General features: G+C 70.2%; 94 protein-coding genes and 6 pseudogenes (1 of these 100 only partly in view). 65 read left to right on the top strand and 35 right to left on the bottom strand.

Annotation, left to right across the window (positions count from 1 at the left end; translation table 11 throughout):
• From ACFY0T_RS02525 to ACFY0T_RS02415, 23 genes are all read left to right on the top strand, one after another.
• Positions 1–712: the 3' portion of a hypothetical protein gene (locus ACFY0T_RS02525; protein WP_388864047.1), read on the top strand. The gene continues 32 nt to the left of window position 1, outside the view; the window shows 712 of its 744 coding nt (coding positions 33–744); the start codon falls outside the window, past its left edge; it ends in the stop codon at positions 710–712.
• Between the two features lie 104 nt (positions 713–816).
• A complete protein-coding gene (locus tag ACFY0T_RS02520) occupies positions 817–2,751 on the top strand; it encodes a S41 family peptidase (protein ID WP_388864045.1) in 1,935 nt (644 codons plus the stop codon).
• 64 nt (positions 2,752–2,815) lie between these two features.
• The gene (locus tag ACFY0T_RS02515; protein ID WP_388864043.1) at positions 2,816–3,535 is read left to right on the top strand and encodes a BTAD domain-containing putative transcriptional regulator; all 720 of its coding nucleotides are present in this window, start codon (positions 2,816–2,818) and stop codon (positions 3,533–3,535) included.
• A gap of 133 nt (positions 3,536–3,668) precedes the next feature.
• A complete protein-coding gene (locus ACFY0T_RS02510; protein WP_388864041.1) occupies positions 3,669–5,483 on the top strand; it encodes a phage tail sheath family protein in 1,815 nt (604 codons plus the stop codon).
• Positions 5,484–5,492: 9 nt separating this feature from the next.
• A complete protein-coding gene (locus ACFY0T_RS02505; protein WP_388864039.1) occupies positions 5,493–6,020 on the top strand; it encodes a phage tail protein in 528 nt (175 codons plus the stop codon).
• 2 nt (positions 6,021–6,022) lie between these two features.
• Positions 6,023–6,769 carry a hypothetical protein gene (locus ACFY0T_RS02500; RefSeq protein ID WP_388864037.1) on the top strand — a complete coding sequence of 249 codons (747 nt, stop codon included), beginning with the start codon at positions 6,023–6,025 and terminating at the stop codon, positions 6,767–6,769.
• Positions 6,770–7,647: 878 nt separating this feature from the next.
• Positions 7,648–7,854: a hypothetical protein gene (locus ACFY0T_RS02495; protein WP_388864035.1), complete on the top strand. Its 207-nt coding sequence runs from the start codon at positions 7,648–7,650 to the stop codon at positions 7,852–7,854.
• Positions 7,851–9,074: a DUF4255 domain-containing protein gene (locus ACFY0T_RS02490; protein ID WP_388864033.1), complete on the top strand. Its 1,224-nt coding sequence runs from the start codon at positions 7,851–7,853 to the stop codon at positions 9,072–9,074. The genes ACFY0T_RS02495 and ACFY0T_RS02490 overlap by 4 nt, the downstream gene beginning before the upstream one ends.
• Entirely contained in the window at positions 9,071–11,092 is a 2,022-nt protein-coding gene (locus tag ACFY0T_RS02485) for an ATP-binding protein (RefSeq protein ID WP_388864031.1), read from the top strand. Before ACFY0T_RS02490 ends, ACFY0T_RS02485 begins: the two co-directional genes overlap by 4 nt.
• The gene (locus ACFY0T_RS02480; RefSeq protein ID WP_388864029.1) at positions 11,089–11,352 is read left to right on the top strand and encodes a hypothetical protein; all 264 of its coding nucleotides are present in this window, start codon (positions 11,089–11,091) and stop codon (positions 11,350–11,352) included. The genes ACFY0T_RS02485 and ACFY0T_RS02480 overlap by 4 nt, the downstream gene beginning before the upstream one ends.
• A gap of 170 nt (positions 11,353–11,522) precedes the next feature.
• Entirely contained in the window at positions 11,523–12,479 is a 957-nt protein-coding gene (locus ACFY0T_RS02475; protein WP_388864027.1) for a polysaccharide deacetylase family protein, read from the top strand.
• A gap of 74 nt (positions 12,480–12,553) precedes the next feature.
• Entirely contained in the window at positions 12,554–13,210 is a 657-nt protein-coding gene (locus ACFY0T_RS02470) for a hypothetical protein (RefSeq protein WP_388864025.1), read from the top strand.
• Positions 13,210–13,509 (top strand): LysM domain-containing protein, encoded by a 300-nt coding sequence (locus tag ACFY0T_RS02465; RefSeq protein WP_388864023.1) that lies wholly within the window; start codon positions 13,210–13,212, stop codon positions 13,507–13,509. Before ACFY0T_RS02470 ends, ACFY0T_RS02465 begins: the two co-directional genes overlap by 1 nt.
• Positions 13,509–14,621: a hypothetical protein gene (locus tag ACFY0T_RS02460; protein ID WP_388864021.1), complete on the top strand. Its 1,113-nt coding sequence runs from the start codon at positions 13,509–13,511 to the stop codon at positions 14,619–14,621. The genes ACFY0T_RS02465 and ACFY0T_RS02460 overlap by 1 nt, the downstream gene beginning before the upstream one ends.
• Positions 14,618–15,124: a phage baseplate assembly protein V gene (locus tag ACFY0T_RS02455; protein ID WP_388864019.1), complete on the top strand. Its 507-nt coding sequence runs from the start codon at positions 14,618–14,620 to the stop codon at positions 15,122–15,124. Before ACFY0T_RS02460 ends, ACFY0T_RS02455 begins: the two co-directional genes overlap by 4 nt.
• An 80-nt stretch (positions 15,125–15,204) precedes the next feature.
• Positions 15,205–15,453, top strand: a complete 249-nt coding sequence (locus ACFY0T_RS02450; protein ID WP_388864017.1) for a hypothetical protein — start codon at positions 15,205–15,207, stop codon at positions 15,451–15,453.
• The gene (locus ACFY0T_RS02445) at positions 15,453–15,812 is read left to right on the top strand and encodes a GPW/gp25 family protein (RefSeq protein WP_388864015.1); all 360 of its coding nucleotides are present in this window, start codon (positions 15,453–15,455) and stop codon (positions 15,810–15,812) included. Before ACFY0T_RS02450 ends, ACFY0T_RS02445 begins: the two co-directional genes overlap by 1 nt.
• A complete protein-coding gene (locus ACFY0T_RS02440) occupies positions 15,809–18,133 on the top strand; it encodes a putative baseplate assembly protein (protein ID WP_388864013.1) in 2,325 nt (774 codons plus the stop codon). Before ACFY0T_RS02445 ends, ACFY0T_RS02440 begins: the two co-directional genes overlap by 4 nt.
• On the top strand, positions 18,130–21,339 hold the full coding sequence (locus ACFY0T_RS02435; protein ID WP_388864011.1) for a putative baseplate assembly protein: 3,210 nt from the start codon (positions 18,130–18,132) through the stop codon (positions 21,337–21,339). Before ACFY0T_RS02440 ends, ACFY0T_RS02435 begins: the two co-directional genes overlap by 4 nt.
• The gene (locus tag ACFY0T_RS02430) at positions 21,336–23,459 is read left to right on the top strand and encodes a hypothetical protein (RefSeq protein ID WP_388864009.1); all 2,124 of its coding nucleotides are present in this window, start codon (positions 21,336–21,338) and stop codon (positions 23,457–23,459) included. The genes ACFY0T_RS02435 and ACFY0T_RS02430 overlap by 4 nt, the downstream gene beginning before the upstream one ends.
• A gap of 11 nt (positions 23,460–23,470) precedes the next feature.
• The gene (locus ACFY0T_RS02425) at positions 23,471–24,790 is read left to right on the top strand and encodes a DUF6519 domain-containing protein (RefSeq protein WP_388864007.1); all 1,320 of its coding nucleotides are present in this window, start codon (positions 23,471–23,473) and stop codon (positions 24,788–24,790) included.
• A 14-nt stretch (positions 24,791–24,804) separates the two neighbouring features.
• Complete coding sequence (locus ACFY0T_RS02420; RefSeq protein WP_388864005.1) at positions 24,805–26,406, top strand: DUF4157 domain-containing protein; 1,602 nt, start codon at positions 24,805–24,807, stop codon at positions 26,404–26,406.
• A 25-nt stretch (positions 26,407–26,431) separates the two neighbouring features.
• Positions 26,432–27,037 (top strand): hypothetical protein, encoded by a 606-nt coding sequence (locus tag ACFY0T_RS02415; protein ID WP_388864003.1) that lies wholly within the window; start codon positions 26,432–26,434, stop codon positions 27,035–27,037.
• A 117-nt stretch (positions 27,038–27,154) separates the two neighbouring features.
• Here the strand turns inward: ACFY0T_RS02415 and ACFY0T_RS02410 are convergent, their stop codons facing one another.
• Complete coding sequence (locus ACFY0T_RS02410; RefSeq protein ID WP_388864001.1) at positions 27,155–28,675, bottom strand: MFS transporter; 1,521 nt, start codon at positions 28,673–28,675, stop codon at positions 27,155–27,157.
• Positions 28,676–28,811: 136 nt separating this feature from the next.
• On the opposite strand from ACFY0T_RS02410, the gene ACFY0T_RS02405 reads away from it, so the two are divergent.
• Complete coding sequence (locus ACFY0T_RS02405) at positions 28,812–29,714, top strand: LysR family transcriptional regulator (RefSeq protein WP_388863999.1); 903 nt, start codon at positions 28,812–28,814, stop codon at positions 29,712–29,714.
• A 195-nt stretch (positions 29,715–29,909) separates the two neighbouring features.
• A complete protein-coding gene (locus ACFY0T_RS02400) occupies positions 29,910–31,106 on the top strand; it encodes an RNA-guided endonuclease InsQ/TnpB family protein (RefSeq protein ID WP_388863997.1) in 1,197 nt (398 codons plus the stop codon).
• Positions 31,107–31,135: 29 nt separating this feature from the next.
• Here the strand turns inward: ACFY0T_RS02400 and ACFY0T_RS02395 are convergent, their stop codons facing one another.
• From ACFY0T_RS02395 to ACFY0T_RS02385, 3 genes are read right to left on the bottom strand one after another with little or no spacing between them, the layout of a single operon-like run.
• Positions 31,136–32,140, bottom strand: coding sequence for a Gfo/Idh/MocA family oxidoreductase (locus tag ACFY0T_RS02395; protein ID WP_388863995.1), 1,005 nt, complete (start codon positions 32,138–32,140; stop codon positions 31,136–31,138).
• A gap of 31 nt (positions 32,141–32,171) precedes the next feature.
• Positions 32,172–32,933 carry an SDR family oxidoreductase gene (locus ACFY0T_RS02390; RefSeq protein ID WP_388863994.1) on the bottom strand — a complete coding sequence of 254 codons (762 nt, stop codon included), beginning with the start codon at positions 32,931–32,933 and terminating at the stop codon, positions 32,172–32,174.
• 16 nt (positions 32,934–32,949) lie between these two features.
• Entirely contained in the window at positions 32,950–34,128 is a 1,179-nt protein-coding gene (locus ACFY0T_RS02385) for a phytanoyl-CoA dioxygenase family protein (protein WP_388863992.1), read from the bottom strand.
• A gap of 108 nt (positions 34,129–34,236) precedes the next feature.
• Between ACFY0T_RS02385 and ACFY0T_RS02380 the strand changes: the two genes are divergently transcribed.
• Positions 34,237–35,283 carry a LacI family DNA-binding transcriptional regulator gene (locus ACFY0T_RS02380; protein WP_388863990.1) on the top strand — a complete coding sequence of 349 codons (1,047 nt, stop codon included), beginning with the start codon at positions 34,237–34,239 and terminating at the stop codon, positions 35,281–35,283.
• A gap of 96 nt (positions 35,284–35,379) precedes the next feature.
• Complete coding sequence (locus tag ACFY0T_RS02375; RefSeq protein WP_388863988.1) at positions 35,380–36,171, top strand: sulfite exporter TauE/SafE family protein; 792 nt, start codon at positions 35,380–35,382, stop codon at positions 36,169–36,171.
• 341 nt (positions 36,172–36,512) lie between these two features.
• Here the strand turns inward: ACFY0T_RS02375 and ACFY0T_RS02370 are convergent, their stop codons facing one another.
• Complete coding sequence (locus ACFY0T_RS02370) at positions 36,513–38,249, bottom strand: FAD-dependent oxidoreductase (RefSeq protein ID WP_388863986.1); 1,737 nt, start codon at positions 38,247–38,249, stop codon at positions 36,513–36,515.
• A 225-nt stretch (positions 38,250–38,474) separates the two neighbouring features.
• On the opposite strand from ACFY0T_RS02370, the gene ACFY0T_RS02365 reads away from it, so the two are divergent.
• From ACFY0T_RS02365 to ACFY0T_RS02335, 7 genes are all read left to right on the top strand, one after another.
• A complete protein-coding gene (locus ACFY0T_RS02365; RefSeq protein WP_388863984.1) occupies positions 38,475–39,599 on the top strand; it encodes a SchA/CurD-like domain-containing protein in 1,125 nt (374 codons plus the stop codon).
• A gap of 69 nt (positions 39,600–39,668) precedes the next feature.
• A complete protein-coding gene (locus ACFY0T_RS02360; protein ID WP_388863982.1) occupies positions 39,669–40,151 on the top strand; it encodes a cupin domain-containing protein in 483 nt (160 codons plus the stop codon).
• Complete coding sequence (locus ACFY0T_RS02355) at positions 40,148–41,413, top strand: beta-ketoacyl-[acyl-carrier-protein] synthase family protein (protein WP_388863980.1); 1,266 nt, start codon at positions 40,148–40,150, stop codon at positions 41,411–41,413. The genes ACFY0T_RS02360 and ACFY0T_RS02355 overlap by 4 nt, the downstream gene beginning before the upstream one ends.
• Positions 41,413–42,660 (top strand): ketosynthase chain-length factor, encoded by a 1,248-nt coding sequence (locus tag ACFY0T_RS02350; protein ID WP_388864216.1) that lies wholly within the window; start codon positions 41,413–41,415, stop codon positions 42,658–42,660. Before ACFY0T_RS02355 ends, ACFY0T_RS02350 begins: the two co-directional genes overlap by 1 nt.
• Before the next feature lie 24 nt (positions 42,661–42,684).
• Entirely contained in the window at positions 42,685–42,942 is a 258-nt protein-coding gene (locus ACFY0T_RS02345) for a phosphopantetheine-binding protein (protein ID WP_388863978.1), read from the top strand.
• A 1-nt stretch (position 42,943) separates the two neighbouring features.
• A complete protein-coding gene (locus ACFY0T_RS02340; protein ID WP_388863976.1) occupies positions 42,944–43,423 on the top strand; it encodes an SRPBCC family protein in 480 nt (159 codons plus the stop codon).
• Positions 43,424–43,447: 24 nt separating this feature from the next.
• Positions 43,448–43,780, top strand: coding sequence for a TcmI family type II polyketide cyclase (locus tag ACFY0T_RS02335; RefSeq protein WP_388863974.1), 333 nt, complete (start codon positions 43,448–43,450; stop codon positions 43,778–43,780).
• Positions 43,781–43,897: 117 nt separating this feature from the next.
• Here the strand turns inward: ACFY0T_RS02335 and ACFY0T_RS02330 are convergent, their stop codons facing one another.
• The 6 genes from ACFY0T_RS02330 to ACFY0T_RS02305 all read right to left on the bottom strand — a co-directional run bounded on the left by ACFY0T_RS02330 (position 43,898) and on the right by ACFY0T_RS02305 (position 50,421).
• Positions 43,898–44,926: a methyltransferase gene (locus tag ACFY0T_RS02330; protein ID WP_388863972.1), complete on the bottom strand. Its 1,029-nt coding sequence runs from the start codon at positions 44,924–44,926 to the stop codon at positions 43,898–43,900.
• A gap of 52 nt (positions 44,927–44,978) precedes the next feature.
• Positions 44,979–46,040, bottom strand: a complete 1,062-nt coding sequence (locus ACFY0T_RS02325; protein WP_388863970.1) for a nitrous oxide reductase family maturation protein NosD — start codon at positions 46,038–46,040, stop codon at positions 44,979–44,981.
• A 77-nt stretch (positions 46,041–46,117) separates the two neighbouring features.
• A complete protein-coding gene (locus ACFY0T_RS02320) occupies positions 46,118–46,789 on the bottom strand; it encodes a hypothetical protein (protein ID WP_388863969.1) in 672 nt (223 codons plus the stop codon).
• Between the two features lie 37 nt (positions 46,790–46,826).
• Entirely contained in the window at positions 46,827–47,057 is a 231-nt protein-coding gene (locus ACFY0T_RS02315) for a DUF397 domain-containing protein (protein WP_388863967.1), read from the bottom strand.
• Positions 47,054–47,917: a helix-turn-helix domain-containing protein gene (locus ACFY0T_RS02310; RefSeq protein ID WP_388863965.1), complete on the bottom strand. Its 864-nt coding sequence runs from the start codon at positions 47,915–47,917 to the stop codon at positions 47,054–47,056. Before ACFY0T_RS02310 ends, ACFY0T_RS02315 begins: the two co-directional genes overlap by 4 nt.
• Positions 47,918–48,201: 284 nt before the next feature.
• On the bottom strand, positions 48,202–50,421 hold the full coding sequence (locus tag ACFY0T_RS02305) for an NADP-dependent isocitrate dehydrogenase (RefSeq protein ID WP_388863963.1): 2,220 nt from the start codon (positions 50,419–50,421) through the stop codon (positions 48,202–48,204).
• A 220-nt stretch (positions 50,422–50,641) separates the two neighbouring features.
• On the opposite strand from ACFY0T_RS02305, the gene ACFY0T_RS02300 reads away from it, so the two are divergent.
• Complete coding sequence (locus tag ACFY0T_RS02300) at positions 50,642–52,192, top strand: M1 family metallopeptidase (protein ID WP_388863961.1); 1,551 nt, start codon at positions 50,642–50,644, stop codon at positions 52,190–52,192.
• Positions 52,193–52,268: 76 nt separating this feature from the next.
• Here ACFY0T_RS02300 and ACFY0T_RS02295 read toward each other — a convergent pair whose 3' ends face one another.
• The 3 genes from ACFY0T_RS02295 to ACFY0T_RS02285 all read right to left on the bottom strand — a co-directional run bounded on the left by ACFY0T_RS02295 (position 52,269) and on the right by ACFY0T_RS02285 (position 55,933).
• A complete protein-coding gene (locus tag ACFY0T_RS02295) occupies positions 52,269–53,354 on the bottom strand; it encodes a mechanosensitive ion channel family protein (RefSeq protein ID WP_388863959.1) in 1,086 nt (361 codons plus the stop codon).
• 683 nt (positions 53,355–54,037) lie between these two features.
• A complete protein-coding gene (locus ACFY0T_RS02290) occupies positions 54,038–54,802 on the bottom strand; it encodes a crotonase/enoyl-CoA hydratase family protein (RefSeq protein WP_388863957.1) in 765 nt (254 codons plus the stop codon).
• 156 nt (positions 54,803–54,958) lie between these two features.
• On the bottom strand, positions 54,959–55,933 hold the full coding sequence (locus ACFY0T_RS02285) for a YbhN family protein (protein WP_388864214.1): 975 nt from the start codon (positions 55,931–55,933) through the stop codon (positions 54,959–54,961).
• 171 nt (positions 55,934–56,104) lie between these two features.
• On the opposite strand from ACFY0T_RS02285, the gene ACFY0T_RS02280 reads away from it, so the two are divergent.
• Together ACFY0T_RS02280 and ACFY0T_RS02275 are read left to right on the top strand one after the other, a co-directional pair.
• Positions 56,105–58,027 (top strand): ABC transporter ATP-binding protein, encoded by a 1,923-nt coding sequence (locus tag ACFY0T_RS02280; RefSeq protein WP_388864212.1) that lies wholly within the window; start codon positions 56,105–56,107, stop codon positions 58,025–58,027.
• A 156-nt stretch (positions 58,028–58,183) separates the two neighbouring features.
• Positions 58,184–58,402, top strand: coding sequence for an MBL fold metallo-hydrolase RNA specificity domain-containing protein (locus ACFY0T_RS02275; protein WP_388863955.1), 219 nt, complete (start codon positions 58,184–58,186; stop codon positions 58,400–58,402).
• A gap of 27 nt (positions 58,403–58,429) precedes the next feature.
• Here the strand turns inward: ACFY0T_RS02275 and ACFY0T_RS02270 are convergent, their stop codons facing one another.
• A complete protein-coding gene (locus ACFY0T_RS02270; protein ID WP_388863953.1) occupies positions 58,430–59,230 on the bottom strand; it encodes a sigma 54 modulation/S30EA ribosomal C-terminal domain-containing protein in 801 nt (266 codons plus the stop codon).
• Between ACFY0T_RS02270 and ftsH the strand changes: the two genes are divergently transcribed.
• The 3 genes and pseudogenes from ftsH to ACFY0T_RS02255 all read left to right on the top strand — a co-directional run bounded on the left by ftsH (position 59,229) and on the right by ACFY0T_RS02255 (position 62,940).
• Positions 59,229–61,451, top strand: coding sequence for an ATP-dependent zinc metalloprotease FtsH (gene ftsH / locus ACFY0T_RS02265; RefSeq protein WP_388863951.1), 2,223 nt, complete (start codon positions 59,229–59,231; stop codon positions 61,449–61,451). The two genes, ACFY0T_RS02270 and ftsH, sit on opposite strands and share 2 nt — an antisense overlap.
• A gap of 36 nt (positions 61,452–61,487) precedes the next feature.
• A complete protein-coding gene (locus tag ACFY0T_RS02260; protein WP_388863949.1) occupies positions 61,488–62,018 on the top strand; it encodes an HPP family protein in 531 nt (176 codons plus the stop codon).
• A 205-nt stretch (positions 62,019–62,223) separates the two neighbouring features.
• Positions 62,224–62,940, top strand: a pseudogene (locus tag ACFY0T_RS02255) (HNH endonuclease).
• A gap of 60 nt (positions 62,941–63,000) precedes the next feature.
• On the opposite strand, the gene ACFY0T_RS02250 reads toward ACFY0T_RS02255, so the two are convergent.
• Positions 63,001–63,699, bottom strand: coding sequence for a TetR/AcrR family transcriptional regulator (locus ACFY0T_RS02250; protein WP_388863947.1), 699 nt, complete (start codon positions 63,697–63,699; stop codon positions 63,001–63,003).
• A 209-nt stretch (positions 63,700–63,908) separates the two neighbouring features.
• On the opposite strand from ACFY0T_RS02250, the gene ACFY0T_RS02245 reads away from it, so the two are divergent.
• Positions 63,909–64,610, top strand: coding sequence for an SDR family NAD(P)-dependent oxidoreductase (locus tag ACFY0T_RS02245; RefSeq protein ID WP_388863945.1), 702 nt, complete (start codon positions 63,909–63,911; stop codon positions 64,608–64,610).
• A 251-nt stretch (positions 64,611–64,861) separates the two neighbouring features.
• Here ACFY0T_RS02245 and ACFY0T_RS02240 read toward each other — a convergent pair whose 3' ends face one another.
• The 3 genes and pseudogenes from ACFY0T_RS02240 to ACFY0T_RS02230 form a co-directional block, all read right to left on the bottom strand.
• A complete protein-coding gene (locus ACFY0T_RS02240; RefSeq protein WP_388863943.1) occupies positions 64,862–65,620 on the bottom strand; it encodes an MFS transporter in 759 nt (252 codons plus the stop codon).
• 123 nt (positions 65,621–65,743) lie between these two features.
• A complete protein-coding gene (locus ACFY0T_RS02235; RefSeq protein WP_388864210.1) occupies positions 65,744–66,379 on the bottom strand; it encodes an MFS transporter in 636 nt (211 codons plus the stop codon).
• A 21-nt stretch (positions 66,380–66,400) separates the two neighbouring features.
• Positions 66,401–66,617: pseudogene (locus ACFY0T_RS02230) on the bottom strand (molybdopterin cofactor-binding domain-containing protein); the annotation flags it as partial.
• A gap of 23 nt (positions 66,618–66,640) precedes the next feature.
• On the opposite strand from ACFY0T_RS02230, the pseudogene ACFY0T_RS02225 reads away from it, so the two are divergent.
• Both ACFY0T_RS02225 and ACFY0T_RS02220 read left to right on the top strand, forming a co-directional pair.
• Positions 66,641–66,777, top strand: a pseudogene (locus tag ACFY0T_RS02225) (type 1 glutamine amidotransferase domain-containing protein); the annotation flags it as partial.
• Positions 66,778–66,861: 84 nt separating this feature from the next.
• Positions 66,862–67,506 (top strand): protein-L-isoaspartate(D-aspartate) O-methyltransferase, encoded by a 645-nt coding sequence (locus ACFY0T_RS02220; RefSeq protein ID WP_388864208.1) that lies wholly within the window; start codon positions 66,862–66,864, stop codon positions 67,504–67,506.
• Between the two features lie 182 nt (positions 67,507–67,688).
• Here ACFY0T_RS02220 and ACFY0T_RS02215 read toward each other — a convergent pair whose 3' ends face one another.
• Entirely contained in the window at positions 67,689–67,841 is a 153-nt protein-coding gene (locus tag ACFY0T_RS02215) for a hypothetical protein (RefSeq protein WP_388863941.1), read from the bottom strand.
• A 183-nt stretch (positions 67,842–68,024) separates the two neighbouring features.
• On the opposite strand from ACFY0T_RS02215, the gene ACFY0T_RS02210 reads away from it, so the two are divergent.
• Positions 68,025–69,353: a phosphoribosyltransferase family protein gene (locus tag ACFY0T_RS02210; protein ID WP_388863939.1), complete on the top strand. Its 1,329-nt coding sequence runs from the start codon at positions 68,025–68,027 to the stop codon at positions 69,351–69,353.
• A gap of 439 nt (positions 69,354–69,792) precedes the next feature.
• Here ACFY0T_RS02210 and ACFY0T_RS02205 read toward each other — a convergent pair whose 3' ends face one another.
• The 4 genes and pseudogenes from ACFY0T_RS02205 to ACFY0T_RS02190 form a co-directional block, all read right to left on the bottom strand.
• Positions 69,793–70,677 carry a universal stress protein gene (locus ACFY0T_RS02205; RefSeq protein WP_388863937.1) on the bottom strand — a complete coding sequence of 295 codons (885 nt, stop codon included), beginning with the start codon at positions 70,675–70,677 and terminating at the stop codon, positions 69,793–69,795.
• Between the two features lie 114 nt (positions 70,678–70,791).
• On the bottom strand, positions 70,792–71,001 hold the full coding sequence (locus tag ACFY0T_RS02200; RefSeq protein WP_388863935.1) for a hypothetical protein: 210 nt from the start codon (positions 70,999–71,001) through the stop codon (positions 70,792–70,794).
• Between the two features lie 1,112 nt (positions 71,002–72,113).
• Positions 72,114–72,545 carry a DUF2267 domain-containing protein gene (locus ACFY0T_RS02195; RefSeq protein WP_388863933.1) on the bottom strand — a complete coding sequence of 144 codons (432 nt, stop codon included), beginning with the start codon at positions 72,543–72,545 and terminating at the stop codon, positions 72,114–72,116.
• Positions 72,546–72,948: 403 nt separating this feature from the next.
• Positions 72,949–73,155, bottom strand: a pseudogene (locus ACFY0T_RS02190) (DUF1918 domain-containing protein); the annotation flags it as partial.
• A gap of 130 nt (positions 73,156–73,285) precedes the next feature.
• On the opposite strand from ACFY0T_RS02190, the pseudogene ACFY0T_RS02185 reads away from it, so the two are divergent.
• A pseudogene (locus ACFY0T_RS02185) lies at positions 73,286–73,702 on the top strand (DUF6233 domain-containing protein); the annotation flags it as partial.
• A gap of 479 nt (positions 73,703–74,181) precedes the next feature.
• Here the strand turns inward: ACFY0T_RS02185 and ACFY0T_RS02180 are convergent.
• The 7 genes from ACFY0T_RS02180 to ACFY0T_RS02150 all read right to left on the bottom strand — a co-directional run bounded on the left by ACFY0T_RS02180 (position 74,182) and on the right by ACFY0T_RS02150 (position 84,145).
• Entirely contained in the window at positions 74,182–74,475 is a 294-nt protein-coding gene (locus ACFY0T_RS02180) for a hypothetical protein (RefSeq protein ID WP_388863931.1), read from the bottom strand.
• Between the two features lie 1,196 nt (positions 74,476–75,671).
• Positions 75,672–75,986: a hypothetical protein gene (locus ACFY0T_RS02175; RefSeq protein WP_388863929.1), complete on the bottom strand. Its 315-nt coding sequence runs from the start codon at positions 75,984–75,986 to the stop codon at positions 75,672–75,674.
• A gap of 302 nt (positions 75,987–76,288) precedes the next feature.
• On the bottom strand, positions 76,289–78,049 hold the full coding sequence (locus ACFY0T_RS02170) for a cellulase family glycosylhydrolase (RefSeq protein ID WP_388863927.1): 1,761 nt from the start codon (positions 78,047–78,049) through the stop codon (positions 76,289–76,291).
• A gap of 102 nt (positions 78,050–78,151) precedes the next feature.
• Positions 78,152–79,663 carry a glycoside hydrolase family 43 protein gene (locus tag ACFY0T_RS02165; protein WP_388863925.1) on the bottom strand — a complete coding sequence of 504 codons (1,512 nt, stop codon included), beginning with the start codon at positions 79,661–79,663 and terminating at the stop codon, positions 78,152–78,154.
• 40 nt (positions 79,664–79,703) lie between these two features.
• A complete protein-coding gene (locus ACFY0T_RS02160; RefSeq protein ID WP_388863924.1) occupies positions 79,704–81,839 on the bottom strand; it encodes an alpha-galactosidase in 2,136 nt (711 codons plus the stop codon).
• 17 nt (positions 81,840–81,856) lie between these two features.
• Complete coding sequence (locus ACFY0T_RS02155; RefSeq protein WP_388863922.1) at positions 81,857–83,842, bottom strand: beta-galactosidase; 1,986 nt, start codon at positions 83,840–83,842, stop codon at positions 81,857–81,859.
• 87 nt (positions 83,843–83,929) lie between these two features.
• On the bottom strand, positions 83,930–84,145 hold the full coding sequence (locus ACFY0T_RS02150) for a LacI family DNA-binding transcriptional regulator (RefSeq protein WP_388863920.1): 216 nt from the start codon (positions 84,143–84,145) through the stop codon (positions 83,930–83,932).
• Positions 84,146–84,421: 276 nt separating this feature from the next.
• Here ACFY0T_RS02150 and ACFY0T_RS02145 point away from each other — a divergent pair, with 276 nt between their 5' ends.
• Positions 84,422–84,838 carry a family 1 glycosylhydrolase gene (locus tag ACFY0T_RS02145; RefSeq protein WP_388863918.1) on the top strand — a complete coding sequence of 139 codons (417 nt, stop codon included), beginning with the start codon at positions 84,422–84,424 and terminating at the stop codon, positions 84,836–84,838.
• Positions 84,835–85,853 (top strand): annotated as a pseudogene (locus ACFY0T_RS02140) (TIM-barrel domain-containing protein); the annotation flags it as partial. The gene ACFY0T_RS02145 and the pseudogene ACFY0T_RS02140, both read left to right, overlap by 4 nt.
• Positions 85,854–86,077: 224 nt before the next feature.
• On the opposite strand, the gene ACFY0T_RS02135 reads toward ACFY0T_RS02140, so the two are convergent.
• A complete protein-coding gene (locus ACFY0T_RS02135; RefSeq protein WP_388863916.1) occupies positions 86,078–87,715 on the bottom strand; it encodes a PucR family transcriptional regulator in 1,638 nt (545 codons plus the stop codon).
• A 250-nt stretch (positions 87,716–87,965) separates the two neighbouring features.
• Here ACFY0T_RS02135 and ACFY0T_RS02130 point away from each other — a divergent pair, with 250 nt between their 5' ends.
• The 3 genes from ACFY0T_RS02130 to ACFY0T_RS02120 are packed head-to-tail and all read left to right on the top strand — an operon-like array spanning position 87,966 to position 93,561.
• Complete coding sequence (locus ACFY0T_RS02130; RefSeq protein WP_388863914.1) at positions 87,966–89,234, top strand: aspartate aminotransferase family protein; 1,269 nt, start codon at positions 87,966–87,968, stop codon at positions 89,232–89,234.
• Entirely contained in the window at positions 89,231–92,125 is a 2,895-nt protein-coding gene (locus ACFY0T_RS02125; protein ID WP_388863912.1) for an FAD-binding and (Fe-S)-binding domain-containing protein, read from the top strand. Before ACFY0T_RS02130 ends, ACFY0T_RS02125 begins: the two co-directional genes overlap by 4 nt.
• On the top strand, positions 92,122–93,561 hold the full coding sequence (locus ACFY0T_RS02120) for an NAD-dependent succinate-semialdehyde dehydrogenase (RefSeq protein ID WP_388863910.1): 1,440 nt from the start codon (positions 92,122–92,124) through the stop codon (positions 93,559–93,561). Before ACFY0T_RS02125 ends, ACFY0T_RS02120 begins: the two co-directional genes overlap by 4 nt.
• Positions 93,562–93,600: 39 nt before the next feature.
• Here ACFY0T_RS02120 and ACFY0T_RS02115 read toward each other — a convergent pair whose 3' ends face one another.
• The gene (locus tag ACFY0T_RS02115; protein ID WP_388863908.1) at positions 93,601–94,344 is read right to left on the bottom strand and encodes an IclR family transcriptional regulator; all 744 of its coding nucleotides are present in this window, start codon (positions 94,342–94,344) and stop codon (positions 93,601–93,603) included.
• Between the two features lie 367 nt (positions 94,345–94,711).
• Positions 94,712–95,458: an IclR family transcriptional regulator gene (locus ACFY0T_RS02110; RefSeq protein WP_388864206.1), complete on the bottom strand. Its 747-nt coding sequence runs from the start codon at positions 95,456–95,458 to the stop codon at positions 94,712–94,714.
• 284 nt (positions 95,459–95,742) lie between these two features.
• On the opposite strand from ACFY0T_RS02110, the gene solA reads away from it, so the two are divergent.
• The 15 genes from solA to ACFY0T_RS02035 all read left to right on the top strand — a co-directional run bounded on the left by solA (position 95,743) and on the right by ACFY0T_RS02035 (position 113,893).
• Positions 95,743–96,882: an N-methyl-L-tryptophan oxidase gene (gene solA, locus ACFY0T_RS02105; RefSeq protein WP_388863906.1), complete on the top strand. Its 1,140-nt coding sequence runs from the start codon at positions 95,743–95,745 to the stop codon at positions 96,880–96,882.
• Positions 96,883–96,884: 2 nt separating this feature from the next.
• Complete coding sequence (locus ACFY0T_RS02100; RefSeq protein WP_388863904.1) at positions 96,885–97,946, top strand: succinylglutamate desuccinylase/aspartoacylase family protein; 1,062 nt, start codon at positions 96,885–96,887, stop codon at positions 97,944–97,946.
• Positions 97,947–98,027: 81 nt separating this feature from the next.
• Positions 98,028–99,137 (top strand): ABC transporter substrate-binding protein, encoded by a 1,110-nt coding sequence (locus ACFY0T_RS02095; protein ID WP_388863902.1) that lies wholly within the window; start codon positions 98,028–98,030, stop codon positions 99,135–99,137.
• On the top strand, positions 99,130–100,269 hold the full coding sequence (locus ACFY0T_RS02090) for an ABC transporter ATP-binding protein (RefSeq protein ID WP_388863900.1): 1,140 nt from the start codon (positions 99,130–99,132) through the stop codon (positions 100,267–100,269). The genes ACFY0T_RS02095 and ACFY0T_RS02090 overlap by 8 nt, the downstream gene beginning before the upstream one ends.
• A 3-nt stretch (positions 100,270–100,272) precedes the next feature.
• Complete coding sequence (locus ACFY0T_RS02085) at positions 100,273–101,166, top strand: ABC transporter permease (RefSeq protein ID WP_388863898.1); 894 nt, start codon at positions 100,273–100,275, stop codon at positions 101,164–101,166.
• Complete coding sequence (locus ACFY0T_RS02080; RefSeq protein WP_388863896.1) at positions 101,163–102,029, top strand: ABC transporter permease; 867 nt, start codon at positions 101,163–101,165, stop codon at positions 102,027–102,029. The genes ACFY0T_RS02085 and ACFY0T_RS02080 overlap by 4 nt, the downstream gene beginning before the upstream one ends.
• A complete protein-coding gene (locus tag ACFY0T_RS02075) occupies positions 102,026–103,387 on the top strand; it encodes an aminotransferase class III-fold pyridoxal phosphate-dependent enzyme (protein ID WP_388863894.1) in 1,362 nt (453 codons plus the stop codon). Before ACFY0T_RS02080 ends, ACFY0T_RS02075 begins: the two co-directional genes overlap by 4 nt.
• A gap of 30 nt (positions 103,388–103,417) precedes the next feature.
• On the top strand, positions 103,418–104,371 hold the full coding sequence (locus ACFY0T_RS02070; RefSeq protein WP_388863892.1) for a succinylglutamate desuccinylase/aspartoacylase family protein: 954 nt from the start codon (positions 103,418–103,420) through the stop codon (positions 104,369–104,371).
• Positions 104,368–105,828, top strand: coding sequence for an aldehyde dehydrogenase family protein (locus tag ACFY0T_RS02065; protein ID WP_388863890.1), 1,461 nt, complete (start codon positions 104,368–104,370; stop codon positions 105,826–105,828). The genes ACFY0T_RS02070 and ACFY0T_RS02065 overlap by 4 nt, the downstream gene beginning before the upstream one ends.
• Positions 105,825–106,763 (top strand): aldo/keto reductase, encoded by a 939-nt coding sequence (locus ACFY0T_RS02060; protein ID WP_388863888.1) that lies wholly within the window; start codon positions 105,825–105,827, stop codon positions 106,761–106,763. Before ACFY0T_RS02065 ends, ACFY0T_RS02060 begins: the two co-directional genes overlap by 4 nt.
• A 45-nt stretch (positions 106,764–106,808) precedes the next feature.
• A complete protein-coding gene (locus ACFY0T_RS02055) occupies positions 106,809–107,474 on the top strand; it encodes a haloacid dehalogenase type II (protein ID WP_388863886.1) in 666 nt (221 codons plus the stop codon).
• Positions 107,475–107,524: 50 nt separating this feature from the next.
• Positions 107,525–108,808: an NAD(P)/FAD-dependent oxidoreductase gene (locus ACFY0T_RS02050; protein WP_388863884.1), complete on the top strand. Its 1,284-nt coding sequence runs from the start codon at positions 107,525–107,527 to the stop codon at positions 108,806–108,808.
• 93 nt (positions 108,809–108,901) lie between these two features.
• Complete coding sequence (gene aspA / locus ACFY0T_RS02045; protein ID WP_388863882.1) at positions 108,902–110,368, top strand: aspartate ammonia-lyase; 1,467 nt, start codon at positions 108,902–108,904, stop codon at positions 110,366–110,368.
• A gap of 117 nt (positions 110,369–110,485) precedes the next feature.
• Positions 110,486–112,009 (top strand): ABC transporter substrate-binding protein, encoded by a 1,524-nt coding sequence (locus tag ACFY0T_RS02040; protein ID WP_388863880.1) that lies wholly within the window; start codon positions 110,486–110,488, stop codon positions 112,007–112,009.
• Positions 112,010–112,015: 6 nt separating this feature from the next.
• On the top strand, positions 112,016–113,893 hold the full coding sequence (locus ACFY0T_RS02035) for an ABC transporter permease subunit (RefSeq protein WP_388863878.1): 1,878 nt from the start codon (positions 112,016–112,018) through the stop codon (positions 113,891–113,893).
• On the opposite strand, the gene ACFY0T_RS02030 is transcribed toward ACFY0T_RS02035, so the two are convergent.
• Positions 113,829–114,782, bottom strand: coding sequence for an expansin EXLX1 family cellulose-binding protein (locus ACFY0T_RS02030; protein WP_388863876.1), 954 nt, complete (start codon positions 114,780–114,782; stop codon positions 113,829–113,831). The genes ACFY0T_RS02035 and ACFY0T_RS02030 overlap by 65 nt on opposite strands.
• Positions 114,783–115,343: the final 561 nt, after the last annotated feature.

The following is a 115,343-nucleotide window of genomic DNA, read 5'->3' as shown; positions in this document are numbered from 1 at the left end:
GGTCCGGGTGACGTTGTCGCCGGGCCAGGCCCTTGCCGCGGGAGTGTGGGACCGCGACACGGGGGAGGAGCGCACGTGCCGCGTGTGGTTCTGCGAGCGGGCCGACGCGTCCCCCGACCGCCTGCCCCTGCTGGAAGCCGGGGTGATTCTGCGCCTGCGCGAGACTCTGCACCGGCGGGACGACACCGCCGCCCAGCTGTGTCCGTGCCGGAGGTCCCGTATCGCCGGGCAGCGGCCCACACGCGTCGAAGGGGAGTGGCGGGGCGAGCGCCGTGAGCTTTCCGCCGTGCTGACCACCACGCACCGTGAACACACGGTCTCCGGTGTGCTCGCCCGGAAGGGGCCGCTGCACCGGCTGTTCACCGCCGCCCAGCGGTCCTTCCTCGACGAGTGCGCCGACTGCCCGGTGGACATCGACGCACTCACGGTCCTCGGGCCGGTCGCCGTCCGGCGCTGGCCCCGCCTTGCCTGGTCCGCCGCGGAACTGAACGTGGAGCGGTGGCAGGCCACCGCTCTGGCGGGCGGCTCCCTCGACTTCGTCGAACTCTCCCGCCGTGTCGACCGGCAGGGCGCCGAGATCGCCCAACTCGCCCTGGAAAGCGCGCTGCGCCGACGCGGGATCGACCCCCGGGAGGACGACGGGGCGGGCACGGACATCCGGCACGTCCTGGCCTTCCTCGCCCGCGGGCGGCGAGCTCCCCGGCAATCCTGACCCCGGCCCCGGAGCGGCACCGTAGGGCGTTCCCCGATACCGCCCGCCGCACCCGTGTGTTGCGCTGGGGACGGCAAGGGACATCGTGCGAAGGGGGCTCACTGATGAGCAGTTCAACGCCCGCGTGGGTGGCCAAGCAGCTGGGGGAGGCGCCGACGCTGTCCGACTTCCTGCGCACCGCCGGCACGCTGACGCTCGCGGAACGCCGGACACTGGTCCAGCAGGCGCTCGTACTCTTCGAGCAGAACTACGCGCACCTGCCGCTGAAGACGGCGATGCACGCCGTGAACCCGGTGCAGCGGCTGCGCCTGCTGCTCACCCGGCTGAACCGGCAGTCCGAAGGGGCGACAGACCCGGAGTGGCGGTTCCACGCGGAGTTGTCGTCGATCTTCCACTCCGTGCGCGACCTGCACACCAACTACGTGCTGCCGCAGCCCTTCGCCGGAAAGATCGCCTACCTCCCCTTCCAGATCGAGGAGTACGCCGACGGACCGGATCGCAGGTACCTGGTCACCCGGGTGGTACGGGACTTCACCGCCCCCGGGTTCGGACCCGGCGTCGACGTCACGTACTGGAACGGCGTCCCGATCGACCGCGCAGTGGACCTGTGTGCCGACCGCTTCGCCGGGAGCAATCCGGCCGCCCGGCACTCGCGGGGGCTGCAGTCGCTCACCATCCGCCCGCTCGCCCTGCACCGCCCACCCGACGAGGAGTGGGTGACTCTCGGCTACACCGGGCGGGACGGGACGGCCCACGAACTGCGCGAGCGGTGGCTGGTGACCGAGAACCTGCCACCGTTCGTCAACGCGGACGATCTCGGCACCGCCGCGACCGCTCAGGGACTCGACCTGGGCGGCGACGAGATGAGCCGGGCGTCCAAACTCCTCTACGTACCGGAGGTGGTGGCGCTGGAGGAGGCCGGAGGGCCGGCGGACCTCACCACCGAGCGCGCCGCCGCCGGACAGGACATCCCCTCGACCCTTCCGGGGTTCTTCCGCGCCCGCGCGGTCGGGACGCCGTCGGGGACGTTCGGGCACATCCGTGTCTTCAGTTTCAACACCATGGACCCCGACGCCTTCGTCACCGAGTTCGTCCGGCTGCTCGGCCTGATCCCCCGGGCCGGGCTCATCCTGGACGTACGCGGCAACGGCGGCGGCCACATCCACGCGTCCGAGTTCCTGCTGCAGACGCTGACACCGCGCCGGGTCGTCCCCGAGCCGGTCCAGTTCATCAGCACGCCGCTCAATCTGCGGATCTGCCGACGGCACGCCACGAACCCGACCCGGCAGATCGACCTGGGTCCGTGGTTCGCCTCGCTGGAGCAGTCCGTGGAGACCGGCGCGACCTTCTCCGCCACCTTCCCGATCACCCCGGAGGCGGGGGCCAACGCCCTTGGCCAGCAGTACCACGGGCCCGTCGTGCTCGTCACCGACGCCCGCTGCTACTCGGCGACGGACATCTTCGCCGCCGGATTCCAGGACCACGGCATCGGCCCGGTCCTCGGCACCGACGACAACACCGGCGCCGGGGGCGCCAACGTCTGGACCCACGCGCTCCTCAAGTCACTCCTCGAAGCACCCGCCCCCGACCCCGGGCCGGACCCCGAATCCCCGTACCGGCCGCTGCCCGGCGGCGCGAACCTCCGCGTAGCCATCCGCCGCACCGTACGGGTCGGCGCACTCGCCGGCACCCCGGTCGAGGACCTCGGTGTCGTACCCGACTTCCGCCACCACCTCACCCGCACCGACCTTCTCCACGACAACGCCGACCTGGTCGCCCGCGCGGGAGAGCTGCTCGCGGGCCTGCCGTCGTACGTTCTGGACGCGGCGCTCGACGGGCAGAGCGGAGCGCTGGCCGTTCGTACGTCCGGCCTCGACCGTGTCGACGTCTTCGCCGACGACCGGCCGCGCCTCTCCGCGGACGTCGCCGACGGCGACACCACCCTCACCGTGACCCCGGCCCTCGCGCCGGCAGATCGCATCCGCGTCGACGGATACGCCGCCGGAGCGCTCGTCGCGTCCCGGAGCCTGCGGCCATGAGCCGGCCGTCGACGGCCGGCGCCGGCAGGCGGCACAAGGCCTCCGCCCCCTCGGTGGGGACGCGATGACCACTGCGGAACCGCTCCTCCGGCTGTGTCTGCTCGGCGGCTTCCGACTGGAGTACGGTGCCGCGGCCGTCGACGTCTGCGCCGGCGGCCGACGGCTCCTCGCCTATCTCGGACTCCACCGGCACGCTTCACGCAGCGTCCTCGCGGGCACCCTGTGGCCCGACGTCACGGAGGAGCGGGCCCACGGCAGTCTCCGTACGACCCTGTGGCGGCTGCACCGCGGGCGCCGCCCCCTCGTGCACAGCGACCAGGACACCCTCTCGCTCGCGGACGCGGTCAGCGTCGACGCCCACGCGTTCACCGAATCCGCCCTGCGCATCGTGAGAGTGCCGGGCTCCGGCGCGCACGGCGAGGAGTTGCCGCGCTATCTGCTCTACGACGGCGATCTGCTTCCCGGCTGGGACGAGGACTGGGTTCTCTTCGAACGGGAGCGTCTTCGACAGCTGCGGCTGCACGCCCTCGACGTCCTGGCCGCACAGCTCATCGCGCAGGGACGCCACGCGCTGGCCCTTGAGGCAGCCCTGGAAAGCGTACGCATCGAGCCGCTGCGCGAGAGCGCTCACCGAGCGGTCGTCGCCGTACATCTCGCGGAGAACAACGTGGTGGAGGCGATCCGCCACTACTGCGCGTTCTCCTGTCTGCTCCACGAGGAACTCGGGGTGGAACCGTCGGCCCACTTCACGTCCATGCTGCCCATACCGCTGAACGACCGTTGAAAGGCGAACCGGCGAAGAACGCCCGAGAGGCGGCCGACCGGCGTGACGGACGAGTGACGCTCGGGTGACACCGCCGCGGCAACGATGGCTGGCCATACGGACGTTCATGCCGCCGCTGTCAGGAGCCGACCGCATGCCCACCCCACTGTCCTATCCCGGTGTCTACATCGAGGAGATCCCGAGCGGCGTTCGCACCATCGTCGGGGTCGCCACATCGATCACCGCGTTCCTCGGCCGGGCCTTGCGCGGGCCGGTGAACAAACCCGTGATCCTCGGCAGCTTCAGCGAATTCGAACGGGAATTCGGTGGCCTGTGGGCCGGCAACAGCCTCGGCTACTCGGTGCGTGACTTCTTCCTCAACGGCGGCGGCCAAGCCGTCGTCGTACGAATCCACCGCGCGAAATCCGGCAGCGATGGCAGGGCCCGACTCGTCGTCGGCGGGCTCAAACTCGCCGCGAAATCACCCGGCGCCTGGGGAAGCGGACTTCGCGCGGAGGTCAGCGCGGTGGACGAGGAGGTCGCGCAGGCCGCGGCCGACGATCTCGGGGTGCCGAAGGAGGATCTGTTCAACCTGCGTGTCACCGAGACGAGCAGCGGCACCGACGAGATGTTCCGCAACGTCACCGTCAAACGCAGCCGACGGCGGATCGACGAGGTGCTGAAGGCCTCCTCGACGCTGGTGAGTTGGGACGGCGACTTCCCGGCGGATGCCCATTCCCTGCCCACCGTGAGCGCGGCTCTCGACACCGTCTCCGGCAAGCGGGCGACTCTGGCCGAAGCGGAGAAGAACCAGGGAGCGGCGGACACCAAGCTCGCGGCCGCCACCAAGAAGGTGGCAGCCGCGCAGAAAGCACTGGACGCGGCGAACGCCGAGACCCCCAAGGACCAAGGCAAGATCGACGCCGCTCAGTCGGCACTCGATGCGGCCAAGACCGAGGCCACCACCGCCAAGACCGAGGCGGACGCCGCCAAGACGGCTGCGGACACGGCCCGTACCGCGGTCACCGCAGCAGCGCAGGAGCAGGACGGCAACGACGGCGAGGCGCTGCAGCAAGGAGACTTCCTCCCGACGAAGGCCCGCGACAACAAGGCGGGACTGTTCGCACTCGAAGACACGGACCTGTTCAACCTCCTGTGCATCCCGCCGTACAAGGGCGACGACGTCGACCCGGATCTGATCGCCGAGGCAGCCCGGTACTGCGAGGAGCGGCGAGCGATGCTCCTCGTCGACCCGCCGAGCGCGTGGGTCGACCCGGCGAGCGCGATCACCGGCAAAGCCGCGATCGGCACGACCAGCAGGAACGCCGCGCTGTTCTTCCCACGGCTGGTCGAGCGCGACCCGCTGCGCGAGAACCGGCCGGCGGTGTTCGCGCCGTGCGGCGCGGTGGCCGGCGTCATGGCCAGAACCGATGTCGAACGGGGCGTGTGGAAGGCGCCCGCCGGCCTGGCCGCGACCGTCTCGGGCGTGGTCGGCCTCAGCGTGGCACTCACCGACTCCGAGAACGGCCGGCTCAACCTCCGGGGCATCAACTGCCTGCGGACGCTACCGAACGGGGCCCCTGCCACGGTGTGGGGCGCCCGCACCGTCCAGGGCGACGACCGCCTGGCATCGGAGTGGAAGTACATCCCGGTCCGCCGCCTCACGCTGTTCATCGAGGAGAGCCTCTTCCGGGGCACCCAGTGGGTGGTCTTCGAGCCCAACGACGAGCCGCTGTGGTCACAGATCCGTTTGAACGTCGGCGCGTTCATGCACGACCTGTTCCGTCAGGGCGCGTTCCAGGGCCAGACACCCAACGAGGCCTACCTGGTCAAGGTCGACAAGCAGACCACCACCCAGAGTGACATCAACCGGGGAATCGTCAACATCCTCGTGGGATTCGCGCCCCTCGTACCCGCCGAATTCGTGATCTTGAAGATCCAGCAGCTCGCCGGCCGGATCGAGACGTGAGGGGGAGCCATGGCCGAGTTCAGCGTCAACGTGAATCCCCAGCGCTTCGACCCGTACAAGAACTTCAAGTTCAGGGTCAAATGGGACGGTCAGTACGTCGCCGGAGTGAGCAGCGTCAGCGCCCTGCGCCGCACCACCGAGGTGGTGCGGCACCGCGAGGGCGGCGACCCCAGCAGCAGCCGCAAGTCGCCGGGACGTACCGAGTACGAGGCCGTGACCCTCAGGCGGGGGGTCACCCACGACGAGGCGTTCGCGCGGTGGGCGAACAAGGTCTGGAACTGGGGCTCTGGCCTCGGCGCGGAAGTGTCGCTCGCGGACTTCCGCAAGGACATCATCATCGAGATGTACAACGAGGCCGGGCAGTTGGCCATCGCGTACAAGGTGTACCGGTGCTGGCCGTCGGAGTACGAGTCCCTGCCGGACCTGGACGCCAACGCCAACGCCGTGGCCATCCAGCATCTGAAGCTGGAGAACGAAGGATGGGAGCGGGACTACGCCGTCACCGAACCCACCGAGCCCAGGTTCACGGAGCCCTGAGCATGACGGCGCTTCGGGAGATTCCGGCCGGCCGGCTGCTCGCGGCGTGGGACGAGGGCGTCACCAGGCCCCCGGTCGCGCGCCCGCTGGCTCTCCTCGCCGCCGCCACCGGCGACGGGGACGAGACGCTGGCCTCTCTCAGCCTGGGGCAGCGCGAGGCGGTGCTGCTCCGGCTGCGCGAGCAGATCTTCGGCGAGCGGATCACCGCCCTGGCAACATGCCCGGCCTGTTCGGAACGGGTGGAGGTGTGCCTGTCGGCGGCCGCCGTCCTGGGCGACTCGCCCGAGACCGCCATGGATCCTGCCGCTCTGACGCTGGAGATGAACGGATACCGCGTGGACTTCCGGCTTCCGGACAGCCGGGACGCGGCCGCCGCGGGCGACAGCCCCGACGTGGCAACGGCCCGCCAGGTGCTCCTCGACCGCTGCGTGACCGTCACGGACCGGGACGGTCGGCGCAGGACCGGAGCCGACGTACCGCCCGATGTCGTCGCGGCCGTCGTGGAGCGAATGGCGCAGCTCGATCCGCACGCGGACGTCGGGCTGGCCCTGACCTGTCCGACCTGCGCCAGGGGGTGGGACGCGCCGTTCGACGCCGGGGCGTTCCTGTGGAGCGAGGTCGAGACCTGGGCCCGGCGTACCCTGCGCCAGATTCATGAACTGGCCCTGGCGTACGGCTGGTCGGAGGCCGAGACCCTCGGCCTGAGCGAGCGGCGTCGGCAGGCGTACCTGGAGCTGGTCGGGTCATGACGGACTTTCTCCACAACCTCGCCGCGCGGATCATGAATCCGGAGCCCGTCCTGCGGCCGCGTGCGCCGGCCCTGTTCGAACTCGTCCCCGACGCGGTCCGGGAGCCCATTGCCCTGGTGGGCGCGGATGTCGTGACCCAGTCGGCGACCAGTGAGCAGGATCCCCGCGGGGCGGACCTGTCCGTGCCGAGCCACGGGCCCCGGATCGACTCCGCGTCGGCTGTCGACGGGTGGGACGGGACCCATGACGACGAGCGGTCCCCTTCGGAACCACCGGAAACAGCCCAAGGAGTGTCAACGGCGCCCGGGCCGTGTGGAGTTGGCATCGAGCCGTTGTCGGCTTCCGGTGCCGAGCCGTCGTCGGAATCCGGCGCCGCGGCGCTGACCGACTCCACTGCCGAACCGCTGCCGGACTTCGGCGGTGAGCGAGTGCGGCCGGTCGCGGGTCAACCCCCGGATCCGGTCCGCGCGCCATCGGTCGCGCCACGGCAGCGACGAGCGGCCACGGCGCGGTCCGTCCCGTCCGTGAATCGAGCGACAGTCGTCAGGACCGTTACATCGCCCGCAACTCGCGGGGCCGTTGCTCCGCCCGCAACCGACGCGCCGCCACAGACCACCGGATCAGATCTGGTGTCGGCCGCGCCGCCACGGACCACCGGATCAGACCCGGTGTCGGCCGACGCGCCGCTCGACCCCACCGATTCCGGCGCCGACACGCTCATTCCATCGCCGGAACGAGCTGTTCAGCACGCGGCATCGGCTCCGCGTACGCCTGCGATCCCGGGCCCGACGCACGACCGGACGGTTCGGCGAACCTCCCGTACGGTCACCGTCCCGGCCTCCGCCGTCCGGGGAGGTTCCTCCACACTGCCCGAGGCCGTGCAGCGCGTCGGCGCCACCGGCATGGGCAACGACGACATCGCCGAGGTGCCCCCCTCTCGGGACGTCCACGTGACCATCGGACGCGTAGAGGTGCGCGCGGTCCACGCCCCGGCCCCGGCACCGGCCGCCGAGGCGCGCCCGGCAGGCGCCCTGATGTCCCTCGCCGAGTACGTGCGCCAGCGCGCCGAGGGGGGCCGCACATGAGTACGTCGGAGGCCCTCGCCGCAGTGACGGAAACATTGCGCGTGTTCCTGTTCAACAACCTCGGCGGGCCCGACTGCACCGTAAAACCACCCGACCTGGCGCGTGGCGAGAACGTCGGCGATCAGATCAACGTGTTTCTGTACGGCATCGCGAGGAACGCCGCGTGGGCCAACATGGAGCCGCTCAACCATGCCAAACCGAACGAGTCCGGCCGTCCGCCACTCGCCCTGGACCTGTCCTACCTGATCACCGCTTACGGCAACGGCAACAGTGATGTCGCGGCCCAGCGGGCGCTCGGCCGCGCCATGAGCCTGCTGCACGACCATCCGGTGCTCGGGCGGGAGGAGATCAGGCTGGTCACGCCGGAGGCGCGACTGCATGAGCAGTTCGAACGGATCCGGATCAGCCACGAGCCGCTGGCGCTCGACGAGATGACCAAGCTATGGACGTCGTTCAACACCTTCTACCGACTCTCCACGACGTACACGGTGTCGGTCGTGCTGATCGACAGCGGGCTGCCGGTCCGCCCGCCGCTGCCGGTCCTCAGCCGTGGCGAGGCCGACTCAGGTCTCTCCGTGGGGGCCGAAACCCCGCTGTTCCCCGCGCTGGACAGACTGGAACTCAAGGAAGTCCGGAAGGGACTCGTCCAACCCAGCGCCCGGCTCGGCGACACGATCGTGCTGTTCGGCGGCGGCCTCGACGACGGAACAGTCCGGTTCACCACCGCAGCCTGGGACACTCCGGTCGTGCTCCAGCCCAGCGCCCGGAGCGCGTCCCGGATCGAGGTCGGCCTTCCACCCGACACCTCCGTCGCACGCCGCACCTGGCCGGCAGGCCTGTACACCGCGTCCGTGGCCGTACCGGTCGGCAGCCGCGCCCGGACGACCAACGAGCTGCCGTTCCCGCTGGCACCCCGGATTCTGGACATCGCGCCCAGAACGGCGATCCGAACCGGCGGCGCGGTCACGCTGACCATCACCTGCGGTCCTGAGGTACGTCGAGGCCAGCGGGTGTCCCTGCTCATCGGAGATCGCGAGGTGAGCGCCGAGCCGCTGCCCGCGGGGACCGACTCCACCGACATCCTTGTCTTCACCCTGGAGAACGCCGACCTGGGTACGTTCGTCCTCCGGCTCCAGGTCGACGGCGTCCGCAGCCTGGCCTATCGGACCGACACGCTGCCCCGGGCCTTCGACCCCGACCAGCAGGTGACGATCACATGAGCGGCGAACCGACCTGGGAGGACTCCAACAGCCGTTTCCTGTCGGCCGCGTTGGCATGGCTGCGCCTCCTCCTCGAGCGTCAGGCGCAAGGCCCGGAGGGCGAGTCGGAGAGGGATGTCCGCGTCGTGGAAATCGCCGAAGCCGCCGCAGCGATGGACAAGGCGGAGGCCGCGACCGACCCGGCACCGGCCTTGACCGTGCTGGCACACCGCCTTGGTCTGACCCGCTTCGAGCGCGACACGCTCCTGCTGTGCGCGGCGATGGAGCTGGACACGCGGATCGCCGCTCTGTGCGGCAGCGCCCACGGCGATCCCGCGCGGCCGTACCCGACGTTCGCGCTCGCTCTCGTCCTGTTCGACGATCCGGATTGGATCGCGGTAACGGCCGGGGGGTCACTGCGCCGGTGGGGGCTGGTGGAGCCCGTCCGCCAGGGAGCCGAGCCCCTGACTACCAGCCCGCTCCGCGCCGACGAGCGGATCGTCAGTTACCTGAAGGGCCTGAACCTCCTGGACGACCGTCTCGTACGGCTGCTCGATCCTGTGGAGCAGCCGGGTGCCGGCGCGGCTCTTCCGCCGTCCCAGCGCGCCGCGGTCGACGAGATCATCACTCAGGTCGTACGGGCCGATCGGCACGGGCCGCTGCCTGTGGTGCAGCTCATCGGGCCGGACGGGCCCAGCAAACGGCTCATCGCCCAGCACGCGGCCCACGAGCTCGGCCTGCGCCTGTGCCGACTTCAGGGGCGGCTGCTGCCCGGCAACCTCGCGGAGCTGGAGACACTCGGCCGGCTCTGGGAGCGGGAAAGCACGCTCCTGCCGCTCGCGCTGTTCCTGGACACCGGCGGGTTCGAACCGGCCTCTGGGGACGGTCAGTCGCTCTCGCTCGACCGGTTCCTGGCCTCGGCTACAGGGCTGTTGTTCCTCGACACGGCGGTGGGCGGGGCATCCGACGGACGACGCGCTCTGACCATCGAGGTGACGAAGCCGACCGCGACCGAGCAGCGGACCGAGTGGGCCGGCGCGCTGGCGACCCAGGCCGGTGGCGAACCGGACCTGCTCGCCGGGCAGTTCGACCTCAATCTCGACGACATCCGGCGCATCGCGGCCGACACCGACGCCGATGAGCGCGGCAGCCCCGCCGAGCACGCGGACCGGCTGTGGACCGCGTGTCTGCGGGTCACCAGGCCCCAACTCGACGCACTCGCCCAGCGGGTGGATCCGAAGGCGACGTGGAGCGACATCGTGCTGCCGCCGGAGGATCTCGATCTGCTGCGCAGGCTGGCCGGTCAGGCCGGCCGACGCAGCACCGTGTACGACACCTGGGGATTCCGGCAGATCATGAACCGGGGTTTCGGGATCACCGCGTTGTTCGCCGGGCCGAGCGGGGCCGGCAAGACGATGGCGGCCGAGGTGCTCGCCAACCATCTCCGGCTCAGCCTGTTCCGGGTCGATCTGTCGGCGATCGTCAGCAAGTACATCGGGGAGACCGAAAAGAATGTGCGGCTGGTCTTCGATCAGATGGAGGCCGGCGGGGCGTTGTTGCTCTTCGACGAGGCCGACGCCCTGTTCGGCAAGCGCACCGAGGTCAAGGACAGCCATGACCGGTACGCCAACATCGAGGTGAACTACCTGCTGCAGCGCATGGAGGCCTACCGCGGCCTGGCGATCCTCGCGACCAACGCGAAGAACGCGCTGGACACGGCCTTCGTGCGCCGGCTGCGTTTCATCATCGACTTCCCGTTCCCCGACGGCGTCCTGCGCGAGCGTATCTGGGCCCGGGCGTTCCCCGAGCGGACACCGCTCGCCGCCGACCTCGACCTCGACCGGCTCGCCAGGTTGAAGCTGAGCGGCGGAAGCATCCACAACGTCGCGCTCAACGCGGCCTTCGCCGCCGCCGAAGCCGGCTCCGCGGTGACCATGCCGCTGTTGCTGCAGGCCGCCCGCGCGGAGTTCCGCAAGCTCGAACTCCCCATCCGGGAAACAGACTTCCACTGGCCGACCTCGACCGAGAGGGTCGCATGAACGTCAGCGTGCACATCGAATGCCTCGTCCTGGACGGGTTCGACCTGTCGGCCGGACAACGCGGCGACCTGCGGACGAGTCTGAGGACCAGCCTTGCCGGGGCGTTCGCCGCCGCAGCCGATCCGCCGTACCGCGCCGGCGTGGTGGACACCCTGCCGGCGCCTGCCGTCCCCTTGGACCCCGGCCTGCCACCGCGGGCGCTGGGCGAAAGACTGGCGCAATCCCTTTGCACGGCCATCTCCCGGCCGGGACCGGCATGAACGGTATGCGTGCCGGCGCGCCGGACAGGGCGGCGGACCGGACGAGTTGCCTGAGTTGCCACGCCGAGTCCCCGCCGCTCGATTTACTCCGAACCGCGGATGAGTTTCCCAGTGGCCCGATCGGTGCCGAAGGGGCCGGAATCTTTGGGTGGGATCTCAGTCAGGTGCCCGTGAGCACGACGGATGCCGGTGTCCCGGCTGCCGCCGTGCTTCGTAGTGGCGGGGACTTGAAATCCAAAAAGGTGATCCGTATTGCCTGGACCTTCGACGACGGCCCGACCAGCCTCGTCACCGGACAGATGGAGAGGGCCCTCAAGGGCATCCCGGCGACCTGGTACATCATGCGAAACCAGATCGAATCCGGTAATCGCAAGAAGAATCTCGTCGAGCTGAAGAGGAAGCAGGATCTGGGGGGTGAGATAGCCATTCATTCGTTACATCCAACACGTTCGCACGTGTCATGGTTTCCCGGTAAAAGCCACTCCTCATACGAGGATGTCGGAAGTGCAGTGAACGACCTCAAGGATTTCTTGGCTCTTCTTCAGGGGGAGGGGATAAGGGTCAAATTCGTCCGATTTCCCGGCGGTCTGTACTCCGAGCTCATGGCTTACCTGTACAAGCTGGGCGTCGATGGCCAAGGGCAGAGGGACACAATTGCGAGGAACATCATCGCCGGTCGTCCGATACCTCGCGTCTCGAAAAAACTGGCGGAGGCCGAGCAGGTGAAGAAGGACTTCGAGTTCGTGAAGGCCAGCCTGAAGGAGCTGGGATTGCACGAATGGGGTGGATCAGGTCGCGGCGAACCGGAAATTGGAGTGCAGAGCTGGCAAGCTCAGTCCGACCCCGAGGAGGGAAAGCTGGACGACACTTTGACGGGCGAAAAGGGCAAGTTCACTACCATGGTCCCTCGTGTTGCGGAAGGCGGCGGACCAGGCTCTCTGGTAATCCTCGCCCACGACACCCGAACGCCGCATGAGAAGATCGCCCCCGGGGCAACCGCGCTCCGTGTCGCCAAAACGGCCCTGGACATCGCGGCGATGGAAAAGCAGGCACTGGAGCGCGGAGTGCGCATCGACTACTACCGGATGCGTGACCTCTTCGTTGAATTGCGGGGTGAGGAGCCGTGATCGCGATCCGCCGGAAGACGCTTTCGAGGAACCGCACGTTCCCGTCGAGTCGGAGCGAGGAGCCGGTGGTCTGAATGAGCGGTTTCCCCGGATCTCCGCGTCTGCTGAAGGCGGCCTTGGTCGGCATGGACCGGAACAACCCGCTGGCCAGCGTCATCGCCTTCCAGTACAACCCGGACTCACTCACCCGGCGCCTTGAGGCGCGCGCGACCGGTGGTGGTGAGGGAACCGCGCGCTCGGAGGCATTCCGGCTCAACGGACCGGCGCGGGAGACCTTCTCGCTGAGCGCGGAGATCGACGCCACGGATCTGCTGGAGCGGGGAGACCCCAGGGCGGCGCGCCTGGGTATCTACCCGGCCCTGTCGGCGCTGGAGATGCTGCTGTACCCGAAGAGCCGAACCGTGCTGAAGAATCTCGCGCTGGCCGAGGCCGGCACCCTGGAGATCCTGCCGCCCGAAGCTCCCATGACGCTGTTCGTGTGGGGTCCCAAACGCATCCTTCCCGTACGGCTGACCGGCCTCAGCATCACGGAGGAGTCGTTCGACACGCGGCTCAACCCGATCCGCGCCAAGGTCGACCTGAGTCTGCTGGTGCTCAGCTATGCCGACCTGGACCCCGATCACCCCGGACACAGCCTGTTCCTGGCCCACCAGGTCGTCAAGGAGCTGATGGCGACCGCCCACGCGGCGACCGCCGTAGAGAGCCTCGGCACTTCCTTGGGGGTGCCGTAATGGACCGTGTCTTCCCTCCCGGCAGCCGGTACGCGACGACCGGGACGGCGACGCTCACCGACACCTCGGGGCGTGAGGTCGTGTACCTTCGCCGCCGCTTCCTTCCTCCTGCCGCGGGCGCGACGGTGCTGGCGGAGCACCCGGTGGTCGCCGGTGACCGCCTCGACAACGTGACGGCCCGATATCTCGGCGACCCTGAACAGTTCTGGCGGATCTGTGACGCCAACGCGGCGATGAACCCCGCAGACCTCGTCGAGATCGGCCGGCGACTCGTCGTCCTCCTGCCCGAGGAGGGATGATGCCCGACGGCGCACTGCAGATGACGCTGCTGCTCGGCGCGACGACGCCGACCCCGGCACCGGTCAGGTTCGTGGACGCCCTGATCAGCGCCGAAGTGCAGAGCTCGTACATCGGCGCCGACGCCTTCCAGGTGACGTTCGCCCTCGCCAAGGACAGCCTGATCGACTACAGCCTGTTGCGCGACGAGCTCCTCATGCCGCCCAACCGCCTCTGCCTGGTGGTGCGTTTCGGGGTCCGGCCAGAGGTACTGGTCGACGGAATGATCACTCATCACCAGGTCCAGCCCAGCAACCGTCCCGGTGACACGGTGCTGGTGGTCAGCGGCGACGACATCTCCACGCGACTCGCGCTCGCGGACCGGACGACGTCGTACCCCGAACGCACCGACTCCGACATCGTCACCGAGGTGCTGCGGCGGTACCTGACGCTCGGTCTGAGAACGGACATCGAGAGGACGACGTCCAAGCCCGGAAAGAACGACCCGCACCGCGTGCAGACCGGCACGGACCTGGAGTTCATCCGCGGGCTGGCCCGGGCCAACGGCTTCGTGTTCTCCATCGACCCGACGGCGACCCCGGGCACGAGCACGGCGTACTGGGGACCGGAGGACCGCCGCACCAGGCAGGATCCACAACTCACCATGAACATGGGCGCGGCGACGAACGTCGACCGCCCGATCACCTTCAGCTTCAACGCGATGCGCCCGGTGAAGCCGGTACTCTCGGCGGTCCGGTCGCCGGAGTCGTCGGCTCCCGTGCAGGCACCGGACCTGCCCGGTCCGCGGCTCGTCCGGCGGCCGACCGAGCCGCTGCGCACCGTGGGCCTGTACGACACCGGCGGGCTGACCCTCGAAGAGGCGAAACTGCGCGCGCTCGAGGCGAGGGTGGAGTCCGCCGACGCGGTGACCGCCATCGGGCAGCTCGACACCGCACGGTACGGAACGCTGCTCCGGGCCGGCCGACGGGTCACCGTACGAGGTGTCGGCGCCAGCTACAACGGCGACTATCTGATCCGGCGGGTCACCAGCGAACTGCGCCGCGGGACGGCGACCCAGCACTTCGTACTCGGCCGCGAGGGCCTGGGTGCCCTGGGGGGCGGTGGTTCGCGATGACGAGCGGATCGAACGGGAATCTCTGGTTCGGCAAGTTCCGGGCGATCGTCACCGAGAACGAGGATCCGGAGGGGATCGGACGCATCAAAGCGAAGGTGCAGCAGTTCGACGACAAGGATCAGGATCTGATCTGGGCGCTGCCCGCACTCCCCTTCGCCGGTCCACAGGTCGGCCTGTACCTGATCCCGCCGAAGAAGGCCTGGGTGTGGATCGAATACGAGGGCGGAGACCGCCAAAGACCCATCTGGACCGGCTGCTTCTGGACCAACCTGCCGACCGTCGACCCGACCAGGCTGCCCGGCGCGAAGCCGCACATCAAGGTGCTCAAGACGAAGAACTGCACCATCACCATCAACGACGACAACGGCGCGGTGTCCGTCGAGACCAAGGACGGCCGGCTCTCCATCACCTCCCAGGCGGTCGAGCTGACCAACGGCACGGCGACGGTGAAGCTGTCCGGCAAGACCGTCTCCCTCAACGGAAACGCCCTGGAGGTGACGTGATGCCCGAAGTACTCCACGTGAACGCTGCCGCGCAGTGTTCCCACGGAGCGCCGGCCACTCGCCTCAACGGGAGCACCAGGGTGACGGTTTCCGGACAGCAGGTGTGGACGGTCAGCTCGACACTGAACGTGACGGCCTGCCCGTTCATGGTCGTCCAGAAGTCCCAGCCCTGTGTGAGCGTCGGCTGGATCACCGGCGCCGGCCGCGTCACATCCGGCGGCGAGCCCGTCGTGCTGCGGACCAGCGGGTCGCTCTGCAGGAGCGCCGAGCAGATTCCCCAGGGCAAGGCGAGCGTTCTGGACTGTCAGACCCGGGTGAAGGGGATGTGATGGACGTCGACTTCCCGTTCCACTTCGACAGCTCCGGGCGCACCGCCCGGACCGGGGGCGACGAGCACGTCCGCGACATGATCGAACAGTTCCTGTTCACCAGCGCCGGCGAGCGCGTGAACCGGCCCGGCTTCGGCAGTGGGCTGCTGCGCATGGTCTTCGACCCCAACAGTGCAGAGCTGGCGCCCACGTTGGAGCTGACGATTCAGTCCGGACTTCTGCAGTGGCTCGGCGACCTCATCGAGGTGCGCTCCGTCGACGTGACGAGCGTCGACGCGCGACTGGGCGTCTCGGTGGAGTACGTGGTGCTGCGCAGCGGTGCGGCGCGCACGGACCGGTTCGTCCGGGAGGCGTCGTGAGTGCAGACCAGCCCGTCTGCCGCAGCGACCGGCGGCGCCGCCAGGATCTGCGCGACCGCGGCCTGACGGGCCTCGATTTCCTGGAGGTCGGCCCCGACCACCGCTCCCTCACGGTGTTCTTCGTGAACCGCCCGCCGCGGGACCTGACCCTCGACCAACTCGTGGTCGAGGGCGGCCGCCCGGGTCACCGGGTCACGGTCACCGGCCTCCGCGTCCACCGCCCGCGGGACCGGGCCTTGGACGAGTGTCTCCTCGTCACGCTCGAAGGCCACGGCGACGCCTCCGTCTATGTCCTGCGCCTGGTCGGCCGGGACGACGTCGACCCGCGGTACGCGGCGCTCCGGTTCAGCTTCGCCGTCGACTGCCCGGGCGAGGCCGACTGTCTGCCGGACCCGTGTCCTTCGACGACAGCGCCCGAACCGGAGATCGACTACCTCGCCAAGGACTACGCGAGTTTCCGTCGGCTGATCCTCGACCGCCTCGCGCTGGTGATGCCGGGCTGGAGCGAGCGACACGTCCCCGACCTGGGCATCGCCCTGGTCGAGATACTGGCCTACGTCGGCGACCAACTCAGCTACTACCAGGACGCCGTCGCCACCGAGGCATACCTGGACACCGCGAGGCAACGGACCTCGGTGCGCCGCCACGCCCGCCTGGTCGACTACGCGTTGCACGACGGCTGCAATGCCCGGGCCTGGGTGCAGGTCGAGACGAGCCAGGACGTCGAGTTGCCCGCCGAGGCGTTCTTCGAGACCGCGGACGGCCAGGCGTACGAGCCGCTGGCCCCCGCAGGTTCCCGGATACGGCTGCGGCACGCGCACAACCGGATCAGCTTCTACACGTGGGGCTCGCGCCAGTGTTGTCTGCCCACTGGTACGACAGCGGCGGCACTGGCCGATGACGACGCCCATCCCCTCGGACTCGGCTCCGGCGACGTACTCGTCTTCGAGGAGGTCGTGGGCCCGCGTACCGGCCGGGCGGGCGACGCGGATCCGGCCCACCGGCACGCTGTGGTTCTCAGCGCCGTGCGGCCGGTCACCGATCCCGTCACCGGAATGCGGGTGCTGCGGGTCGAGTGGGGCGCCGAGGACGCGCTGCCGTTCCCGTTGTGCCTGTCCGCAGTCGGGCCCGACCTGCGACACCTCGAAGATGTCAGCATCGCCCGGGGCAATGTGGTCCTCGCCGACCACGGCCGACGGACGGGGCCCGAGCCCTTCGGCGGCCGACTGGACCGCGCACCGCTGACATTCGCTCAGCCGCTGGTGTTCAGCGCACCGTTGCCGCCGACCCGACCGGCGTCGGCCCGGACCCTGATCGCGCAGGACCCGCACCAAGCTCTGCCGTGCGTCGAGTTGGAGGAAGCGCCGGCTCACGGAGGCCCGCCCCTCGTGTGGACCGCCCGGCAGGAACTCCTGGGCAGCGGCCCCGCCGACCGGCACTTCGTCGCGGAGCCCGACGAGCAGGGCCGGGCCTTCATCCGGCTCGGCAACGGGGTGCTCGGAGCGCGCCCGGCCGCGGACAGCACGGTCACGGCGCGCTACCGCATCGGTAACGGCCCGGCAGGCAACGTCAGCGCAGAGGCGATCAATCGCGTCGTCACGCCACCGGGGCGGCTCGACGGCGTCACCCTGCACGCGCGCAACCCCCTGCCGGCAGTGGGCGGAACGGCCCCGGAACCCCTCGCCCAGGCGAAGCTCGCCATCCCGTTCGCTTTCCGCCGAGACCTGCGGCGCGCGGTGACCGGCGACGACTACGCGAGGATCGCCGAGCGCGACCCGCGCGTCCAACGGGCTCAGGGCACGTTGCGCTGGTCCGGAAGCTGGTACGAGGCCCAGGTCACAATCGACCCCGTCGGCGGCCCGGAAGCCGACCGGCTGCTGCTCGACGAGATCGCCGCGGCGCTCGAACCGTACCGCCGCATCGGCCACGACCTGCGCGTCACCTCCGCGGTCCAGGTGCCGCTGGACATCGCGCTGCGCGTCTGCGTCAAGCCGCACCACCTGCGCGGCCACGTCCGGGCGGCGCTGCGGGACGCCCTGAGCAATCGCACGCTGCCGGGAGGCGGCCGTGGTCTCTTCCACCCCGACGTCCTGACGTTCGGATCACCGATCCACCTCAGTCGGTTGGTCGCGGCGGCGCAGGCGATCGACGGTGTCGAGAGCGTGGCGGTGACGGGGTTCAAGCGCCTCTTCGAGCCGGCCGGGTCCGAGCTGACCAGCGGCGTCATCCGGCTGGGCCCCGCGGAGGTACCGCGCCTGGACAACGATCCCGAGGCGCCGGAACACGGCCGGTTGGTCCTCGACATTCGGGGTGGGCGATGACGGCAGAACACGGCCGGGGCACGGACTGCTCGTGCGGATGCCGCGAGGGTGTGGAGAGTCCGACGCCGCTGCCGACCGCCAACCGGCCCGGTCTGCGCCGGCTCGCCTACCGTGCGGGGACGCATGCCTCGTTCTACGGGACGATGCGGGCGAACCTGTCGGCGACCGGCCCCGACGGCACCCCGGGACCGCTGACTCATCTGGTCACCCGCAGCGCCGACGACCCGTCGCTGGCGCTGCTCGACGCGTGGGCGACCGTCGCCGACGTCCTCACCTTCTATCAGGAACGCATCGCCAACGAGGGGTATCTGGCGACCGCCACCGAGCGCCGTTCCGTGGTCGAGCTGGCCCGTCTGATCGGATACCGGCCACGCCCCGGAGTGGCGGCCACCGCCTACCTGGCCTTCACGATGCAGGACGGCACCGCCGTTACCGTGCCGCCCGGCACGAGGGCGCAGAGCGTGCCGGGCCCGGGCGAGCTCCCGCAGTCGTTCGAAACCACCGATGCGCTGCCCACCCGGGCCGAGTGGAACATCCTGCGGCCGCGGCTCACCGCTCCGCAGGTGATCGAAGCCGTGGCCGACGTGCCCCGCCTCTACCTGGCCGGGACATCGACCGGCCTGTCCTCCGGCGACCTGCTGGTTCTCGTGAAGGGTTCGGCATCCATCGCGCGGGTGAAGACCGTTGCCGCCGACACCGACCACGACCGGACCCTGGTCACGCTGGAGAACGTCGCGGCGGTCGGCGCCGGGACGATCTCCGGTACCAGCGCCGACGCCGGCCTGGTGCTGCTCACCGCCATCGTCACCGACCTCATGCCCGCCGCCTGCGGAGTGAACGCCGGAAGCCGGACGGCCGTACGCGCCTGGGAGACGCTGAGCAGGCTCGGTGTGGAAGCGGTCACCGCCGGCCCCGACGCGCTGCACGACGCGATCGAGGACACGTATCTGCCAGGACTGCGTGCGGAACTCGAGGATGCCGGCACCGCGCCGCTGCGGCGCTGGCTCGGCACCGTGGTCGCGCGGTTGGAACGGGCGAGGGACGAACTGGCCGCCGCCGAGGCCGGGAAGGCTCCACGCGGCGGTGGCGGGGCCGGTGGAACCGCCGCCGCGGCCGCACCCGGTGGTGGCTCCGCTCAGCCCCTGGCGCCGGTCACCGCGTTCGACCTTGCCGGGCAACTGCTGAAGCCGCCTTCAACGCCACCGCCGAGCCCGCAGCGTCTCGGCGGCACCGTCGCAGCACGCTTCGCCCCCGCCAGCGACACAACCTTCCGCGTCCTCGGAGCCCTCCGGCCCGTGCTCGCCGAGACCCTGTTGCCGGCCTGGGAAGGCATCGCGACGGGCGGCGTCGAGGCGGAGGTGTACGCCCTGCGCCTCACCACCGGTCTGTTCGGCCACGACGTACCCAGGCAGTTCACTCCCGACAAGAAGCAGCAGGAGTGGCTCGAATGGGATCCGGCGGCCGACGAAGACGGCAAACTCCTGTACCTGGACGCCGCGTACCCGCAGGTCAAGAAGGACGGCTGGGTGGTCGTCGAAAAACCGGCGGCGCCGAAAACCCCCGGCGCGGCGGCCGAGGCCGCTCCTTCTGCTCAGCTGTGGCGGATCAAGAACGTCGCGACCAGGCCGAGGAGCGCCTATGGGCTCAACGGTGTGCGGACCACGGTGATCGAGATCGCGGGGGACTGGTGGACACCGAACCCCTCGAACCCGGAACAGTTCAAGCTGGCCATCCGGGGGACCACCCTGCACACCGGAAGCGAGCGGCTCGCGCTCGCCGAGGCACCGCTGCCGCCCCAATTCCCGGCGTCCGGCGACGAGAAGAACAGGATCCCGCTGGACGGGCTCTACGGCGGACTGGAGCCGGGGCGGTGGCTGATCGCGACCGGCGACCGGGTTCTGCGCGACCAGCGGCAGGGCGAGGGCGGTGACATCGTCGCCATGGTGCCGGCTGCCGAACTGGTGATGCTCGCGGGCGTCGAGCACGCCACCTCCGCGACCATCCCCGGCGACACCCCGCACACGACGCTCGTCCTGGCCGCACCACTGGCCTACGAGTATCAGCGGGCGTCGTTGGCCGTCCACGCCAACGTGGCGAAGAGCACGCACGGCGAGACGCACGTCGAAGTACTGGGCAGCGGTGACAGCAGTGCCGCGCTGCAGAGTTTCCCGCTGACCTACTCGCCGCTGACCTACGTCTCGTCCGCCGACCCCTCGGGAGCCGTGAGCACGCTGGAGGTACGGGTGAACGGCGTGCGCTGGCACGAACGCGAGGAGCAGTTCGCACGGGCGCCCACCGACCGGGGCTACCTCTCGCATGCCGACGCCGAACTGGTCAGCACTGTCACCTTCGGTGACGGCGTGCACGGCGCTCGCGTACCGACCGGGTCGGACAACATCGAGGCCCGCTATCGCAGCCAGATCGGGCAGCAGGGCAACGTGGCCGCCGGCCGGATCAGCTTGCTGGCGACCACGCCCGAGGGTGCGAGCTCCGTGATCAACCCGCTGCCCGCGAGCGGCGGCGCCGATCCGGAGAGCCGCGATCAGATCCGCACGAACGCCCCGCTCGCCATCACCGCGCTGGACCGGCTGGTCTCCGTGCGCGACTACGAGGATTTCAGCCGTACCTTCGCCGGAATCGGCAAGGCTCTCGCCGTACGCCGCACCGACGGTGCGTGGCGCCGGGTGCACGTGACCGTGGCGGGCGCCGACGACGCGCCGTTGACTCCGCAGAGCGACACCTACGTCAATCTGTTCCGCGCGCTCCGCACGTTCGGGGATCCGGGTCTGCCTGTGCGGCTCGACGTCCGGGACCTGCTGCTGCTCGTCATCGACGCCGGCATCGGGGTTCAGACGGACTACGCGTTCGACCGGGTCGAGCCGAAGATACGTGCCGCGCTGGTCGGCGCCTTCGGGTTCGCCCACCGTGAACTGGGCCAGGACGTGTACTCCAGCGAGGTCATCTCGGTGATCCAGTCCGTCGAGGGCGTGGCGTTCGTGGACCTCAACAAGCTGGGTGTGACGTCGGCGGACCGCAACGAGATCCTCGACCTGGCCAAGCTCGGCGAACCGCCGGCGCGCATCGACGTCTTTCCGCCGGTGCGGCGTAAGGGCGGCGCTGCGGGCGCCGCCAACAGCGAGCGGGCAGAGCTTGCCATCATCGCGCCGACGGTGCCCGAGACCGTGCTGTTGAGGGAGGTACCGTGAACCCCGACCGCTTCTTCGAGCTGCTCCCGGCCGTGTACCGGCAACACGACGAAGAGCGGGGCGGGCCGCTGCGATCGCTGCTGCGGGTCATCGCGGAACAGGCTGATGTGGTCGAGACCGACATCGGCCGACTGTACGAGAACTGGTTCATCGAGACGTGTGAGGACTGGGTCGTCCCCTACATCGGCGAGTTGGTGGGCTACCGGATCGCACACGAGGCAGGAGAGCCGGGCGACACCGCGACCGAACGGCAACGCCGGCGGAACTCGATCCTCATCCCTCGCCGGGACGTCGCCCACACCGTCCGGCACCGGCGGCGCAAGGGCGCGCTCGCCCTGCTGGAGGAACTGGCCGCGGATATGGCGGGCTGGCCGGCCCGAGCGGTCGAGGGTTATCGCCTGCTGGCCCACACTCAGGCTCTCCACCACCTCCACCCGCTCCGCGGCCGTACGGCCGACCTGCGCGACATGGCGGCGCTGCGCCAACTCGCCGGCCCCTTCGACCGACTCGCGCACACCGTCGACGTACGCCGCGTCGCCTCCGACCGGACGCCGGGGCTGTACAACATCCCTTCGGTGGCCCTGTTCGTGTGGCGACTGCGCAGCTACCCGGTCACGAGGACCGAGGCCTTTCAGCTGGAGAGCCGCGATCCCGCACGGTTCGCCTTCAGCGCCCTCGCCAACGAAACCCCGCTGTTCGCCCGCGCGGTACCGGAAACGGATCCCCCGCGGATCGCCACCGAGCCGAACCTGCCCGTTCGGATCGACCGGCACATGCTCGAAGCGCGCCGCAACGAGCTCTACGGCGACGACAAGAGCTTCGCCATCCACGTGGCCATGGAGGAGGACGAAGAGCCGGTGGCCGTCCCCGTCGAGGAGATCGTCGCCGCCGACCTGACCGACTGGACGTACCGGCCGGAACCCGGCCAGGTCGCCGTGGACCCGCAGTTGGGCCGGATCGCGTTCCCGCCCGACAGCGTGCCGCAGGGCGGGGTGTGGGTGTCGTACCGGTACGGCTTCAGTGCCGACATCGGCGGCGGCGAGTACCCCCGCACGGTCTCCCAGCCGGCGGGCGCGCGCCTGTACCGGGTCGGCGGCGATCACGGCTACTCCAGCATCAACGAGGCTCTCGCCGCATGGCGCACCAACGACGACCAGCACGCCGTGATCGAGATCGCGGAGAGCGGGCTGTACACCGAGCCCATCAACATACGGCTCGGGACCCGGCGACGGCAGAGTCTCCAGTTGCGGGCCGCCGACGGCGCCCGTGCCGTGCTGCGGCTGCTCGACTACCGGGCGAGCCGACCCGACTGGGCCAAGGTGCAAGGCGCTCACGACAGCCTGTTCACCCTCGACGGGCTGCTCGTCGAGGGCCGCGGCTTCCGGTTCACCGGCGCGCTGTCCCGCGTGGTCGTCCGCCATTCGACGCTGGTACCGGGGTGGAGTCTGGAGCACGAGGACTGCGCTCCTCGCCATACGACCGAACCCAGCCTCGTACTCGACCGGACCCCCACCCGGTTGCTGATCGAGCACACCGTCGTCGGATGCATCGACGTCGACGCCGACGAGCTCACCACGGAGCCGATCGGGATCACCGTCAACGACAGCGTCATCGACTCCACCGCCAGTACGCTCAGGGCCCTCGGCGGACGCAGAACCCCGCGCGCCCATGTGGCGCTGAGCATCGCCCGCAGCACCGTGCTGGGAACCCTCGCCGTACGCAGTGTCGACCTCGCCGAGAACTCCCTCTTCACCGGCCGGGTGGACGTGGCGCGTACCCAGTCCGGCTGCGTGCGCTTTTGTTTCGTGCCCCGTGACTCGCGTACACCGCGCCGCTACCAGTGCCAGCCGGACCTGGCGACGGGCGCCGCCGCCGAGGCGGACAAGGACCTCGCCGCGCAACGGGTCACCCCTCGTTTCGCCAGTACGCGATACGGCGTGCCGGAGTACTGCCGTCTGGACGACCGCGGTCCCGAAGAGATCTACCGGGGTGCCGACGACGAATCGGAGATGGGTGTCTTTCACGACCTGTTCGAACCACAGCGGGCAGCCGGTCTACGCGCCCGCCTGGACGAGTACACGCCTGCCGGCACCGACGCCGGGGTGCGCTACGTGACCTGAGGAGGCAGCAGGTGCGAGGAGACTTCACGCGGGACAGCTTCGATGCGGGCAAGCACTACTCGCGGGTGCTGATGCAGCAGGGCCGCGTTCTCGTCGACGACGACTGGAACACCCAGAGCGCGATCCATCTGCACTACCTGCGCGCTCTGGCCACAGACATCATCGGTCAGCACGGTGGCCCCTCCGACGGCACCGGGTTCGCGGTCGCGGCGGGAGGGGGAACACTCGGCCCCTTCACCATCGGAAAGGGGCACTACTACGTCGACGGCATCCTGTGCGAGAACGGTCGCGACGACGTGGCGTACCGCAACCAGCCCCACCTGCCCACCCAGGCCATGCCGGTCCCTGGTACCCACCTGGTCTACCTCGACGTATGGGAACGGCACGTGACGTCGGCGGACGACGCGCTGCTGCGCGAGGTCGCGCTCGGCGGACCTGACACGGCCACGCGCGCCCAAGTCGTATGGCAGGTAAGGCTGTTCAAGCTCGATCAGTCGCTCCCCGCCGCCCCGACGCCCGAGCAGTTCAAGAAGATCTTCGACCGCATCCGGCCCGGCCCGATTCCGCGCCTGTCGGCGCAGGCCGTGCACGACGACCTGGGCGGGAGCCCGTGCACGATCTCGCCCGACGCGCGCTACACCGGCCCGGAGAACCAGCTCTACCGCGTGGAGGTCCATCGTGGCGGTACCGCCACCACGGGCGGTGCCACCTTCAAGTGGTCCCGCGACAACGCCGCCCGCGGCCTCTTCCCGATCCGGACCCCCTTCACCGGTGACTACGTCATCGCCCAGCCCGGGCGGGACGAACGAACGAATCTGGCCAAGGGGGAGTGGGTCGAACTGATAGACGACGACGGAGAACTCAACGCGGTGAACGACCGTCCGCTGCTCCAAGTCGCGGAGGTCGTCGAAGCGGACGGACTGGTCGTCCTGCGCGGATCGCCGGGACCCGTGCAGTTCGCGAAACTGATCCGGCCGATGCTGCGCCGCTGGGACCAGACCGCGGTCAACCACCTTCTCGACACCGGCGACATCGCGGTCGTGGAGGACGAGCCCATCGAGCTGGAGGACGGTGTGCGGATCCGGTTCGAAAAGGGCGGCCGGTACCACCCTGGCATGTACTGGCTCATCCCGGCTCGTGTGGAGACGGGCGACGTCGAGTGGCCGCGTACGACGGCGGGGCCCGAATTTCGCCCACCGCGAGGCGTCGAGCACCACTTCGCGCCGCTGGCCGAGGTCACGGTGGCCAACGGAGCGGTGACCGGGACGGTCGACCACCGCCGCCGCTTCAAGTCCCTGTGTGAACTGACCGCGCTCACGGCGCATCTCTGACCGGGCAACCAGTCATGGAGCATCGTGGGGCTGACCGTGTCCGCACGCTGAAACAGCCCCGACGCACCGGCGACCGGGCCGCCGATGAGTCCATCGGCCGGACTCCGCACCTGGCACATACCGCGATCTCGGGCGGCGGCCGGCCGCTGGAGGCGCACACCAGAAGCCATATGGAGAGCCACTTCGGCCACGACTTCACACAGGTCCGCGTACACACCGACGAACGAGCCGCTGCGGCAGCCCGCGCCCTTCATGCCACCGCCTACACCGTGGGGCCCGACATCGCGTTCGCCGCCGGGACGTACCGGCCCGAGACGCCCGGCGGGCGCCGGCTGATCGCACACGAACTCGCTCACGTGATCCAGCAACGGAACGCTCGAACCGTCGGCGCCGGGATCAGGGTGACGACCACGGACGATCCGGCTGAGCGGGAGGCCCGCGGCCGCGAGACGGGAAGGCCGGTCGCGCTGTCGGCCGTCTCCGAACTTCTCGTGTGTCGCCAGGACGCCGGTATCAGGGACGCAGGCCCGCCGGGGGCGAGAACCGGTACGTCGGCCGAGGAGATCGCCCAAGGCATCGAGCGTCTCCTCAGCACTCCCTCCGAAGTCGCCGGAACCGGGGACTTCCCGGCCGCCTTCCGTGAACTGGCTGCACTCCCCGAAGAGCAGCTCATGGACGTTCTGCACGGACTCTGGAAGTCGGCTCAGTTGTCGCCTCTCCTTGAGGCGATGGGCGCGGCTCCGGCCAACGAGAGCCCTCGGCTGGAAGCCGCCCTTCGCGTCAGCCTCTTGATGTACGGCCCCGCCGACCAGTTCACGCCGGAGCAATATCAGCAAACGGCGGATGCGCTGGACCGGACCTCCCCGTCGCTGCGTGAGCATCTGCTCGACATGATGCTCTCGGTCCGGACCGGCGTGACCATGGCCGTGGCCGCAGAGGGTCTGGCCACGCTCATGAGCATGTCGGCGCCGGAGTTGAACCCGGGACTGGCAGGCGTACGGGGCGCTGTGGCGCCCGGACCATGGGCTCCGCCCGGTAAGCAACCCATCCCCTTCTACATCGGCATGGCCGCCCACATCGGGATAGCGGCCGAGTACCGGTTGCAGCACCCAACGGATGTGGTGCAGACCAACTTCACTCCGATGGACAACCTCTTCCGGCAGCTCGCCCTCATGGGCCATCGGCCGACGCCGGGACGGCTCACGCCGGAGGACATCGGTCTCATGCCCGACATCGCCAATCTGACACGGCTGCACCTGTACGAGATCAAACCTCTCAGTCTGGCCGCCCTCGCCCGCCGCGAAGCGCAGATGTACCGCGGCCTTTTCATCGCCGGCGGGATACCCATGACGCTCGGGCCTCAGGGCGAACCTGGGACCTTCGGGGCGGTGCCCGCACCCGGCGGCGTCTACCTGTTCGAGTCGACCGAACCCGGTGTCATTCTTTACCAGTACCGCAAGGCGCAGGTGCAGCCCGTGCCGGAGACGGTCCGGGAAGGGCGACGGTTCCGGTTGCCGAAGTTCGAGCTGAGGCCGCTTCCGGCGACCGTGGTGCCGGCGACGGCCGGGACCCTGATGATCATCATGATGATCATGGCAATGCTTGTACTGGCGTAGCACGGAGACGGGAGAGGCGCCCCGAATGCCGACAGTGGACGGCGAACTGCGGTTGCCGCGGCACGTCTGCGGGCTCCTGCGAACGGTCCGCAGCACGTGCGCGGTCGCCGCCCGCCGGGTCGCCGCGGGCGGGTCCCTGGTGGACGCGTACGGCCCCGGCGACGTACCCGCCGTCCAGGCGCCCGGGCTGCTCGTCCTGGACGGTCCCAGTCCGCTGTTGCAGCCCCTTCCGCACACCCATGTGTACCTCCCGCACGCCGAGCTCTGGCAACGCATCGACCTCGGTTCGGCTACGGAGCTGTCCGAGGAACGCGTCTTCGACGAGTCCCTCCAACTGCCCTGGGCGGTACTGGCTCTCACGGGCCCCGCCAACCAGATCTGGCTGTTTCCCGGCCATCGGCATCGGCCGTTCCTCAGGGCGGTGCTTCGTTTCTGGCCGGCTCTGACGGCCGCCGACGGCAGGTACAGCGGCGGCGGGCTCTCCGGAGGGTCACTGTGGGAGACCGGAACCAACATCCGGTACGCCCTGGGCCACCTGGGGGCTCCTGTTGACCAGCTGACACGGTCTCTGGAAGCGGACGCCGCAGCCGAGTTGCTGCACTCGACCCTTACGAAGATCGACAACGGGTGACGCCCGGGTGACCCCGTACGGCTCGCCGAGGGCGCCGGGCGGCGCGGAGTACCGGTCATGCTCACCACGCCCCGGCTGGTGCACAACGCCGTGATGATGTGGCGCGGCCAGCAGCTCTCACCGGCCGCGGCGGCCTTCCTCGACCTCGTCCGGAGGGACTCCGGCCCTGCCTCCGCGAGACCTCTGGGCGGCGCTGCGGCCCGGTGCGCGCCCGGAGCGCGGCCGGAGTGTCAGGACCACGGTCAGTCCGAGGGCCACGAGGAGGGCTGCGACGGCGAAGGTCCAGTGCGTGCCGCGAGCCACTTCAGCTGCCGCGGCCGTGGTCACATCACTCGTACCGGCGGCGAAGGCGAAGACCGCTCCCATGACCGATGCGCCGGTCATGAGGCCCAGGTTTCGGGAGAGGTTCAGCATGCCCGAGACCAGGCCACGCTCGTGCGGGGAGACATCCTTCATGACCGCGGTGTTGTTGGCCGCCTGGAAGAGCGCGTAGCAGGCGGTGACGGCGACCAGGGGCAGGACGTATCCGATGACTCCGGCTGCCGTGGGCATCAAGGAGAGCACCACGGCGCCGCCGATGATGCCGCTGAGCCCGACGACGACCATGGTCTCGGCTCCGAAGCGATCGGTGGCGCGGCCTGCCGGGACGCCGGTGAGGGCAGACACCGCGGGGCCCGCTGACATCGCGAGACCGACAAAGGCCGGGTCGAGGTCGAGTGCCCGGGCCAGGTGGAAGGGGCCCACGACGAGGGTGGTCATCATGACGGTCGAGACCAGGGCGCTCGTCGTCAGACCGGCGGCGAGGACGGGGTCGCGGAGCATCGAGAGACTGAGCAGCGGGGAGGAGACCCGCCGCTCGGTGATGACGAACAGGGCGAGGCCCGCCCCCGAGGCGATGAGCAGTCCGATGGCGAGCGGGCCGAACGAGTTCCCTTCGATGGTCATGGCCAGCGCGTAGGCGCCCAGGGTGACCGCCAGCAGGACCGCGCCCGTGAGGTCGAACCGCCGGCGTGCGGCGCTCAATGCCGGTGCGGAGTAGGGCAGCACCCGGAAGGTGAGCGCGAGCGCGAGAAGGCCGAGCGGCACGCCGGCGAGGAAGATCGCACGCCAGCCGAAGACCTCGATCAGGGCTCCACCGAGGGTGGGCCCCAGCGCCGTACCGACTGCCGAGGTCGTTCCGAGCAGTCCCATGACGCTGCCGGTGCGGTCCTTGGGCACCGTCTCACCGACGAAGGCCATGGTCAGCGCCATCATGCACGCGGCCCCGGCTCCCTGCAGTGCCCGGGCGGCGACCAGGAGGGGGAGGTTCGGGGCGAGGCCGCACATCAGCGTCGCAAGGGTGAACACGGCGATGCCAGTCAGCAGAAGGCGACGTCGGCCGATCAGGTCGCCGAGTCGGCCGGCTCCGACGATCAGGGTCGTGATGGCCAGGAGGTAGGCGATCACCACCCACTGGACCTCGTTGAAGGCCGCGTCGAAGGCCACGGCCATGGTCGGCAGGCCGACGTTGGCGATGCTGATGCTCAGTGAGGGCAGAAGCATGGACAGCGACAGGGCGGTGAGCGCCCAGGCCAGTGGTGGACGGCGCGCGGACGATGTCTGCGCAGCCTCGGTGCCCGGAGGGGGTGCTGGTTTCAAGACGAAGGCCTCTTCCTGGAGTCGACGGGGTCGTCATGAACGTAAGTTCCGTTTCGACCTGGCGGAAGACGCAAAGATGGAAAGCCATATGTGCATGAGACGCCATGTCCGAGGCGATCCGTGAGATCGTGTGCGCATGGCCCGGCCCGATCTGAATTTGCTGGTCACACTGGACGTCCTGCTCGAGGAGGGCAGCGTGACGCGCGCGGGGGAGCGGCTTGCGCTCAGTCCGTCCGCGATGAGTCGCGCGCTCGCGCGACTGCGGCGAGCCACGGGGGACCCGCTGCTGGTGCGGGCCGGCCGAGGGCTGGTGCCCACGCCCCGCGCCTTGGAGCTGCGCGACCGTGTGCGTGCCTTGGTCCAGGAGGCCGAGGAGGTGTTGCGGCCGGCCGAGAAGCTGGACCTGGCGACGCTGGAGAGGACGTTCGCCTTGCGCAGCAGCGACGGGTTCGTGGAGAGATTCGGACCCGAATTGGTCGCCAAGGTCGGCAGAGAGGCCCCTGGCGTGCGACTGCGGTTCCTGCAGAAGACCAAGAAGGACGTAAGTCCCTTGCGCGAGGGCATCGTCGACCTGGAGACGGGCGTCGTCGAGGACGCCCTGGCTCCGGACGTGCTGAGCAAGCCCCTGTTCACCGACCGGTTCATCGGGGTGGTGCGGAGCGAACACCCGCTGAGCACCAGGAAGGTGACGACGGCCCGGTACGCCGCCTCACGACACGTGCACGTCTCGCGGCGCGGACTGACGGAGGGACTGGTCGATGAGGCTCTTCACCCGACGGGCCGTCGACGGGACGTCGTGACGGTCGTCGACGGCTTCAGCGCCGCGTTGGCCCTGGCGAGGGCTTCGGACCTGGTCGCCACGGTTCCGGAGCGTCACACCGCGAACCTGCGGCAAGGGATGTGCTCCTTCGAGTTGCCCTTCCGCGCTCCCGAGGTGACGGTGTCGTTGCTGTGGCACGTCCGCCTCGACGCGGACCCGGCTCACCGGTGGCTGCGCGACTGCGTGCTCGGTGTGTGTCGCTTTGACGGACAGGGCTGATGGCTTGCCGAGGCTCCATGGTGATCGCCTGTCCGATCATCTGATTCCTCCGTGGATACTCCGCCTTTCAGGGCGGAGAGGAAACGGACTCCTGCGGAGCAGGACAGGGAAAGCCGATTCGCCGCCAGGGCGGATCGGCGTCCACCAACCAACTGCCCGCGGGGAGTTACACGATGGTTTGCTAGTTTGTGAGCTGTGACCACTCACGTGAAGCGGGCCTTCAAATACCGCTTCTATCCGACCGATGCGCAGGCAGCCGAGCTGTCGCGCACGTTCGGGTGTGTGCGGAAGGTCTACAACATGGCGCTGGCCGCCCGTACCAAGGCGTGGGCACGGCAGGAGCGGGTCAACTACAACGCCACGTCGGCGATGTTGACGGCGTGGAAGAAGACCGAGGAGCTGGCCTACCTGTCCGAGGTCTCCTCCGTGCCGCTGCAGCAGTGCCTGCGGCATCTGCAAGGGGCCTTCGTCAACTTCTGGGAGAAGCGCGGCAAGTACCCGCGCTTTAAGTCCAGGAAGAAGTCCCGCCGGTCTGCTGAGTACACATCGTCGGCGTTCCGGTACCGGAACGGCACTCTGACGCTGGCGAAGATGAAGGACCCGCTTCACATCGTGTGGTCCCGGCCTCTGCCCGAGGGGTCGGTGCCGACGACGGTGACCGTCTCGCAGGACGCGGCGGGACGCTGGTGCGTCTCGATGCTGTGTGAGGACCCGTCCGTGAAGTCGCTCCCGGTCACGGATGTGGCGGTCGGGATCGACGCGGGGATCACCAGCCTCGTGACGCTTTCCACCGGGGAGAAGGTCACCAACCCGAAGTTCGAGCGCAAGGACCGTGTCCGCCTTGCGAAGGCCCAGCGGGAGCTGTCTCGCAAGGCCAAGGGCGACGGTGCGAACCGGGCCAGGGCCCGCCGCAAGGTCGCCAGGATCCATGCCCGTATCGCCGACCGGCGCCGGGACCACCTGCACAAGCTGACCACTCGGCTCGTTCGTGAAAACCAAACGATCGTGATCGAGGACCTGACGGTCCGTACCATGCTCAAGAACCACTCGCTCGCCCGCGCCATCAGTGACGCGAGCTGGACCATGATGCGCGGCATGCTGGAGTACAAGGCTGCCTGGTACGGAAGGGACCTGGTCGCCGTCGACCGCTGGTTCCCCTCCTCCAAGCTGTGCTCTGCCTGCGGCACCATCACCGAGAGGATGCCGCTCAACGTCCGCAACTGGACGTGCGAGGGCTGCGGGACGACCCATGACCGGGACGTGAACGCGGCCATCAACCTCAAGGCCGCCGGGCTGGCGGTTTCTGTCTGTGGAGCCGGTGTAAGACCTCAACGGAGTACTCCGGGCGGGCAGTCGGCGACGAAGCAGAAAACCTCACAGCGCGAGCCGTGAGAATCCCCCTCGTTTACGAGGGGGAGAAGTCAATCCATGCGCACCTCCTCGAGCCGTACGGGCCGGTGCTCCCGCAGCGAGAGGGTGCAGGCCTCGGCGATCCAGCTCGCCTCGATGGCGTCGGCCACCGTGCAGGGGGAGGGGCGGGTGCCGGCCACGACCTCGGTGAACGCGGTGAGTTCGGCGCGGTAGGCCGCGGCGAAGCGGTCCATGAAGAAGTGGTGCGGGGTGCCGGCCGGGAAGGTGGCGCCGGGCTCGATGGAGCGCAGCGGCAGCTTGTCCTCCAGGCCGACCGCGATGCTGTCCTTCATGCCGTGCAGTTCCAGGCGCACGTCGTAACCACGGGCATTATGGCGGGAGTTGGAGACGACGGCGATGGTGCCGTCGTCGAGGGTCAGCAGGGCGGACGCCGTGTCGACGTCGCCCGCCGCGCGGATGTACTCCGCACCCCGGTTGCCGCCGGTCGCGTACACCTCGACCACCTCGCGGCCCGTCACCCAGCGCACGATGTCGAAGTCGTGCACGCCGCAGTCGCGGAAGATGCCGCCCGAGACGGCCACATAGGCGGCCGGGGGAGGGGCGGGGTCGAGGGTGGTGGACCGCACGGTGTGCAGCGGCCCGAGCTCGCCGCTCACCACTGCCCGGCGTGCGGCGACACAGCCCGCGTCGAAGCGTCTGTTGTAGCCGATGTGCACCTCGACGCCGCTGCCCTCCACCGCGCGCAGCACCTTGAGGCTCTCCTCGACGCCACGGGCCACGGGCTTTTCGCAGAAGACGGGGATGCCCGCCTCGACCGCGGCGAGGATCAGCTCCGGGTGCGCGTCGGTCGCGGCGGCGATCACGACGCCGTCCACACCGGCGGAGAACACGGCGTCGGGGGAGTCCACCGCGGTGGCTCCGAACCGCTCGGCGGCCGAGGCGGCGGCCGCAGCCACCGGATCGGTGACCACCAGGGAGTCCACCGCGTCCAGTCCGGCGAGGGTTTCCGTGTGGAACGCGCCGATCCGGCCCAGCCCCATGATGCCGATACGCATGAGAATTCTGCTCCTTCAGCCCGAGGGCGGCTCAGTCGAGTCCGCCGAAGACGATCTGGTCCCAGTCGATGACCGAGCCGGTCACCACACCGCTGCGGTCGGAGAGCAGGAAGACGACGAAGTCGGCGATCTCGTCGACCTGTCCCAGCTTGCCCATGGGCTGTGCCGCGGCGGCCTTCTCGCGCCAGTCGTCGCCCGCGCCGTGGAAGGCGCGCTGCGTGGCGTCCTCGCCCTCGGTGTCCGTCCAGCCGATGTTGAGCCCGTTGATCCGGATGCGGTCCCAGCGATGGGCGTGGGCGGCATTGCGGGTCAGACCCGCGAGACCGGCCTTGGCGGCGACGTACGGGGCGAGGAACGGTTGTCCGCCGTGCTCGGAGGAGGTGATGATGTTGACGATCGTGCCCGGCGCCTTGCGGTCCACCAAGTGCTGAACGGTCGCCTGCATCGCGAAGAACGGTGCTCGCAGGTTGATCGCGATGTGTGCGTCGAACAACTCCGGAGTGGTGTCCAGGAGAGTGCCGCGCGAGGTCAGCCCTGCCGCGTTGACCAGGCAGTCGACCCGCCCAAGGGTGGCCACGACCTGCTGAACACTGTCGCGTGCCTGAGCCGGGTCGCTCAGATCGGCCCGTACGAAGAGCGTGCCCGTGTCCGCCGCGAGCTTCTCGCCGACCTCGGCCCGGCGCCCGGTGAAGGCGACGGTCGCGCCCTCCCGTACGGCCGCTCGGACGATTCCCGCGCCGACGCCCTGGCTGCCGCCGTGGACGAGGACGACCTTGTCATCGAGCAGTCCCATGAGTGCTGTGTCTCCTTCAGCTCTGGCGGCGCTTGGCGCCGGCCCGCAGTTCCTGGCGCAGTTGCTCCGGGGTCCAGCCCTCGGTGACTGCCTGCCAGACGGTGTCCGCCTGAGAGGGCGGCGCGAGACCGTCGACCGGCGGGTCGAGGTCCAGGTTGGTGGGGAAGGCGTAGCCCTCGGCGGTGGCGGCGACCACGCGGCGCAGCCAGTCCTCGCAGGCGCCGTCGGCCTTGCGGCGCAGCAGTACCGGGAAGAGCGCGTTCGCCATCGCCTCGCGGTCCACCGTCTCCATGGCGCGGCCGAAGGCGGAGGAGATCTGCAGCAGGTTCGCCATGCGCTTGATGCCGGTCGAGCGGTTGTGTCCGGCGGCGTGGAAGAGCGCGGGGTTGAAGAAGACGGCGTCGCCCTTGTCCAGCGGGAGTTGGACGTGGTGGGCGTCGAAGTACTCGGCGAACCGCGGCAGTCGCCATGCGAGGTAACCGGGCTCGTACTTCTGCGAGTGCGGCAGGTACAGCGTCGGGCCGGACTCCACGGGCATGTCGCAGTGGGCCACCGCGCCCTGCAGGGTCAGCACGGGGGACAGGCGGTGGACGTGCGCCGGGTAGGCGGCCGCCCGCTCCTGGGTGAGGAAGCCGAGGTGGTAGTCGCGGTGCACGCTTTGCGCGGCGCCGCCCGGGTTGACCACGTTGACCTGCGAGGTCACCTGGTAGGCGGGGCCGAGCCAGGCCTCGGCGAGCAGCGCGATCATGTCGTTGGCGTAGTAGTCGGCGAACGTCTCGGGGGCGCGGACGGCCGTCTTGTCGAGGGCGTTCCACACGCGGTCGTTGGCACCGGGCTTGGCGAAGTGGTCACCGCGGGCCGCGCCCGTGGCACGCTCCTCCTCGATCAGGGCGTTGAAGGTCTCGGACGCCCGGTCCATGACGGCCGGGTCGGTGAACGCCCGCTTGAGGACCACGATGCCCGGCCCGTCCAGCAGAGCGCGGACCAGCTCAGCCTGCACGGACCGACGCCCCTCCGGGGTGACCGTCAGGGCGCGGAGCCGGTCGCTGTCGTACAGCGGCACGTTCTGCTCGACCCGCTCGGCCGAGGGGTAGTCGGCGGCGTCGGTGCGCTGTGCGACGAGTGCGCGGAACGCGTCGAGTTCGCAGTCCTCCTCGGTCAGCCAAGTCCGTGATTCCGCAGGTGTGGGAGACATCCGGGTCCTTTCGCCGTCCCTGTCCTTCTGCCAGTCTTATGAACCCGAACCCATCATTCAATCCGCAGAAACACATCAAAAACCCGTCATCAACATCTGAGGTCAGCCATGCGTCACCCCTATACGATCAGGGAGATTGCCCGTCAGGCCGGACTGAGCGAAGCCACCGTCGACCGGGTCCTCAACGACCGGGGAGGCGTACGGGAGAGCACGATCAGGGAAGTGCGTCAGGCGATCAAGGACCTCGACCGCCAGCAGACCCAGGTCCGCATCGGGGGACGCACCTTCATGATCGACATCGTGATGCAGGCGCCCGAGCGGTTCTCGACTGCCGTACGCGAGGCACTCGAAGCCGAACTGCCCTCCCTGCATCCCGCGGTGGTCCGCTCACGCTTCCACTTCCGTGAGACGGGCACCTCGGCCGAGCTGATCGCGACCTTGGACAAGATCGCCCGGCGTGGTTCGCAGGGGGTGATCCTCAAGGCCCCGGACCTGCCGGAGATCGGTGCCGCCGTCGGCCGACTGGTCGCGGCCGGCATCCCCGTCGTGACCCTGGTGACCGACCTGCCCACCAGCCCGCGCATGGTGTACGTCGGGATCGACAACCGGGCGGCGGGAGCCACCGCCGCCTACCTCCTCGGACAGTGGCTCGGCGACCGGCCCGGCAACGTGCTCACCACCATCAGCCGGGGCTCCTTCCGGGGCGAGGAAGAGCGCGAGATGGGCTTCCGCGGCGCGATGCGCCTCGCGCATCCCCAGCGCTCCCTGGTGGAGGTCACCGACAGCGACGGACTGGACGCCACCCAGCGCGACCTCGTCATCGAGGCACTCGAGCGCGACGAAGACATCTGCGCGGTGTACTCCATGGGCGGGGGCAACCTCGCGACCCTCGACGCCTTCGACACCCTCGGGCGGGAGTGCGCGGTGTTCATCGCCCACGACCTGGACCACGACAACACCCGGCTGCTGCGCGAGCGCCGCCTGTCCGCGGTCCTCCATCACGATCTGCGCCAGGACGTGCGCCGCGCCTGCCAGACCATCATGCGGGCCCACAAGGCACTCCCCGACGACGGACCCTCCCTGCCCTCGGCGATCCAGGTGGTCACGCCGTACAACATGCCGCCCGGGATCTCGCCCCTGCCGTTCGCCGACTGAACCCGCTGTCTGCGCATGCAGATGGTGTTCCTAATATGGAACGCCAGTTGAGGCGTGCCGGGGCGCGGCGGCGTCGTGCGGGAGCGAGAAGGTCACGTGAGAGAACTGATCGCCGGTCAATCGGGCACCGGTTCGGTGTTGTTGCTCCTCGCGGCGGGGGTCGCTTCCGGGCTCGCCGGTTCGATCGCCGGTCTGGCCTCGCTGTTCAGCTACCCCGCGCTGCTCGCCGCCGGCCTTCCGCCCGTGGCGGCCAACGTCACCAACACCGTGGCCCTCTTCTCCAACACGGTGGGAACCGCCGCCGGATCCCGGGCAGAACTGCGCGGGCAGCGCGGGCGTCTCGTCCGACTCGCGATCACGGCGGCGCTGGGCGGGGCGATCGGCGCGGCCCTGCTGCTCAGCACACCGTCCTCGACCTTCGAACGGGTCGTACCGTGGCTCATCGCCCTCGGCTCGGTGCTGATCCTGGCGCGCGAACCCCTGCGGCGCCTGACCACACAGCGCGACCCGGACTCGGCCTCCGCGCCCCGGCTCCCCGTCGCCTGCGCGGTCCTCCTGGTCGGCCTGTACGGGGGGTACTTCGGTGCCGCGGCCGGCGTACTGATGCTGGCCGTCCTCTCCCTGTCCGCGACGGAGCCGCTACCGGTGACCAACGCCGTCAAGAACATCGCCACCGGCGCCGCCAACGTCACCGCTGCCCTCGCCTACGCCTTCCTCGCCCCGGTCGACTGGGGCGCGGCCGCCACGCTCGGCGTCGGCTGCTTCCTGGGCGCATGGATGGGACCGGCGGTCGTACGCCGACTGCCCGAGGCACCGCTCCGGGTCGCGATCGCCCTCGCGGGACTGGGGCTCGCCTGGAGCCTGTGGCGCGATGCCACGACGTCCTGACGAGCCGTCGGAAGGACAAGGGCGAGGAGCGACCGCGCTCGTGCGGGAGCGGCCGGAGACGCGAAAACGATCTACGAGAGAGGGAAGGAGCGGGCCGCGCGCGTGCGGGAGCGGCGCCTGGTGCGTCGATGAGCACACGGGGGCGTTCCGGCTGCGCTCGCTGCTGCCGTTCGGACCGCGACCTCACGAGGCACCAGGCATCTCCGGTGCCCTTCGAGGACGCGGGGCGAGGGTGTTGAGGGGGGACAGGACGTTCTGGAGCGCCGGTGAGCGACGCGCCACGTCGGTCACGGGCGACGCCGACCGCCGGCGCTCCATCGTTCCTCGCTCGGCTCGTGTGGTCAGCCCCGGTCCAGGATCGCCGCGAGGGCCTGCTCCAACGCCGTCTTCGGATCCGCTGACGCTCCTTCGGACCGCCACGCGACGAACCCGTCGGGGCGGACCAGCACCGCACCGTCCGTGCTGACGCCGTGGACCTCGGCCCAGTCCATGTCGCTCGCGGGCGACAGCTCGGCGTCGGGCCGGTTGCCGATCCGGTACGAGTCGAGCGGCATGGACAGCCGCTCCGCGACGACCTGTGCCGCGGAGTGCCACTCGCAGGCGCCGTCCATGGAGCTCAGCAGCACCATGGAGCGCTCGTACAGGTCGAGGGTGGAGGTCCGGCTGCCCGAGCGGTTCAGCCACATGTGCGGCGCCCGGCTCCCGGGCTCGCCCGTCAACCGCATGCCTTCGGGCACGACCGGCATCGCCGCGTCGGCACCCAGGACCGCGCCCTGCGGATAGCGATAGCCCAGCGCCACATTGAGGATTCCGCCCTTGCCGCCGGGACCGCCGGGACCACCGGGACCACCAGGGCCGCCGGGACCACCAGGGCCTCCACGACCGCCGGTACCGCCAGGGCCGCCGGTACCGCCCACGCCGGGGCCGGGCGTGAACCCGGGGTGGCTGTGCTCGACCGAACGCGACGAGGCGCGCGCGCTCGTCGCCTCCGCGACCGGCCGGCGCTCCGCGTCGTAGGACTTGAGCAGCCCGGGTCCGGCCCAGCCGCGCAACACGGCGGCCAGCTTCCAGGCGAGGTTGTGCGCGTCCTGGATACCGGTGTTGGAGCCGAACGCCCCGGTGGGGGACATCTCGTGGGCCGAGTCGCCCGCGAGGAACACCCTGCCGTCCGCGTACCGTTCGGCGACCCGCTCGGCGGCGTGCCAGGCGGCCCTGCCGGTGATCTTCACATCGAGATCCGGCACACCCGTGGCCCGCCGGATGTGCTCCGCGCACCGCTCGTCGGTGAACTCCTCAAGGGTTTCCCCGTGTTCGGGGTGCCAGGGGGCGTGGAACACCCAGTGCTCCTTGTTGTCGACCGGCAGGAGGGCACCGTCTGCCTCCGGATTGGTCAGGTAGCAGACGATGAAGCGCCGGTCACCGACCACGTCCGCGAGGCCGCGGGAGCTGAAGGTGACGCTCACGTTGTGGAACAGGTCGCCCGGCCCGGTCTGCCCGATGCCGAGCCGCTCGCGGACGGGGCTGCGCGGACCGTCCGCCGCGACGAGGTAGTCCGCGCGGATCGTGGTGTGCTCACCGGTGTCGCGGCTCTTGACCTGTGCGGTCACCCCCTGGGAATCCTGGTCGAACGACATCAACTCCGTGGAGAACCGCAGATCTCCGCTCAGCTCCCGCGCGCACTCCAGGAGCACCGGCTCGAGGTCGTTCTGGCTGCACAGACACCACGCGCTGGGGCTGAAGCGCGCGAGCCCGCCGCCCGGGTCGATCTCCTTGAACAGCCATTCACCGGCATCGCCCACCAGGGTCGGCGTCTGCATGATGCCGTGGTTCTCCGCCAGAACCGAAGCAGCGTCCCGGATGCGCTGCTCTGCCCCCGCCACCCGGAACAACTCCATCGTCCGCACGTTGTTTCCCCGTCCGCGCGGATGGATCGACGTGCCCGAGTGGCGCTCGACGAGCATGTGCGGCACGCCGAGACGCCCCAGGAACACAGAGGTGGACAGGCCCACCAGAGAACCGCCGACGATAAGGACCGGCGTGTGCTGACCGACCTCGCCGGCCTCTTCCAATCGGTTCATTGAATGCCTCCAGAGTCACCTGCGACGCGAGTCAGGAACGGTTCGCAGATTCCTTGCCCGGTGCGGACCGGTTCGCGCGCAGGGGGCACCCGGATGGCACGCAGTTCACTCGTCCGCACCGTGGGGCTCGCGCGCATCGGGGGTCGCGTCAACGATCGGCTCATGGCGACCCCGGCCTCGGCGGTCGTTCCTGACCTTCCGTGAAAAAGAGGAGAGGTGTGCCGGATGACCACTTCGGGACGTATATCGCAATCGGCGTTCGACGGCTCCAGGCTGCGGGTGATCCTGCTGCTCGATCTGTACGAAGGAGCCCAGCAGCAATTCCTCGACGCATACGAGCACATGCGCAATCACGTCGCGTCCGTCCCCGGACACATCAGCGACCAGCTCTGCCAGTCCATCGAGAACCCCTCGCAGTGGCTCATCACCAGCGAATGGGAGAGCGCACCTCCCTTCCTCGCCTGGGTGAACAGCGAGGAGCACGTCGAGACGGTCAGGCCGATGCACAGCTGTGTCCGGGACACCCGGTCGATGCGCTACAGCATCCTTCGCGAGACCAGCCCCGCTCAGCCGCTCTCATCGGAGTCGGCCAAGTCGGGTATGCAGGTGGAGGCCCGCGTGGGCGAAGGTGTGGCACGCCATGCCCTCACCTTTACCGTCAAGCCGGGCTCCGAGTCGAAGGTCGCGGAGATCCTGGCCGGGTACAAGTCGCCCGAGGCCAAGGTCGACGAGAACACCCGGCTGCGCCGCACCTCGCTCTTCATGCACGGCAACCGCGTCGTGAGGGCCGTGGAAGTGGAGGGCGACCTCCTTGCGGCACTGCGCCACGTCGCGCGCCAGCCCGAGGTGCGGGCGGTCGAGGAGGCCATCAACCCGTACCTGGAACAGGACCGGGACCTGACCGACGCCGACTCGGCGCGGGTCTTCTTCACCCGGGCCGCGCTGCCGGCCGTGCACCACGTGGTGGCCGGCCGGCCGGAACCCGCCGACCTGCGGCGCCACGCGCTGTACTACCCGGCGAAGCCGGGCTGCGGGATGGAGCTGGCGCGGTTGCTCGCCCATCAGGACGAGGCCGCGGCGGACGACCCGGGCAGCCCGGTGTACGGCAGCACGGTCTTCCAGCGCGACGACATCGTGGTGCGTCTCGTCGACCTCGTGGGTGAGCTCGACATGGACCCCGCCGCCTCGCTCGGCCTCAAGGGCCCCAAGAAGGCCGCGGAGCTGGAGCGTCTCCTCGACGGTGCCGCGATCGGCGTCGAGGGCTCCCTGGAGACGGAACGCAACATCAACCGCCTCCTGTCGCACGCCGACATGATGCCCATCACCGACCGCAGCGCGGCGGATTCCTGACGGACGGCCGCGGACCGTGTCCGCGGCCGTTCCACCCGGACGTCACTGCCACACCCGGAGGTATCAACCATGATCAAGCAGCATCCACGCATCGTGGACCTGAGCGAGACGGAACCCAACCGCAGGCGCGGAGGTGACCTGCGGGCCATGCTCACTCCCGCCACGTGCGGTTCCACCAGCGGCTTCATGGGCCTGGCCATCGTCCAGCCCGGCGAGCGGATCGGCGAGCACTACCACCCGTACTCCGAGGAGTTCGTGTACGTCGTCGCCGGCGCGCTAGAGGTGGACCTGGACGGCGACACGCACGCGCTGAAGCCCGATCAGGGCCTCTTGATCCCGATCAACATGCGGCACCGCTTCCGCAACGTCGGCGACACGGAAGCCCGCATGGTCTTCCACCTGGGCCCGCTCGCCCCGCGTCCGAGCCTCGGCCACGTCGACACGGAGGTGACCGACGACACCGTGCCCACCCGCGAGTTCGCCACCGCCGGGCCCGACCTGTCCCCTCCGGACCACGGACAGCCGTCCGAGCGAAGTGGGGCCATAAAGTGACCCGGCGGGTGGCCGTCACCGGTATCGGTGTGGTCGCTCCGGGAGGCACCGGGGCGACGGCGTTCTGGGACCTGCTCTCCAACGGTCGTACCGCGACCCGCGGCATCACGCTGTTCGATCCGGCGGGCCTGCGCTCGCGCATAGCCGCCGAATGCGACTTCGACCCGCTCGCGCACGGCCTGGACGGGGAGCTGCGCGACCACGCCGACCGGTACATACAGTTCGCCGCGGTTGCCGCCTCCGAAGCCGTACGCGACTCAGGACTCGACACCGGCAGGGAGAACCCCTGGCGTGTCGGAGTCTCCCTGGGCAGCGCCGTCGGCGGCACCACCCGCCTGGAACACGACTACGTCCTGGTCAGCGAGGGAGGCCGGCGGTGGGACGTGGACCACCGCGCGGCCGAGCCGAAGCTGCACATGGCGTTCTCGCCCAGCACGCTCGCCTCGCTCGTCGCCGAGCGGTTCGGTGCCCAGGGCCCGGTGCAGACCGTCTCCACCGGCTGCACATCCGGACTCGACGCGGTCGGCTACGCCTTCCACACCATCGAGGAAGGCCGGGCCGACGTCTGCATCGCGGGGGCGTCGGACTCGCCGATATCCCCGATCACCATGGCCTGCTTCGACGCGATCAAGGCGACCTCACCCAACAACGACGACCCCGAGCACGCCTCCCGGCCCTTCGACGCCCACCGCAACGGCTTCGTGATGGGCGAGGGCGGAGCGGTGCTGGTCCTGGAGGAGTACGAGCACGCCCGTGCCCGCGGCGCGCACGTGTACTGCGAGATCAGCGGCTACGCCACCTACGGCAACGCCTACCACATGACCGGTCTGACCAGTGAGGGGCTGGAGATGGCCCGGGCGATCGACACCACGCTCGACCAGGCCCGCATCGACCCCTCGTCGATCGACTACGTCAACGCGCACGGCTCGGGCACCCGCCAGAACGATCGGCACGAGACCGCCGCGGTCAAGCGGTCCCTGGGCGCTCACGCCTACGACATACCCATGAGCTCCATCAAATCCATGGTGGGGCACTCGCTGGGCGCGATCGGAGCGATAGAGGTCGTCGCCTGCGTCCTCGCCCTGAAGCACCAAGTGGTGCCGCCCACGGCGAACTACGAAACTCCCGACCCCGAGTGCGACCTGGACTACGTGCCGCGCACCGCACGCCCGCGGAAGCTGAAGAACGTGCTCTCCGTCGGCAGCGGATTCGGCGGTTTCCAGTCCGCGGTGCTCCTGACCGGGCCGGATGGGAGGACATGATGAGCACTCAGCGCCCCCGGCGCGCGGCCGTCACCGGGATCGGTGTGATCGCGCCCAACGGTGTGCGCGCCGACGCGTACTGGAAGTCCGTCAGGGAAGGTCTCGGCGTTCTGGACCGGATCACCCGCGAGGGATGCGAGCACCTGCCGCTCCGCATCGCGGGCGAGGTCCGGACCTTCGACGCCGCGGCCCTCATCGAGGAGCGCTTCCTCGTCCAGACCGACCGCTTCAGCCACTTCGCCATGGCCGCGGCCGCCCTCGCCCTCGACGACGCCGGGCTCGGCAGCGTTGACCCCGCTGAGCCGTACGACATCGGCGTGGTCACCGCCGCGGGGTCCGGAGGCGGTGAGTTCGGACAGCGAGAACTGCAGAAGCTGTGGGGACAGGGATCCCGGTTCGTCGGCCCGTACCAGTCCATCGCCTGGTTCTACGCCGCCAGCACCGGCCAGATCTCCATCCGGAGCGGCTTCAAGGGGCCCTGCGGAGTGGTCGCGAGCGACGAGGCGGGTGGCCTGGACGCCATCGCGCACGCCGCCCGGGTGGTGCGGCGCGGCACCGGCGCGGTGGTCGTCGGCGCCGCGGAGGCGCCCCTCGCCCCGTACTCGATGGTCTGCCAGCTCGGCTACCCCGAGCTCAGCACCGTCGAGGACCCCGCTCGCGCCTACCGCCCCTTCACCACGGGAGCCTGTGGCTTCGCGCCCGCGGAGGGCGGCGCCATACTCGTCGTCGAGGACGAGTCCCGTGCCCGTGAGCGCGGCACACCCATCCGGGCCACCGTGGCCGGTCATGCCGCCACCTTCACCGGCGCCTCCCGCTGGGAGCGCTCCAGAGAGGGACTCGCCCACGCGATCCGTGGCGCCCTCGACGAGGCCGGCTGCGCCCCGGAGGAGATCGACGTCGTGTTCGCCGACGCCCTCGGCGTACCGGAGGCGGACCGCGCCGAAGCCCTGGCCATCGCCGACGCCCTGGGGGCGCACGGCACCCGCGTACCCGTCACCGCACCCAAGACCGGAACCGGGCGGAGCTACTGCGCGGCACCCGTGCTGGACACCGCGGCCGCGGTGCTCGCCATGGAACACGGCCAAGTACCCCCCACTCCCTACGTGTTCGACATCTGCCACGACCTCGACCTGGTGATGTCTCGCGCTCGCCCCGCCGAGCTGCACACGGCCCTGATCCTCAGCAGGGGACTCATGGGCTCCAACGCGGCGCTCGTAGTGCGCCGCGGCGGCGACTCCGCCCGGTAGGACCGGGCGGGAAGGAGAAGACACATGATCATCGAAGTCACTGTCGGAGAACTGGCCACGCTGATGAAGCAGGCGGCCGGTGTCACCGTCGACCCCAAGGATCTCGAGCACTCGTCGGACTCCCCGTTCGGCACCCTCGGCCTCGACTCGCTCGGCCTGCTCGGCATCGTCGGCGAGCTGGAGAACCGGTACAGCCGGCCGCTGCCCGTCGACGCGGAGCGCTGCAAGACGCCCCGTGAGTTCCTCGACCTCGTCAACACCACCCTCAAGACCGGAGTCTGAAGTGGCAGGACACACCGAGAACAGCATCACCATCGACGCCCCTCTCGACCTCGTCTGGGACATGACCAACGACATCGAGAACTGGCCTCAGCTCTTCAGCGAGTACGCCTCGCTGGAGGTGCTCTCCCGTGACGGCGACACGACGACCTTCCGCCTGACCATGCACCCCGACGAGAACGGCAAGGTGTGGAGCTGGGTCTCGGAACGGACCATGGACCGCGCCAAGCGGACCGTCATGGCCCGCCGCGTCGAGACGGGACCCTTCGCGCACATGAACATCCGGTGGGAGTACAAGGAGACCTCGGAGGGCACCCACATGCACTGGGTGCAGGACTTCGCGATGAAGCCCGACGCCCCGGTCGACGACGCCTGGATGACGGACAACATCAACCGCAACTCGCGCGTCCAGATGGCCCTCATCCGGGACAGGATCGAGCAGGTCGCCCGGGACCGCCGCAACGCGCCCGTCATGCCCGGCTGATCGTCGGCCCAGGAAGGACACCCGATGCACCACGCCCTGATCGTCGCGCGTATGGCGCCCGATTCGGCGCCCGCGATCGCCGATGTGTTCGCCGCCTCCGACCGCGGCGAACTCCCGCACCTGATCGGCGTCAACCGGCGCAGCCTCTTCCAGTTCGGCGACGTGTACCTGCACCTCATCGAATCCGACCAGGACCCCGCGCCCGCCATCGCGAAGGTGGCCGGGCATCCCGAGTTCCGGAGCATCAGCGAGCAGCTGTCGGCGTACGTCAGCGCGTACGACCCGCAGACCTGGCGCAGCCCCAAGGACGCCATGGCGCACTGCTTCTACCGCTGGGAACGGGACGCGGCCTCCTGAGCGAGCCGGGAGAAAAACCCGAGGCCGCCGGCTCCGCGAACGACGCGGAACCGGCGGCCTCGGGTTTTCTGCGGGTCGTTTTCTCCGGGCCGGTGGGAGAGGCCGGCCCGGAGAGGGTCAGCCGGGGATGGTGCACTCGAAGGCGTGCAGATACGCGTTGACCGGGCGGATCTCGCCGATGACCAGGCCCGCGGCTGTCAGCCGATCGACCATGCTCTGCTGCGTGTGCTTCGCGCCGCCGACATTGAGGAGCAGCAGCAGGTCCATGGCCGTCGTGAACTTCATCGACGGCGTGTCGTCCACGAGGTTCTCGATGACGACGACGCGGGCACCAGGTCGCGCCGCCTTGCGGACGTTCGCCAGCGCCCTGCGGGTGCTTTCGTCGTCCCACTCCAGGATGTTCTTGATGATGTACACATCCGCCTGGACCGGGATGTCCTCGCGGCAGTCCGCGGCCACGATCCGTACCCGGTCGGCAAGCGAACCTCCGTCCCGCAGGCGCGGATCGGCGTTCTCGACCACACCCGGCAGGTCGAGCAGCGTGCCGTGCATCGTGGGGTGCTTCTCCAGCAGACTGGCCACGACCTGTCCCTGTCCGCCGCCGATGTCCGCGACGGAGGACACCTCCCGCAGATCGAGAAGCTGGGCGACGTCCCGCGCCGACTGCTCGCTGGACGTCGTCATGGCCCGGTTGAACACGTACGCCGACTCGGGGGCCTCTTCGTTGAGGTACTCGAAGAACTCCCTGCCGTACACGTCCTCGAAGACGTTCCGGCCGGAGCGCACCGCCTCGTCGAGCTTCGGCCAGACGCTCCACGTCCAGGGCTCGGTGCACCACAGTGCGATGTACCGCAGGCTGTGCGGATCGTCCTCGCGCAGCAGCCGGGACATCTCCGTGTGCGCGAAGGTACCGTCGGGGTGCTCCACGAAGACCCCTTGGCAGGACAGCGCGCGCAGCAGCCGCCGCAGGGTCTTCGGCTGGGTCTTCACCGCCGCCGCCAGGTCCTCCACGCTCATGGGCGTGTCTTCGAGAGCGTCGGCCACACCCAGGCGGGCGGCGGCGCGTACGGCGGCGGCGCACGCCGCCCCGAAAGCGAGCTCCCTCAGCCGCATGGACGGCGGGGGAGCCTGATCAACGGTCGTCATCGATTGCCTCGCTTCTGCTGTCGTGCTGTGTGGGGGGTGGGGAGCGGACCGGTCAGCACATTCCGGCGGGCTCGGAGACCGCGCACGTGTTGCCGTGGAAGGTGTTGCTCTTGCTGGTGTCCCGGTTGGCCAGATCGGCCGTGCTGTTGCGCATCACCACGTTGTCGCGGATCTCATTGCGCTGGTTGAGGGCACCCACGAAGCTCTTGAACAGCACGATGCCGCCCGACAGCGGGGATTGGCCCACGTTGTCCTCGACCATGTTGTTCGTCACCAGCGTGTCCTCGGTACCGGTGAGGACGATCCCCGAGCCCTGGAGGTAGGGCAGCCGAGGGGTCTTCGGACAGTATTTGTTGTTGGCGTGGATGTAGTTGTGGCGCACGCTCAGCGCCCCTGCGCGCGGCTTGGACTCGTCACCCACGACGAACACGGCGGTGCAGTTGCCGGTCGCTTCGTTGTGATCGACGGTCAGGTTCCGCAGCCGCCGCACCGTGACGCCGACCCGGTTGTCGAGCAGACGGTTGTGACTGACCACCGCCCCCTTGGTGTCCCGGGCCCCTTCCTCGGTATCGACCGTGTTGGACAGGAACAGGCCGGCGTCGCCGTTGGCCTGGACCGTGTTGTCGCGGAACACCCCGCGGACGGACCTCTCCTGGGCGATGCCCCACTGGCCATTCTTCTCGGAGGTCACGTCCCGGACCGTCAGCCGGTCGGTCCCCGACGCCCACAGGCCGTGCTTGGCAAAGCCTCTGAGGGTCAGTGAGCGTACGGTGACGCGCGCGACGGGGCTGCTGTCCGTGCCGGTCACGCAGATGCCGTTGCCGGCCTTGGCGCACGTGCTGTCGCCGGAGCCCGCGCCGGGCACGATGACGGTGGACCGGGCGTCGGAGCCCCGCAGCGTCAGGTCCGACACGGTGATACGGACGCTCTCATGGTAGGTACCGGGGGCGAGGACGATCGTGTCCCCCGGTTTCGCGGTGTTCACAGCCTTCTGGATCGATTCGCCCGCTCTCACCCGGTGCACCGTCAGGTTGTCGGCCGACGGGGCGGCACCGATCCCCGAGGCCACGACAGCCGCGGTGCAGGCGAGGTAGGCCATCTGTCGTTTGGTCATAGGCCGAAGCTATGAGGGGGTGTTCCGGCTCGCCACCGCTGATCACCCAGGTGGGCAGACCCCGTCACCCCTCGGCCTTACGGCCTGACGAGCGGCACCTGTCGCGGGAGGCGGCGCGGTGGCGGCGGGGGTAACTGCTCGACCCTGACATCGAGGAGCGAGTGGCGGCAGTGGTACGACGGGACGGTGTCGACAAGGAGTAGATACGTGATCGTCGTGCCGCAGCCGATCCGGCCCGGGCCGATGCTCAGCTCCGAGCCGTGCACCGAGACCGGCGGGGGTTGCGCCGCGCTCGGCTCCGACTCCGTGCCGATCATCTCCAGGTAGGGCACGGCGAGGTCGACGCGGAAGGGCTGTCCCCGGTCGAACGCACTGCTCGGGATGTCGCGCCGGCCGGGGTTGGTGAGCACCAGCCGCACCAGGTGCGGATCGGTGAGCAGGGTGCCGTTCCGCCGGATCTCCAGCCGCCCCCCGATGAGCTGGTTGACCAACGGGTCATGGCACGTCGTGTAGGTGAGGCGCCGCCGGGGATGCGAGGCGCGCAGCGCGGCCCAGATCGCGCCGCACCCCATGAGGACGGCGACGGCGACACCCGCCGCGGTCCAGAAGGTCTCCGCGGCGTAGAAGGCGCCGGACGCGACGGGCGCGGGGTGGTGAACGTCGTACACGGGCAGCCCGACGCGCCGAGGGGCCGGCCGCGCGTCGTACTCCATTCGTACGTGCGGCAACTGTTCCGGTCGATCGTTCACCGCCCCGGCCCGCCGACGGTCCTTTGGTGACGGATGGTCAGGGGCGGCCGTACCGGCCGTCGTGCGCCCCGCCCAGGAACGCGGTCCACTCGGCGGGCGAGAAGACGAGGGCCGGACCGCCGGTGTCCTTCGAATCCCGTACGGCGACGACGCCCTCGGCGAAGGCGACCTCGACGCACGCTCCGTTGCCGGAACTGCGGCGGCTCTTGCGCCACTCGGCGCCCCTCAGATCGACCTGCCGGGCGGTCCGCCCGTCGTGCCTGCTCATGTGCTGTACAACTCCCTTGCGATTTTCTCCAGGGTGGCGGGTGTCTCCTGCGGGTCGGGAGCCGCGGCGCGCACCAGGTCGAAGGTCTGGATGAAGGTGCGGACGTCGCGTTCCTTCTCCAAGTACACGTTGCCTGCGATGGAGTTGACGTAGACGACGGTGGGGGTGCGGGGTTCGAACTCCAGGAGGGAGAACATCCCGGCCAGCGCCGCGTGAGCCCCCTTCGCCGTCGGCATCACCTGGATCGTCACGTTCGGCATCGTCGTCGCCTCGGCCAGATACGCGAGCTGGGCCGCCATGACGTCCTTGCCGCCGACCGGGCGGCGCAGCGCACTCTCCTCGAGCACCACCCACAGCTCCAGCGGCTCGGGCTCCCGGGTCAGCAGGGCCTGGCGCTCCTTGCGGAAGCGCACCAACTGATCCACCTCGTCGGGCTCGTTGGGGCGGGCCGCGGCGATCACTGCACGGGCGTAGTCCTCGGTCTGCAACAGGCCGTGCACGAAGGTCGGTTCGTACGAGCGCAGGGCACGCGCGTCGGACTCCAGGCCCGCGTAGGTGGCCATGCCCGAGGGCAGCACCTCTCCGTAGTGGGCCCACCAGCCCTGCTGCTGGGCGTCCTTGTGGATCTGCATGACCGTCTCGGTCTGGGCCGGGTCCGTGACGCCGTACCACTGCAGCAGGTCCCGTACATCGCGTGCCTTGATGGGGGCCTGGCCGGTCTCCACCCGGCTGATCTTGGACATCGAGCACTCCAGATGGGCCGCCACGTCCTCGATCTTCTTGCCCGCGTGCTCACGCAGCCGTCGCAGCTCGGATCCGAGCTGGCGGCGCCGTACGGTCGGTCCACCGGCTGTGGCCATCGCCCCTCCCCACACTGGATGTGGTGACGTATTGCTCCACGCAAGTGTGCCGGATCCTCAACTTCCCTGTCATGCCGTTGACTTGGTTGGAGACATTTGGCCAACGCAATTGCGTGGAGGAAATCGCTCGGCATCGAACAGAGCCGATCGCCTGTCACAACGGACGGGCCGATCGCCCGTCACAACGGACAGAGCGAGCGCCCGTCACACGCAACCGCCCCGGCCGGAGGATCCGGCCGGGGCGGGCACAGTCACGGACCTGGGTCCGCGGGGTGGTGCGTGTGTCAGGCGAGGGTCGCCAGCGCCTCGTTCCAGGTCGTCGACGGGCGCATGACCGCCGCGGCCTTGGCCGCGTCGGGCTGGTAGTAGCCGCCGATGTCGGCCGGGGAGCCCTGGACCGCGAGCAGCTCGTCCACGATCGTCTGCTCCTGCGCGGAGAGCGTCTCGGCGAGCGGGGCGAACGCCTTGGCGAGGTCGGCGTCGTCGCTCTGCCCCGCCAGCTCCTGCGCCCAGTACAGGGACAGGTAGAAGTGGCTGCCGCGGTTGTCGATGCCGCCGACGCGACGGGTCGGGGACTTGTCCTCGTTGAGGAAGGTCGCCGTGGCGCGGTCGAGGGTGTCGGCGAGGACCTGGGCGCGCGCGTTGCCCGTGGTCGTCGCGAGGTGCTCGAAGCTGGCCGCGAGGGCGAAGAACTCGCCCAGGCTGTCCCACCGCAGGTAGTTCTCCTTGACCAGCTGCTGCACGTGCTTGGGCGCGGAGCCGCCGGCACCCGTCTCGAACAGGCCGCCGCCCGCCATCAGCGGGACGACGGAGAGCATCTTGGCGCTGGTGCCCAGCTCCAGGATCGGGAACAGGTCGGTGAGGTAGTCGCGCAGCACGTTGCCGGTGACGGAGATGGTGTTCTCGCCGCGGCGGATGCGCTCCACGGAGAGCTTGGTGGCCTCCTGCGGGGACAGGATGCGGATGTCCAGGCCCTCGGTGTCGTGCTCCGGCAGGTACTGCTTGACCTTCTCGATGAGGACGGCGTCGTGGGCGCGGTTCTCGTCCAGCCAGAACACGGCCGGGTCGCCGGTGGCGCGAGCGCGGGTGACGGCGAGCTTGACCCAGTCGCGGATCGGCGCGTCCTTGGCCTGGCAGGCGCGGAAGATGTCGCCGGCGGAGACGGTCTGCTCCAGGACGACATTGCCGGCCTGGTCGACCAGACGGACCGTACCGGTGGTCGGGATCTCGAAGGTCTTGTCGTGGCTGCCGTACTCCTCGGCCTTCTGCGCCATCAGGCCGACGTTCGGGACCGAGCCCATCGTCGCCGGGTCGAAGGCGCCGTTGGCGCGGCAGTCGTCGATGACGACCTGGTAGACGCCGGAGTAGCTGCTGTCCGGCAGGACCGCGAGGGTGTCGTGCTCCTGGCCGTCCGCGCCCCACATGTGGCCGGAGGTGCGGATCATGGCCGGCATGGAGGCGTCGACGATGACGTCGGACGGGACGTGCAGGTTGGTGATGCCCTTGTCGGAGTCGACCATCGCCAGCTCCGGGCCCTCGGCGAGCTCGGCGTCGAAGGACGCCTTGATCGCGTCGCCCTCGGGCAGCCCCTCCAGGCCCTTGAGGATGCCGCCGAGACCGTCGTTCGGGGTCAGGCCCGCCGCGGCGAGCGTCTCGCCGTACGCGGCGAACGTCTTCGGGAAGAACGCGCGCACCACGTGACCGAAGATGATCGGGTCGGAGACCTTCATCATCGTGGCCTTGAGGTGAACCGAGAACAGCACGCCCTCGGCCTTGGCGCGGGCGATCTGCGCCGTGAGGAACTCGCGCAGCGGCGCGACGCGCATGACGGCCGCGTCCACGACCTCACCCGCGAGGACCGGTACGGACTCACGCAGCACGGTGGTGGAGCCGTCGTCGCCCGCCAGCTCGATACGCAGCGCGCCGGCCTCGGAGATCACCGCGGACTTCTCGGTGGAGCGGAAGTCGTCGACGCCCATGGTGGCGACGTTCGTCTTCGACTCCGGCGTCCACTTGCCCATGCGGTGCGGGTGGGTCTTGGCGTAGTTCTTGACCGACGCGGGGGCGCGGCGGTCCGAGTTGCCCTCGCGCAGCACCGGGTTCACGGCGCTGCCCTTGACCTTGTCGTAACGGGCGCGGATGTCGCGCTCCTCGTCCGACTTCGGGTCGTCCGGGTAGTCCGGAAGCGCGTAGCCCTGCGCCTGCAACTCGGCGATCGCGGCCTTCAGCTGCGGGATCGACGCCGAGATGTTCGGCAGCTTGATGATGTTGGCCTCGGGCGTCTTGGCCTGCTCACCGAGCTCGGAGAGGGCGTCCGCGATGCGCTGGTCCTCCGAGAGGAACTCGGGGAAGAGGGCGATGATGCGCCCGGCCAGCGAGATGTCACGGGTCTCCACAGTGACACCCGCCTGCGAGGCGTACGCCTGGACCACCGGCAGGAACGAATACGTCGCCAGGGCCGGGGCCTCGTCAGTGTGCGTGTAAATGATGGTCGAGTCAGTCACCGGGTGCTCCGCTCCACGTCTGCAACATTGCTCGACATCAAGATATCTCGTGAACGACCCCGACTCGACAGGGGTCCGCCCCGGGCGGGGCGAGTGAAGGAGGCAAGGAAGTGCCGCGCCGCAGGCAACCTCGCCCCTCGCTCGTGCGTACTGCAAGGAGATCGATCATCCGATCCGACGGCGGGGCCGCCGGCCCCGGCCGCCCGAACGAAAGCGAACCATGAGATATCGCAGCAGAGTGACGGCCCCTGCGGCCGCCCTGATCGGCACGGCCGCGGCGCTCACCGCGGCCCCCTCGGCGTCCGCGCGGCCCCGGGCCTTACGGACGGAGGCCACCCCGGGCGCGGAGACCCTCGGCGACCCCGTCTTCCCGGCCCTCGGCAACGACGGCTACCGCGTGAGCGCCTACCACCTCGCCTTCTCGTACGACGCGACGACCCGCCTGGTCGACGCCACCGCGACCCTCACACTGTGCGCGACCCAGAACCTCTCCCGCTTCTCGCTCGACGCGCTCGGCCTGGACATCCGGGCGGTGCGCGTCGGCGGCCAGGCGGCCGGCTTCGAGCAGGTGGAGGAGAAGCTGCGCATCACGCCCGACCGGACCCTGCCGGAGCGGGCCCGGGTCACGGTCTGCGTCGACTACACCGCCGACCCCGCCAAGGCCCTCGCGCACACCGCATGGGTCCCCACCCCCGACGGCTTCGCGGTGTGCCCGCAGCCGAACTCCGCGCACACCGTCTTCCCGTGCAACGACCACCCCACGGACAAGGCGGCCTTCAGCTTCCGCATCACCGTGCCCAGCGGCCTGCGCGGTGTCGCGAGCGGCACCCTGGTCCGCACGGAGAGCCTGGACGGCGACCGGACCGCGTACACCTATCGTTCCCGCGCCCCGATAGCCACCGAGCTGGTGCAGATCACGGTCGGCGACTACACGGTCAAGGACCGGCAGGGGCCCAGCGGCCTGGGTCTGCGCGATGTCGTCCCGACCGCACGGGCCGCCGCCCTCGAACCCGCGCTCGCCCTGACGCCCGGGCTGCTGGAGTGGGTGGAGCAGCGGCTCGGCGCCTTCCCGTTCGAGACGTACGGTCTGCTGCCGTGCAACTCCGACGACCCGAACGCCTTCGACTTCACGGGCCTGGAGACCCAGACCCTCACGCTCTACAAGCCGAACTTCCTGCTCCAGGAGGAGAAGAAGATCGGCTCGCACATGATGCACGAGCTGGTCCACTCCTGGTTCGGCAACAGCGTCAGCCCCGCCACCTGGGCCGACCTGTGGCTGAACGAGGGCCATGCGGACTTCTACGGACTGCTCTACCGCTACGAGCGCGGCTGGCCCGACTCGCTCGGCCTCACCAGCATGGAAGCCCGGATGAAGGACACCTACGCCAAGGGCGACCTGTGGCGGCAGTCCTCCGGGCCGGTCGCCGCGCCGAAGGCCGCCAACCTCTTCGACAGCCAGCGCTACCTCGGCGGCGTCCTGGTCCTCTACGCCCTGCGGGAGGTTGTCGGCGAGGACGTCTTCCACCTCATCGAGCGCACCTTCCTGGAGCGTCACCGCAACTCCGCGGCGAGCACCGAGGACTACATCGCGGTCGCCTCCGAGGTCTCCGGCCAGGACCAGTCCGGCTTCCTGAAGGACTGGCTGTACGGCACGAAGACGCCGCGCATGCCGAACCATCCCGACTGGACAGTCACCCCGGTGACCCCGGGCCTGGTCGCGCCCCGCCACCGCGAGCCCGGCCACTACCCCGACTCGTCCGCGACACTCTGAGCCCCGGCACCGGAGCCGGGCGGACGCGCTCCGCTCGGCTCCGGTGCCGTCTCATGCTCTGCGGCCGTGTCGTGCCCTACGGCCGTGTCGTGGCCTCGCGCTGCTGGGGGATGCCCGGCTCCAGGAGTTCCGCGCCACCCGGCTGCAGCGCCACCGTCCGCGCGGGCGCCGGAATCCGGATGCCCTCCTCCCGGTAGCGCTTGTGCAGGCGCTTGATGAACTCGTGCTTGATCCGGTACTGGTCGCTGAACTCGCCCACGCCGAGGATCACGGTGAAGCCGATGCGGGAGTCGCCGAAGGTGTGGAAGCGGATGGCGGGCTCGTGGTCCGGGACGGCGCCGGTGATGTCGTTCATCACTTCCGCGATGACCTCGGTCGTCACCCGCTCGACGTGCTCCAGGTCGCTGTCATAGGCGACGCCCACCTGGACCAGGATGGTCAACTCCTGCTCCGGGCGGTTGTAGTTGGTCATGTTCGTCCCCGCCAGCTGGCCGTTGGGGATGATGACCAGGTTGTTGGAGAGCTGACGGATGGTCGTCTGGCGCCAGTTGATGTCGACGACGTAGCCCTCCTCGCCACTGCTCAGCCGGATGTAGTCGCCGGGTTGGACAGTCTTCGAGGCAAGGATGTGGATGCCTGCGAAGAGGTTGGCGAGGGTGTCCTGGAGGGCGAGCGCGACGGCGAGACCACCGACGCCCAGGGCGGTGAGCAGCGGGGCTATGGAGATGCCCAGCGTCTGGAGCACCACCAGGCCGCCGATCGCCAGGACCACGACTCGGGTGATGTTGACGAAGATCGTGGCAGATCCGGCGACCCCGGATCGGGACTGGGTGACCGTCCGCACCAGGCCGGCGACCATCCGGGCCGCCGACACCGTCACGACGAGGATGAGCAGTACGGTCAGGCTCTGATTGACGTGGCGCTGGACCGTCTTCGTGAGGGGCAGCGCCGCCCCTGCGGTAGCCGCGCCGCCCACGATCGCCGCCCACGGCACCACGGTCCGCAGGGCGTCCACGATGACATCGTCACCGCTCCAGCGGGTGCGGTCCGCGTGCTTGCCCAGCCAGCGCAGCAGCATGCGCAGCAGGAACGCCGCCAGAAGGCCCGCGGCGACGGCGATTCCGGCGACCATCCAGTCGTCCAGGGTGAGGGAGCGCTTCACCGGTGACCTCCCATCTGACGGGGGAGAAAGCCCGTGGGCCGAATGTGCTGTGTCGTCACTTGCCACCTGCTCGAATCCGAGAATGCACGATCACGTCCGGACTGGTCTTCGTCGTCCGGGGCGACCGCTCATCCTGCCGCATTCACCTGCCCGCCCGTCACCAGGCCTGCGCGGACCCGCCATTGAGGCCGAGTCCCTGGACAGCCGGATCCGCCCCTGACCGCCTGATCCGCCATTGACGGCCGGGTGCGGCCTGCGACCGGTTGAAGGCAGCCAACTCCCGCCTGGGGAAAAGGATTCCGCGCCTCACGAACGCGACGGTCACCGAACTCCGGGGACGGGGGCGGCTGACCGGAGTCGCCCTGCGCCACCGCGACGGCCGGACCATGACGCTCGGGTGCGACACCGTCGTCTTCACCGGCGACTTCGTGCCGGACCACGAACTCGCCCGGCGAGGCGGCCTCGACCTCGGCACGGGCACGCGCGGCCCCGCGGTCGACGGCGCGTTCCTCACGTCACGCGACGGGTTACGGGCGGCGCGGTGCGTACGGGATCACCTGGCCGGGACGCGCCGGTCCCCGACGGCTCCGCTGCTCGTGGACCCGCCCCTGCGCTGGGTCGCCCCGAACCGGCAACCGGACGCTGGGTCGGTCGCGTCGATCCCGCAGGAGGACCGCTCCGCGTCACCGCTCGCTGAACGAACCGTGCCGCCCGGCGCCCGAGGCGAAGCGGGCGGCGCCTTCCAGGCTCTCGCCCAACACGCCCATGCCGTACCGGAGTTCGGTGCGCATCGCCGTCTTCTCGACCAGGCCCTCCTGGTCGAGGACGGAGGCGCGGTCGCTGCGCAGGCAGGACTGCGGGAAGTCGGCGATGTCGGCGGCGAGCCGCTCCGCCTCCGCGCGGGCACGGCCGGACGGGACGAGGCGGTTGGCGAGGCCCATCGCGTACGCCTCGGGGGCGGGGACCGGGCGGCCGGTGAGGATCATGTCCATCGCACGGCTGGTGCCGATGAGCCGGGGGAGCCGTACCGTGCCGCCGTCGATGAGCGGCACGCCCCAGCGGCCGCAGAAGACACCGAAGACCGCGTCCTCCTCGGCGACCCGCAGATCGCACCAGAGCGCCAGTTCCAGGCCCCCGGCGACCGCGTGTCCCGCGACCGCCGCGATGACCGGCTTGGTCAGGCGCATCCGGGTGGGGCCCATCGGCCCGTCGCCCTCCTCGGTGACCTGGTTGCCGCATTCGGTGCCGATCGCCTTGAGGTCCGCGCCCGCGCAGAACGTGCCGCCCTCGCCCCAGAGCACAGCGACCCGCGCCGCGTCGTCGGCCTCGAACTCCCGGAAGGCGTCGGCGAGTTCGGCGGCCGTTGGCCCGTCGACCGCGTTGCGGGCCTCGGGGCGGGAGAGGACGACCGTGGTGACGTACCCCTGACGTTCGATCCGGACCGGCATCGTGGTGTCCCTTCTGCGACGGTGTGGGCCGAGGTTACCCCTCGGTATCGCAGCTGCCGGTGGCATGGACGGCCCACGCCGGGAACGGGTTGTCGTACAGCGCCACGATGACCGCGACCCGCAGGTCCGAGCAGTCGCGGCCACCTGTGGGTGGTCTCAGATCACCTTCCAGCGGACCAGCGCCCCGAGCGTCAGTGCCCCCGGCAGCAGCGGCAGCCACACCGTGATGATCCGGTACGCCAGCACCACCGCCGTCGCCACGGCCACCGGACCGCCCGCCGCGACGAGCGCGACGACCAGCGCGGCCTCCACCGAACCGATCCCGCCCGGCGTCGGCACCAGCGCGACCGCGACCGTCGCCGCCAGATACGCGACCGCCATGTGCGCGGGCGGCACCGGCAGCCCCAATGCCTGCCCCACTGCGGCCAGCCCGGCCGCCTGGAGGAGGGGGAAGGCGAGCGATCCGCCCCACAGGGCGAGCGCCCGGGACGGACGGGAGTGCACCGACCGCGCCTCGCCGAGCGCGGTGCGCAGGAAGGAGAACACGGCCGTGCGCAACCGTCGTACGAGAAGAAGAGTCGCCGCGGCGGCGCACAGCACCACACCGACGCCGAGCAGCAGCGGGCCGATCGCCCCGTCCGGAAGGAGGCTGCCGATCCGCAGCGCCCCGGGGAACGCGATCAGCAGACCCAGCAGCAGCCCCAGCCGGGCGATCGACTCCGCGAGCAGGTACAGCGCGAGCGCGGCCGACGAGCGGGCGAGCGGCACGCCGCACACCGTCATGAACCGCAGATTGACCGCGCTGGCGCCCAGGCCCGTCGGCAGCAGATGGTTGGCCGCGCCCGCCGCGAACTGCGTGGCGAGCAGCCGACGCGCGGGCAGCCGCTCCACGACCGCGCCCTGGCGGGTGAAGGCCGCCGCGACCCAGGTCAGACAGGTCGCCGCGGCCGCGGCCGCGAGCCAGGGCCACTCAGCCGACTCCAGGTGGCCGAAGCCCTCCACGAGCACGGACCGGTGGCGCACCCCGACCACCAGGACGAGGGCGAGCGGAAGCAGGCACAGGACCGGCCGGACGGCAGGCCGGAGGGAGAAGCGTCTGGGGAGTCCCTGGGGGAGTCGTACGGCGGTCACATCGGGAGAGGTTTTCCACACCGCACCAACGTGGGGTTGCGGGCGTGGAGACGGCGGCTGACACGCCGGGCAAGGTGCGGGAGGGGGAGTCGTCTTCCCGTAACGCGTGGCCTTCTTCGTGGAGTCATTGACCTCAACAATGCTTGAGGTCATACCGTCTCTCTCATGAGCATGGAGACCACAGCCTGGACACAGCTGCACAGCGTCATGAACGCGCAGCAGGAGCGCCGACCCTTCGCCCGCGCGACGCTGCGCCGCATCGCCGCCTTCGCCCGCCCGCACCGCCGCCGTATCGCGCAGTTCATCGTGCTCAGCGTGGTGACCGCGCTGCTCGCCGTCGCGACGCCGGTGCTCGCGGGGCGCGTCGTGGACGCCATCGTGTCCGGTGGCGACGAGAGCACCGTCATCCGTCTTGCCGTGCTCATCGCCGTCATCGCGCTCGCCGAGGCGGCGCTCGGGATACTCGGCCGCTGGCTTTCGTCGACGCTCGGCGAGGGACTCATCCTCGATCTGCGGACCGCTGTGTTCGATCATGTGCAGCGCATGCCGGTCGCGTTCTTCACACGTACTCGTACGGGCGCGCTCGTCAGTCGTCTCAACAACGACGTCATCGGCGCCCAGCGCGCCTTCAGCAACACCCTGTCCGGAGTCGTCAGCAACCTCGTGACGCTGCTGCTCACCCTCGCCGTCATGCTCACCCTGTCCTGGCAGATCACTCTGCTCGCGCTCGCCCTGCTGCCGGTGTTCGTGATTCCCGCGCGCCGGATGGGCAGCCGGATGGCCAAGCTCCAGCGGGAGGCGGCCGACCTCAACGCCGCGATGGGCACCCGGATGACCGAGCGCTTCTCCGCGCCCGGCGCCACCTTGGTGAAGCTCTTCGGGCGGCCCGAGGACGAGTCCGTCGAGTTCGCGGCGCGCGCCCGGCGCGTGCGGGACATCGGGGTGCGTACGGCGATGGCGCAGTCCGCGTTCATCACCGCCCTGACGCTGGTCTCCGCCCTGGCCCTCGCCCTCGTCTACGGGCTCGGCGGCTGGTTCGCGCTGCGCGGCACCCTGGAGCCGGGCGCCGTCGTCTCGCTGGCGCTGCTGCTGACCCGCCTGTACGCGCCGCTCACCTCGCTCGCCGGAGCGCGCGTGGAGGTCATGAGCGCCCTGGTCAGCTTCGAGCGCGTCTTCGAGGTGCTCGACCTGAAGCCGCTCATCGAGGAGAAGCCGGACGCCCGCAAGGTGCCCGAGGGGCCGGCGTCCGTGGAATTCGACGGCGTCCGCTTCGCCTACCCCTCCGCCGACAAGGTCTCCCTCGCCTCGCTGGAAGAGGTCGCCGCCCTGGACACCCGCGGCGGCGCCGACGTCCTGCACGGCGTCTCCTTCCGCGCCGAACCCGGCCAGACCGTCGCCCTCGTCGGCTCCTCCGGCGCCGGCAAGTCGACCATCGCGCAGCTGCTGCCGCGGCTGTACGACACCGACGAGGGCGTCGTCCGGATCGGCGGCGTCGACGTCCGTGACCTGAGCGCCGAGTCGATGCGCGCGACCCTCGGCATGGTCACTCAGGACGGCCACCTGTTCCACGACTCGGTACGGGCGAACCTGCTGCTGGCCCGCCCGTCGGCGACCGAGGAGGAGCTGTGGGACGTACTGCGCCGCGCCCGTCTCGAAGACCTCGTACGTTCCCTGCCCGACGGCCTCGACACCGTGGTCGGCGAGCGCGGCTACCGGCTCTCCGGCGGTGAGCGCCAGCGCATGACCATCGCCCGGCTGCTGCTCGCCCGCCAGCGCGTCGTCATCCTCGACGAGGCCACCGCCCACCTCGACAACACCTCGGAGGCGGCCGTCCAGGAGGCGCTGACCGAGGCGCTGGAGGGCAGGACCGCCGTGGTGATCGCACACCGGCTGTCCACGGTGCGGGCCGCCGACGTGATCCTCGTCGTCGAGGCGGGGCGGATCGTGGAGCGCGGGACGCACGGGGAACTGCTGGCGGCCGAGGGGCGGTACGCGGAGCTGTACCGGACGCAGTTCACCAAGCCGGGCCCGGGGGACGCGACGCACGCCGTGGAGGCGGTGGACATCGCTGCGGCGGGCGAGGCGGTGGCGTGAGCGGGGGCGCGGCTGCCGGGGAGGTGGTGGCGTGAGCGGGCGCGGCTGCCGCGGAGGTGGTGGAGCGGCGGAGATCGCCGGGCGCGGAAGGCAGGCCGTGAGGTCGACTTCGTTACCCGGGGAAGTCGGACCTTCTCGCCGCACCGCCGGGGTCCCGTGCAAGTCGAGGTGGTGAACGTCCCCGGGTTCTCCGCCCATGCCGACGCGGCCGAAATCATCGACTGGTTGCGCGACGGCGGCGCCCCTCCGCCCTCCGCCACCTACCTGGTGCACGGCGAGCCCGACGCCGCCCAGCTCCTCCGCGACCGGATCGACGACCAGCTGGGCCGGAACGGGCTCGTGCCGCGCTCCGACGAACGCGTGCTCGTCCGGTAGCCACCACCAGCGTGTGTTCGAGGGCTGCTACTCGGCCGGTGTGATCAGGCCGTAGTGGCCGTCGTAGCGGTGGTACAGCACGTTGCCGCGGCCGGTGCTGTCGTCGGCGAAGAACACGAAGGGAAATCCGGTGATGTCCAGCCGTTGTCTTGCTTCGGCCACGTTCATGCGGGGTGCCGGGAGCTCGCTGACCGTCAGTGGTACGGACACGTTGCCGGCCGGGCGCGGGTGGGGGTGCACCTGGGCCAGTCGGTAGCCGGTCGGCTCCGAGCGGTAGAGCACGCTGTCCTCGCCGGAGTCGACGTCGGTGAACAGATGGAAGCGGTAGTCCATCGACTCCAGCTCAAAGGCCGCTTCGTCCGGTGTCTCCCGGGCGAGGGAGAAGGACTTGTGGCGGACGACCTCCCGCTCCTCGGCCGGTCGCGGGTAGTAGTCGGGGCGGTGGGTGGGTTCATTGCCGTGCCGCCACTCGTGCGGGCTGGACATGGGCATCCGGCCCCGGCGGGCTTCCCAGTGCTCGGCCAGCCGGGCCAGCCGTTCCGCCAGCCGGTCCTGGAGCAGGTCCACGGCCTCGGTGGCGGACCGCGCGGCAACATGCGCACGGGCGGGTCGGCCATTGACGTCCAGGTTGGCCTGAGCGATCACCGGCCGCTCCACGGCCGGGTTCGCCATACGGTTCAGTCTCACCCGGGCGAACAGAACCGGTTCCCGCGTCTGGCCAAGGACGGCCCGCACCTTGTCCCGCGCGTACCCGGTCGCGTCCGGTGGCAGGTGCCCGTGCGTCTCCACCTGGACCTCGGGAGCCTGCTGGGGAGCAGATCGTTTCATGGCAACCTCCTCCAAGTATTACTTTCCAGACTTATGCACCACCGCCCGTACGCGGAAGATCGAAGGCCCTTGGTCCCGGTCCGCCGATTCCTCCGGTCGGGACCGGCACAGCGTCCCGAGGCGGGAACGGCCCCGCTCGGTGCTGCCAACGGCGCAAAAAGCGTCGATCCTGGTACTGGGACGCCCGCCCACGGTCCGCGCCTCTTCGCATTCCGGAACGGCCTCCGGGTCCGTTCTTCCTCAAGGGAGCCGTCCGTTGATCACGTCAGTCCGTCTGCCGGGGCGCCATGTGTCGCGCTCGGCCAAGCCGGGCCCTCCCCGTGAGCCGCCCAAGCCGCCGACGGCTTCACCGACGCATTCGTGGACACGCTGGCTGCTGACCCTCGCCACGTTGTTTGTGTTGCTCGTGGTAGTGATGCGAGCCCCTTCACACCAGGAGGGCGCGTCGCTGTCGTACAGCGACTTCGTCGGCAAGGTGAGTGGCGGTCAGGTCATGACGGTCGACATCAACGACAAGGGCGCCATCAAGGGGAGCCTCAAGGACGGTACGAAGTTCACCACGCGGATACCCACCGTCCTGGCCAACAGCCGCCTGGAACAGCAGTTGGAGTCCAAGAAGGTGGAGATCACCGCGTCCCGGAGCAGCAGCGGCAGCCCCCTTGGGACATTGCTGGTGCTGTTCCTGCCGCTGCTGGTCATCGTCGGCCTGTTCCTGTGGGCCCGCCGCCAGGCAGTACAGACGCTGAGCGGAGGGCTCAGCGCCATCGGACGGGCCCGCGCCAAGATCATCGAAGCGGAGCGACCGACCACCCGCTTCGAGGACGTGGCCGGCTACGAGGGCGTCAAGCAGGAGATCAGCGAGATCGTCGACTTTCTGCGCAGTCCCGAGCGCTATGCGGTCGCGGGGGCCAAAGGGCCACGTGGCGTGATCATGGTGGGACCGCCCGGCACCGGCAAGACCCTCATCGCCCGCGCGGTGGCCGGCGAGGCGGAGGTCCCGTTCCTGTCGGTGACCGGCTCGGCGTTCGTGGAGATGTTCGTCGGGGTGGGTGCCTCACGGGTGCGCGACCTCTTCGCGGAGGCGCGCAAACGGGCCCCCTCGATCATCTTCATCGACGAGATCGACGCCGTCGGCAGCCGCCGCGGCGGGGCTGCCCGGCTGGGCGGCAGCGACGAACGCGAGCAGACCCTCAACCAGCTCCTTGCCGAGATGGACGGCTTCGACCAGGCCAGCGGCATCGTGGTGCTGGCCGCGACCAACCGGCCCGAGACTCTCGACCCTGCTCTGCTGCGCCCGGGCCGCTTCGACCGGCATGTGACGGTGCCGCTGCCCAACCAAGCCGAGCGGGCGGCCATCCTGGCCGTCCACGGTCGCGGCAAGACCCTGGCTCCGGACGTCGACTGGGACACCGTCGCCCGGGCCACACCGGGCTTCTCCGGCGCCGACCTGGCCAACCTGGTCAACGAAGCGGCCATCAACGCCGTCCGGGCAGGGGGTGCCGTCATCGACGCCCAGGGCCTCGGCGACGCCCGCGACCGGCTGCTGCTCGGGCGGAGGGAATCCACCAACGCCCTGCTCCCTGAGGAACGGCACTCCGTCGCCGTCCACGAATCCGGACACGCACTCATGGCAGCCCTGTGCGAGCACGCCGACCCGGTCGCCAAGGTCACCATCCTCCCCTCGGGACCGGCGCTGGGTGCCACCGAGCAACTCCCCGAAGCCGAACGGCACTTGTACAGCGAGAGCTACCTGACCGACCTGCTGACCGTACGGCTCGGCGGTCGGGCCGCCGAACTCGTCGTCTTCGGCGAAGGCTCGACCGGCGCCGCCGACGACCTGGCCGGCGCCACCCAGATCGCCGCCCGCATGGTCCGCGAATTCGGCCTGTCCCCGGCCCTCGGTCCCGTCGGATACGGCTCCGGAGCCCCCCACTACCTAGGCGGCGAGAGCACCGAAGACACTCTGCGACGGCCCTACTCCGAGCAGACCCAACGCATCGTCGACAAGGAGACCGCCCGCCTGGTACGCCAGGCCGAGGAACGCGCCCTGGCTCTGCTGCGTGACCACCGCAAGGCGCTGGACACCCTGGCCGACCTGCTCACCGCCCGCGAGACCGTCGACGGGTCCGTGGTCCTCGACGTACTCCAGCAGCAACAACAGCAACAGCGGCCGGACGGCCACCACCCCACCGCGGCAGGGAAACCGACGCCCTCCCCGTGACGCGCGGCGACGCCCGCAAACAAGAAGGAGGCGACCATGGAACAGCAGCCGGGGGCGGTCCACGATGAGCAGGCGGTCCTGGCGCGGACGGTCGCTGCCGTGATGCACGCCGCTGTGGTCACGATCGCTGTCGACGAAAGCGTACTCGTGGCCTGGGAGTTGCTGGAGCGATCCGGCTCCCGTCACCTTCCGGTCGTGTGTCCGGACGGTCGCTGTGCCGGCCTGCTGGACAGGGCCGATGTGGCGGTCGCCTGTGCGGCACCGGCCGCCACGCTGTCCGGCCTGCGCGTGGGCGACCTCCTGCCCGGCCACAGGCCGGCGCTCATACACAGGGAGCAGACCGTACGCCACGCAGCCGACCTCATGAGCTACACCGAAGCCGACGCCCTGCCGGTGCTGGAGGAGGACGGGAGTCTCGCCGGGGTGCTCACCGCAGCCGACATAGTCGCGGCCCTCGTCGGCCGTCCGGAGCAAAGGGAACCCGTCGACACGCGGCCGCAGGCCCCGTCCACGGTGCTGCCCGGGCTCCCACCCCGGCGGGGCTACCGTGGAACGGCGGTGCCCTGACCGCCCACCGCTGAGCGATGTCCTCGGCGGCGTCCATGGCGGTGCTCAGTAGGATCCGCTCGCCTGCCTGCCGCATGAGGGCGATCCCGTGGTGGATGTTCTCCTCGGTCTTCTCCCCGAGCCCTTCGGGTCGCGCGGCTTCTCCGCCTTGATGGCGTCGGCCGGTGGGCCCACCGAGGAGATGTGCAGATCCTCGTAGAGTGTCATCGCCTTCTCGGGACAGCATCAACCGACCTGTGGGACATGCCGGTTGAGGGCATGTGCCCCGCGGCATGACGACCGGACGGAGCGGTCGCACCTCGACGTGCTCTCCAGGCCCCTCCAGCGCGCGAAGCCGTGGGCCCGAGGGCGTATGGGAAGTCAGGAGGGTCCGCGCAGCGGGAACCCGTTCCACCATCTGGTCAGCGACGGTGTGTGGCAAGCGCGTACCGACCGCGAGCACGGCAGTCCCAGGAGGGGGGTGCGAGATCTCCGGGAGACAGGTGCCACCGGCCGGCTCGCACCGGAACTCAGAACCGCTCTGCTGACCGCTTACGAGTACCGGTGCGCCTTCTGCTGCCACGACGGCAGGATCGGCACGGTTCCGGTCGGACTGGAAGCCGCACATGTGCGCTGGCGGGCGTTCGGAGGTCCGGGCGACGTCGACAACGGGTTGTGCCTGTGCTCGCTGCACCACAAGCTCTGCGACAAAGGCATCCTCGGGGTCGACGACGGCCACCGCATACTCGTCTCCCAGCGCTTCGTCGGCCACACCCCGCTGCCCGCGAGCAGGTCATCGCGCTCGCGGGCCGTCCGCTGGTCGGCCCGCAGCCGGGCGCACACCCTGTCGCGGCCGACCACCGCGCCTGGCCATACCAGCCAGGTCTTCCACGGCACACCACGTCCTGCCACTGCGGCAGTGCGTGCCGTCAGTGTCCGCTGATGCTGCGAGAGCGCGGAAACGACCACGCCCTGGCCAGACGCGATAGTCCCAGCCCCGAGGTCAGCTGCTCTTCCCCGGTTCCGACGCGGTGCTGCCCGCTGGGCTGGCGCGGAGCATGGCCTTGTAGAGGGCGTCGTGCTCGGGCGAGGCGGGCAGGGGGCCGCGGGCGGGGGCCTCGAAGGACTGGATCAGCAGGGCGACGACGCGGCGCCAGGCGTCGGGAGCGGCATCGCCGCAGGCGTTGACGACGCCGGCGTTGGCCATGTGGATCAGCACCAGGTCCGAGGGGTCGAAGTCCTCGCGCAGACGGCCTGTGGCCTTGGCGCGGTTGATGAGCTGCACCATGGCCTCGTACGCCTCGTTGCGGCGCTGCTCCAGGGCCTTGGCGGTGGGGAAGGTCGTGGTCAGGACGTCGGCGAAGCCGTAGTCGGCAGCCTGCATCGCGCAGGCGGCCTCGATGTAGCCGGTGAAACCGTGCCAGGGGTCCGGGTCGTCGAGGGCGACGGCGACCGCGTCGGCGTAGGCGTCCATGCGGTCGAGGAAGACGGCGGCGACCAGGTCCTCCTTGGTGGGGAAGTGGCGGAGGATGGTGGCGATCCCCACTCCTGCCTCGCGGGCCACGGAGGCCATGGAGGCGTTCAGGCCGTCGCGCCCGAGCACCGTGCGCCCGGCGGCGATGATCCGCGCCCGGTTGCGCTCGGCGTCGCTGCGCAGGGGCTGGGCGGCGGGGTTGTCGGTGGGCTGGGCGCCAGGGTTCATGCCAGCGAGTCTAGCAATCGGATTGCCCTATCCGTTTTTGGTGCTACGGTGGTCGCGTCGAACCGGATAGGGCTATCTGGTTCGGAATCGGATAGCTCTATCCGAATCGAGTGCCATCGAGGCGTCCGGTGCCTGCACCGGCGGCACGGAGCTCTCACCATCGCCCGACACACCGATTTCCCCCAACGAGGTTTTACGAAAGGATCGCTGTGACCAGCATCGCCATCGTCGGAGCCGGCCCTCAGATGGGCCTGGCCATCGCCCGTACCTTCGGCTCCCAGGGCTTCGACGTCGCCCTGATCTCCCGTAACCGTGAGAAGCTCGACGGTCTGGTCGGCAAGCTCGCTGCCGAGGGCATCACCGCCGCCGCGTTCCCCGCAGACGTGCTCGACCGCGACGCGCTCGCCCAGGCGCTCAAGGACGCCGCCACACGCTTCGGCGGGATCGACGTCCTGGAGTACTCCCCGGTGGGGACGTTCGGCATCACCACGCTGACCGCTCCGGCCGGGACCGAACCGTCTCATGTGGAGTTCGAGATGAACTTCCAGCTGTACGGGGCCATCGCCGCCACTAAGGCGGTGCTGCCCGCGATGCGTGAGGCCGGCGCGGGCACCCTGCTTTACACCACCGGCGCCGGCTCGATCTGGCCCGACCCGCGGGTCGCCAACGTCAACGCCGCCGCCGCGGCGCTGCGTAACTGGGCGATGAACCTGCACAAGGAGCTGGACGGCACCGGCATCCAGGCCGCCCACGTCGGCATCGACTCGTCGATCGGCGTCTCCGTCATCCCCGGCGTAGAGGCGGCCCAGCCCGAGCAGATCTCCCCCCTCTACTGGGAGCTGCACACCACCAAGCGCGACGAGGCCGAGCTCGTCTTCCGCCTCGAGGCCGAGGGCTTCCCCCGCGGCTGACACCGAACCGGCTCCCTCGCCAAACCCTGATCGCGCCGCGGCGCAGCACGCCGCGGCGCGATCAAAGCTGCTCAGTGCGGAGGCGAGCGTGGGCGCGGAACCGGCGAAGCGTACGACGAGCGCGCCGAGCACCGGAGTCGCCGCGAAGCCGGTCACCCCCATGAGCGTCACCAGGGCGACGGTCACCATTGGGCCGGTGGAGAAGAACACCAGCAGGAGGAGGATCGGCGTGGTCGTGGTTGCCGCCGTGATCAGTGTGGCAAGCGGTCGGTCGCGCCCAGGCATCCGCCGACCGTGGTGCCCAGCAGGGCGCCCAGGCCGTAGCCGACCAGGACCAAGGGCACGGCCTCAGCCGGAACGCCGGCCCGCTCGGTGAGCAGGGGTGAGATGTAGGTGTAGGTCGCCAGGACACCGCCCATGAGCAGGGCTATGGAGCTGAGCGTCAGCCAGACCCGGCGCTGCCGCAATGCGGCGAACTCCGCCCGGACGGAGGGCGGTTGCCGCCGCTGCTCGTCGGGGATGAACCGGCCGAGGACTGCCGCGGCGCAGGCCGACAGCGATGCCAGCACCCAGAACGGCCCTCGCCAGTCCGACACCTGCCCCAGCCACGAGCCCAGGGGCACTCCAACGACGTTGGCCACGGTGAGGCCCCCGAGCAGCAGGCCCAGGGCTTGTGACGCCGCCGTCGGTCCTGCCGCGGGCGTTGCCACGACCGCGGCGACGCACCAGAAGGCGCCTGTGGCCGGGGCGGTCACCACGCGGGCCGCGAGCACGACCGCGAAGGACGAGCTGAGAGCGGCGACCACATGGCCGAGGGCGAAGGCGACGAGCGCGAGGACCAGCGTGGAGCGCCGCGGCAGGTGCAGCGTCGCGATCGTCATCACCGGTCCGCCGACGATCATGCCTGCGGCGAACGCCGTGATCAGCAGGCCCGCTCGAGACACGCTGACGCCCAGACCGTCCGCGACCTCAGGCAGCAGACCTGCGACAACGAATTCGCTGTTGCCCATCAGAAACGTCCCGACAGCCAGCACCCACACGACAAAGGGCAGCTTGGCGGGGCCGGCTGTCTACCGAGAGGGATATTCGGTGCATGCTCTTTCCAGGGGGCGTGAGTCTGATTTCTCCCGCTGTCAGGTCCTTTGGGGCGGTGCGGGTTCGTCGCGTCGCGCGTGGGCGGGGGCGGTGCGCTGGGCCACGACCCGCGCCTTGTGGGGGGTGCCGCGGACGGCGATGGCGATCAGGGGGAACAGGGTGAGGGCGGCGGTGACGGTGCCGACCAGGGGCGGTCCGGTCAGGCCGAGGGAGGAGTTCAGGGCCGTACCGGCGATCGCCGATCCGGCGGCGATGCCGACGTTGTAGGCGGAGGTGCTCAGCGCGGAGGTGAGGGTGGGGGCGTCGCCGGCGAAGCGGACGGCGAGCGAGGTGACGACGGGGTTGACGGTGAATCCGGTCAGGGCCATCAGGAAGACGAGGGCGGTGGCCGTGACGGCGTTGGTGGACAGCGTGATCAGCAGGAGCAGGACCAGGGCGGTGGCCGCGGTGGCCGTGATGGTGGTGGCCATCGGGCGGCGGTCCCCCATACGCCCGCCGATGGCGGTGCCGCCCAGGGCGCCGACGCCGAAGGCGATCAGGACGAGCGGTACGGCACCCTCCGGGATGCCGGCGCGGTCGGTCAGCAGCGGGGTGATGTAGGTGTAGGTCGCCAGGACACCGCCCATGATCAGCATCGCTGCGGTGAGCGCCAGCCACAGCCGGGTCTGGCGCAGGGCACCGGCCTCGGCCCGGACGGCAGCCGTCGAGCACGGCGGAGCCGACGCTGGACATGGTCATCGAGCCGCCGTGCGGTGGAGTCGGCGGAAAGAGGGAGTCGCCGAGCCGGAAGGTGACCGTGCGCATGGTCAGCCCGAGTGCGTCGGCGGCGACCTGGGTCTGGGAGGTGTAGGTGCCGGGGCCCAGGTCGCTGGCGGCGGCCTCGACCAGGGCGGTGCCGTCGGCATCAGCGCGCTCATCCGGTGCCATGCTGGTCGGAGGACCTGCCCGACAACGCCGAGTCCGGACGTCTGCTCACCGAGGGGCTCGCCTTCGGCAAGCCCCTGGCGCTGGTGTGTCACGGCCCCGCGGCGCTACCCGCCACGGTCGCGGCCCCGACGGCACGTCCCCGTTCACTTGGCCGCCGCTCTGTTCGACCGCACCCTCTGAAGCCCGACGGCATACCCACCCTCCGGCCATCGCACGGAAAGCAGCGGACATGACCGAAGCCGCCCATCCACCCGAGGGTCTCGTGCGGGCCGTTCGAGCGGCCGGCATCAGCGACGAGCGCCTGCTCCAGGCCGTACGAGCGACACCCCGAGCGGCATTCGTCCCCACCGGCAACCAAACGCACGCCTACCGTGACGTGCCCATTGCGATCGGGCACGGACAGGTGACCACGCAGCCCTCGCTCTCAGCCATGATGATCGAGGGCCTTGACCTGGGCGGAGACGAGCACGTACTCGAGATCGGTACCGGTCTCGGCTTCCAGACCGCGCTACTCGCCCGGTTGGCCGCCGATGTCGTGACCATCGAGATGTGGCCGGACCTCGCCGATCAGGCACGGCGCAACCTCGCCCGGCAGGGCATTGAGAATATTGAGCTGCGCATCGGGGACGGCAGCGGCGGCGTGCCCGACCGCGCTCCGTACGACGCGGTCATCGTGTCCGCCGCGTTCCCGGAGGTTCCTGCGCCGCTGGCCGAGCAGCTGCGTTTCGGCGGCCGCCTCGTACAGCCCATCGGGCCGGGCGGCCGGGAGCAGGTCGTGGCCTTCCTGCGCACCGCGACGGGGCTGGAGCGCCGGCGGATTCTTACGCCGGCGCATTTCGTCCGCCTGCAAGGACGGTACGGCTTCTCCTCCTGAGCCCTGGGGACCGCGTCTGCCCTGGGGGCCGCGTCGGACTGTCGGCATTCCGGCGGACTCTGTGACACGAGGAGGGTCACGGTCAGCACGCCGCGGCCGGGGTTGCGTTCACGCCGACGCGACATTGGGAGGCGCGGCGACACGGCGGCGGTGTGCCGGTGCCGGCCGAGCGCCGGCCAACGTCAACTCCCGCCGGCCGCGATGGCGGCCCTCCACAGTTCCAAGGCGGCCCGGCCGTCGTCGTACCGCCGCGGCAGGCCGTCGAGGGCCTGGGTCACCGGGGCGGCTCGGAACGGCGGGATCGGCTCGCGGAGGCAGGTCACGCGGCCCGACATCGTGATCGCCTCCCGATTCCCCGAGTCTGCACGCCATCCTCACGCGGGTCGTTCCACCCGCATCCGAGGCGAGGCCGGAGCGCCTCTCGCAGCGGTGCGCATCCGCTCCGTGCAGGGGCGAGGATGGAGGTACGGGGCGCATGCGTCGCCCACCGTGTTCCTCCGGGATGAGGAGGTCGGATCGTGTTCTTCATGGATCGCCGTGATGCCGGCCGGCAGCTGGCCGCCCGGCTGGAGCACCTCAAGGGGGCTGAGGTGGTGGTGCTGGGCCTGCCCCGCGGAGGGGTGCCGGTCGCCGCGCGGGTCGCCGAGGCGCTCGGCGCGCCGCTCGATGTGTGCCTGGTGCGGAAGCTGGGCGTGCCGTTCCAGCCCGAGCTGGGGATGGGAGCAATCGGCGAGGGCGAGGTGCGCGTGATCAACGATGACGTGGTGCGCACAGCGCGTGTCACCCCGGATGAGCTGGCCCAGGTCGAGGCCCGTGAGCGGGAGGTGCTGGAGAGCCGTGCCCGGCGCTACCGCGGCGGGCGGGAATCGGTCGGGCTCCAGGGCCGCACGGTGCTGGTGGTCGACGACGGGGTGGCTACGGGGTCGACGGCGCGTGCGGCCTGCCAGATCGCCCGTGCCAGGGGAGCGGCACGGATTGTGCTGGCGGTCCCCGTGGCACCGCAGGACTGGACCGCTCGGCTGGGCGGGGACGCCGACGAACTGGTATGCGTGCATGCCCCACGGATCTTCTATGCGATCGGACAGTTCTACACGGACTTCTCCCAGACCGATGACGATGAGGTCATCGCCTGTCTGGACGAGGCCGCGGCCCGTCCGGTGAGCACCCGCCCGACTCCGTCGCGTCCTGCCGTGCCCGAGGACCGGGAGGTGGACGTGCAGGCCGGGGCGATGGTGCTGCGCGGGCAGTTGACGGTGCCCGAGGGCGCGGCCGGGGTCGTGGCGTTCGCGCACGGCAGCGGTAGCAGCCGGCACAGCCCGCGCAACCGGTTCGTCGCGGCCGGGCTGAACCGCGCCGGGCTGGGCACTCTCCTGTTCGACCTGCTCACCGAGGAGGAAGAGGCCGACCGGGCCAACGTGTTCGACACTGGGCTGCTGGCCCGGCGTCTGGCGGATGCCACCGGCTGGCTGCGCGGTCAGCCCGAGACCCAGGGGCTGGCTGTCGGGTACTTCGGTGCGAGCACCGGTGCGGCCGCCGCGTTGTGGGCGGCCGCCGAGCCGGGTGCGCGGATCGCCGCGGTCGTCTCGCGGGGCGGCAGGCCCGACCTGGCGGGGCCACGGCTGTCGGCGGTGACGGCGCCCACGTTGCTGATCGTCGGTGGCCATGACCCGTTGGTGCTCGACCTCAACCGCGAAGCACAAGCCCGGTTGCGCTGCGAGAACCGGCTCGCGGTCGTCCCCGGCGCGACCCACCTCTTCGAGGAATCCGGTGCCCTGGAGAAGGGCACCGATCTGGCCCGTGACTGGTTCACCGACCACATGGCGCCGGTTCCGCATGCGACGGCCTGAAAAAATCGACCGAGGGCGGTGTGTCGAGGTTCGAGGTGCGGTGCGACGGCCCGCTCGTGCCTCGGGAGGCGGGCGGCCGGGGCCGGTGCGGTCGGTGGGGCAGCGTCCGTCTCGGCGAGCTCGTTGACCAGGGCAGAGGTCGTGGCAGAGGTCGTCGTGTAACGGACGGACAGCCCCGCTTCAGCGATGCCGGTGCCCGCCCCGATCTCACCGCCGCGGTTCAACCTGTCAGAAACACGCCCGCGAGCGGGGGAGCCGTCCGGTACGAACTCACCGCACGCCGACAGCGCAGCGTGCGGCGCGCCTCCGTTTCGCCCCGGGAAACGTCCGCACCACGCGCCGACCGATCGGCATCCCGCCGCCTCTGGCGCGCCCGCGCCGGGACACGGCTGCCGTTTCGCGTTCCGGCGTGAGGAGCCTCCTTCCGCTGAACTGCGGGCTACTGGTGGTGCGCGTGCGGGACGGTGATGACCGGGCAGCGTGCGTGGTGCAGTACGCCCTGACTGACGGAGCCCAGCAGCATGCCGGTGAAGCCGCCGTGCCCTCGTGTGCCCACGACCAGGCCCAGGGCGTTTTCGGATGCCTTGGCAAGAACCTGTACCGGGTGGCCCTGCACCACCTCATGCTGCACGTCCACTTCCGGACGCGCGGCGGTACGTCCGGCAACCGTCTCCGACAGAAGCCGACGGCACTCCTGGACGGCCGCGTCCTCGTCCAGGACGCCGAGCCGCGGAGCGTGCCACACGTACAGGGCCCGCAGGACCGCGCCACACAGGGCGGCCTCCTCGACGGCGAAGTCGACGGCGGCGGCGGATTCAGGGCTGCCGTCGACCCCGACCACGAAGTACGGCGGCTGCTGGGTGATCTGCTCCGACTCCGGTACGGCCACCACGGGGCAGGGCGCGTGGGCGATGAGCGGCAGGGTGACGGCGGCGGAGGTGAAGAGCTCCTGGAGAGCACTCAGATGCCAGGAACCGAGCACTACCTGCGTGGCGTTCTGCGCCTGCTCACGCAGCACCCACGCCGGATGTCCCTCCGCCAGCAGACCGGAGACCCGCACCTGCGGATACTGGGCCTCGACGAAGGCCACGGCCTCCTTCAGCACGCGATCCCCCGTCGCGTGCAGCGCCTCGTTCCACTCCTCCCAGGACGGCCGCCCGCCCGTCGGCCGGTACCCGGGGGTCGGTACATTTTGTGCGAGGACCAGCAGCAGGGGCAGGTGCCGGCGGGCGGCCTCGCCGGCGGCCCACGCGAGCGCCGTGCGCCTGCCCGGATCGGGGTCGACGCCGACCACGATCGGTTTGCGTCCTTGTGCATGCTTCATCGCCGACTCCCCGTGCTCTGTTCGGGTGGCATGGCGGCATGTCGGCCTTGGTGCTGGCCGGTGCAGGTGCCGGCCACCGTGGCCGAATCCGTCTCTTCCGGCGCTACGGTGCGTCTACAGGCCCTGAGAGAGCAGGAGTTCGTGGGCGAGTCGTGCGCCGCGTGCCGCTTCCTCGGGCGGAACGTCCTTCGACGGGATGTCCTCCAGGCCACGGGCGAGTACCCGGACGGCCTCGGCCAGGGTCGCGACCTGTGCTTCCAGTCGGCTCAGCCGGGCTTCCGGTCCGGGCGTGGCTTCGGGTTCTTCGGATGGGTTCTGCGTCATGTCGGGCCTCCTTACGCGGCGGTGACGGGCGGGCCGTTTCTTGGCGGGGGCGATCAGGCCGTAGTGCGTCTGCCGCCATACCCGGGTGGGGCCCACGTTTGCTCTTCAAGTGAGCCCTCCTTGTGCCGGAAAGCTCGCGGCCGTTCGCGCAGGTGTCGGGTTTGCTTCGTTGTGCGGCACAGGCTCGCCCTGCCGGCTGGTCATCCGCGTGTGCTGACCTCCTCGGGGCGGCGGCGAGGTGTCGTTCGATGCCGGGTGCTCATCGTCGCTCAGCCCGTGCATGCGAGGGTGTCGGGTTTGCTGCGGCTGGAAGCCGCAGGAAGGGCACGCGCTCGCGGCCGGATGCCCGGGAAATCCGGGTTGCGCGGCGGGGGCACCACGGCGTGGACTTCAGGACCGTCCCGTGCGGTGAAGACCGCTGACCGGCTGCGGGGCAGGTACTCGGCCGGTGGCGCCGGGACCGGCCGCCTCGGGACCGAGTACGGGCCATTCAGCGGGGCGACGGCCACGACGCGGGGCAGAGAGGCCGACGTGCCCGCCACACCGGCGATCACGGCGCGCCCGGCACGTAGGGGCGGCTGCCAGGCGGTGTACAGCAGACCAAGGTGGGTCACCACGCCGTCGGAGGGTGGAAGGGCCGTTCCAGGAGCTGGCCAGGCCGGCGGTGTACGGGCAGAGTCATCGCGGTTCACCTCCGCGAAACGACGGCAATCGGGTCAATTTCCATGCTGCGCGCCTCCACCCCGCCCGGCGAATCGAACACCGAGCTGCTGTGGTCGCGGCGCTCTGCCACAACTCCCAGTCGCAGCGCGAAAGCAGCCACGCCTTTCGCGAGGACGCCGTGCGGTCCGTCCCCGCAGTCCGCATGGATCGTGGACTTTCGCGCGCCGTTGACTTCGTGCGCGGTCAACGGCCTGCGTCGGATGAGCGAGCGGCGCACGGCAGTTGCGATGCTGAGTGACCGTCAGGTCCCCGCACCCCACGGGGGCGTCACGTCTGTGCCGGCCGCGGACTCGGTACGGGAGCGACGTCCGTGCCCGATGCCAAGAAGTGATGTGGGGCGATCGGGCAGTTGACGCCGTGCCGGCACGTTCCCGAGCCCGTGGAACCGGTCAGGCAGTCGGCTGGAGGAGGAGCGCGCGGATGTCGTGCGGGAGCTGGTTGATCGCCGACTCCAGTTGCCCGGGGGAGACGTGCTCGCGTACGACGGCGGCGACCGCGGGGGCGATCTGGGGGACTTCTTCGGCGGTGACCTTGGCTTCCTGGACGAACCGGTTGACGTAGCCCTCGCGGTCGTACTTGACCGGTACGACGCTGGGGTCCCAGCCGTCGTAGTAGACGCCCCGCAGCAGCTCGGGGAGCTGGGCGGCGAAGTTGGCGGCCACATCGACGGTGAGCCGGTCGCGGAGCGTGTGCAGCCAGGTGCGCAGGACCCGGTGGGCGAGGTGACGGTCGTCGGTTCCCAGGGCTTCCGACACCGCTTTCAGCCAGATGTTCGCGGTATGGATGGCGTGCTCGAAGTCGGGCGGGTGTGTGGCGGGCATGGGTCTTCCTCTTCCGGTTTGTCCGTGGCTGCCCACGTGTCCGTGGCTGCCCACGCGCCGGGTCATAGTCGCGCTGTACGGGATGGCGCGCCTCCCCGCGGCGGTGGTCGGGATGGAGAGCAGTCAGCTCATTCAGAAGTGGTGGGTGTGCGGGCGGCGCCTGTCCGGTGGCGCGCCATATGCGCAACAGGGGGCGCACGCGGTGGCTTTTCTCTCCCTGCCGTATGGCCTCCATGCTATGGCGGACGGAACCGGTCGGCAGCCGCAGCACTGCACGGCAGCGCAGGCGCCACGTGCCGACGCCGCGCAGCGTGTTATTAGACGCCCATGGCCTCCAGCCTCCCGTGGGGGGTGCGGTGACGGTCGAACGGCTCCGCCCTGCGCGGCCCTGCACGGTGGCTCCGGGCCCGGGGAAGAAGACGGTCTCCCTATCGTCCTCGGTCCTGCGCACGACATACGGCGGTGTGTCGTCCGGATGCTCAAGGCGCACGATCTGACCCCGGCGGTGCTCCCCGCCCAGATGCAGGGACTCCACCACGATCCAGTCTCCGACGTGTGCGCGTAGGGGGTGTTCCCTCCGCCTGCGCCCGGCAGCGCTGCCTACCTTCACGGCGCAGGCAGGCGGGCAGCCATGGGGCGACCGGATTCGCCGTCGAACAGCGCCCCAGGGCCTGCGGCATGACCCGGACGTTGCCGCAAGGCCCCGGTGCGCTACACGTTGAGCGGTAGGCCCCGAGCCCGCGCGCGTCCACACCGACGACTGCCACAACGCCGGGATCACGCGCCCGGTTAGCGCCCAAGACGCTCGGGCTGCACTGCTCGATCCGTTGGTCGCGGCATGCGGGTTCTGCCGTCCGGACACGGAAACGGGCCTCGACCTCGACCGAGCGGCGAAAGGCCGGCCGACCGGCCGCGATCATGGCCCGCTTGAATCGGGCACTTGGCATAAATTCGGATACGTGGACGAGGCGCCCAGACGTATCGATCCCACGACGGACCGAGTGTCCGCCGCGCTCATGCTGGGCTGCTCCCCCGAGCAGATCGGCCCATGCTCCCGCTGTCAGGGGCTGACCTGCCGATACGGGCGGAACGCCCAGCTCGTGTGCCCCGCCTGCCGGGCGAGCGAGGAACGGGCCTCCGGGGACGCACCCGCTTGATCGGGCATCCGTCTCCTGGTCACTTCGCCGCGCCTTCGAGACCATCCCCTCTTCGCCGCGCTTCTTGGCCGCGGCCCGGTTCGGGCACTCGTGCACCTCGGTCTCAGAGCCCTCGCCGCGAGAAGCCGGCACCTTCACCCACTGGATGCTAAAAAATTTACCTAAATCCTATTGACTCGGGACATATCTTGCGGATGGTGGTTACTAGACCACAACACCGAAAGAGCCACAAAGTCGGTGAGGACGTCTAGTCGGCGGAGTGACTTGGACAGGATGTGGTTTAGGCCCCCGGCAAGCCGGCGCGATACCGAGGCAACAGTGACGACTGAAGCTTCAGGACACGTGCAGCACTACCGGGGACTGTTTTTGCCCTCGGAGCCTTCGCGCGCGGGCCTGACCGCGGTGCGAAGGCTTTGCCACGCCTAGGCTCCGCGGAACCGAAGAGCACCAAGCCTGTCCCCTGCGGCCGGATCGATCGGTCACTCTGCATCGATGTCGGGCTGGATCTCCACGGTGAAGGCCGCGTCCGCGGGGCCGTCGCCTTCCTCGCCCTTCCAGACGATCACGCGCACGTGCCTCTGCCCGGTGCCGCGCACCTCCCACTCGGTCACCAGATCGGTGACGACGAGGGCTGCGACGTACTCGGCAGCCTCCTTGGGGTCGTCGGTGATGATGGTCCCCCGCCACCGCTCAGGATGACCGCCGTAGGGGCGCCAGCCCTGCGAGCCGTGCGGCTCGTCGACCCGGTACACCCAGCCCTTCTCGGTGCCCATGGCACCGATCCTTCCACTCAAGGAGCACCACGCGCCGCAGCGGATCGACGCCCGCCGAGCGCGGGTCGACCGGCTACGACAACTGCCCCGACGGCATCGAGCTGGAGGACACGGGGGACTTCCTCGTGACGCGGGCAGATCGCTAGGGCTGGCCGCGACCGGGATGCGCGCCACGTGCTGTCGGATGCAGGGCGAGCAGAGCCGGAAGCCGAGGCGATGCGCGTCCGTCTCCAGCCGTTGTTGGAACGCCGACCGCGTCTCCTCGGGGGTCCCGGGTCGCCAGGGCGGGGTGGTGAAGATCTCGGCGTACGTCTTGGTGAGCTCGTCGGCGAAGGCGAGGATGTCGGGTCCGAAGTTCCGCAGGGGGAGCCAACCTGTCCGCTGGGCGTGAGTGTGCCGAGGAAGCGTACGTGGGGGCGGTCGTCGGGGCTGCTGCGGGCCGTGGATGCGGCGATGAGGCTCTCGGTGAGGATGCAGTGCGGGCTGCTCCTGGCGATCACCCTGCCCTGTTCGAGTACAAGGAGCTGGTCGCAGTACATGGCGGCCAGGTTCAGGTCGTGCAGAGCGATGATGCTGGTGAGGCGGAGCCGGTGATCAGGAGCAGCAGGGCGAGCTGGTCGGTGGGTTCGTCCGGCACCAGTTCCTGCGGCTGTTGGGCGAGGGCGCGGGCGATCGTTCCTGAGATGGGTCGCCGACTTCCGTCCGCGCTGCGGCTTCCGCGGACGGCTGAGCGCGGCCGAGGCCTGTCGGCATCGCAGGCCAGGCCCTTGATCGGTCGCCAGGAGCGTGACCTGGCCGTCGCGAGTCAAACCTCGTCTGTGGGGCGTCGCCGCGGCAGGGAGGCAGGGAGGCAGGGAGGCAGGAACCGGGGCCAGTCCCGGATCACCTGTTTATTCGTCAGGAAATTCAGCAACGGGTCAGTGTGAGTCCTCAAACACCTGGTGACAGCTGACCGAACATGCGAATCGTTGTAGTCTCCGGAGACCGCCCTTGACCTGCAATAAGCGGGCAGGGAGCAGACAAATCGGGAGTGTCTCCATGCTGCGCACCATGTTCAAGTCCAAGATCTAGCATCTGGACGTTTGTGCAGGTCAGGGCCCTGTTGGCGCACCTCGGGTCAGCAACCGGTCAGCATGTGTCGCAGCCGGGTCTCCGCTTGCTGACCGCCCGCCCGCTGCGCAGACGCGGGTGTCTGATCACTTGCGCTCGGAATGTTCGGCGCGTGGCCGAAAGCTCGCCCGCGGCATGGGGTCCTCCTTCAAGGACTGCGACTGCGCCAAGCCGACCCGTTGCCCGAACCCGTGCCCGACTCGGTTCAGGGTGCTCTCGGGGAGCAGCGTGAAGAAGAGGGCCGCGGTACACAGGACGATGCGATCGAGCGCCTCAGGCAGGTCTACGCGGAACAGGGAAGACAGCGCCATCGTTTGCCGAGCCCCGCCGAGAACTGGGTCAGCAAACGGCCGCGGCGTACGCAAAATGCGGCGGCCCTGAAGGCGGACGACATCACTCATGGCCGCGCTTGCCCACCGGGAGGCGCCTCGCCGCCGCCCCGGGACGATGCAGCGATCTGCACCCGGAACGCCCAAGACTGCAAAGGGGGACTGAGGCCACTTCAGAAATAGGAGGCGCGGATCAAGGCCGACAACGGCGGCGAGGAGGTGGCCGTCACTGAGCCCGTGCCGCCCGGCCTTGTCCTCCTGAGCATGTGCTGGGGCAGGTCCTCGATCCCGACGTGCGCCCCGGGCATTTCCTGGTCGTGCTCGGGCCGAAACGGAGCGGGCAGGGCCAGCACCAGGGCGAGGGGGGCCGGTCGTCAGGATGTTGTGCCGGTGACCGAGCCTGCGGACTTGGTGACGTGGTAGGTGACGGTGGCGCCGCTGTAGAAGTGGAAGATCAGCGTCGCCGGTTCGCCGTCGCGCAGCGCGTTCAGGAAGTCGGGGGTCAGGATGATCGTGCCGCCTGGGTAGTCCGGTGAGAAGGCCCTGTTGAACTCCTGGTAGGGAGTCCAGCTGGTCTGGCCGGCGTTACTGCCATCGGCGTACGTGGCATGCATGGTTGCCAGTACGTCACCCCGGTACTGGGTGGGAATGGTGAACGAGTCGGTCGTACCCGTGGCGTTCGACAGCACCGGAGTGTCGGACGTGGTCACGTCGATCGTCCAGGGCAGCCCGCAGGAGAACCGGGCCTGGAGCGTCGCGTTGACCCCGTACTGGCGATCGCCGGTCAGCCGGGTCAGTGCGCGCGCCGTGAGGGTGAGCTGGTTGTCGGTGACGGTGTAGTCCAGTCCCGGGTCAAGCGGTGTGCTGCCCTGCCACAGGCCGCGGAAGCTGGTGCCGTTGGGGTTCAGAGTGAGCGTCTTGGCCGTGATCGGGCTGGACTTCGGCACGAAGACCTTGTCGAAGGAGGCGGTTCCCGAGCGGGTGGTCCAGCTCGACTTGATCCAGGCGAACAGGGCGGGGTCGGTCCACTTCAGAGTCTCGCGGTTCAGGTAGGCGAAAGTTCCGGGGTCCCACAGGGCGGTGGTGACACCGGCGACGCGCGCCGCGTAGCCGATGTGCTCGAAGTACTTCAGCGCCTCACCGCGCTCCACGCGGTCGGGATGGTTGTGGTCCGGCCAGCCGAGCAGACCGTACTCGCCGAGGTACACCGGGATGTTCTTGGCGACGAACGTGTCGTGCATGCGGGCGAAGGCCTCGTTCAGGTCCTTCTGGGCGTTGTCGTCGTACAGGGTGCCGCCCGCGATGTTCACGCTGAACGGGTACCAGCTGTAGTAGTGCACGGTGGCGACCAGGTTGCTGTCGTGCAGCGCGCTGATCGTGGCGGACAGATCGTCCATGAGGGGCTGGGAGGGGGTGCAGCCCTGCGTGGGCAGCACGAGCAGGCGGCTTGTGTTACCACCGCCCGAGGAGCGGACGATCTTGTGGAAGGAGGTGTTCAGCTCGTTCATGAGCTGGGTCTTCTGCGCGTCCGTGGCGTTGTCGAAGCCCGGTTCGTTGACACTCTCGAAGAGCAGGGCGCGCGGCTCGTCGCGGAACGTCGAGGAGATCTGCGTCCAGCTGGCGTTGAAGCGGGCGAGTACGTTGTCGTGGTCGGCGGGCATCTTCGAGATCCACTGCCACGAGTCGTGGTGGACGTTGAGCACGACGTACAGGCCGTCGGCCAGCGCCCAGTCGACCATCTGCTTGACGCGGCTCATGAACGTGGCGTCGATGGTGTAGGGGGCGGTGGCGGACTGGTGGTCCGTCCAGGTCACCGGGATGCGGACGCTGCGGTAGCCCTGCGCGCGGATGGTGTCGAACAGGTCCTTGGTGACCTTCGGGTTGCCCCAGGACGTCTCGTCCGGAATCGCGTCCAGGGTGTTGCCCAGGTTCCAGCTGGGCTGCATCGCGGCGACGGCGTCCATGGCGCGGGCCGGAACGCTGACCGTGGAGCGTGTCTGCTGTGCCGTGCCGCCCGGCGCGGCGAGCGCGGTGCTGCCGGACAGTCCCAGGATGACGAGCAGCGCCATCAGCAGGCCGGTCAGGCGTCCGGGGCCGCGTCTGCGGTGGCGCGCGGGTTGCCGTATGTCCTTCACGTGTCATGCCTTTCGGTCGGTCGTGCCTTTCGGCCGACGGTTCGGGTTGGTTCCATCAGTGGTCGGAGAGGGCCCGGGTTCAGTGGTCGGGAGGAGGCGGGTTCAGTCGTCGAGGGGCTCGTAGTCGAACCAGTCGAAGTGGACGGTGCCTGCCGTGGCGTACATGCCGATGACCCGGCCGGTGAAGCCGCCGGCCACCTCCGTCGACAGGTAGCGGCCGTCGAGGGTCGCGAGCTCGGTGAACGTTCCGTCCGGGGCTTCGATGCCCAGAGAGACGACGTCGGGTCCGGTGCAGGGCCCGTGCGGTGACGGCGGGTCAGTGACGGTGACGGCAAGGACCACAGGCCCGGCGGGCACGGACTGGGCGGCCATGACCGTGCGCAGGGAGCCGACGCGCGCGATCACCCGCACATCCGTGCCGCACGCCTCGATCGCGTAGTGGTGCCGCTCGTCCAGCCGGACGGCCAGCCCGCCGCGTCCCTGAGAGGGGTCGACCAGGGTGCGCGCCCGGCACGAAAGATGCTGCTGGCGCCGACCGGTGAACACCACGTCGGACTCGTCCAGGGAGCCGCCCCGCGCGCGGAGCGTCAGCCATCCGGGGCGCTCCTTGGTGGTGCAGAGCTCGGCGGGGCGGTCCCGCACGGAGATCCAGGTCGGCCCGAGTTCGCTGAGCTCGAAGTCGTCGCGCCGTTCCTCGGCGGGGGCGGGGGTGAGCGGCCAGGGGGGCGCGGACAGGTCCAAGGTGACCTCGCCGACGACCGGCCAGTCGTCCTCCCAGGTCACGGGAGCGAGGAAGGTCTCCCGGCCGAGCACGTGCCAGCCGGGGGTGCCGCCGCGCGGCCGTACCCCGAGCAGGACCATCCACCACGAGCCGTCAGGGCCCTGGACCAGGTCCGCGTGGCCGGTGTTCTGCACGGGGTGGTCGGTGCCGCGGTGGGTGAGGATCGGGTTGGCCGGGCAGGGCTCGAACGGGCCGCTGGGCGTACGGCCGCGGGCGATCGACACGCCGTGGCCGCGCTCGGTACCGCCCTCGGCGATGAGCAGGTACCAGTAGTCGCCGATCCGGTACAGGTGCGGCGCCTCCGGAGCCTTGACGCCGGGTCCGCCGGACCAGAGCTTGTGCGGTGTGCCGTACGTCTGTCCGGTGGACGGGTCGATACGGACCTGCGACACCCCGGCGACCGTGCACCAGCACGTGCCGTCCTCGTCCCAGGCCAGGTCGGGATCGATGCCGGGCACGCCTGGTGCCGGGATCGGATCCGACCACGGTCCGGCCGGGTCGGTCGCCGTGACGATCAGGTTGCCGCCGCCCTCGCTGCAGTTGGTGACGATCAGCCAGAAGCGTCCGTCGTGATGGCGCAGGGTGGGGGCGTAGATGCCGCCCGAGGACGGCATGGAGGCCGGCAGGCGCAACTGCTCCGGCCGGTCAAGGACGTTGCCGATCTGCCGCCAGTGCACCAGGTCACGGCTGTGGAAGAGGGGTACGCCGGGGAAGTACTCGAAGCTGGAGCAGGCGAGGTAGTAGTCGTCGCCGACACGGCAGATGCTCGGGTCGGGGTGGAACCCGGGGAGCACGGGGTTGGTGGCGCGGGCGGGCGGGTTCTGAGCGGGCACCCTCGGTCGTCCTTTCGTCGGGTGGGGGCAGGGTCGGCGCTCAGGGAGCGTCCGGTTCCGTGCGGGTGATGCGGAGCAGCGCCGCGGACGGCGCGGTGGGCAGGGTCACGGTGAGGTCGGCGGCGTCGGGGTTCCAGACGGCAACGGCCTGACGTGCGGCGGGGTACAGCACCTCGACACAGGCCGCGCCGCCCGCCAGTTCAGCCAGCCGGAGGGTGCTGGTGGCCTCGCCGCCCGGGCGGCGCCAGACGGTGAGGTGCGTGGTGGCGGGGGTGTGCAGGGCGAGAGCGATCCAGGGGTCGTCCCAGCCGGGCAGCCCGAGTGGCCAGGACGGCACCGCCCGGGGCAGGTCGGCGCGGACGGCCTTGTACACGGCGACCGCCTCGTGGACCAGGGCGCGGGCCTCGGGTCCCAACTCCGGCAGGTGGCCGGAGAGGTGGATGCGGCCGAGGAGGCCGCTCGCCATGGTGAAGACGACCTCGTCGAGGGAGTCCTCCGGCTGTGGATAGGCCCACACGGCACCCTGTTCGGGGGTGACGGCGGTGGGTGCGGAGGCCGCGATGGGCGCGTAGAGGTGCAGGTTCTGCTGGTCGCTGGTGGACTGCAGTTGCAGCCGCGACAGCAGGGCGTGGTCCCAGCGCATGCCGCCCGAGGCACAGTTCTCCACCACCAGGTGCGGATGGCGGTCCAGGATGCCGTCGAGCCAGTCCAGGTGGGCCTGGTTGTGGCCGAGCAGTCCGGCGCCAGGGGTCTCGCCGGGGTGGGCGCTGGTGCCGGAGCCGGGGTCGATGTTGTGGTCGAGCTTGAGGTAGCCGACGCCCCACTCGCCGACCAGGCGGTCCACGACCTGGTCCAGGTGGGCGCGGGCGGCCGGGTGGCGCAGGTCCAGGTGATGCCGCCCGGACTCCATGACGCGGACGCCGTCGCGGCGGAAGAACGCCTCGTCGGGCAGGGACCCGGCCACGGGGCTGCGTACTCCGATCACCTCCGGCTCCAGCCACAGACCGGGCACCATGCCGCGCTCCCGGATGCGGTCCAGCACCTCGTGGATGCCCTTCTCCCCGGGGAAGCGTGAGGCGGCCGGCTCCCAGGCGCCGACGGTGGTCCACCAGCCGTCACCGCCGTCGTCGTACCAGCCCGCGTCGATGACGAAGTACTCGGCGCCGGCCTCGGCCGCCGCGTCGATCAGCGGCAGCAGCTTTTCGGTGGTGGGGTCTCCCATCAGGCAGTTCATGTAGTCGTTGAAGATGACGGGCAGACCCTGGTGGTCGGGATGCGGGCGGCGGTGGGCGCGTCGGTAGCGGGTCAGCGCGGCGAACGCGGCGTCGGGGCCGCCGTCGGCGCTGAAGGACAGGGCCACGGGTACGGTGCGGAAGGCGGCGCCCGGTTCCAGCGGCTGCCGCCAGCCGTGGTGGGAGTCGGTGGGCCCGAACAGTGCCAGGTAGGCCGCCTTGTCGCGCTCGGCGCACTCCCAGCGCCAGCCCCCGCCGTTGTGCTCGATCTGCCACACCCAGGTGCGGCCGGTGCACCGGTCCGTCAGGCCGCCCATGGGCAGGCGCCCGCAGCTGGACCAGGTGCCCTGTCCGGTCAGGGCGAAGCCCGAACGGCCGTTCGCGTGACTCACGCGTCCTGCGTGGTCCGGTGTGGTCAGCCGCAACGGCCGGCGCTGCCAGCGGCATTCGGCGAGCCAGTCGTTCTCCGCCCACAGCAGATCGGCGGCGTCCATGTCCGCCGGGTCCGACGTGGTGAGGCACCCCATCGCGAACGAGCTGACCGACTCCAGGTGGAGCGTGTCCTGCCCTTCGTTGCGCAGGGTCACCTCGCTGCGCAGCACGGGTATGCCGTCCGGCGACCGGTAGGTCACCTCCGCGACCAGACCGGTGTCCGGGTCGTGCAGTTGGACGGTGAGGGTGTGCCAGTCACCGTCGCGGGCCGCGCGGTGGGTCCGATGGCGCAGCCGCCCGCCGAGAGCCGTCTGGACCAGGCGGCTGCCCGACCAGTCGCGCCCGTGACCCGTGGCCGTCACCTCCACCAGAGGCAGGGACCCACGGGGGCCGTTGCCCGCCTCGCCCGGCAGTCCGAGGTGCGTCAGGCGGGCGCCGCCGTCGTCGCCGAGGACGAACTCGAGGTGCAGGGCATCGTGACCCCAGCGGAAGCTCCGCTGTTCCGTTTCCATGGTGGCCTTTTCCAAGGTCAGTGGCCGCGCAGGACCGCGCAGGCGCCGGGCGGCAGTTCGTGGGCCGTTGTGCTGGTGAGCAGGTCGTGGGCGGGATCCGGCAGGGGCACGGCGTCCTCGGTGTGGTTGATCAGGACGTGCCAGCGGCGGCCGTCGGCCGCGTGCCGGGTGACGGCTTCGACACCGGCCGGCAGGCCCGGCAGCTCCGGCTCGACGCCGGCTTCCTTCAGGAGCCGTCCGACCAGCGCGCCGTAGTCGGCGTCCTCCAGGCGGGTGGAGAGATACCAGCCCTGTCCGGTGCCGAAGCCGTGCCGGGTGAGTGCCGGGCTGTCCGTGAGCATGCCGTGGGTGTAGGCGGCGAGCGTTTCGGCGCCTTCGGCGCGCAGGGACTCGCTCCAGACGGTGCCGTGCGAGCCGTCCGACAGAGTGATCCGCTGGCCCGTCCGCAGCGGCCGGTGCTCCTCGACGCGGATGCCCAGCGCCTCGCGCAGCGGTGCGGCCGGGTAGCCGCCGAGCCGGGCGTGCATGCGGTCGTCGACGTAGCCGGTGGCGTGCTGGACGAGGAGTGTCCCCCCGCCCTCGACGTAACGGCGCAGGTTCTCCGCACCCTTGTCGGACAGCAGGAACAGGGAGGGGGCGATGACCAGCCGGTAGCGGCTCAGATCGTGATCGGGGTGGGCGAAGTCCGCCGTGACGCCCGCGTCCCACAGCGCGCGGTGCGCCCCGGCGAGCGGCGCGTGGTAGTCGAGGCGGGAGGAGGGCAGGCCGTCCACCTCCAGTGCCCACATGGCGTCCGGGTCGTCGAGCACGGCCACCTGCGCGGTGACCGTCGATCCCGCCAGCTCCCCGAGCGCGGCGACCGCCTCGCCGGTCTGCGTGACCTCGCGGAAGATTCGGCTGTCGGGGCCCGCGTGCGGGAGCATCGCCGAGTGCCAGGTCTCGGCGCCGGCCTGGGACTGCCGCCACTGGAAGAACAGGGCGCCCTCCGAGCCGCGCGCGATGTGGCCGAGGCTGTGGCGCAGTACGTCCCCCGGCTCCTTGCCGATCACCTGATCGCCGTCGTAGACCGTGCTGGTGCCCTGCTCCATCAGCAGCCACGGGCGGCCGCCGGCCAGGGAGCGGGAGCGGTCGGCGTAGTAGGCCACATGTGCGGCGCCGTCGAGGCCGTTCGCGTTCGGGTACTGGTCGGAGCTGACGACGTCGAGTTCGCGGGCGAACGCCCACACGTTCAGCCGCAGGTCGTAGGGCAGCATCAGGTTCGTCGTCACCGGGCGGTCGCTGTGCTTGCGGATCGCGTCGCGCTGCTCGCAGTAGGCGGCGATGATCTCGTCGGCCCAGAAGCGGTGGAAGTCCACCGTCTGGCCGGGGTTCTTGTGGTATTGCGTCGCGCGCGGGGGCAGCACCTGCTCCCAGGAGGTGTAGCGCTGGCTCCAGAAGGCCGTGCCCCACGCTTCGTTGAGGGCGTCCAGCGAGCCGTGCCGGGCGCGCAGCCACACCCGGAACGCGGCCGCCGCATGGTCGCACCAGCAGAGCGTGCCGTACTCGTTGTGCACGTGCCACAGCGCGACGGCGGGGTGGTCGCCGTACCGCTCGGCCAGTGCGGAGGCGATCCGGCGGGCCGCGCTGCGGTAGGCGGGCGAGGCGAGGCAGTAGGTGTCGCGACTGCCGTGCACGAGACGGGTGCCGTCGGCCCTGACCGCCAGCGCCTCGGGGTGGGCGAGGGTGAACCAGGGCGGCGGGGAGGCCGTCGGGGTGGCGAGGTCGACGGCCACACCGTTCGCGTGCAGGCGTTCGATGTGGGCGTCGAGCCAGGAGAAGTCGTAGCGTCCCTGCTCCGGTTCGAGCAGGGCCCAGGAGAAGACTCCGAGGGTGGCCAGGTTGACCCTGGCCCGGCGCATGAGTTCGTCGTCCTCCTTCCAGACCGGCTCGTCCCACTGCTCGGGGTTGTAGTCGCCGCCGAAGGCGAGGCCGCCCAGACGGTCGGTGATGCTGTGTGCTGTCATGACGGTTCCTCGGGTGTGGAGAGTCGTCGGGCGCTCTGACGTGTCGTCAGCGTCCATGTGGCAAGCGCCTGTTCGTCAGTCGGCCGCTCACCGCGCAGGGCACGAAGCCGGCCGTCCAGCCCGACGTCCATGAGGATCACGCCGTCGGCCGGGGCGCCGGCGGCGACACATCGCCCTCCCTCGGGGCCCCTCGTCGTTGGGGTGGAGGTCGAGTTCCGCCACGGAACGCATGCTGCTGAGAACGTGGCTGACCGTGCTGGGCGAGACACCCGCGTGTCTCGCCGCGTCGGCGATGGTCAACATGATCGTGCGGCAACGTCCTTCTGCGCCGTTGCGCCTACGAAGCTTTGGCGGTTCAACTCGTGCGTCATGGAGACGGCCCTTCCCGCGGGGTGTCGAAGCGCTTCACTTCGATGGGGAAGTTAACGGACTTGTTTCGTGCGAAACAAGAGCCCTGACGCGAGGAAAGTTTCTCCACCCTGGTCCAATGGCAGCCTGTTAGCGGAAATGACAGCGTCGATGCGCTTCGATAAATCAATCTCAACCGACTCCGCACCCGCTGGCCGAGGGATCTGTTTCGTGGCTTCTGCGTCCCCGTCCGCCGCCGCACGGCACCACGGGGCCGACCCCGAGCAGCGCACCGCCGTGGACGTCCTCGTGGCCGAACTGGACCCGTACGGCACCCCGCACACCACCACGGGCCGGCCCGTCGTCCCGTCCGCGCTCACCGAGCTGCTCTGTGAAGTCCGCGCCCGCTACGCGCAGTTGCCGCCGATATGGATCACCGAGAACGGCTCCGCGGAGGCCGACACGGTCTCACCCGACGGTCACGTCCACGACCCCGACCGCATCGGCCACCTGGCCGACCACGACCAGCGCTTCGGACTGGTCCACATCGACTACGACACCCTGACCCGCACCCCCCAGGACAGCTACCACTGGTACCGGGGCCTGATCACCGCGCACCGCGCGCGGACGGAGGAACCTGCCCGATGAAGTTCACGGACGGCTACTGGCTGATGCGTCCGGGCTGCACTGCCCGCTACGCCACCGAGGTCGCCGACGTTCGCGTCGACGACCACTGAGCCGACGCGGGCAGACCCTCAACGGCCCGCTGCTGACCGTGGATTGCTGGTCCCCGGCCGAGGGGGTCATCGGCGTGCGGACCACCCACCACGCCGGATCGGTGCGCCAGGGACCGGAGTTCGCGCTGCCCGGAGCCGGCGGGGGCGCCGGCAAGGTGCGCCGGGAGGGGGCGGTGCTGGAACTGGCCTCCGGCGAACTGACGCTGCGGGTGGACACGGAACAGCCGTGGCGACTGGAGTTCACCGCCGGCGGACGCGTGCTGACCTCCGCCGGCCAGCGCGGCACCGGATTCGTCACCGACGCCGAGGGCCGGCACCACATGGTCGCCCAACTCGCCCTGGGAGTGGGCGAACTGGTCTGCGGGCTGGGTGAGCGGTTCACGCCGTTCATCAAGAACGGGCAAGTGGTGGACATCTGGCAGGCCGACGGCGGCACCAGCAGTGAACAGGCATACAAGAACATCCCGTTCCATCTGACCAACCGTGGTTACGGCGTCTTCGTGAACCACCCCGGCAAGGTCGGCTACGAGGTCGGCTCGGAGGCCGTCGGGCAGGTCCAGTTCAGCGTCGAGGACCAGTCGCTGGAGTACTTCGTCGTGTACGGCCCGACCCAGAAGCAGGTCCTGGAGCGCTACACCGCGCTCACCGGCCGCCCGGCCCTGCCACCTGCCTGGGCACTGGGCCTGTGGCTGACCACGTCGTTCACGACCGACTACGACGAGGCCACCGTTCAGGGCTTCATCGACGGTATGGCCGAGCGCGGAATCCCGCTGAGCGTCTTCCACTTCGACTGCTTCTGGATGCGCGCCTACCAGTGGTGCGACTTCGCGTGGGACGCCGAGACCTTCCCCGACCCGGCGGGCATGCTGGCTCGGCTGAAGGACCGCGAACAGCTCGGACTTCTGGGCGATGCAGGGGTTGATCCAGGCGGAGATCCTCAGTCCCCCGGACGGCCCCGGTGAGACCGCCCGTTTCGACGTACGCCGCGAGGGAGAATGCCTTCGCGTGACGACCGACAGCCCGCACCCCTGGTGACTGCGGATCGGCGGCCCCGACGGCACCGTGCACACCAACACCGCGGGGCGGGCGACGGCCGAGCTGCGCTACGAGGACTGAGCGTCCCTGCCATCGGCTGCACCGGGATTCTGCGTCAGTCGGCTCGCAACACATCGAGTGCCGTGAGAGCCACATGGAGCTCGGTGCGCTGGTCGCCCGATTCGAGGTCACGGGCGAGGAGACGCTCGATGGTGCGCAGGCGTTGGTACATGGTCTCGCGGGAGAGGCCGCCCCGGCGGGCGGCGGTCGTCTTGTTGCCGGCCGCGTCGAGGTAGTGGCGCAGGGTCGTCAGCAGGTCGGTGCCGTGCTGGGTGTCGTGGTCGATGAGGCGCCGGAGCTGCCGTTCGGTGTACTCCTGGACACGGGGGTCCTCGCGGAGTGCGTACAGCAGGCGGCGCAGGCCGATGTCGGACAGCTCGTGGAAGGAGCGGTCCTGGGGGAGGGGCTGGCCGGGCGGGGTGGCCTCGGCGACGCGGGCCGCTGCACGGAACGAGCGGGCGGTGTCGGTGAGGTCCGTGACCTCGGAGCCGACACTCACGACTGCTTCCGGGGCCAGGCCCAGAACCGTGCGGGACAGGCGCTCGACGATGGGACGCCAGGGCTGGGAGGTGCGCAGAGCCAGCAGGATGCCGAGGCGGTCGGGGGCCAGTTCGCCGACGAGGGCCGGCACGCCTGCCGTTCTCAGCTCCTGCAACAGACGGGACTCGGTCTCGGCTCCCCCCTTCCCTGCGCGCAGGTCTACCAGGGCGGCGACGAAGTGGCTTCGATCAGTCGGCAGGCCCAGTGCGGCGCAGCGGGCGCGGGCGTCCTCCGCGGAGCGGTGGCGCTGTTCCACGAGGTCGAGCAGGGCGTTCCGGTGTGCGGTGCGTTCCCATGGGGTGGGGTGGATGAGGCGCGCGACGGTCAGTGCCATCGCGGTCCTCTCCAGCAGGGTGACGTCCTCCGGCCCGAACGCCGGTCCGTCGGTGCGCGCCGGGAGCATGGCCACGCGACCCCAGCGCTCGCCCTGGTACTCGACGGAGGCGGTGAGCCAGCCCTCCGGGCCGCGTATCGCTGTGTTTGCCGGTCGGACGTCGCCGGGCCCGGTCGCCCTGGAGCGCTGTTCCCAGTCGGCGAGTGCCTCCTCGACGGTGAGTCCGGACGGTTCGCAGATCAGGGCTTGGTGCACCAGGTTCTCCAGGACGACCGTGCGGCCGCTCATCTCCGCCGCCGCACGCACCACGTCCTCCGGGCCGGCGCCGCGCAGGGTCAGGGCGGTGAATGCCTCGTGGATGCGCTGTGTGCGGCGCATCGCCTCCGCCTGGTTGCCGAGCAGCACGGCGTGCACGACCTGGGTGACCTCCAGGAAGTTGACGTCCTTGGCGAGGGTGACCAGTGGGAGGCCGTGCAGGCGGCAGGCGTCGACGAGCGCGTCCGGCGGGCGGTGGTAGCGGCGTACGAGTTCGATGACCAGCGCCGCGGCCCCGATGCCGGCGAGTTCGTCGACGTAGCGGCGCACGCCGGCCGCATCCTGCGGCAGGGGCATTCCGGTGGTGAGGACGAGTTCGCCGCCCTTGAGGAACGACGCGGGGTCGGTCAGCTCGGTGATGTGGACCCACCGGACCGGTCGGTCCAGGTGCGGCGCGCCGGTGACGACCTGGGGCCGTCCGGCGGCCAGGACGGGAAGCGCCAGGACATCGGCCACGGTGAGCGGAGGGGTGGGCCCCTGGCCGGCGGGGTGGTTGTCGTTCACGGTCTCTCCATGAGGGTCCCTGCTCGAACTCGGCCCGGAGCTCGGGGGAGTGCCCGGCCACTGTGACAAGCGTCTCTGACCTGCGCAAGAGCGGTCCGTGAGCGATCGGCACCCGGCGTGCCCCCGAGGAGGCTGACACATCGTCCGGATGTCGCGGCGCGGCCGGACAGATCGCAGGTTGGCGCACCCTCCGCCCGCGGAGATGCTCGGGAGACCGCAGCAGACCGAACACCGAGGCCGGGAGACGAACATGACCGCACTGTCGCCGCACCTTCGCCAGGCCACGCCCGTGGTGGCGGCCCGGGGCGAGGGCGTCCACCTCTTCGACCAGGACGGCCGCCGCTACCTCGACTTCACCGCCGGCATCGGCGTCACCAGCACCGGGCACTGCCACCCCAAGGTCGTCGCGGCGGCGCAGGAGCAGGTGGGCACGCTGATCCACGGTCAGTACACGACGGTCATGCACGAGCCGCTGCGCCGCCTCGTCGACAAGCTCGGCGAAGTGCTGCCGGCCGGCCTGGACAGCCTGTTCTTCACCAACTCCGGCAGCGAGGCCGTCGAGGCCGCGCTGCGCCTGGCCCGCCAGGCCACCGGCCGGCCGAACGTCATCGTCTGCCACGGCGGCTTCCACGGCCGTACTGTCGCCGCCGCCTCCATGACGACCTCCGGTACTCGTTTCCGCTCCGGTTTCTCCCCGCTGATGAGCGGCGTGGTCGTCACTCCCTTCCCGTCCGCCTACCGGTACGGCTGGGACGAGGAGACCGCCACCCGCTTCGCCCTGAAGGAGCTCGACTACACGCTCCAGACGATCTCCTCGCCCGCCGACACGGCCGCGATCATCGTCGAGCCGGTGCTCGGTGAGGGCGGGTACATGCCCGCCAACCGCGCGTTCATGGAAGGGCTGCGGGAGCGGGCGGACCGGTACGGCTTCCTGCTGATCGCCGACGAGGTGCAGACCGGCGTCGGCCGCACCGGCCGCTTCTGGGGCCACGACCACTTCGGCGTCACACCCGACATCCTCGTCACCGCCAAGGGCCTGGCCAGCGGCTTCCCGCTGTCGGGCATCGCCGCCTCCGAGGAGCTGATGACCAAGGCCTGGCCCGGCTCGCAGGGCGGCACGTACGGCGCCAACGCCGTGGCCTGCGCTGCGGCCTGCGCCACCCTCGACGTCGTCCGCGACGAGAAGCTCGTCGAGAACGCCGAGGCCATGGGCAAGCGGCTGCGCCAGGGCCTGGAGGCGGTCGCCGACCGGACGCCAGGCATCGGCGACGTGCGCGGCCTCGGCCTCATGCTCGCCACCGAGTTCGTCACCGAGGACGGCAGCCCCGACCCCGAGACCGCCGCCCGCGTCCAGCGCGCCGCCGTCGAGGAGGGCCTGCTCCTGCTGCTGTGCGGCGCCTGGAACCAGGTCGTCCGCATGATCCCGGCACTCGTCATCGACGAGACGGCGGTGGACGAGGGCCTCCAGGCGTGGGCGACCGCGGTCGAGGCCGGCACATCGGGAGCGGCACGGCGATGACGGACACCACCACGGCCCTGGAGCCGCTGGTCGTACGGCTCGCCGAGACCGCTCCCGGCCTGCGGGTGGAGACCGGCCCCGGATCCACCGGCCTCTACGCCTACGACGCCTCCAACTACCGGGTCCCGCCGCGGGCCGTGGTGTTTCCCCGCAGCGCCGACGACGTCGTCGCGGTGCTGCGGGCCTGCCGGGAGACAAGCATCCCGGTCACCGCACGCGGCGGCGGCACCAGCATGGCGGGCAACTCCGTCGGGCCCGGCGTCGTGCTGGACTTCTCCCGGTACATGAACCGGATCCTGGACATCGACCCGGTGGCCCGCACCGCGCGCGTCGAGGCCGGCGTGATCCTGGACGCGCTGCGGTCCGCGGCCGCCCTGCACGGGCTGACCTTCGGTCCCGACCCGTCCTCGCACAGCCGCTGCACCCTCGGCGGCATGATCGGCAACGACGCGTGCGGCAACCGGTCCGTGCGGCACGGGCGCACGAGCGGGCACATCGAGGCGCTGGAGATCGTGACCGCCGACGGCGTGCGGGCCGTCGCCGACCGCACCGGACTGCGGGCCGACGACCCGGACGACACGGACGCCGTCCAGCGGGTCGCCGGTCTGGAAGCGGACGTGCGCCGCCTGATCGACGGCAATCTGGCGTCGATCCGTACCGAGCTGGGCCGGGTACCGCGACAGGTCTCCGGCTACCAGCTGCACCACCTGCTGCCCGAGCACGGCTTCGACATGGCCCGCGCGCTGGTGGGCACCGAGGGCTCCTGTGCGGTCGTCACCGCAGCGACGGTCCGCCTGGTGGCGACCGCACAGGCTTCCACCCTCCTCACCCTCGGCTACGACGACGTGGTCGACGCCGCCGAGGACGTCCCCGAGATCCTGCGCTGGAACCCCACCGCCGTGGAGGGCATGGACGAGGCGATCGTCGCCACCATGCGCGCCCGGCGTGGCCCGGACTCCGTCACCGGCCTCCCCGAGGGGCGTGCCTGGCTGTACGTCGAACTCGACGGCGACGACCAGGCGGCCGTCGACGCCCGCGCCGCCGAACTGCTGGACGTGCTCAGGGCACAGGGCCGGATGACCGGCGGGCGGGTCGTGCACAGTCCGGCCGAACGGCGCTCGCTGTGGCGGGTCCGCGAGGACGGGGCAGGGCTCGCCGCCCGGCTCGTTGACGGCTCGGAGTCCTGGCCCGGCTGGGAAGACGCGGCCGTCGCGCCCGAGGACCTGGCCGCCTACCTGCGCGACTTCCGCAAGCTGCTGGCCGCGCACGGCCTGACCGGCGTGCTGTACGGGCACTTCGGCGCCGGATGCGTCCACGTGCGCATCGACTTCGACCTCGCCACGGACGCGGGGCGGGCCGCCACCCGCCGGTTCCTGACGGAGGCCGCCGCCCTGGTCGTCGAGCACGGTGGAAGCCTGTCGGGCGAGCACGGCGACGGGCGGGCCCGGGGCGAGCTGCTGGAGGTCATGTACAGCCACCGGCTGATCCGGGCGTTCGCCGACTTCAAGGAGATCTTCGACCCGGAAGGGCTGCTCAACCCCGGCGTCATCGTCGACCCGGCGCCGCTCGACGCCGACCTCGCCCTGCGTGAACTCCCGCTCGTGGACACGACGTTCACCTTTCCCCACGACGAGGACGGCTTCGCGGGAGCGGTACGCCGCTGCGTCGGTGTCGGCCGCTGCCGCAGCGACGCCGGCGGCGTGATGTGTCCCAGCTACCGGGCCACGGGGGAGGAGAACGACTCGACGCGGGGCCGGGCTCGTCTGCTCCAGGAGATGGTGCGGGGCGGAACCGTCCAGGACGGCTGGCGCTCCACGGAGGTGCGTGACGCCCTCGACCTGTGCCTGTCCTGCAAGGCCTGCTCCAGCGACTGTCCGGTCGGCGTCGACATGGCCACGTACAAGGCGGAGTTCCTGCACCAGCACTACAAGGGCAGAGTCAGACCCCGCTCGCACTACTCCCTGGGCTGGCTGCCCCTGACGTCCAAGCTCGTCGGGTACGCGGCCCGCCCGGTGAACGCGCTGCTGCGCGGACCCCTCGGGAAGCTGCTCGCGCGCCTCGGCGGCGTGACCACCAAACGCCGGATCCCCGCCTTCGCCTCCCGGCACGCGCTGCGCCGGGCCCTGCGCACGGCGAGGACCGGCGAACCGGCGAAGACGATTCTGTTCGTGGACAGCTTCACCCGCGCCTTCCGCCCCGAGGTGGCCGGAGCGGCGAGCCGCGTACTCGCCGACGCCGGCATCCCCTGCACGGCACAGGACGACCTGTGCTGTGGCCTGACCTGGGTCAGCACCGGCCAGCTGTCGCTCGCGCGCCGCATCATGGCCCGCACGGTCGACCGCTTGGACAACGGCGACGACCGGCCCATCGTCGTAGCTGAACCGAGCTGCGCCGCAGCGCTCAAGCGTGACGTGCCCGAACTCCTCGGCACCGACGCCGCCCGGCGCGTCGCGGCCCGCGTCCACACCCTCACCGGAGCCCTGACCGACCTCGCCGCACCCGGGTGGGTGCCACCGGAGCTGCCGGACAACGTCGTGCTGCAGACCCACTGCCACGAGTACGCCACCTTCAAGGGCCGCCACCCCCGCGACCTGCTCGGCCGCCTCGGCGTACGGAAGGTCGACGAGGCCGAGGGCTGCTGCGGACTCGCCGGCAACTTCGGCTTCGAGGAACAGCACTACGACACCTCGATGGCCGTCGCCGACCTCGCCCTGAGGCCACGCCTCGACGACATCGACCCGCGGACACCGGCTGTCGTCGTGGCCGACGGCTTCAGCTGCGCCACCCAGATCGACCACCTCGCCGGAGACCGGGGCATCCGCGCCCTGCACCTCGCGGAACTGCTCGACCCCGCCGCCGACCGACCCGGACAACCAGGAGAGAACTCATGACCGACACACCCACGCAGTTGTTCATCGGTGGCGCCTGGGTGGACGCCGCGGACGGCGCCACCATGCCCGTCGACGACCTTGCCACCGGCGAGGTCCTCTGCCAGGTGGCCGACGCGGGCCCGAAGGACGCGGGGCTCGCCGAGGAAGCGGCCGTGCGGGCGCAGGAGGAGTGGGCGCGTACGGCGCCCCGGGTGCGCAGCGAGATCCTGCGCCGCGCCTACGAGATCATCGTCGAGCGCACCGATGAGCTCGCCCATCTGATGACGGCCGAGATGGGCAAGCCGCTGGCCGAGGCCAGGGGAGAGGTGGCGTACGCGGCCGAGTTCTTCCGCTGGTTCTCCGAGGAGGCCGTCCGCATCGACGGCGGCCTCGGCACCCTGCCGGACGGCCGCAACCGCATGCTGCTCTCCCGCCGCCCGGTCGGTCCCTGCCTGCTGATCACCCCGTGGAACTTCCCGCTGGCCATGGGCACCCGCAAGATCGGCCCGGCGGTCGCCGCCGGCTGCACGATGGTGCTCAAGCCCGCCCCGCAGACCCCTCTGTCCAGCCTTGCCCTCGCCGCGATCCTCAAGGAGGCCGGGCTGCCGGACGGCGTGCTGAACGTCGTCACCACCTCCCGTGCGGGGGAGGTGTGCGAACCGCTCCTGCGCGGCGGGCGGATTCGCAAGCTGTCCTTCACCGGTTCCACGGCCGTCGGGCAGCTGCTGCTCGCCCAGAGCGCTCAGGCGGTGGTCCGGACGTCGATGGAGCTGGGCGGCAACGCGCCGTTCGTCGTCTTCCAGGACGCCGACCTGGACAAGGCGGTGGACGGGGCGATGGTCGCCAAGATGCGCAACATGGGCGAGGCGTGCACGGCCGCCAACCGCTTCTTCGTGCACCGGTCGGTGGCGGAGGAGTTCGGGCGGCGGCTGGCCGAGCGGATGGGCGCGCTGGTCGTCGGTCCGGGCACCCGGGACGGCGTCGATGTCGGCCCGCTGATCGACAGGACGGGGCGCGCCAAGGTCGTTGAGCTGGTCGCCGACGCGGTGCAGCGCGGAGCCCGGGTTCTCGTCGGCGGCAGGACTCCCGAAGGCCCCGGCTGCTTCTACCCGCCGACCGTGCTGGCCGACGTCGATCCCGCAAGCCGCCTGATGGACACGGAGATCTTCGGCCCCGTCGCCGCGATCCTCACCTTCGACGACGAGGACGAGGTGATCCGCCGGGCCAACGACACCCCCTGGGGCCTGGTCGGCTACGTCTTCACCGAGGGCCTCGACCGTGCCCTGCGGGTGAGCGAGCGGCTGGAGGTGGGCATGGTGGGGCTGAACACGGGTCTCGTGTCCAACCCGGCCGCCCCCTTCGGCGGCGTCAAGCAGTCGGGGCTGGGCCGCGAGGGCGGCCGGGTCGGTATCGACGAGTTCCTGGAGTACCAGTACCTCGCGGTGCCCGTGAGCTGACGGTGGTCTGCCTGCTCGATCCCCGTGCCGGTGCCGCCCTCAGCGCAGGTGGCGCGCGGTGATCTCCGCTGCGGTGTCGGTCACGAGCTTCCCCAGCTCGGGCAGCCGGCCGGGCTCGAAGCGGGAGTCGGGCAGGGAGACGGCCACGGCGGCCAGCGGTGTGCCCTCACCGTCGAGCACGGGTGCCGCGATCGCGCAGACACCCTGCAGGTACTGGTTGTGGTTGACGGCGTAGCCACGCTCTCTCACGCGGTGGAGCTCCGCGCGCAGTTGCCCCGGCTCGGTGATGGTCTCCTCGCCGTAACCCTCCAGCGTCCCCGCGGTGACCTCGTCTATCTCGGACTTCCCCAGATGGGCGAGGACGGCGTTCCCGGCTGCGGTGGCGTGCAGGGGCGAGGTGTCGCCGATGGCGTGGAAGGTGCGTACGGCGTGGTCGCAGTCGACGCGGTCGACGACGACCATGCCGTGCAGGGCGTCCGGCACGGACAGGTGGATGGTCTCGTTCAGTGCGTCGCGGAGCCGGATCATGGGTTCACGCGCGGCGGCGAACAGGCTGGAGCCCTGCAGGGCGGCCGGTCGTACAGCCAGGACGCGGGCGCCGATCTCCCAGCGCGTGGTGTCCTTGCGGTTCGCCCGCAGCCAGCCCGCCTCGTTGAGTGTGACCAGGGTGCGCTGCACGGTGGACTTCGGCAGCCCGAAAATTCTCGTCAACTCCCCGACGGTCACGGGTTGATGTCGGGCGACCGCCTCCAGAACCCGTAGCGACCTGGTGACGCTCTTCATTTGCATTCGATGCCCCCTCAGACCTGTGGATTCCTGGTTCTCACTTCTTGACTCCAGCGCGGAGTCACGGTCACAGTCCGTGCCGGAGTCTAGCATGGCGTGCCATAATGCGGCACGTTGCTCGGATTCGGCCGATCAGCGGACCGGGCTTGAGGTGCCCGGGAGTCCCGATTCCCCGCGGCGATGGACAGCGGTAGGGCCCTGACCATGACCTGCCGTGCCGCGTGGTGCGGCCGCCCTGTGTCCGGCCCTCCCCCCGGCCGGGCGCCGGGCGGTGGCTGCAGTGACGCAAAGCCGAGGGCCGGCTCGCGCGCTGACGCGTGCGAGCCGGCCCTCGGCCGACGGCTTGCGGGCCGTCGTCTGCCGTTCAGGCGCCCAGGCGACGCTGTGAGATCTCCGCGGCTGTGTCGGCGACGAGGCGGCCCCACTTGGGTGCACGTTCACCGTCGTACCGTGCCTCGGGCATGGAGACGGCCACGGCGGCCAGGGGGGTGCCGTCCTCGTCGAGCACGGCGGCGGCGACGGCGCAGACTCCCGGCCGGTACTGGTTGCGGTTGACCGCGTAGCCGTCGGTGCGGATCCGGTCCAGCTCGGCGCGCAGCTCGTCGGGCTCGACGGGGGTCGTGTCGCTGAACCGCTCCAGCCCCGCCGTGATGAGTTCTTCGACGTCCCGCCTCGGAAGGTGGGCGAGGATGGCGCGTCCGACGGCGGTGGCGTGCAGGGGCGAGGTGTCGCCGATCGTGTGGAAGGTGCGTACCGCCTGATCGCAGTCGACGCGGTCCACCACGACCATGCACTGCAGGGCGTCCGGTACCGACAGGTGGATGGTCTCGTTCACCGTGTCCCGAAGACGAATCATGGGTTCGCGTGCGGCGGCGAACAGGCTGGAGCCCTGCAGGGCGGCCGGTCGTACGGCCAGGACGCGGGCGCCGATCTCCCAGCGCGTGGTGTCCCTGCGGTTGGCGCGCAGCCAGCCGGCCTCCGCCAGCGTGACCAGGGTGCGCTGCACGGTGGACTTCGGCAGCCCGAAGAGCTTCGTCAACTCCCCTACGGTCACGGGCTGATGCTGGGCGACCGCCTCCAGGACCCGCAGCGACCTGGTGACGCTCTTCATTTCCATCCGGTTTCCCCCTGTTAATCCTTCAAATTTCTACTGGACACCCTCTTGACTCCCCTCTGAAGCCACTGTCATTCTCTGTGCCAGATTCTAGCACAGCATTCCACATAGTGGCACGGCACTTCAAGAGATCCCGACGAAGTGAGCCGGACTGCGAGACGCGGCGGTCATGAGCCGAAGGTCCGCACGAAAGGGCCTGGCTCCCGCCCAAACCCTCTCGAATCGAACAGCCTCACGCCGACGGCTCAGCTTGCGCCTCGGCGATACGAAAGGAAAGCCCTGTGTCAGCTGCCAGGAAGCGCGTCGCGGTGGTCGGCGTCGGAACGATGGGCAGCCAGGCCGCCTGGCGGCTGGCGGCGCGCGGCGCCGAGGTCGTCGGATACGACCGCTACGCACCCGGCCACGACCGCAGCGCCGCCGGCGGCGAGTCCCGGATCTTCCGCAGCGCGCACTTCGAGGACTCCCGGTACGTCCCGCTCCTCAAGCACGCCGATGCCCTCTGGGAGCAGCTCCAGCAGGAGACCGGCCGCGAGCTGCGCCGCCTGACCGGATGCCTGCTCATGGGGCCGACCGAGCACCAGCAGATGGCCACCGTCCTTCAGTCCATCGCCGAGCACGACCTCGACCACGAGGTGCTGGACACCGATGCCCTGGCCAAGCGCTTCCCGCAGTACCGCATCGAGGACGGCGACGCGGCCGTACTCGACCGCCGTGCCGGGTTCATCCGCCCGGAGCTGACGATCCAGACGGCCGCCCGCCGCGCCGAGCAGTTGGGCGCCGTGATCCACCGCTACAGCACGGTCCGGGAGATCGTCCCCGTCGGCGACGGCGTGGAGATCCGCACTGACTCCGGCAGCGAGCGCTTCGAGACCGCCGTCGTCACACCCGGCCCCTGGGTCAACGACCTGCTGCCCGACCTGCCGTGGGAGGTGGAAGTCCGGCGCCTCGTCAGCGCCTGGTACGTGCCCACCGACCCCGACGCCTGGTTCGGGGAGGAGCGCCCGGCGTTCATCCGTACGGCACCCACCCACTGCTACGGCCTGCCCTCGCCGGACGGCATCTCGGTCAAGCTCGGACTGTCCCGCGCGCTGCACCGGCTCGCCGATGACCCCAACCAGCTGGACCGCACCGTTAGGCCGGATGAGCTGGAGGTCTTCTCCGAGTTGATCGGGCGTCACATGCCCGACCTGCACCCGGACCCGATGCGCCTCTCCGTCTACATGGAGGGCTACACCGAGAGCAGCCGGCCCCTGGTCGGCCCGCTGCCCGGCGCGGAGAACGTGATCCTACTCGCCGGCTTCTCCGGTCACGGCTTCAAACTCGCGCCCGCCTTCGGTGACATCGCCGCGGACCTTGCGCTGGACGGCGCCTCGCCCCAGCCCATCGACTTCCTCTCCACCGTCGGCCGCACGGAGGCATGACCATGAACGACACCACCCTCTCCGTCGGCTCCCTTCAGGCCCGGCCCGGCACCAAGGTCCGCGGCACCGTCCAGGCCGACCTCGGCACCCTCACCGCGGACATCCCGCTAACCCTGGTCAACGGCGCCCGCCCCGGCCCCCGGGTCGTCATCACCGCGGGTGTGCACGGCGGCGAGTTCCCGCCCATCGACGCCGTCGTGCGACTGGCGGACGGGCTGGAACCCGCCGAGGTGCACGGACAGGTGATCATCTGTCCGGTCGCCAACCCTCCCGCCGTGTACCAGGGTCGGCTCAACATCTCCCCGGTCGACGGCGTGAACCTCAACCGCGTCTTCCCCGGCGACCCGGCCGGCGGCCCCACCGAGCGGCTGGCCGCCTGGCTCTTCGCCCACCTGGTCGACGGCGCCGACGTCTACATCGACCTGCACTGCGGCGGCATCGACCAGGTCCTGCGGGACTTCGTCGGCTACCGCCTCACCGGTGACCCGGACCTGAACAAGGCGACGGCCGAACTGGCAGGCTCCTTCGGCATCGAGGACGTCATCCTCGGACTGAACGCGGACGGCGGCAACAGCCACGCGGCCGCCGCCCGCCGGGGCGTCTCGGCGGTCCTCGTCGAGGTGGGCCAGCTCGGCCAACGGGACGAGGCCACTGCCCTCCGCCGCGTCGACGGCCTGCTGAAGGCACTTCGCCATCTGGGCGTCCTCGACCAGGACGGTTCCGCCCCGGCGCCGATCCGCGCATGGGTCTGGTCCGCCGGCGTCACCGCTGAGGCCACCGGCCTGTGGTACCCGGAGTTCTCCTTCGACGCCGACGTCATCGGCGAAGTCGCCGAGGGCGACCTCCTCGGCCGCATCGTCGACCCGACCGACGGCACGGAGCACACCGTCCACGCCCCGGCCGACGGACGGATCTTCTACGGCATGCACGGCCTCACCGTCGCCACCGGCGCCGAACTCGCCGCCCTCGCCGTCCCGTGGGATCCCGACACGGCCGCGCGAGCCGACACCCTCCGGACCCCCGGTGTAGGCGCCGGATCCGACGAGGCGGGTCCCCGCCCCTAGCCCCCCTTTCAGCCGCCCCCCTTTCCACGTCCCCAGCCGCCGCTCCCCCTTCTCGCGGCCAGCACCACCAGGAGGCACACGATGAAAGATGCCCGGATAGACCGCAGACTGTTCCTGCGAGGAATAGGCGGGGTCACGGCGGGTGTCGCCGCCGCGACCGCCCTCAGCGCCTGCGGTACCGGCACCAGCCGGTCCGTCGCCGGCAGCGGCGGCAAGGGCGGCAAGACGGTGGTCGTCCGCGACAGCGGCGGTTCCTACGGCGCGGCTCTCCAGAAGGCGATCTACACGCCGTTCACCCAGGAGACCGGGATCTCCGTCAAGGTGCTCAACCTGGACGACGCCCCGCTGCTCGCCCAGATCAAGCAGGGCCGCCCGCAGTGCGACCTCATCAACAACTCGATGATGTCCCACACCAAGTACGTCAAGCAGGACGACGCCCTGGAGACGCTGGACCACGACCGGATCAAGAGCCTGAACAGCGCGAAGATCCCCGAGAACCAGATCACCGACCATGCCATCGGCTACGGCTTCTACGGCCAGTGCATCGCGTATCGCACCGACGCCTTCGGTGGCCGCAAGCCGGAGTCGTGGGCGGACTTCTGGGACACCAAGGCGTTCCAGGGCGGCCGTTCGATGTGCAGCCCGGACGGTGACCTGCCGGAGCTGGAGTTCGCGCTGCTGGCCGACGGCGTCCCGATGGACAAGCTGTACCCGCTCGATGTGGACCGCGCCTTCAAGGTGCTGACCCGGCTGCGGTCCGACATCAAGAAGTTCTGGGACAGCGGCCCGCTCCCCGGTGTCCTCCTCAGCCGCCAGGAGGTGACGATGTCCACCGTCTGGGACGGCCGGATCGCCGATCTGCAGAAGCAGGGCGTCCCGGTCGAGAGGCAGCTCAACGGCATGCGCCGCCAGTTCTCGGGCTACGCCATCGCCAAGGGCGCGGCCAACGTGGACAACGCCTACAAGCTCATGGACTTCTCGCTGCGGGCGGAGAGCCAGGCCGCCCTGGCCAAGGCCTTCCCACTGAACCCGGCTTCCCCGCTGGCCTACGCCAAGCTCACCGAGGCCGAGCGCAACGCCCTCGCCGGTGCGCCCAAGTACTACGACAAGGGTTTCGACGCGGACATCGACTGGTGGCTGAAGAACGAATCGGCCGTCACCAAGCGCTGGTTGGAGTGGGCTCGTGGCTGAATTCGGTGTCGCCACACCGTCCGTCAAGGTGGCCGGCAACAAGCCGGCCACCGCGACCGGCAAGTCGCTGTCGGTTGTGGCATTGCGCAAGACGTACGGGGACGTGGTCGCCGTCGACGAGGCGTCCATGGAGATCGCGGCCGGGGAGTTCGTCACCTTCCTCGGCTCCTCCGGGTCGGGCAAGACCACGACCCTCATGATGATCGCCGGTTTCTGCGAACCCGACTCCGGCACCATCACCGTCGGGGACCGTGACGTCACGCGGCTCGCCCCGCAGAAGCGGGGCCTCGGCTTCGTCTTCCAGCAGTACCTGCTCTTCCCGCACATGACGGTCAGCGAGAACGTCGCCTTCCCGCTCACGCTGCGCGGAGTGCCCAAGGACGAGATCCGCAGGCGAGTCGGGGAGACGCTGGAGATCGCCGGCCTGTCCGGCTTCGGCGGTCGCAAGCCGCGCGAGCTGTCCGGCGGTCAGCAGCAGCGTGTCGCCCTGTGCCGGGCACTGGTCTACCGCCCGCCGGTCATCCTCATGGACGAGCCGCTCGGCGCCCTGGACAAGAAGCTCCGCGACCAGCTCCAGGTCGAGATCAAGACCATCCAGCAGGAACTCGGCCTGACCGTCATCTATGTGACGCACGATCAGGAAGAAGCGCTGGTCATGTCCGACCGCATCGCGGTCATGCGCAACGGCCTGATCGAGCAGTTCGACACCCCCCGGGAGCTGTTCGAGCGGCCGAAGACGCCCTTCGTCGCGGACTTCCTCGGCGCGGCCAACTTCCTGCCCGGCCGAGTGGAGAAGCACACCGACGAGCACACCCTGGTCCGCCTCGACAAGAGTGGCGGCCTGCTGAAGGCGCGCCGCCACGACCTCGCCTCCGGCGCCCAGGTCAAGGTCGCCGTCCAGCCGGGCCGACTGCGGGCCTGTGCCACCGACGACGGCTTCTGTACCGGCACGGTGGAGACCGCCACGTACGTGGGCACGCTGGTCCGCGCGGGCGTGCGGATCGATGGCGGTGACGCGCCGCTGCTGCGCCTGGAAGTACCGGCCGGCCGAGGCCCCGTCGCCGGCGAGCGGGTCGGAATCACCGCAGACCCGGACGACGTCAACCTCTTCGCCGACGAACAGGGAGGGTGAGCCATGGCCGCCCTCACCGCCACCGCCCCCGCCCGTCCGCGCAAGCTCCTGGCGTCGCGCAAGACCCGGGTCGGGATCCTCTACGCGCTGCCGGTCGTCGTCTATCTGCTGGTGCTGTTCGTCTACCCGATCTTCAGCACGCTGCTCCTCAGCCTGAAGAACCCCGACGGATCGCTGACGCTGCACTGGTACGCCGACGCGCTGACGGGGGTCAACCTCGCCGTCCTGGTCACCACGCTGCGGATCTCCGCCGAGACGGCGCTGTTCAGCCTCGTCCTCGGCTTCGTTCTGGCCAACGCGATCACCCGGCTCAAGCCCCTGTGGGCCGGACTGGCCATGCTGATCGTCGTCGTCCCGCACTTCATCAGCGCCCTGGTGCGCACCTACGGCTGGATCATCATGCTCGGCGACAAGGGCCTGGTGAACGAGACCCTGACCAGCCTGTCGGTACCGGGGGCGCCGTTCCCGCTGCTCTACAACGAGCTGGGCGTGGTCATCGGCACCACCTCCATGATGCTTCCCTACACCGTGCTGCTGCTGTACGGCGTGATGCGCGGTGTGGACCGGCGGCTGCTCGCGGCCGCGTCGAGCATGGGCGCGGGACGCGTGACGATCTTCCGCCGGATCTACCTGCCGCTGGTCGCCCCCGGACTGGCCAGCGCCGGACTGCTCAGCTTCATCCTGTCGCTGGGCTACTACATCACCCCGGCCCTGATGGGCGGACCCAACCAGACGATGATCGCCACCCTCATCAACCAGCAGGTGACGAAGGAGAACCAGTGGAACGGGGCGGCCGCTCAGGGAGTCATCCTGCTGCTGCTCACCCTCGCCGGACTGCTGCTGGTCAAGCTCATCAGCTCCCTCGGCGCCAGCCGTAAGAAGAGGAGTGCGTCATGATGGAGCTGCGCAAGACCCTCGCCGGGCGGATCGCTCTCACCGCGGTCGCCACCGTGATCCTGCTGTTCCTGGCGCTGCCGATCGTCGTCATCGTCGTCACCTCGTTCAGCAACAACGCATTCGCGGCGTTCCCGCCTCAGGCGTGGACGCTGAACTGGTACAAGGCGCTGTTCGCCGACGGCAGCAAGTGGCCGGCCGCGCTGTCACTGAGCGCCCTGGTCGCCGCCCTGAGCACCGTGTTCTCGCTGATCATCGGTGTGACCGCGGCGACCGCCCTGACGCGAAGTGAACTGCCGCTGCGCTCGGCGGTCTACGCTCTGGTGCTCGGACCGCTGGTCATTCCGCAGATCGTCACCGCGCTGGGCCTGTTCCTGCTCTTCGAGCCCGCCGCGATGCTGGGCAGCCCGATCGCCATCGCCCTGGGTCACACCGTGCTGGCCTCGCCGATCGCGGTGCTGATCCTGATCGCGACCCTGCGCGGGATCGACGAACGGCTGGAGGACGCCGCGGCGAGCATGGGGGCCGGCCGTCTGACGATTGCCCGGCGGATCACCTTCCCCCTCGCCGCGCCGGGAATGATCGCGGCAGCGATCTTCTCGTTCATCACCAGCTTCGACGAGTTCTACATCTCCCAGTTCCTCTCCTCGGTCGACACCGTCACCCTGCCTGTGCAGGTCTACAACTCGCTGACCTTCGAGATCGACCCCAGCGTGACCGCGGTCAGCGCGATCCTCATCGCCTTCGCGATCCTCGCCCTCGGCCTGGTGGCCCTGGTGCGCTGGATCGGGTCCGGGCGGCAGGAATCCCTGCTGTCGGTCGAGACCGCGACCGGGATCGCCACCCCGGGAGGCGACGCCGTATGATCACCGCCACCGCTCAGCGGCATCTGCTGCTGAACATGACCGACAACGGCTCGCTCGCGATGCCGGGCCAGGAACTGTTCGTCGTCCGCCGCGGCGAGGGCCCGTACGTCGATGACGAGGACGGCAGACGTTACATCGACGGTCTGTCAGGGCTGTACTGCTGCCAGCTCGGCTACTCCTACGGCCCCGAGTTCGCCGAGGCAGCCGAACGGCAACTGCGCGAGCTGTGCTACAGCCCGCTGTGGACCGGCTCCGCGCATCCCTCGGCCATCGAACTCGCCGAGCGGCTGTCCCGGATCGCCCCCGTCGACATCGAGCACACCTTCTTCGCGAGCGGCGGTGCCGAAGCCGTCGAGACCGCCTGGAAGTTGGCCCGCCGCTACCACGCCCTGCGCGGTGAGCCGGGCCGCACCAAGGCGATCGCCCGGCGTGGCGCCTACCACGGGCTGACCGTCGGCGCCCTGTCCCTCACCGACGACCCCGGCCTGACGGAGCCGTATGGTCCGCCGGCGATCGACACCCGGTTCGTGTCGAACACCAACCGCCTCGGCCTCGCACCGGAGTTCGCGGACGACGAGGTGTACACGGCGTGGCTGCTCGCCGAGCTGGAGGCCGAGATCCTGGCCGAGGGCCCGGAGACCATCGCGATGCTCATCGCCGAGCCGGTGCAGAACCGGGGCGGCTGCATCACCCCGCCCCAGGGTTACTGGCAGGGGTTGCGGGCGCTGGCCGACCGGTACGGCTTCCTGCTCGTCGCCGACGAGGTGATCACCGGCTTCGGCCGGATCGGGGAGTGGTTCGGCGGGGACCGCTACGGGGCCCGCCCGGACATGGTCACCGTCGCCAAGGGCATCACCTCCGGATACGCCCCCCTGGGCGCGACTCTGGTCGGCACCAAGGTCACCGAGGTCATCAACCGGCCCGGCGCGGTCCTCAACCACGGCTACACCTTCGCCGGGCACCCGCTGAGCACGGCCATCGCCCTGCGCAACCTGGAGATCATGGAGCGGGACCGGATCCTGGACAACGTCCGCGCTCTCCAGGGCGACCTGGCGAAGCGCATGGCGGCGCTCAAGGACCTGCCGATCGTCGGCGACGTCCGCGGCACCGGGTTCTTCTACTCCTGCGAACTCGTCGGTGACCTCGACGACGGCGGTTTCAGCGCCAAGGCCCGAGCCGATCTGATCGGCGACCTGATCCCGCGCCGACTGCGCGAGGCCGGCCTGCTGGCCCGCGTCTACGACCGCTCCGCGCCGCTGGTCCAGATCGCGCCCCCGCTGATCAGCGACCGCGCTGTCCTCGACCGTATCGCCGCGATCATCGCGGGCACCCTCGCCGAGGCGTCCACCCGCATCTGATCCACGAATCCCGCATTGGGAAGGAACCACATGTACTCCATCGGTGCACTGACCGTCGCCCCGGGCGAGCGCGCCCAGGGCCTGATCCCGGTCGGTACCAGCAGCTACGGCGTGGAGCTCGGAATTCCGCTGATCGTCGTCAACGGCGCCCAGGACGGCCCGGTCCTGTGTGTGGACGCGGGCGTGCACGGCGACGAGTACGACGGCCAGGAGGCCATCCGGCGCGTCCTCGCCGAGATCGACCCGGCCACCCTGCGCGGCACCGTCGTCGGCATCCCCTGCCTGAACACCCCGGCCTTCGAGGCGGCCGCCCGCGCGAGCGGCATCGACCACCTCAACCTCAACCGCATCTTCCCGGGCGACGCCGAGGGCTCGTACTCGCAGCGGCTGGCCGCCACCTTCGTCGAGCAGGTCGTGCCGGCCGTCGACGCCGTGGTCGACCTGCACACCGGCGGCGCCTACGGTGAGATCGCCCCGCTGGTCATCCTCCAGGGTGGTTACGAGGACCTGGCCACCGACCTGGCCCTGGCTGCCGGGCACGAGCTGGTCTGGAAGGGCGGCAAGTGGGGCGGCACGGTCCGCCACCCCGTTCTCGAGGCCGGCAAGCCCGCCATCACCATCGAGTGCGGTGGCGCCACGTACCGCGAGACCAACGTCGAGCATCACATGAACTCGATCCGCAACATCCTGCGCAGCCTCGGCATGACCGACGGCGAGGCGGAGCTGCGGGACACCTACACGACCGTCTCCGGCACGTTCGCCCGCTCCGCCGCCGGTGGCTTCTTCGTCGCCCGCGCCGAGCCGGGGGAGACCTGCAAGGAAGGCGACCTGATCGCCACCATCACCGACCACTACGGCAACACGCTGGAAGAGGTCAGCGCGCCGCAGGACGGCATCGTGCTCTGGGTCCGCCGGATCCGCACGGTCCGCCCGGGCGACGAGGTCGTCATCTTCGGCGAGGTGCTGGGGGAGATCCGGCCATGAGCGGCGAACTGCAGCTGACCGAGCTGCTGATCGACGGCAAGCAGGTCCCGGCCGCCGACGGTTGCTCCTTCACCGTCCTCGACCCGTCGAACGGCACGGCCATCGCCCAGGTGGCGCTGGCCGGCAAGGCGGACGTGGACCAGGCGGTGGCCGCCGCGCGCGCGGCCTTCACCGCTCCAGAGTGGGCCGGGATGCGTGCCGCCGACCGGGGGCGCATCCTGTTCCGGATCGCGGAGGCCATTCGCTACCAGGGAGAGCGGCTGGCCCGCCTGGAGAGCCAGGACGTCGGCAAGCCGCTCCGCCAGGCGAAGGCCGATGTCGAAGCGGCCGCCCGCTACTTCGAGTTCTACGCGGGCGTCGCCGACAAGCTCGGCGGCTCGACGATCCCGCTCGGCCCCGGCCTGCTCGACTACACCGTCCGTGAGCCGATCGGCGTCTCCGGCCAGATCATCCCGTTCAACTACCCGCTGCAGAACACCGCGAGGGGCTCCGCCCCGGCGCTGGCCGCAGGTTGCACGGTGGTGCTCAAGCCCTCACCCGAGGCGCCGCTCACCCCGCTGGAGATCGGCAGGATCGCCCTGGAGTGCGGACTTCCGCCGGGCGTGCTGAACGTCGTCCCCGGTGACGGCGAGACCGGCGCGGCCCTCGCCGGCCACCCGGACATCGACCAGGTCACCTTCACCGGGTCCGTGCCCACCGGCATCAAGGTCGCCCAGGCCGCCGCCGCCAACGTGGTGCCCTCCGTCACCGAACTGGGCGGCAAGTCGCCGGTCGTCGTCTTCGCGGACGCCGACTTCGACCTGGCGCTCGGCGCGGTCGCCGCCTCCGCGTTCGGCAACGCCGGGCAGACCTGCTCCGCCGGCACCCGGCTGCTGCTCCAGCGCGGCGCCGAGGAGTTCCTGGACAAGCTCGTCGCGCACGTCGCGTCCCTGCGCATCGGCCCGGGTCTCACCGACCCGGACGTCGGCCCGCTGGTTGCCGCACGGCAGCGGGACCGGGTCCTCGGCTACCTGGAGTTGGCGGGGGAGGAGGGCGCCGTGGCACGGGCCGGCGGAGGCGCCCCCTCGGACCCCGAGCTGGCAGACGGCTACTACGTCGAGCCGACCGTCCTGACCGGACTGGACAACCAGGCCCGTTGCGCCCGCGAGGAGATCTTCGGTCCGGTCGTCACGGTCATCGAGTTCGACGACGCGGCCGAAGCACTGGAGATCGCCAACGACAGTCCGTACGGCCTCGCCTCGTACGTGTGGACCCGCGACATCGACAAGGCGATGCGTATGGCCGAGGGCATCCGGGCCGGCCAGGTCTATGTCAACGCCACTGGTATCGGCACCGGCGTGGAACTCCCCTTCGGCGGCTACAAGCACAGCGGCTGGGGCCGCGAGAAAGGACTCGAAGGCCTGGCCAGCTACCTGCAGACCAAGAACGTCTGCATCGGATTCGGGAACCGGTCATGAGATACCGCACGCTCGGAGAGCGCGGCCCGACCGTCTCGGTGGTCGGCGTGGGCGGCAACAACTTCGGCAGCCGCCTCGACGAGGACGGCACGAAGGCCGTAGTCCACGCCGCCCTCGACGCCGGGATCACCCTGTTCGACACCGCCGACATGTACGGCGGGTCCGGGGAGCGGGGCGGGTCCCGCGGCGACGGCGAACGGCTGCTCGGTGCCGCGCTCAAGGGCCACCGTGACCACGTGGTGCTGGCCACCAAGTTCGGCATGGAGATGGGCCGGGACGCCGACCTGTACGGCCGGCGGGGCGCCCGCCCCTACATCCGGTACGCGGTCGAGGCATCGCTCAGCCGGCTCGGCACCGACCGGATCGACCTGTACCAGTACCACGAGCCGGACGGCGTCACGCCGTTGGAGGAGACGGTCGCCGCGCTCCAGGAGCTGGTCGACGAGGGCAAGATCCGGTACATCGGTTGCTCCAATCTCCCGGCCGAGCAGGTCACGGACGCCTTCGTGTCCACCCAGGCGCGCTACCACATGCTCGACCGCGGTGCGGAACAGGACCTGATCCCGGCCTGCCTGCACCACGGCCTCGGCCTGCTGCCGTACTACCCGCTGGCCAACGGCCTGCTCAGCGGCAAGTACCGCCGCGGCGAGGAGCCCCCGCCCGGCAGCCGCCTGACCTGGCGCCAGGGCTGGCTCACCGACGCGGCCCTCGACCGGGCCGAGGCGCTCACCGAGTACGGCGCCGAACGCGGCCTGACCCTCCTCCAGGTCGCGGTCGGCGCACTGGCGGCCCTGCCCGCCGTCGGCTCCGTCATCTGCGGCGCCATGACCCCCCAACAGGTCACCGCCAACGCGGCGGCGGCCGACTGGATACCCAGCCCGGCCGACCTGGCCGTGCTTGACGCGATCGTCGCCCCGGGCGAACGCGTCGTCTGAAGCCCCCACCCCCTCTGAAAACCCGCGAGACTGAGGCTGGACACCATGCGAGAGATCGTCACCTTCGACGCCTATGCAACCCTGATCAACTTCGAGCTCGGCCCCACGACCCTGAAGGTCATCGAGGATCGGCTGGATCTGGACAACCTGGATGTCGACGAGTTCCTCGACGACTTCCGCGTCATGCGCTTCCAGGCCGTCCTGGAGGCCTACCGCCCGTACCACGAGATCCTGCACTCCAGCCTGCGCAACGCCATGCGCCTGCACGGCCTGGAGTACCGAGAGTCCGACGGCGACGCCCTGGTCGAGGCCGTCCCCACCTTCGGTCCCTTCCCGGAGGTCCCGGACGCGCTGCGCGCGCTGAAGACCAGGTACGAGATCGCCATCATCTCCAACACCGACGACAACATGATCGCGCGGAACGTCGAGAACATCGGCGTCGAATTCGACTACGTCATCACCGCCGAGCAGGCCGGCGCCTACAAGCCGGACCGGCAGACCTTCGAGCATGCCTTCAAGACCATGGGCGTCGAGCCGTCCCAGGTCATACACACCGCCCAGGGCTGGGAGTACGACCACATCCCGACCCGCGACCTCGGCCTGAAGCGCCGGGTGTGGATCAACCGCTACGGCCGCCCGGGCAGCGCCGACTACCAGCCGTACGACGAGCTGCCCGACCTGTCGGGCCTGCCGAAGTTGCTCGGCTGCTGACCTACGGCGCACCGGCGAAACAGGACTGAGAAACACAGAGGACGCACGCCATGAAGCAGATCCCCTACTGGCTGGACACAGCTCCCGCCCTGCCCGACCGCTCCGGAAAGGACCTGCCCGAAGAGGCGGACGTGGTGGTGATCGGCGGCGGCCTCACCGGCCTGTCCACCGCCTACCACACCGCCCGCAAGGGTGCCCGGACCGTCCTCGTCGAGAAGGACAAGGTCGGCTCGGGCGCCTCCGGGCGCAACGGCAGCATGTGCACCCAGGGCATCACCATCAGCCCCGCCGAGGCGCGCAAGCGCTATGGCCAGGAGCGCGCCCGTGAGCTCTACGACGCCTTCCGCGAGGCGGTCGACGTCGTCGAGGACCTCACGGTCCAGGAGCAGATCGACTGCGACTTCAAGCGCTCCGGGCGCCTCGGCCTGGTCTGCAAGCCCCAGCACTTCGAGGGCCTGCGCGCCAAGCAGCGCGACCTGGCCGAGAACTTCGGCCACGAGACGATCGTCCTGAGCAGGAGCGAACTGCGGGCCGAGCTCGACTCGGACTACTACCACGGCGCCCTGCTCGACCCGCTCAGCGCGGGTCTGCACGTGGGCAAGTTCGTCGGCGGCCTGGCAGATGCCGCCGAGCGTGCCGGCGCCGAGATCCACGAGCGCAACGCCGCCACCGGCCTCACCCGCCTCCCCGGCGGCGGCTTCCTGGTGGAGACCCTGCACGGCACCATCCGTGCCAAGCAGGTCATGGCGGCGACGGACGCCTACACCGACAAGTCGATGCCGTGGTTCCGCAAGCGGCTGATCAACGTCGGCAGCTTCATCATCGTCACCGAGCCGCTGGGGGAGGCGCGCGCCAAGGAGCTCATCCCGAACGGCCGCCTGCTGGTCGCCCACAAGAATGTCGGCCACTACGTCCGCCTCACCCCGGACAACCGCCTCGCCTTCGGCGGCCGAGCCCGCTTCGCCCCCTCCAACCCGGCCTCCGACATCAAGAGCGGTGACATCCTCAAGCGGGAGATGACCGAGATCTTCCCGCAACTGGCGGGGGTGCGCATCGAGTACGTGTGGGGCGGCATGGTCGGTTTCTCCTGGGACCGCATTCCGCACGCGGGCGAGGTCAACGGCCTGTACTACTCCATGGGTTACTGCGGACACGGCGTCCAGATGGCCACGTACATGGGCCGCGCGGTCGCCGAGATGATGGACGGCAAGCCGGAGGCCAACCCGCTGCGCGGCTTCGGTTTCCCGAAGGTCCCCGTCCCCTTCTACAACGGCACGCCCTGGTTCCTGCCGTTCGGCGGCGCCTATTACAAGGCGAAGGATCGCCTGCTCTGAGCAGGTACCGACGCCGGTGACACCACGGGGGCCTTGCGCGCAGCGGCGCGGAAGGCCCCCCACCATGCCTCCCGAGAGAAGGCCCCCAGCCTCATGAACGCCGTCATCCGCATTGAGCACGATCTGCTCGGTGACCGGGATGTTCCCGTCGACGCCTACTGGGGTGTTCACACCCTGCGCGCCACGGAGAACTTCCCGATCACCGGCACTCCCATCTCCGCCTACCCGCACCTCATCGACGCCCTCGCCGCCGTCAAGGAGGCTGCTGCCCTCGCCAACGAGGAGCTCGGGCTGCTGGAGCCGAGGAAGGCCGCCGCGATCGTCGCCGCCTGCCGGGAGATCCGCGACGGCAAGCTGCACGACCAGTTCGTCGTCGACGTCATCCAGGGCGGCGCCGGCACCTCGACCAACATGAACGCCAACGAGGTTGTCGCCAACCGGGCGTTGGAGCTGCTGGGGCACGAGAAGGGCCACTACCAGTTCCTGCACCCGAACGAGGACGTCAACCTGGGCCAGTCGACCAACGACGTCTACCCGACCGCCGTGAAGATCGCGACGGTGTTCGCTGTGCGCGGGCTGCTCAAGGCGATGGCCGTCCTGCAGGACGCCTTCGCCCGCAAGGCCGTCGAGTTCCGCGACGTGCTGAAAATGGGCCGCACCCAGCTCCAGGACGCGGTGCCGATGACACTGGGCCAGGAATTTTCCGCGTACGCCGTCATGATCGAGGAGGACCGCAGCCGGCTCGCGGAAGCGGTGGAGCTGATCCACGAGATCAACCTGGGCGCCACGGCAATCGGCACCGGCCTCAACGCCCCCGCCGGATACGCCGAGGCCGCCCGCCGCCAACTCTCCGACATCACCGGGCTGCCGCTGGTCACCGCCGCCAACCTGGTCGAAGCCACGCAGGACTGCGGCGCGTTCGTGCAGATGTCCGGCGTGCTCAAGCGGATCGCCGTCAAGCTGTCCAAGAGCTGCAACGACCTGCGCCTGTTGTCGTCCGGGCCGCGGGCCGGTCTGGGGGAAATCAATCTGCCGCCGGTGCAGGCCGGTTCGTCGATCATGCCCGGCAAGGTCAACCCGGTGATCCCCGAGGTCGTCAACCAGGTCGCCTTCGAGGTGATCGGCAACGACGTCGCCATCACCATGGCCGCCGAGGCCGGACAGCTCCAGCTCAACGCCTTCGAGCCGATCATCCTGCACTCGCTGTCGGAGAGCATCACGCACCTGAGGAACGCGTGCGTGACGCTGGCCGAGCGCTGCGTCTCCGGCATCACCGCCAACACCGAGGCGCTGCGCCGCACCGTGGAGAACTCCATCGGCCTGGTCACCGCCCTCAACCCGCACATCGGCTACACGGCGGCCACCGACATCGCCAAGGAGGCCCTCGTCAGCGGCCGCGGCGTGGCCGAACTCGTCCTGGAGAAGGGCCTGTTGCCCGCCGAGACCCTCGCCGACCTGCTGCGGCCCGAGGCCGTGGCGGGCGCCGGGCCCTGGCTTGACGGGTGCGGTGCGCCGGGACGGAGGCCGAGCGGGCATGCCCGAAGCGATCTCATTGGTTGAGAGTTCACCCACCGAGGTAGATCAAGTAAGGCTTGCCTTATATGCTGACCGCGCCCCCTTCGCCCCCATCTGGCGTGCAGGGGCTCAGATCATCCTCTCTCGCATGACAGGACCCCCATGCGTACGACCTCCCGCGGTCTCCTCTTGACGCTTGCTCTTACCCCGCTCCTGGCCGGATGTTTCGTGGCGGGCGAACCGGGCTCCGGTTCGGATGCGGAAGGCGGGTCGGCCGGGCGGCTGAGGGTCGCGCTCGCGGTACCGCCGGTGCAGGCCCTGTCGCCGTACAGCAACGACGCCACCGTGCTGAGCAAGCTCTCCGTGGCCGAAGGACTCACCGCCCTGGACAAGAACGGCGCCGCCGCGCCCGCGCTGGCGAAGTCCTGGAATCAGGTCAACCCCACCACCTGGACCTTCGAGCTGCGCAAGGCCACCTTCCAGGACGGTACGCCGGTCACCGCCGAGTCCGTGGTCAACGCCCTCGACCACGCCGATGCCGCCGAGCCCAAGCCCCGCGTCCTCAGCGACGTCACCCTCACCGCGAAGGCCGACGACGCCGACACGGTCACGATCAGCACCAAGGCCGCCGACCCGGTGCTGCCGCTGCGGCTGGCCAGCCCCGCGCTGGCCATCCTCTCCTCGAAGGCGTACGCGAAGGACGGCACCGTCAGCCCGGTCGGCACCGGGACGGGCCTCTTCAAGATCACGAAGCTCACCGGCAAGTCCAAGGCCGCCCTCGACCGATACGACGGCTACTGGGGCGGCAAGGCCAAGGCCTCGGGCATCGACGTCACCTGGATAGCCGACGGCACCGCCCGCGCCAACGCCCTCCGCAGCGGCGACGTCGACATCGCGGAGTGGATCCCCACCGCCCAGGCGAAGCTGCTGGACGACAAGACCCGTCACGAGGTGCCGTCCGTACGGACCGACAGCCTTGTCCTCCATACCGGCAGCGGCCTCTTCACCGACCCGGCGCTGCGCGCGGCGGCCCGCGAGGCCGTCGACGGTTCGGCGCTCGTCGACTCCGTCTTCGGCGGGTACGCCGACCCCGCGCAGGGCCTGTTCGGGCCGGCCGTGTCCTGGGCGGCCGACAAGCGCGTCGAGGTCACCGGCCGCGCCAAGGCCGCGACCACCGCACAGGTCAAGGCCGAGACGAAGGGCACGACCCTGCGCCTGGCCACCTACACCAACCGCGCCGAACTCCCCGAGGCCGCCACCGTCCTGCAACAGCAGCTGGAGAAGGCCGGCTTCACCGTCAAGCAGGACGTGCGCGAGTACACGCAGATGGAGGCCGACCTCCTCGCCGGCAAGTACGACGCCCTCGTCTTCTCCCGGGTGACGCTCCTCGACACCGGCGACGCGGTCGCCTACCTGGCGAGCGACTACACGAGCGACGGCGTGTACAACATCGCCGGTCTGAAGGACTCCAAGGTGGACCGGGCCATCAAGTCCGCAGCCGAGGAAGGCGACACGACGAAGCGCCAGCAGAAGATCATGGCCGCCGAGGCGGAGATCCTGCGCACCGACGCCGTCGTGCCGCTGGTCCACGAGAAGGTCGTCCAGGGCATCGCCACCGATGTCGAGGGCGTGCTCCTCGACCCTCGTGAGCGCTCCCTGATCGACGTCGACACCCACCTGAAGTAGCGGCCGATGAGCGTTCCGTCGGTCCGTACCGAGGCCGGCCCGTCCCGGTGGCGCGCGGGCCTCGGCCGCCTCGCCGCCGGGACCGCGCTGCTGACGGCCGTGGCCATGCTGCCCTGGCTGTCCGGCAACGACCCCGCGCTGACCGTCCTGCGGGCCCGTTCCGCCGACCAGGATCCGACCCCTGAGCAGCTGGCCGCTGTCCGGGAGCAACTGGGGCTGGACGAGGGGCCGTTCGCGCATCTCACGCACTGGCTCGGCGGGCTGCCGCGGGGCGACGCGGGCACATCCTGGGTGTCGGGTGAGGCGGTGCTGCCCCAGGTGACAGGTGCCTTCGCGGTCTCCTTCACGCTGATGCTCGGGGCGCTCGTGATCACGATCGCGGTCGCCGCACTGGTCAGCGCCCGCACCCTGTACCTCGGCTCCCGGCGACGGCTGCACCGGGGGAGAGGGGCCGTCGGGGTCGCCGTCCTCGCCGCGGTGCCCAAATTCCTGCTCGCCTCGCTCCTCGCCACCGTGTGCGGGGTCTGGCTGGGCTGGTTCCCGTCCAGCGGGTGGGCGGGACCGGCGTCGATGGTGCTGCCCGCGCTCGCCCTCGGTGTCCCGTCCGGGGCGATGACCGGCGGTCTGCTCGACCAGTCGCTGCCCGCCGCCTTCAACGAGCCGTGGGCCCGGACCTGGCACGCCTACGGCTTCGCGCCCGGCCGCGTCGCCCGGCATGCGCTGCGGCGCGCGCTGGCCGGGGTGCTCCCGCAACTCCTGCCGACCGTCGTGGCCCTGGTCGGTGGCGCCGTCGCGGTGGAGAAGATCTTCAACATTCCCGGGCTCGGCCGTCTCGCCCTGGACGCCGCCATCGCCCAGGACCTGCCACCCCTGCAAACCGCGACCCTGGCCCTCATCCTGCTCGGCGTCGTCGCCGGCCTCCTCATCCGCGCCCTGCGTCGCGCGCTGCTCGGCCCGGCCCTGCGGGACGGGGCCCTGCCCGCGCTGCACGCACCGGCCGCTTCCCGAGGGCGCTTCACCCGCTGGGCCGCAGTGGCCTGTGCCCTCGCCCTGCTCGTTCTGGTCACCGCCGGACTGCTCCGCGACCCGCTCCATGTGGACACGGCGGCCCGACTGCTCCCGCCCTCAGCCGCACACCCGTTGGGTACGGACGCGCTCGGCCGCGATCTGCTGGCCCGGCTGGGCCACGGGGCGCTGCGCACGGTGGGCGTGGCCCTCGTGGTGACCGCGGTGTGCACGCTCACCGGGCTGTTGCTCGGCATGGCGGCACAGGTCGGCGTGGGGCTCACGGAAGTGGTGTCGACGATGCCGGCGGTCCTCGCCGGACTGCTGACCACCGCGGTGACCGGCCCGTCGGCCTGGGGTGCCGCCCTCGCGGTCTGCCTGGTCGGCTGGACCCCTTACGCTGCCCAGGCCGCGGCGTTGCTGGAACAGGAGCGGGCCAGCGGCCACATGCTCGCGTCCCTCTCCTTCGGCGCCGGCCCGGGCTATCTCCTCCGCCACCACCTGCTGCCCGCCGTACTGCCCCCCGTCCTGCGCAACGCCCTCCTGCGCCTGCCCACCACCGTCCTCGTACTGGCCTCTCTCGGCTTCCTAGGTCTGGGCGAGCAGCCGCCCACCGCGGAGTGGGGCCGCCTGCTGTCGGAGAACCAGCCGTACGTGGAACTGGCGCCCTGGACCGTACTCGGCCCGGCGTGCGCACTCGTCCTGCTCTCCGTTCTCGCTGTGTCCGGCACGGACGCCGTGGCTGTGCGCAGCTCGGCGTCCGTCCGGACGTCACGTCGGTCCCGTGGGAGAGGTGCGCAGGCGCAGGGCGGGATCAGTGCCGGGCGAACTGAACCCCGGTCGGTTGCACGACGTTCGGCCGCAGCGCGATCCCGGTGACGGTCAGGCGTTCTCCGTAGATGTCCGTGACTCTGATCGAGCTGCCGCACCCGCTGCCGTCGGCGGAGACGAAGTAGTTGTATTCCGTGCGGGGCAACTGCCGCCAGCCGCCGCCGGTCCGGACCTCCAGGCGCGCGACCGGGTTGCGGTGACCGATCGCCTGGATGCCGCACCAATAGGGGTTGGACCCGGTCTTGTACCTGATGGACATCGTCTCGGAGATGCTGGGGCTCAGCAGCTGCCAGGTGATCGGGATCCGGCCGACCTTGAGGTCGGCGAGCTTGGCGAAGGCCTCTTGGCTGAGGTCGAGTTGCCCGGGTGCGCAGGGCAGGGGGCATTCGTTGGTGATCCGTACGGTGATCGACTTGCCGTTGGCCGCGCGGACGAGCACGTACGCGCCGCACGCCCTGGACGTCTCGTAGTCCGTGGTGTTCATGGCCGCGATCATGAGGTCGGGACTCGGGCCGAACAGGCAGGCGCCGTTTCCGTCCTCGGCCTCGTAGGCGGTGGCGACCCCGGTGTAAGTGGTGCCGGGCCGAATCCGCCCTGCCGACGACGCCGTGGTCGACGCCGTTCGCGGGGACTGTGGGGTGTTTGTGGCCGACGGTCGTGCCGGCGCGGTGGTCGCAGTGGCCGTCGGACTCGGGGTGCCGGTCGCACTCGGCGTCCCCGACGCGGTCGGGGTGCCCGTCTCGGGCGGGGTGGCGGCCCTCACCTGGGTGGTGGCGACGGGTGTGGGCGCGGCAGGAACTGCATCCGTCCTGCGGTCGGGGAGCACCCCCATGACCAGGTAGGCGAGAACGCCCGCGGCGGTCAGTGCCAACGTAGTGCCCAGTATGAGTCGGCGTCTCTGCCTGCGCTGCCGCGCGGCCTGCCTTGCTGTCTGCATACCTGTCCGTTCGGAATATCGAGCCGATGGTGCACTGCTCAGTGGCCGCAGGAAGCGAAAAGGTTGCCGACGATTTCTCACCGGGGCGTGCCTGCTTTCCGCGGTAAGGCGTATCCGGACGGCTAGTGCAGGCCAAGACTACGAGGAGTACATGAGTGAACAGAGTGAGGCCCAGGGCCGCGACAGCGTTGGCGATCGCCCTGGCGGCCGTCTCAGGCACAGTGCCGGCCGCCACGGCTGCCGACACCGGGGGATACGGCGGACATCCGTGCCGATGTGAACCGTGACGGTCGGTCGATGTCACCCGTGATTCCGATGCCGTGGGCAAGACGACGTGGAGCAGCGAGCGGGGCGCGATATTCCTCCCCAACATCGGTGACAGACAGGGGCGTTGCAAGACGAGGAACGCGGGACGGCCGCTGGCTGTCCAACGCCCGGCTCCAGGCCTGCAACGACGCCCAGGGCAATGTCGTACGGGCGCCCGAGTACCTGGCGCCGCTGTGCACAGTGCCGGTCGACAACGTCTCGGACGCCGCCACCGGTGGCCTCCAACTGATCGGC

This window comes from Streptomyces sp. NPDC001530 (genome assembly GCF_042894545.1).
Lineage (GTDB): Bacteria > Actinomycetota > Actinomycetes > Streptomycetales > Streptomycetaceae > Streptomyces.
This window is presented reverse-complemented; position numbering and strand designations above follow the sequence as displayed.

Excerpts from the sequence above, each read along its gene's own strand:
- ACFY0T_RS02520 (WP_388864045.1), top strand. The coding sequence starts at position 817 with ATGAGCAGTTCAACGCCCGCGTGGGTGGCCAAGCAGCTGGGGGAGGCG.
- ACFY0T_RS02515 (WP_388864043.1), top strand. The coding sequence starts at position 2,816 with ATGACCACTGCGGAACCGCTCCTCCGGCTGTGTCTGCTCGGCGGCTTC.
- ACFY0T_RS02510 (WP_388864041.1), top strand. The coding sequence starts at position 3,669 with ATGCCCACCCCACTGTCCTATCCCGGTGTCTACATCGAGGAGATCCCG.
- ACFY0T_RS02505 (WP_388864039.1), top strand. The coding sequence starts at position 5,493 with ATGGCCGAGTTCAGCGTCAACGTGAATCCCCAGCGCTTCGACCCGTAC.
- ACFY0T_RS02500 (WP_388864037.1), top strand. The coding sequence starts at position 6,023 with ATGACGGCGCTTCGGGAGATTCCGGCCGGCCGGCTGCTCGCGGCGTGG.
- ACFY0T_RS02490 (WP_388864033.1), top strand. The coding sequence starts at position 7,851 with ATGAGTACGTCGGAGGCCCTCGCCGCAGTGACGGAAACATTGCGCGTG.
- ACFY0T_RS02485 (WP_388864031.1), top strand. The coding sequence starts at position 9,071 with ATGAGCGGCGAACCGACCTGGGAGGACTCCAACAGCCGTTTCCTGTCG.
- ACFY0T_RS02480 (WP_388864029.1), top strand. The coding sequence starts at position 11,089 with ATGAACGTCAGCGTGCACATCGAATGCCTCGTCCTGGACGGGTTCGAC.
- ACFY0T_RS02470 (WP_388864025.1), top strand. The coding sequence starts at position 12,554 with ATGAGCGGTTTCCCCGGATCTCCGCGTCTGCTGAAGGCGGCCTTGGTC.
- ACFY0T_RS02465 (WP_388864023.1), top strand. The coding sequence starts at position 13,210 with ATGGACCGTGTCTTCCCTCCCGGCAGCCGGTACGCGACGACCGGGACG.
- ACFY0T_RS02460 (WP_388864021.1), top strand. The coding sequence starts at position 13,509 with ATGCCCGACGGCGCACTGCAGATGACGCTGCTGCTCGGCGCGACGACG.
- ACFY0T_RS02455 (WP_388864019.1), top strand. The coding sequence starts at position 14,618 with ATGACGAGCGGATCGAACGGGAATCTCTGGTTCGGCAAGTTCCGGGCG.
- ACFY0T_RS02445 (WP_388864015.1), top strand. The coding sequence starts at position 15,453 with ATGGACGTCGACTTCCCGTTCCACTTCGACAGCTCCGGGCGCACCGCC.
- ACFY0T_RS02435 (WP_388864011.1), top strand. The coding sequence starts at position 18,130 with ATGACGGCAGAACACGGCCGGGGCACGGACTGCTCGTGCGGATGCCGC.
- ACFY0T_RS02420 (WP_388864005.1), top strand. The coding sequence starts at position 24,805 with ATGGAGCATCGTGGGGCTGACCGTGTCCGCACGCTGAAACAGCCCCGA.
- ACFY0T_RS02415 (WP_388864003.1), top strand. The coding sequence starts at position 26,432 with ATGCCGACAGTGGACGGCGAACTGCGGTTGCCGCGGCACGTCTGCGGG.
- ACFY0T_RS02405 (WP_388863999.1), top strand. The coding sequence starts at position 28,812 with ATGGCCCGGCCCGATCTGAATTTGCTGGTCACACTGGACGTCCTGCTC.
- ACFY0T_RS02395 (WP_388863995.1), bottom strand. The coding sequence starts at position 32,140 with ATGCGTATCGGCATCATGGGGCTGGGCCGGATCGGCGCGTTCCACACG.
- ACFY0T_RS02390 (WP_388863994.1), bottom strand. The coding sequence starts at position 32,933 with ATGGGACTGCTCGATGACAAGGTCGTCCTCGTCCACGGCGGCAGCCAG.
- ACFY0T_RS02385 (WP_388863992.1), bottom strand. The coding sequence starts at position 34,128 with ATGTCTCCCACACCTGCGGAATCACGGACTTGGCTGACCGAGGAGGAC.
- ACFY0T_RS02380 (WP_388863990.1), top strand. The coding sequence starts at position 34,237 with ATGCGTCACCCCTATACGATCAGGGAGATTGCCCGTCAGGCCGGACTG.
- ACFY0T_RS02370 (WP_388863986.1), bottom strand. The coding sequence starts at position 38,249 with ATGAACCGATTGGAAGAGGCCGGCGAGGTCGGTCAGCACACGCCGGTC.
- ACFY0T_RS02365 (WP_388863984.1), top strand. The coding sequence starts at position 38,475 with ATGACCACTTCGGGACGTATATCGCAATCGGCGTTCGACGGCTCCAGG.
- ACFY0T_RS02360 (WP_388863982.1), top strand. The coding sequence starts at position 39,669 with ATGATCAAGCAGCATCCACGCATCGTGGACCTGAGCGAGACGGAACCC.
- ACFY0T_RS02350 (WP_388864216.1), top strand. The coding sequence starts at position 41,413 with ATGAGCACTCAGCGCCCCCGGCGCGCGGCCGTCACCGGGATCGGTGTG.
- ACFY0T_RS02345 (WP_388863978.1), top strand. The coding sequence starts at position 42,685 with ATGATCATCGAAGTCACTGTCGGAGAACTGGCCACGCTGATGAAGCAG.
- ACFY0T_RS02335 (WP_388863974.1), top strand. The coding sequence starts at position 43,448 with ATGCACCACGCCCTGATCGTCGCGCGTATGGCGCCCGATTCGGCGCCC.
- ACFY0T_RS02330 (WP_388863972.1), bottom strand. The coding sequence starts at position 44,926 with ATGACGACCGTTGATCAGGCTCCCCCGCCGTCCATGCGGCTGAGGGAG.
- ACFY0T_RS02325 (WP_388863970.1), bottom strand. The coding sequence starts at position 46,040 with ATGACCAAACGACAGATGGCCTACCTCGCCTGCACCGCGGCTGTCGTG.
- ACFY0T_RS02315 (WP_388863967.1), bottom strand. The coding sequence starts at position 47,057 with ATGAGCAGGCACGACGGGCGGACCGCCCGGCAGGTCGATCTGAGGGGC.
- ACFY0T_RS02310 (WP_388863965.1), bottom strand. The coding sequence starts at position 47,917 with ATGGCCACAGCCGGTGGACCGACCGTACGGCGCCGCCAGCTCGGATCC.
- ACFY0T_RS02300 (WP_388863961.1), top strand. The coding sequence starts at position 50,642 with ATGAGATATCGCAGCAGAGTGACGGCCCCTGCGGCCGCCCTGATCGGC.
- ACFY0T_RS02290 (WP_388863957.1), bottom strand. The coding sequence starts at position 54,802 with ATGCCGGTCCGGATCGAACGTCAGGGGTACGTCACCACGGTCGTCCTC.
- ACFY0T_RS02280 (WP_388864212.1), top strand. The coding sequence starts at position 56,105 with ATGGAGACCACAGCCTGGACACAGCTGCACAGCGTCATGAACGCGCAG.
- ftsH (WP_388863951.1), top strand. The coding sequence starts at position 59,229 with ATGGCAACCTCCTCCAAGTATTACTTTCCAGACTTATGCACCACCGCC.
- ACFY0T_RS02270 (WP_388863953.1), bottom strand. The coding sequence starts at position 59,230 with ATGAAACGATCTGCTCCCCAGCAGGCTCCCGAGGTCCAGGTGGAGACG.
- ACFY0T_RS02260 (WP_388863949.1), top strand. The coding sequence starts at position 61,488 with ATGGAACAGCAGCCGGGGGCGGTCCACGATGAGCAGGCGGTCCTGGCG.
- ACFY0T_RS02250 (WP_388863947.1), bottom strand. The coding sequence starts at position 63,699 with ATGAACCCTGGCGCCCAGCCCACCGACAACCCCGCCGCCCAGCCCCTG.
- ACFY0T_RS02240 (WP_388863943.1), bottom strand. The coding sequence starts at position 65,620 with ATGGGCAACAGCGAATTCGTTGTCGCAGGTCTGCTGCCTGAGGTCGCG.
- ACFY0T_RS02220 (WP_388864208.1), top strand. The coding sequence starts at position 66,862 with ATGACCGAAGCCGCCCATCCACCCGAGGGTCTCGTGCGGGCCGTTCGA.
- ACFY0T_RS02215 (WP_388863941.1), bottom strand. The coding sequence starts at position 67,841 with ATGTCGGGCCGCGTGACCTGCCTCCGCGAGCCGATCCCGCCGTTCCGA.
- ACFY0T_RS02205 (WP_388863937.1), bottom strand. The coding sequence starts at position 70,677 with ATGAAGCATGCACAAGGACGCAAACCGATCGTGGTCGGCGTCGACCCC.
- ACFY0T_RS02200 (WP_388863935.1), bottom strand. The coding sequence starts at position 71,001 with ATGACGCAGAACCCATCCGAAGAACCCGAAGCCACGCCCGGACCGGAA.
- ACFY0T_RS02195 (WP_388863933.1), bottom strand. The coding sequence starts at position 72,545 with ATGCCCGCCACACACCCGCCCGACTTCGAGCACGCCATCCATACCGCG.
- ACFY0T_RS02180 (WP_388863931.1), bottom strand. The coding sequence starts at position 74,475 with ATGGGCACCGAGAAGGGCTGGGTGTACCGGGTCGACGAGCCGCACGGC.
- ACFY0T_RS02175 (WP_388863929.1), bottom strand. The coding sequence starts at position 75,986 with ATGAGTGATGTCGTCCGCCTTCAGGGCCGCCGCATTTTGCGTACGCCG.
- ACFY0T_RS02160 (WP_388863924.1), bottom strand. The coding sequence starts at position 81,839 with ATGGAAACGGAACAGCGGAGCTTCCGCTGGGGTCACGATGCCCTGCAC.
- ACFY0T_RS02155 (WP_388863922.1), bottom strand. The coding sequence starts at position 83,842 with ATGACAGCACACAGCATCACCGACCGTCTGGGCGGCCTCGCCTTCGGC.
- ACFY0T_RS02150 (WP_388863920.1), bottom strand. The coding sequence starts at position 84,145 with ATGTTGACCATCGCCGACGCGGCGAGACACGCGGGTGTCTCGCCCAGC.
- ACFY0T_RS02130 (WP_388863914.1), top strand. The coding sequence starts at position 87,966 with ATGACCGCACTGTCGCCGCACCTTCGCCAGGCCACGCCCGTGGTGGCG.
- ACFY0T_RS02125 (WP_388863912.1), top strand. The coding sequence starts at position 89,231 with ATGACGGACACCACCACGGCCCTGGAGCCGCTGGTCGTACGGCTCGCC.
- ACFY0T_RS02120 (WP_388863910.1), top strand. The coding sequence starts at position 92,122 with ATGACCGACACACCCACGCAGTTGTTCATCGGTGGCGCCTGGGTGGAC.
- ACFY0T_RS02115 (WP_388863908.1), bottom strand. The coding sequence starts at position 94,344 with ATGAAGAGCGTCACCAGGTCGCTACGGGTTCTGGAGGCGGTCGCCCGA.
- ACFY0T_RS02110 (WP_388864206.1), bottom strand. The coding sequence starts at position 95,458 with ATGAAGAGCGTCACCAGGTCGCTGCGGGTCCTGGAGGCGGTCGCCCAG.
- ACFY0T_RS02100 (WP_388863904.1), top strand. The coding sequence starts at position 96,885 with ATGAACGACACCACCCTCTCCGTCGGCTCCCTTCAGGCCCGGCCCGGC.
- ACFY0T_RS02095 (WP_388863902.1), top strand. The coding sequence starts at position 98,028 with ATGAAAGATGCCCGGATAGACCGCAGACTGTTCCTGCGAGGAATAGGC.
- ACFY0T_RS02085 (WP_388863898.1), top strand. The coding sequence starts at position 100,273 with ATGGCCGCCCTCACCGCCACCGCCCCCGCCCGTCCGCGCAAGCTCCTG.
- ACFY0T_RS02080 (WP_388863896.1), top strand. The coding sequence starts at position 101,163 with ATGATGGAGCTGCGCAAGACCCTCGCCGGGCGGATCGCTCTCACCGCG.
- ACFY0T_RS02075 (WP_388863894.1), top strand. The coding sequence starts at position 102,026 with ATGATCACCGCCACCGCTCAGCGGCATCTGCTGCTGAACATGACCGAC.
- ACFY0T_RS02070 (WP_388863892.1), top strand. The coding sequence starts at position 103,418 with ATGTACTCCATCGGTGCACTGACCGTCGCCCCGGGCGAGCGCGCCCAG.
- ACFY0T_RS02065 (WP_388863890.1), top strand. The coding sequence starts at position 104,368 with ATGAGCGGCGAACTGCAGCTGACCGAGCTGCTGATCGACGGCAAGCAG.
- ACFY0T_RS02060 (WP_388863888.1), top strand. The coding sequence starts at position 105,825 with ATGAGATACCGCACGCTCGGAGAGCGCGGCCCGACCGTCTCGGTGGTC.
- ACFY0T_RS02055 (WP_388863886.1), top strand. The coding sequence starts at position 106,809 with ATGCGAGAGATCGTCACCTTCGACGCCTATGCAACCCTGATCAACTTC.
- ACFY0T_RS02050 (WP_388863884.1), top strand. The coding sequence starts at position 107,525 with ATGAAGCAGATCCCCTACTGGCTGGACACAGCTCCCGCCCTGCCCGAC.
- aspA (WP_388863882.1), top strand. The coding sequence starts at position 108,902 with ATGAACGCCGTCATCCGCATTGAGCACGATCTGCTCGGTGACCGGGAT.
- ACFY0T_RS02040 (WP_388863880.1), top strand. The coding sequence starts at position 110,486 with ATGCGTACGACCTCCCGCGGTCTCCTCTTGACGCTTGCTCTTACCCCG.
- ACFY0T_RS02035 (WP_388863878.1), top strand. The coding sequence starts at position 112,016 with ATGAGCGTTCCGTCGGTCCGTACCGAGGCCGGCCCGTCCCGGTGGCGC.
- ACFY0T_RS02030 (WP_388863876.1), bottom strand. The coding sequence starts at position 114,782 with ATGCAGACAGCAAGGCAGGCCGCGCGGCAGCGCAGGCAGAGACGCCGA.